We start from the raw sequence: 114,379 nt of genomic DNA on the forward strand, positions 1-114,379 counted from the left end.
GCGCCCCGACGAGGGTCTGCAGGCGATGGTCGACCGGATTGAGGCTCTGCGGGGGGAGACCGTCAAGGTCACCGTCGTACCGCTGCCGCGGGCGACGACGGGATTGTGCTGCTTCGCAGACGAGGCCGCCATCATCGTCGTCAACGAGGCTGCCGATCCCCTGCACCGAGTTTTGATCATTCTGCACGAGCTGTGGCACCTGATCGAGGACTTGCCAGATCGGGGGCTGTGGACCCGCCTGTGGCTCCGCTGCATAGCCGGGCCGCTGGAACGGTGCGGGATGCGCCAGTCGACGGGGGCGCCGTCGGCCTTCGGTGACCACTCGGTGTTCGACCTGGACAACCTCACGGACGTGCTGGACGCGCTGCCGCCGGAGTTGGTTCAGGCCGTTCTCACCGAGCGGCGGCAGGTGAGAATGCGCGGCGAGTGCAATCACCGCCTAGATCCGGCCGAAGTGTTCGCCCGGCAGATGCTGCAGATGCTGGCCCTCGGAGAAGATGCCGACGGCACCGGATCCATCACTTCCTCGCTCGACCACCGCCGTATCGGCATCTGAACGCTGATGCTGGAACCCGCCCTCACCGCAGCGAACTTGCTGATCTTCGCAGTGTGCTTCGCTGTCGGTACGGCCAAGGCAGCCGCCGCGCGAGCTGACCGCGACGCGACGCTGCGTATCACCGCTTCGGTACTGCTGTGCGCGTCCATGGTGTATCTGCTGTCTGCCCCGGCCGTCTACCGAGCGGTCGGCACCGCGGTCGGCTCCCCCAGCCTGCCCTCGCTAGTCGTGAACATCGCGATCCTGGTCTGTGTCGGCCATGCCCACGCCCTGACCTTGCTGTGGCATCCCCGACGCCGTACCCCGGAGGCTCTGCGGCGTGCGGTCGTGCTGTGGCTGCCGGTGTACGGTCTGGCGATCGCGGCGATGAGCGTGCTGTTCTGGCTGGCTGACCTGCCCGGTCCCGCCTTCCCACTGTCGTTCGCCACTTCCTACGCACACGTGCCCGCCGCCTGCGCCATGGAAATGGTGTATCTCGCCGCGCTGGTCACCGGTGTCGTCGCTACCGTGCGCCAGTGCCGCGGCCCCGACGGCGTCATTGCGCTGCCTGGACGCCCCGACCTCCAGGACAGCCTGCGCCTGTTCCAGCTCGCCGTCGGTCTGGATCTGGCCTACGTCGGGTGCACCGCCACAGCTGTCCTCGCTGCCTCTCAGGGGTACCACACCCTCGACTTTCTGACCGCGGCCGGCTCCACGGCCAGCAGCAGCAGCGCCTTGGTCGCCAGCTACGGCCTGGCCAAGCCCGCGCTCGCTGCCCGAGCAGTCGAACGCGCCGACCACGACAACCTGATTCCTTTGTGGCAGACCGTCACCGGCAGCACCGAGTGGCCACGGCTGACCTGGTGGAACCGATACGCCCTAGTGGACATCCTCGCCGAGATCCTCGACGGCACCTACCGGCTGACCCCCTGGATGAGCCCGGCTGTCGCCCAGGCCGTCGACGCACTCGTCGAGCCTCGCTCCGACAAGGGCGACATCGACGTGGCCTCGCTGAAGGCCGCCGCCCAGATCCGGTACGCGAGGCAACGCCGCGACGCGGCAGTCCAGTTGAGACTGCCCACCCCGGACGCCTCCGCCGGCACCCCTCGAAGCACCACGGCGCCAACGCATGAGCGCGCCCGCCAGGTCGCCATCGCCCGGCACTTGGACGACCCTCTGGTGAAGGAGGCTCTGGCCACCCTCGATCGCGTGGCCTGAACCAACCAACCCCATCTCGCGATGCTCAATAGATGCACGTGGCACACGCCACGCGGCGGTCCGGATTGCGCACGGGATGGAAAAGGGAAGCCATATGGGCGCATGTGATTGGCTCGAAGGGAGCCCCCGTGACGCACGTAGCGCCTCCCCCCATCCCCAGGGCGGCAGGATCGATGCCGTTCCTGGGTCACGCGATACCGCTCATGCGTGACAACCTCGGATTCATCGCCTCACTCCGCCGCAGCTACGGCGAACTCGTAGAAATAACGCTGCAACCCGGCACCCGCACCATCATCGTTCAGGACCCCGAACTCATCCGGGCCATGCTCGTCGACCTCGGCCCGAGCCTCGACAAGGGCCGCTTCTTCGAGAAGATGAGCCAACTGCTCGGTGACTCTGTAGTCACCGCCGCTGGCAAAAACCACGTCCGCAAACGCCGCCAGCTCCAGCCCGCCTTCGCTCGCGGAGAGATCGCCCGATACGTCGACATCATGCGCGACGAAGTCACTGCCACCGTGGACAGTTGGAAGCCCGGCCAGGTCATTGACGTCCGGGAAGCGATGGTCGGGCTCAGCCTGGACATGCTCGCCAGAACCGTGTTCAGCGGGAGCCTCGACGACACCACCTTCCGCCGGCTGCGGGAGGACCTGTCGGTAGTGATGAACGGCGTCGGTGCCCGCATCATGCTGCCTGACTGGACCGAGAAACTGCCGCTGCCGTTCAACCGCCGCTTCGACCAGGCCCGGAGCGCCGTACGCGCCACCATCGAGCGGGCCGTCGATGACCTGAAGGCCTCCGGACACGACACCGGCGACATGCTCTCCCTGCTGCTGCGCGCCCGGGACGAAGAGACCGGGCAGCCGCTGACCGGTCACCAGATCTGCTCCGAGATCCTCACCCTCGCCGTCGCCGGCACCGAGACCACCGCCTCAGTGCTGTCGTGGCTGCTGTACGAACTCGCCCGCCACTCCGACGTCGAGGCCCGTGTCCTGGCGGAACTTGACGAGGTTCTCGGCGAGCGGCCGGTGACCTTCGAGGACGTTGGCCATCTCCCGTACCTGCGGCGCGTGATCGACGAGGTGCTACGGCTGCACCACACCGGATGGCTCGTCACCCGCCGCACCATCACCGAGACACAGCTGGGGAAGTGGACCCTGCCCGCAGGCACCGAACTGGCGTACTGCCAGCACGCTCTCCACCGCGACCCCCGCCTCTTCCTCAACCCCCTCGCCTTCGACCCCGACCGGTGGGTGGAAAGCGAACAGCCGGCTCCCTCCAACGCGTTCCTCCCGTTCGGCGCGGGCAAGCACCAGTGCATCGGGGACCGGTTCGCACTCACAGAGTTGATCACGGCGATCGCGACGATCGTGCGCACAGTGCGGCTCGTCCCCGCCGACAAGAAGCCGGTTCGACCTGTTGCGCGGGCCACCGTGCGCCCCCGCACGCTGCGGATGGCGGTACGACCACGAGAGGAGGCAATTCGACCGTAGCGCAACACGGGCCGCGAACTGATGCCCGCGACTAACTGTTCCAGTCGGCATCCGGTGACCCGGTATGGGCCCGGCCCGGATGGAGCGTTGTCTCCCCTGATCAGAAAGGACGTGATGTTTCCTCTCGGAGTGCCCCCTTGGGTGGCCCGGTTCACCGCGCTCGGCAGGGCCTATGAGCGCTTCAAGATCCGGCTGGGACTGCGCAGCAAGTCCCGATAGCTGACCGCCGCTTCGGGCCGGATCCCGATCACAGACCGGGATCCGGCAAGACAGCCGTGGCACCCTCTGCATTGGCACTCAGATACGCAAGTTGCCACCAAGATCCTTCGCGTCCGCCCTCCGGTGCAGGTGCGGCATCCGACCAGCCACCGACGCGTTCGTTCACAATCATTGACACTTTGGCGGGAGATCCAGCAGGATCGGAGCCGTCCGATGATCGCACCTGTGCGTGCGGGCTCGCCTACTGGGCTGCGCAGAAGCCCAGGCCATGGCCCTTCGCGGCAAGTCGCCGCCCACAGCGTCTTGGCCATCCCTCGGGCGCGGCACCGCGGCATTGGAGGAGCAGATGCCAGTACAAGCCAGACGGGTCGGCACCCGGCGGATCGCGACCCGCTGCGGTCCCCGTTTTCGGGCCGCAGAACCGGATCGACAGAGCAGAGTCGCCGCACGTGATCTGGGCTGGGGTCCACGGACTGGCATCGGCCCCCAGTACCGCGTCGTCGACACCACGGTGCAGGCGACGGCAGCAGGCAGCCTGGCTGACCTCACTACGCGTGGCAGACGTGGCACCCGTGGCTGAGCAGACTGACGGGCGCCTCTCAGAGGAAGAGCTCGCCGACCTTCGCCGCCTGATGACCGACCTGTTGGCCACATGCACCGAAATCCGCGAGCGGTACACGACTGAGGGCTCATGGCTCCCGTCCGCCGATGGCGTGATCGCCGAGCGCGACGAGGCGCGAAAGGTGATAGCTGACATTGCACGCGCTCTGTCGCAAACGCGCCGTGGCCTGCGCCGTGTCGAGGGGCGGGCACGGCAGCGCCGGCTCGATCAGGGAGTCGTCGTCCTGCCACGCCCCTGACAGCCAGGCACAGACGCTCACCGCGGCTTGCGTCTCATCCCCTCGGGAGACGAAGCCGCCGTGAGCATGGCGGAGGCCGGCCATCCAGGGGGCGGCCTCCGCCACTCAGGCGCCCGCCGCCTGCCCTCTCGCAGCACGCGTGTAAACGCGGCCGACAGCACACCCCACCGACGCCGCACGGTGCTCCGCTCCGCCTTCGAGCACGCGGCGGCACCACTGCCATGGGACACGTTCGCGGGGCCGATGGAGTGCCTGCACCAGGCGGCCTGCCCGCCCCCACGCACCCGAGCCCTCTGTTCCACGAGGAGGAACACCACTCCATGTCCCGACCCCCGACTCGGGCACCGCGCCTGCGCCACCTGACCGTGCTCGCCGCCGGTATCACCATGGCGATCAGCTGCGCAGGGCAAGCCGCAGGTGATCGCCCAGGAGTACACGATGGTCGATTCACGGTAGGCACATGACGGGGTCAGGTGCTCGGCGGCATCAGTCGCCGGTACGGCGGCGACCATCCGGATCTGTGTTCAGCACACCGGCGTCCAGGAGAGCGGTCAGGATGTCGGTCATCGCGTCCGGGTTGCGGCTGAGGTCCTCGGTGGTGCGTGCCGCGACTTTGGTGACACCGTGTGCCGCCGCGTCAGCCACCTTGGTGAGGATGCGCAGCTGCTGCACGATGGGGCGCAGGCGTGCGACCAGGGCCTCGCTCTCGGTGTAGGAGCAGAAGCCCGGTAGGACGCCGAAGAAGCGTTCTATGTAGGCGAGGTTCTCCGGTGTCGGCCGACGGCCTTCGTTGAAGATGTAGCTGAGGGTCGCCTTGCTGATCGTGCCGCCCTGTTTCTCAACGCCGCGAGCGATCTCGGAGAGGAAGTAAGGCCTCGGTCCGCGGCTGCGCCGCATTCTCGTCTTCGTTCGTGTGTTGCGCAGGAAGACGAGGCGCTTGAGCCAGCGATCGCTGTCCTGGTCGTCGGCGGGCCTGGCTCCATTGAGAAGTGCAGTGACCCGCTCGGCGGGCTCGATGCCGGTGTCGTAGCTGAGCCTGTGCGGGTCGAGGAGGTCTGCGAACTTGTCGCGGACTGCGGGCGGCATGCCCTGTTGGAGGGCGTGGAGTTCCCGGAGCAGTGCCGCGAGCTCCTCGGCTGAGGCCGCGGAATCTGCGGGGCGAGACGTGTCTCCCTCGGCCGTCTCGTCGGCGGGTTCATTCACCTGTGCTCTCCGTGGCTGGGCCGGCGGGACTGGACGGGCTTGCTGAGGCTACCTCGGAGGAGGCCTCTGGCCATGGGGGCTTCCGTGATCGTAAGGGCACGGGGTCACTGGCGCCACGATCGTTCACAATCATTGACACTCTGGCTCAAGGTGCATCAGGATCGGAGACTGTCGAAGATCGCGCCCTCACGGCACGGCTGCCTGCGTGCGGTGTCCTGCCGCGCGCCCAGATCCCGGCCCCGTCCGGCCGTGCCCACAGCGCGCACCAACGTCAATCGGCGGGCAGGCCTGGACGGTCAGAGGGAGGGACTTGTCAGTGACAGCACCACGGCTTGCGGTGTGCACCTGGTGGGCCAGCGCGGATGTCGGCCGCTGGCCATGGCACGAGCCCGGCTTTTCTACTGAGGCCTCCCGCAGCGGCTCCCGGCCGCGCGGCCCTCGCTCGCGCGGCCAAGGGCCAGGCCGCGACCTGGGTAAAGGCGTCCGGAGCACGCCCAGGCGCCCCTGCGCGCCTGCCCACCACGCCGGTTCGCACCATGGCCACTGACGTGAGCGTCGGCATTCCCAGCGCCGACGGAACGTGCATCGCCGCAGCGGGCGAGCACTGGGACGCGGTCAAACTGCCGCGTGCGCTCGGCGCGGCCGCGCTGAGTTCGGTGGCCGGAGAACCAGGTGCCGTCGTTGTCTCCGCCGGGAATCGCAGCCTCTACTTCCTGATCCCGCCTGGCTCAGCCACCGCCTGGAACCTGCCACCGGCAGTGGTGCTCGGCGCCACCAGCCACATCGCGCTACCCCCGCCGCACCGGCAGCAGCCACCCGGTCCTTACTGGCTGATCTCCCCTCGCGCAGGGCGGCTCCACACGCACTCGGGTGAGCTGCTCTGTGCCGTGGAGATCGCTCTGGGGATCCGTCCGGGCCGGGCCGCCGCAGAGCAGCCGGACCTCGCACACCTCACTGATACCCAGATCAGGGGAGTCCACTGCGCGATATGCCACGCTCCCCTTGGCCAGGCGCGGAGGCTGGGCACGTTCTGGACCGGTGAAGGAGTACTGGCAGAGCCGACCGACCTGTGGGCATGCGATCCGTCCTGCAGTCCCCCGTCCTCCGCAGCGGCTCGCTCACAGCAGACGACTACCTCGGCATACACGAATGCAATGAGCCGAGAATCCGCTACCAGCCCGACAAGTGACCTGATACCTGTCGAGCAGTACGAGTGAACTCGGTCATTGCCGCCAGCGAGTTGACCGGCAGGCAGATGTTCTCTCGCTCACGCAAACGGCATTGCCGCAAATGCACCAGGCCACGGTTCTGGGCCGCCGGATGTCGGAAGGCTCGGGCAGCAGCTGCACCGCCGTACGGAGAGGCAACATGAGAGCAAAACAACGACGCTCGTCCGGACTCAGCACCGCCGCTGGCCCCCTTCGAAGTCTGGCTGCCGCATCTCTCACGCTATGTGCCGACCTCGCCCTGTCCGCGTGCAGTACCTCCGACGGCAACGGAGAGGCATCCGACACGTCGCCGTCCGTCGCGCAGTCCTCGACGAGTCCTGCCACGCGGGATCCGGAGCATGCAGTGAGGAAAGCCGCGATAGCAGCGTACGCGGCCTACTGGCAGGAGATGGAGAAGCTCTACGCCGACCGCACCGGAAAGAGCGCGCATCTTGATCGGTACGCCGCATCCGCCGCCTTGAAGAACGCCGAGGCAGACGCCAAGCGCGCCCATGACCGCGGCCGCATCTACACCGGCAGTGTCGCCCTCACCGACCAGACGGTCACCAAGGTCGACGCAGCAGGCAAGATCCCGAACGCCACCGTCTCCAGTTGCCTGGATATCTCCAACTGGCAGACCGTCGATGCCGAAACCAAGAAGCCTGTGCCCCTCCCGGAAAACCGGCTGACGAGATTCTTGATCGTCAGCACCATCGAGAAGTACCCGAAGGGGTGGCGCGTCATTAGCGACGAGCCCCAGGGGAAGTCATGCTGACGCGACGCATTGCCGTCACCGCAGCAACCGTCCTGACCACGCTCTCCATCCCTGCCACCAGCCACGCGGAAGATGACCGGGGCAGCGGCGGTATCGAGTGCGGCCTGTACACCTGCCAGGTCGCGGTAGACGTCCCCGGGCAGGGCGGCGGCCAAGCCGGCGGCACGGGCGGTGGCGGACCGTCAGGCGGGAGCGATGACGGCTCCTACGTGAATCCTGACGGCACCTTGGACACGGTCTGCAAATACAAGCTCGCAGACCCGCAACCGCCTGCTGGCAGCTTGGAATGGGATGGCCATAAGCCCGGTGACGGCGCCGTATACGAGCAATCGTGCTCGATGGCCCCAGACGGTACAGAGGATCTCTGGGTGATTCGGATGGTGTGGCTGGCTGAACCGCCCGAGCAAGAAGCGGTGGCCCCGACTGTCTTGGCGCAGCGGGCAGTCGACTCGATGACGCTGCTCGGCCCGGACATCGCTAGTCCGCGTGCGGCCTGGAAGTACACCGTCGGTGTCCCGATGTGGATGTGGGTCAACCAGAGCGCCACGACTTACGGGCCCAACACCGCTTCGGCGTCGGCGGGCGGGATCACCGTGACCGCGACCGCGAAAGTGTCGAAGATCGTGTGGCAGATGGGTGACGGCGCCAGTGTGACGTGCAAGGCCCCGGCACGCGCTACCAGGCATCCGAGGGCATGGCCCAGTCGCCGACGTGCGGTCACGTGTATTCCAAGACCTCAGCTGGTGCCAGGAACGGCAAGTTCCCCGTCATCGCGACGTCGACCTGGACGATCGACTGGCAGGGCGGCGGAGAGGCCGGCCAGCTCACCGAGATCCGGCAGTCCAACGTGCAGGTAGCGATCGGTGAACTGCAGGTCGTCAGGTAACGCCGCCGGAGGGACAGGACGTTGAGCAAGGCGCAAGAACGTGTAGGCACAGTCAGTTCGAACGGCGTCCCCCCGCAGGGGCAGGTGGCCGGGCCCGTCGCTCCCCCGCGGGTGTCGGCCCGTCGTCGCCGACCAGGTGTCATCGCCCTGTCGCTGGCGCTGATCGCCGCCGGTGGGGCCGGCGTTGCCGTCCTGCTGCTCCAGGTCGGCAACCGCACCGAGGTCGTGACCGTCGTCCGCGATGTGCAGGTCGGCCAGGTCGTGACGGAGGGCGACTTGGGCAAGGCCTCCATCGCCCTGGACCCGTCCGTCAAGGCGGTGCGCGGCAGTGACCTGGACTCGGTGGTGGGCAAGCGGGCCGCTGCCGAGCTCAAGCCGGGGTCCCTGCTCGCCCCGTCTCAGGTGACCAAGGACTCGCTGGTGAAGGCTGGCGAGCAGCTGGTCCCGATCGGGCTCAAGCCGGAGCAGGTGCCCGCCACGGCGCTGGTGCCAGGCCAGAAGGTACAGCTGGTGCACGTCCCCGCCCAGGGGGAGGCGGAGACCGACAAGACGTCCGCCGCTGCGCCGGAGATCATCGACGGGCGGTCGTGAAGGCCTCCAGTGCTGCTCCCGGCACCGGGATCGTGGTCGTCGACGTCTCCACCGCTGCGGAGGACGGCCCGACCGCCGCCGCATGGGTTTCGGCCGGCACCCTGCGCCTGGTCCTCGCCGCTCCGGACGGTAGCTGATGGCTGTGATCGCGCTCGCAGGGTGCAGTGGCGCGCCCCGGCGTGACCACGAGCGCTCTCGCCCTGCTGCTGTCGTGGCCGCTGGAGGCTGGCCGGCGGATGATCCTTGCCGAATGCGACCCGGACGGCGGAGCCGTGCTGCACGGTCTCCTGCAGGGTTCGCTTGGCGACCGGTACGGGCTGCGCAACCTCTCGGTCGCCGCCCGCAAGGGAGAGTTCAGCGACGCATTCTGGCGTCAGCTGATCGACTTGAGCAGCGACGATGGCAAGAAGGAGTCTCCGCGAGACCGGCTGCTGCTGCCCGGCATCACCGACCCCGCGCAGGCGGCGAGCCTTTGCTCGGTGTGGAAGGTCCTGGCACAGATGTTCCGCGGCATCGAGGCCGAGAGCGCTCACGACGTCCTGATCGACCTCGGCCGACGCGGGGCGTACGGGCCATCCGGCGTCCTGGCGGAGCAGACTGACGCCGTGTTCGTCGTGGTCCGCTGCACGCTGCGCTGTCTGCAAGCTGCCGAGGGCCGAGTGCGCACACTCGAAGAGCGGGTCGGCGACATCAGCGTCCTGATGATTGACGATGGGCCGTATCCCGCGGGCGAGGTGCAGCGCGTCCTTCAGGTACCGGTGGTGGCCACGCTGCCGTACGCGCCGAAGGAGGCCCGCGTACTGTCCGACGGCGCCGAGCAGCCGCGCCACTTCACTAAGACGTGGTCTCATTTGGTGAGTCTGCGGTAGCAGATGAGGCTGCAGGCGATGGCAGTGAAGGCCAGGAAGTGCTCGGCCTTTCGTTCGTAGCGGCGGTGCAGGCGGCGGCACCCACCCAGCCAGGACATCGTGCGCTCGACGGTCCAACGGTGCCGGCCCAGCCGGGTGGAGGACTCGATGCCCTTGCGGGCGATGCGGGGCGGATGCCGCAGTCGCGCAGGATCTTCCACGTCTCCATCCGCGTGAAGACGTGCTCGACCCGGGCTTGGACACACTTATGGGAGCGGTTGTGCTCCTTCTTCCAGTCGTTCTAAAGAGCGCTTTCGGCCACCGTGCGCCAGACCTCGGCCGCGAGGTCGGGCATGTTGGCCATCTCCACCTGGGCGACGAGTTCCCTGAGCCGGCCGCTCGCCTCCGGGTCGCCGGCCTTCAGGTCGAGCACTCCGCGCAGGACCTCCAGCCGCATCTGGTCACGGTAGGTGAACGACTGGGCGCCCTCCCCGACCTGGGCCACGAGTTCTGTGGCGCGGTCTGCGTCGCCCTGGTGGTAGGCGAGCTTGGCCTTGAGGAAGAGCAGTTCGTGCCAGTGCCGCAGCGGACCGGCGACCTTCAGCAGCGGTTCCACGCTGTCGAGGAAGGACTCCGCTTCGGCGAGCCGGGGCGGCATGGACTGCATGGTCAGGGATGCTGCGGCCAGCCGCAGCCTGATCCAGAGCACGAGGTTGTCGCGACTGTCGAGGGCACCCAGCGCCTCGAGCAGGAAGGCGAAGGCCCGGGTGTGATTGCCCTGCCGGGTGCTGACGGTGGCCGCGGTCCAGAGCACCTCGGCGGCCAGTACGCCGTCAGTGTGCTCCAGCGACTTGCGGACCTCGTCGACGAGCCTGGCGGCCTCCGCGAGGTCGCCCAGCTCCGCCTCCGCCGACACCAGGACGAGCTTGCTGCGGACCAGGTCGGAGGTGGAGATCCGGACGCCGTGCTCCTGGCTGAGGGCCAGCACCTGCCGCACGGCCGCGCGGGCCGCCTCTGCGTCGCCGAGATTGCGGGCACAACGCGCCAACCTCAGCTGGGCCCGCACCTGGAGGACAGGCCGCCCCATGTCGTTGCTCAGTTCGCTCAGGCGCATCAGGGCGCCTCGCTGACCGGGAAAGTCACCGAGGGCCTCGTAGCATCTGGCGAGCTGGGCGAGCGCATGCCAGCGCATGACGGGGTCGGCGTCGTCGGCGGCGTCCAGGGCCTCGACGAGGATGCCCGCCGCCTCCTCATCGATCTCCCGCTCCGAGAGCGCGGCGACGGAGGCGACCGCGTCGGTCAGGCTGTCCTCAGGCTGCTTCTCGAAGCTCTCGACCGGAATGCCGAGGCGTTCGGCCAGGTAGGCGACCGAACGCTCAGTCGGCCGGCGGCTGCCGGACTCCAGGCGTGACAGATATGTGGCAGACATTCCAGGCCCTGTCAACTCGACCTGGGACTTGCCACGCTGCTGCCTCAGCTGGCGCAGACGCCGACCGAATGCTGGCTGCTCAAGCAACTTCCACCTCTGCGTGGAACATGTGGTGCGTTGTCCCCCGACGGACAATTTCAAGCACACCAAGGGCGGGCTTGGATACTCGCGTCCGATGGTTTCATTCCATGGACCGCTTGGCAAAGTTTGACTCAATACGGGCAATCGGCTCGGCGGCCGGTCGGGCGACCGATGGAATCCGGCGGCCCCTACGGCCAGTCGATAGCGCCGCCCGCATGCCCACCGGACTGAACGCTTACGCTCGAATCGAGGGAACGTTCGGACGCGGCCCCGGCTCCGAGCGCAAAGCTGACGGACAGGGCGAGGACGGCCAGCCCCCCGGCGGCGATCTTGACAAGCTTGGTGATCTTCACGATCTGGCTCCTTGACATCCACTATTCCGCCCCGCGCCATCGGTTTCGGCCGTCCGACCTGTAGGCACGGCGGGCCCCCCGGTTGCGCGGGTCGGCTCGAACACTAGATGGCGAGTGGAGAGCTTGGCAAGTGATTGACAAGAGTAGGCAATCTGTCGCGCCGCCAGGCGGGATTCTGCGGCTGCGGACAGAGGCGCTGCTCGCTCTGCCCGCGCCGACACGGCGTCCGGTGCCCAGGTCGAGGGGTCCCGGAGCCGGGCGCAGGAAGCACTTGCCGCGGTGGAGCAGGCCTCCTCCACCTCCACGAGCACGGCGGGCTGGGACCTGTTGCCCCGGACCGCCATTCGGTCGAAGAACGGCGCGCCCCGCAGCAGCTTCGTGCGGCCGTTGATCCGGAGCGTGTCGGGGCCGACCGGGCAGGACAGAGGCAAGGCTTACCTTTGGGTTGTCAAGTACATTGGGCCCACTGTCAACCGGCGATTGCCCGGGCCGTCCGGGATCGCCAATTGGTCGAGTCGTCCATGGCATGGGCGAAGCCCGGATTCCCCGTCGGGGAGACGTCGCACGTGCCGTCCGCCGCCGCGACCAGCAGAACGGCGGTTGCCTCAATCGCTGACGGTCCACGTCCCGGAGCGTCGCCGAGGCCTTGTCGAACACCTCGCACGAGGCCGACACGACGACCTCGTGCAGCTCCTCCAGGGACCGACCTCGGAGTAGCTCACCGGCCCGTCCCGGGCTCGGCGTCCGCCCGGCCGTCCCCGGTGACGACGACCGTCCTGGCGCACGCCTCCTCACAGGTCGCCAAAGCCGCGTCGGGGTCAGCACCGACCGCGATCACCTGACCGATCCGGTCCCAGCTGGACCTGAGCGCCGCCACCTCGTCACCGGTGGAGACCGAGAGATCCAGTTCCACGACCCCCTCCAGGGCGCGGACCTCCTCGGCGCCCTCGATCCGTGACACCACCCCGGGCTCGGCGGTCAGGAAGCGGGTCGCGGCGGCCTGCCTCAACGGGGGCCGCTCGGTCGGGGCCGGCAGTCCGGGGCACGGCCAGGCGACCGTGTAGGCCTCCATGTCGAAGCCGTACGCCGCTTCCACGAGATCCCTGATCCGGTCGCCGCCCGGCCGGTTGTGGGACTCGATCACCTGTGGTCCGTCCGGGGAGAGCCGCAGCTCGGTGTGGGTGGGACCGTGGACCACGCCCATGGCGTCCAGGAACTCCACGACGGCTGCCTCGACGGCGCGTTCGGCATCCATGTCGATCCGGGCCGGGATCACATGCCCCGCCTCCACGAAGTTGCCGTCGGTCAGCTTCTCCGTGACGGCGACGATCACATGACGGCCTTCGAAGGTGAAGGCCTCGACGCTGAACTCGGGCCCCTCGATATAGCCCTCGGCGACGAAGCGGTCCAGCGGGAAGTACTGGGCGAACTGGTGGTCGGAGGCGCGCAGTTCGACGATGCGGTCCCAGGCCGCGCCGACCTCCTGCGGCCCCCGCACCAGCTGGATGCCCAGGCTCGCGATGCCGTCGACCGGCTTCACGATGAACGGGTAGCCGTGCGCGGCGCCGAATTCCTCCAGCGCCGCCCGGTCGATGACCTCGACCGCCGGAACTGTGCTGGCCCCGACCCGGGAGAGATGCTCGCGCATGCTCAGCTTGTCCCGGAGCAGCCGGGCGACCTCGTGGGAGACGCCGCCGAGGCCCAGCAGGTCGTTGATCCGCCCGGCGATCTCCACGCCCGCCTCGCCGGTGGTGGCCACGCGCGTGAAGCCGTAGACCTTGTGGGCGGCCGTGACGATGGGCTCGACCACGGACCAGTCCGCGAAGTCGACGAGGAAGGCCGCGTCGACCAGCTTCGCATGCTCGGGGGTGAACTGCCCTGGCTGCTGGAGGTACACCACCCCGAGCCCCTGCTCCACGGCCTTGCGCACATTCTCGATCCGGCCGCCGATGATCAAGACTCGCTCTGCTGACATACGTCTTCCTTGTCCTGTGCGTGCTGGGGTTCCGTCGGACGGCTGAGCGCGGGCGCGGCTCAGGCGAGGGCGTCGTCGCTGATCTCCACGCGTGCGATCGCCCGCAACCGCTCGGCCAGAGCGGCGAGTTCTGTCGGACCCGGGCAGTCGAGCACGGCGTACGCCAGTCGGTCCCCGGAGTTCTCGGCGGGACGTACGGTCGCGCCGGGAGCCAGCCGGGCGGCATGGCGGACCACACCCTCCTGGGCCGCCCAGTCCGTCAGGTCGAGTGCCGCGAGGACCCCGGCCCGGCCGGCGCCGAGGAACAGGCTGCCCGCGGAGCGTATGGGTTCCCGGTCCGCAGGAGGCAGTTGCGGCTGCTCACCCAGGGTCAGCCGCAGGCAGGCCTCGTACACGTCGAAGTCGTGCGCCAGGGAGATGATCTCCAGGATGTGGTCGCCCGGGGTGCGCACCGCGACCTCCATGATCACGAGGTCGTCGTCGGCGCGGGCCCTGAACTCCAGGTGCGCGATCCCGGTGTTGAGGCCCAGGGCGGCCACCACACCGCGGCACAGCTCGTCGGCCGTTTTGCGCAGCACCGGACGCTGGGCTCCGTGGCCGGCCTCATGGAACAGCTCGACGAAGAACGGGGCGTCCGTGGTCTCCTTGCGGGTGAGGTTGGTGAACAGCACCTGCCCGTCCCGGACCAGCGCCTCGACGCTGTACTCCGCTCCCTCGACATAGCACTCGACCAGCAGGGGGCCCTCGTCGTCGCGGCGGCGCACGGCGTCCTGCCACTGCTCGGGGGTGTCGATCCGCTCGACGCCCATGCTGCCCTGCAGGGCCACGGGTTTGACGACCACGGGCAGCCGGTCCAGGGCCCATTCGGAGGCGTCGGACAGCCGTACCGTGTGCCGGTGGCCAGGCTGCGGCAGGCCCGCGCGGTGGAACTCACCGCGCTGTAGTGCCTTGTTGCGGGAGACCATAGCGGCGTCGAGGCCCGGGCCGGGCACGCCGAGCCGGTGTTGCAGGATCGCCGTAGCGAGCACCTGTGGCTCGGCGAATCCCAGCACCGCGTCCGGGGCCAGCCGGCCGGCCAGTGCCATCGCCGGGGGCAGCCACGCCTCGTCCCGGGCCGGGACGCCCTCGACCGGCTCGAAGTCGACGACGCATGGGAACCGGGGGGCCAGTTCGGCGTGCCGGGCGGCGGTCTCCACCAGGCCCACCCTCAGGCCCATGCGCTGTGCCGCGCGGAGATAGCCCTCCGCCATGGCGCCCGCACCGACCAGTATGACGGTCCGTTGCGTACCGCTCAGAGACATCTCGACTCCTGACTTGTCGGTTGCGACTGTTTCACCAGGTGCTGCAGTTCCTCCGCGCTCACCTCCCGGATCGCGGCCGCGCACAGCAGCCGCTCCAGCGCCGCCATCCAGTGCTCGGCCCAGCCAGGGGTGTGCACCTGGGTGTCCACCTGTAGCACCAGCCGGATACCGGACTCGCTGACGTCGGCGCTCAGATAGCGGGTGGAGCGCCACACCAGATCGCTGGGGATCCAGCGGGTGAGACCGGCCGCCGCGGACTCCTCGAGCTCCACCGCGGTCACCTCGCGGCGGGGCAGTGTGCTCGCCCGGGGCCGGTAGTTGAGCGTGGGCGTGATGTCCAGCCGGACGCCCCGCTCCCGCTCGACGGCACGGTGCAGCTCGGCCAGCCGGTCCGGCGGATACGAGCCGAAGCGCAGCGCGCCCAGGGTGGCCGAGGCGGTGACACGGACCAGTTCCGGGAAGGAGGAGCCCGCCACGGGCACGCAGAACGGCACGGGCTGCGAACAGGGCACCACGGCGTTGACGGTCTCGGGGCGCGACCGGTTGGCGGCGAGCAGTTGCAGGTACCCCGTCAGGCTGTCGGCGAGGTGGGCGTCGACCGTGACCATGGCCGCGGCGAGCACGGTGGCGACGCTCTCCCCCGTGCGCAGCGACACGGCACCGGCCGCCAGGTCCAGCGCGGGCGAGGTGCGCGACAGGAACCGGTACCGGTCGGGGGATGCGGCGCCGTCCGGGGCGGGGGGTGCCGTCGGCATGGTGCGGAAGGCCTCGGCCGCTCGGCGCAGGGCGCGCTCCGCCGTGCGGCGGGCCGGCTCGGTCGCCTCGGCGGCCGCCTGTTCGTGAGGGCTGCGGCCCGCATCCCGGCTCCGGGCGGGGGGCCACTCGGGATGGCGTACGGCGACGGTGGAGACGAGGTGTTCGGTGACCGGCAGCAGGGCGAACGCGTCCACGGCGACATGGCTGAACACCAGCGCCAGGAAGCGGGGCCGGCCCGCGCGGCCTATCAGCGCGGCGCGTACCGGCCACTCCTCGGCGACGTCGAACGGTGTCGCGGCCAGTTCGTCCAGTACGGCGGTCGCGGCCTCCGCCACCCCCCGGGCACCGTCGTCCGCGTCATGGACGGCGAGGCGCAAGGTGCCCTCCGCGTGGACGTGTTGCCCGGCTCCGGCGTCGGCGCCTGCGCCGGCGGTCGCACCGGCCGTGTCACGGACGACCGTGCTGCGCAGGCCCTCGAAGCGGTGCAACAGGTCCCGCAGGGCCGTCACGACATCCTGCTCGCGCACATCAGCCCGCAGTTCGTACAGCCTGCTGATGGCGAGCCCACGCCCCAGCGGCCGGGCGGCGTCCGTCTCGGCCAGGTAGTACTGCTGGCTCCAGGTCAGTGGCGCCCGGCGTGCCTCGCCCGCCGCGAAGCGCACCGCGCGGTGCTCTGGGGTGGTCGGCATGACGGCTAGCCCTTGACCTCGGACTCGTCGACGGGCGACCACGTGAAGGTCAGCTTCTCGCCCGCCGCAACGGCACGGCCGAGCGCCTCGTCCCGGTCGGCGCCCTCGGCGATGATCCAGGCGGCGCGGTCCCGGTTCGACCCGTTGGCCTTGTAGACCATGCCCGGCTGCACACCGGGGCGCATGTGCACCTCGTGCACCCCCTCCAGGGCCTGTGCCTCGGCGACGCCGTCGATGGCGTCGAGGCGGCCGAGCGGCGCCGACATCAGGAAGTGGACGACCGCGGTGCGGTCGCAGACGACGTTCAGGTCGGGGGTGGCCCCCAGCAGCGCGGTCATGTGGAGGCGGCACATGTCGACGCCGCTCGCGATCCGCACCGCTTCGGGGATCCGGTCGCCGGCGATCCGCCCGTTGACCTCGATGACCCGGGCGTCCTTGTCGTCGGCGGTCAGCTTGAGTTCGACATGGGCGGGGCCCCAGGTCAGCCCGATCGCCTTGACGGCCTGCTCGGCCTTCTCGACGAGCAGGCGCTCCCGCTCGCCGGTGACCGCCGCCGGGAAGATGTGGCCCATTTCCAGGAACAGCGGGGGCGCGCTGCAGATCTTCTCGGTGAGGCCGAGCACCTTGCCGTGCATGACCTCCGCGGAGTACTCGGCCCCGGGGACGCACTCCTCGACGACCACGCGGGGGGTCACCTCCTGGCCGAGGTACTCGCCGATCCCCAGGATCTCCCGGGTGATCGCGTCGACTTCCCCGGCCGTCTCGCACCGGCGCACCCACAGGCTGCCGGTGAGGTCCAGCGGCTTGACCACGACCGGGAACCCGATCGAGGTCGCGGCGGCCGCGGCCTCGTCCGCCGAGGAGCACACCTGGAAGCGCGGGTTGAGGCCGGGCGTCGCGGCCATCGCGGCACGCATGGACGCCTTGGAACGGCAGGCGGCCACGGCCGCCGGGTCCGGGCCGGGCAGACCCAGCCGGGCGGCCACCTGGGCGCCCATGTCGCAGTAGTACTCGTACACCGAGGCGACTCCGACGAGTTCGCCGTCCGCGGCGATCTCCCGGCAGGCCGCGACGACGGCGTCGGCGTCATGGGTGTCACAGGTGCGGATCTCCACGCCCAGCTCGGCGTAGTCGCGGATCAGCGAGGGCGCCATGGCCGCGGGCTGGGCCGCCACCACGACGGGGGTCACGCCCTGCTCCAGCAGGAACCGGGCACAGTCCTGGCCCGCGCCGGTCAGGGGGGACTCGACGAAGACCACGTAACGGGGAGTCTTCCGGTCGGACATGGGGGTGCTCCTTGATCAGGCTTTTCGGGGGCCGGTCGGTTTCGAGGTCGCGTCAGGGGGAGGGGGCCGCGTCCGGTACCGCCCGCGGCTCCTCGGCGGGCAGGTGGCGCATCCGGACCAGCCGGGACAGGAGCAGCCACAGGACTCCGGCGGTCATCCCGGCGCCCGCGACGAACAGGCCGCCGCGCACGCCGATCCATTCGCCGAGGGCACCGCCGATGAGCGAGCCGAGCGGGAGGATGCCCCAGACGATGAACCGCACACTGGCGTTCATCCGCCCCAGCATCTCCGGCGGGCACAGGGCCTGCCGGATGCTGACCTGGCCGACGTTGTAGACCACGATGCCGAAGCTGACGGTGAACCAGGGCACGGCGAACAGCGCGATCCCCCAGCCGCCGTGCGACAGCGGGATCAGCAAGGTGGTCGGCACGGTCAGCAGGTACGCCAGCCACATGGCGCGCACCTGCCCGATCCGCTCGGCGAGCCGGCCGGCCGCCGCCGCACCGAGGATGCCGCCGAGTCCGCTGACCGCCATCAGCACACCGACGGTGGTCCCGGACAGCCCCAGCTCCTCGACCAGCAGCAGCATCACCAGCGGCAACATGACCGCGTAGAAGAAGTTGTACGTCGCGGCGGAGCCGGTGATGGCCCGGAACACCGGCTGCCGCAGCACGAACCGCAGGCCACTGCTGATCTCGGCCGTCATCCGACGCCGGTCCCCACGGGCCGGTGTCTCCTCGACGGTGCGCATCCGGGACACCAGCAGCGCCGACACCAGATGGCTCACGGCCTGGGAGGCGACGGTGACGGTGGCCCCCAGCAGCTGCACGAGCGAGCCGCCGAGCGTGGGCCCGGCGAGCCGGGCGACGGCGTTGGTGCTCTCCAGCCTGGCGTTGCCCTCGACGAGGTGGGCCCGGCCCACCACGGCCGGGATGTACGACTGGTAGGCGATTTCGTAGAAGGCGGTGGCGAAGCCGATCGCCAGGGTCGCCGCCATCAGCCCGGTGAAGTCGATCCAGTCCAGGGCGAACCCGACGACGAGGCACGCCAGGAAGAGCGCGCGCAGCAGGTCGCAGGCGATGAGGATCGGCCGGCGGCGCATCCGGTCGACCAGCGTGCCCGCCGGCAGACCGATGAGCAGGAAGGCGATGGTCTGCGCCGCCTGGAGCAGCCCCATCTGGAAGGGGGTGGCGGCCAGCGTCGTCGCGGCCAGGAGCGGCAGCGCCACCCGGCTCATGTTGGCGCCGACGGTGCTGGCCGTCTGGGCGGCCCAGAAGAAGCGGAAGTCCCGGTGCTTGAGCAGTGACATGGCGCGGCTACCTCCCGATCGTGAGCCCAGACGTCCAGACGCCGGGGCTCGCGACGAAGGAGGTGTGACTGCGGTTGAGCCGCATCCGCCCGTCATGGCCGTCGATCCGGGCGAGCAACTCGAACACGTTGCCGGCGAGGGTGATGTTGCCGGCGTTGTGCTGGGCGCCGTCGGGGGTGATGAGGACCGCGTTGGCGCCGATGGAGAAGTCGCCGGTGATGGCGTTCGACGTGTGGGCGCCGTTGGCCTGCACCACCTTCAGCAGGGTTCGGCCGTCGAGCGGGGCGTCCCCCAGCGAGGTGGCGGGGCGCAGCGCCAGGAAGCCCGGCTGTACGGTGGGCATTTCGCCGGAGGGCCCGCGGCGGCCCGAGCCAGTGCTCACCGTGCCCGCCTCGGCGGCGGTGCGGCGCGAGCTGAGGAAGCCGCGCAGCACGCCGTCCTCCAGCAGCGTAGTGGGGTGGCACGCGGTGCCCTCGTCGTCCCAGGGCGTGGGCAGGGGGCTGTCCGCCGCCATGGGGTCGTCCACCAGGGACAGGCCCGCGCTGCCGATCCGCTCGCCGGTGCGGCCGGCCAGCGGCGAGCGGCCCTCCAGGACGGAGTCCAGCTGGAAGGCGGGCACGGCGAGCATGAACAGCTTCGCCATCACGCGCCCGTCCACGAGGACGTCGTCGTGGGAGAGTCGCGGCACGGGTTCGCGGGCCAGCACGCGGGCGAGGGCCGTCAGCTCGTCCAACTCCGCGCGTTCGGCGTCCTCGAGGACGGCGTCCACCGACCGCCCGAACATCTGGTGCGCGATGAACCCGACGCGCCGGTCCTTGGCGGTGATCCGGGCCTGCAACTGGAAGGTACCCGTCGTGTGCTGCAAGGGCTCGCAGCCGGCGCGGTGCAGCAGGACCCGGGACCGGTCGGCCCTGGCGCGCAACTCGACGTCCACATCGGCGGGGCCCGCGGTGAGCTTGGCGAGGCGCCGGGTCACGGTCTCGACGAGCCGTGGGTCCGCGAGCAGCCGCGGCCCCGTGGCCGGCACGGTGCGGCGGGCGGGCGCGGGCGCCGCGAAGCCCAGGGACCGGCCGACCGCGAGGGCGGTGTCGACGAGCGAGGCGTCGGCTCCGCCGGGGATGTGCACGGCGTATCCCTCGCCGCCGTCCTTCCAGACGGTGAGGGCGGTGGCCGTCGTGGCGGTGGCGACGCGGCGTTCCACCGCGCCCTCCCGGCAGACCAGTTCGTCGGTCTCGTGGGCGTTCTCCCACACCTCCGAGTCAGCGCCCCGGTCTGCGGCGGTCGCGTTCAGGAAGTCGGATGCCTCGCTCATCGCCCGGTACCGCCGACCAGGAGCGACCGCACGCGCAGGGTCGGGCCGACCACGCCGACCGGCACCCACTGGCCGAACTTGCCGCACTTGGCGGCCCCGACGACGGGGTCGTCGGCTATCGCGTCGATGTCCCTGAGCACCTGGGTTCCCGTTCCTGTGATGGTGGTTTCCTCGATGGGGTCGGTGATCCTGCCGTTCTCGATCAGGAAGCCGTTGGTCACACGGAAGGTGAACTCGCCTGTGGACTCGATGACTTCACCGCCGCCGACGTGCTGGGCGAAGATCCCGAACTCGGTGCCGGAGACGATGTCCTCGACACCGGACGTGCCGGCCGCGAGGCAGGTGTTCGTCATCCGGGGCTGCGGTGGGTGCAGCACGGTGGTGCACCGGCCGTTGCCGCTGGGCGTGAGGCCGAGCCGCGCCGCCGACTCCTGGTCGGTCAGATAGCCCTTGAGGACGCCGTTCTCGATGAGGGTCGTCGGTGTTCCGGGCGTGCCCTCGTCGTCGTGGCCGAAGGAACCGACCGCCCCGGGGACGGTGGGGTCGTCCGTGATGGTGACCAGCGGGGAGGCGATGGTCTCGCCGAGCCGTCCGGCGTAGACGGAGCCGCGCAGCACCTCGTCGCCCTCCAGCGGGTGGCAGCAGGCCTCGTGGAGCAGGACCATGCCGCGCCCTCCGGCCACCACGACCGGGAGGTGGCCCACCGGGGCGGGCCGGGCGTCGAGGCCGGTCACCGCGCGCCGGGCGACCTCGGCGCCGGCAGCCGCGGCGTCGATGCCATCCAGGGTGCCGCTGGTGCCTGGGGTGTAGAAGCCGGTGGACATCCGGCCGCCTCTGCGGGCGATGACCCGGACGGTGAGATAGCTGAGCAGCCGGTGTTCCTCGCGGATCCGATCGTCCTGGGCGAGGACCATGTCCTGTTCGCTCAGCTCGAAGTCGATGACGACCTGGGCCACAGCCGGGTCGAAGTCCCGGGCCGACTTCTCCAGTGCGCCGAGCACGGACAGGACGGAGGAGATGTTCATCCACTCCGGCCCGGGACGGCCCCCGGGGGGCCGTCCCGGGCCCGCGCCCGCCGGGGCACGTCCGCCGTCCCCGTCAAGGACGGCGGTGGACGGATCGAGGCCCGACATCGACCGGTGCCGGAAGCCGTCGCGCAGCACGTACCTGGCGGACGTGCCCTCGCCCCGCTGGACGCTGATGTCGCTGACCCGGCCCTCCGCGAAGCGTCCGCTGGTGCGGTACCAGGCCTGGACGGCGCCCGAGGTGCCCGCGCAGTCCGGCGGGCGGTGCCTGCGCATCTCGGTGACCAGGTCGTCGGCCACCGCCCGGAGTTGCTCGGTAGCGTGCATGGGGGCTCTCCAAGGTCGTTGCTGGTCGGATGAGGATCGAGCGCCTCACGGTTGGAGCCGCTGGTGCGACCAGTCGGCGGTGTCGGCGCCGCGGTCGTAGCGCAGCCGCCGGTGCAGCCGGTCGGGGCTGCCGTACCAGAACTCGATGGCGTGCGGCACGAGCCGGTAGCCGGTCCATTCGTCAGGGCGGGCGACCGGGCCGCCCGCGGCGGTCAGGGCCTTCGCGCCGGCCTTGAGCTCGGCCTCGTCGGCGAGGGGGCGGCTCTGCCGGGAGACCGCCGTGGTGGCCTGCGCGGCGAGCGGCCGCCGGGCGAACAGCTCGTCGGACTCCGCGCCGGTGAGGACCTCCACCGGGCCCTGCACGGTGAGCTGCTGGAGCGTCTCCCGCCAGTAGAAGGTGAGCGACCCCCAGGGCGTCACGGCCAGGTCCTGTCCCTTGCGGCTGCCCCGGAAGCTGGTGAACAGCAGCCCCCGGTCGTCGATCTCCTTGACCAGCAGCACCCGGCTCGACGCCCGGCCCGACCGGTCGGCGGTGGCCAGGACCGCCGCGTACGGCTCACGGACCTCGCGGGCCACCGCGGAGTCCAGCCAGGCGCGCATCAACGGGTAGGGGTCCTGCGGAGGGGTGTCGAACTCGGGCAGCACCAGACTGGTGTCACCGCTGAGAGTCTGTGTCTGTGCCGCCATGCCTGTCGTCTCCTTCGATCGTGCGTGGTGTACCGGCCCGCGGGATGCGGTGGCCGGGGGCGCCGGTCAGGGCCAGGAGCCCAGCTCCGGCAGTGAATCGGTGGACCCGTAGGCCTTGGGCAGCTGGGCGGCGGACCGCCCGGCGAGCCAGGCCGCCAGGGTGTTCTGGGTGCCGTGGACCGTGGTCGGGGCGCCCGCGCCGTACTCCCAGCGTCGCGCCGTGTCGGCGGACAGCAGCACCGTCGTACGGGCCGCCGGCAGCCGGGGCAGCAGATATCCGACGAGGTGCGCGCCGAGGGCGTCGCCCCACTCCTCGGGCCGGTAGCCGGTGCCCAGGTCGGCGTAGTGGATGTGCGCCTCGCGCCACCAGCACAGCTGGGTGGCCAGCAGATCCGCGTCACGGTAGGCGCAGGGCAGGCTCCAGTCGTCGGGGCCCAGCCTGGCCCACGCCTTCTCCAACTGCGTGAGTCCGTCCTCCAGCGCGTCCCGCAGCTCCGCCGCGGGGCGGCCCGCGCCCCGCTCGATGGACGCGTCACGACCCGGGCGGCCGCCGTCGTACACCTCTACGGTGCGGCCTTCGAGTGCGTAGCGCGCCTGCCGGGCGAAGGCACGGGCCAGGTCGCCGAGGTGGGTGAGGACATGTCCCCTGCTCCAGCCGGGCAGTTCGGTCGCCTCACGGGCCGCCGCGTCGTCCAGCGCGGCCGCGTCCGCCCGCAGCCGGGCGTGGATCGCCGCGATCTCGTCGAGCCGTTCGGCGCCTTCGCCGTCTACGGTCGTCATCCTTCACACTCCCGTGGTGATGCGCGCGCCAACCGTGTCGGCGGCGGTGTCGTCCTGGCCCCAGAACTCCCGGATCCAGCGCAGGATGTCCTGCATGACGTGGTGGTTCTGGTTCGGCCGCAGGGCGCCCAGCTGGAAGAACATCACGCCCTCGCTGGGCGGGCCGAGCAGGGTGAGTCGCCGGTCCACCTCGCCGTCGGCACGCACCGGATGGAAGTCCTCCGTGAGGTCCAGGCCGCCGGGCGCGAAGTCCGGCTCGTCGATGCCCGGGTTGCGCCATTTGCGGACGAGCCCGTGCCGCAGCAGGTTCGGGTAGAGCGGCAGGACGTCGTTCTCGGCGTCGAAGGGGTGGACGCGTGAGTCGACGAGGATGTCGACCGGAATTTCGGCACCGGTGACACCGCCGCGCACCACGAAGCGTCCACTGCTCTCGTCCAGCGCCACCTCGGCGTCGGGGCCGGCCGAGACATCGACCAGGCCGTGCTGGATCAGGGCGCGGATCTTCTCCATGACCTCCAGCGCGGCGCCGTTGCAGAGCCGGTTGTGGTGGCGCATGAAGACGTCCAGGAAGTCGCGGTGCGACGCGGCGTGCAGCCCGCCGAAGTCGACCGCCGCCGCCAGCACGTCACGCAGGTCGCGCCAGACGCCGTCGGCCGCCGCCTTGGCCGGGTTGGACAGGTTGTCCTGGGCGGCCCAGCGGTGGTCGAGGTCGAGGAAGTCGAGCATCGCCGCGCGGTACTCGCCGGGCGTGGCGAACGAGCCGCGGTCGATCGGCCGGATCGAGCGCTCCCAGGAGAACCGCTGGGCACCGACGCTCTTCGGGTGCCGCCAGGGGGACTCGGCGGCCGCGACGGCGGCGGCGAACTGGGCGGGGTTGTCGATCCGCGCGGCGAGGTCGGCCGCCTGCTCGGGCCCGAAGACCACGTCCAGGAGCCGGCGCAGTGCCGCTTCGGCGTCCCACTCGTGTTCCTTGGCCGCGGCCAGGCCCAGCGTGCCCGCCAGGACTGCGTCGAGCGTCTCCGCCGCCTCGTCGACCAGGGCCTCCAGCGGGGCCAGGAGCCGGCGTACGGAGTCGTCGGACGGTGCGCCGCGGCCGCCGTCGGCGAGGAACGCCTCGTACTCGGGCTGGGCGGCCGCCTTCAGGCGACGGCCGAAGTCGGCGCCGAGCAGGGTGGTGTAGTACAGGTGGGCCATCTCCAGGACGATCACGGGGAAGACGTGGTCGCGGAAGTCGAGCTGGCGCTGTTCGACACCGCCGATGGTGACGGGCCGGCCCGCGGACCGGCGCAGCCGGTGCACCGCGTCCTCGACCAGGAAGACGCCCCGGTGCTCCAGTTCCTCGGGATTGCGTTCCTTGGCGTTGTAGGGGCGGGCGAAGGTGAACAGCCCGGCGCGGCTGAACAGGACGATGGAGTCGGGCTCCTGACCGGAGGCCCGGTAGGTCAGGGTGCCGTCGGGCTGCTCCTCGAAGACACCGCCCCGGCCCTCGGTCAGGTGCAGGATGACGTCGATGCCGGTGAGGCCCATGCCAACACAGCCGACGGTGCTTCCGGGACCGGCCTGGCCGGGCTCGAAGGCCTCCTCCAGCGGGTAGGCGGAGGGGACGAAGGCCGCCTGGTGCCGCTCCGCGAACAGGGCCCACGCGGCCTGACGCGGATAGCGGGCCGGGTCGTTGGAGGAGTGCCCGGTCAGCATCAGGACGTGGTCGGCGTCGAGGACATGCTCGCCGTCACCGCCGATGACGGCCAGTCGGCCGTCCGGCAGCTCCTGAAGGTCGGTCACCTCTCCGACATGCAAATGGACCTCCACGCCCGGTACTTGCCGCAGCATCCTGACATACCGTCGGAACTGGTCGGCGAGCGCCAGGCCGTGGACGTAACGCTTCGGCCAGTCCTCGGCGGCCAGGTCGAAGACGGGGTCCTTGGTCTCCTCGTACTTGGCGCGGCACCAGTCGAGCAGGGTGGGCCGGTCTTCCTTCGGCAGCAGCGGTCCCGCGCCGACGACGCTCTCGTCCGCCGCGAACGCCACTTGGCCGACGATGCGGTTGAGGAAGCTGGTGACCGGCTGCTCGGAACTGTGCACCTGCCCGGCGCCGAACTGCCCCGTGCGGTCGAAGATGTGGATGTCGAGCGACAGGGCCGTCGTAGCCGCCTGCGCCGTCGCGGCGAGCCGGTCCAGCACGTAGGTGCAGCTGGGGCCCGCGCCGACGATGGCGAGTCGGTTGGAACGCATACGGTGGGTCTCCTTGATCAGAGTGGTGGGAGCATGCCGCTGCGGCCCGGTCACGCGTCCCGGTCGGCGTACTTGGCGACCACGCGGTCGAACGCGGCGAGGAAGCCCGCGATGTCGTCGCCGTCCAGCTGGCCCATGTTGGCCACGCGGAAGACGCCCTCCAGCTGTTCCTGTGTGGAGTAGACGACGTATCCCTCGGCCTTGAGGCCGTCGTGCAGCTCGTCGTACGTCATGCCCTCGGGCACGTACACGTTCGTCACGGAGTTGGCTCGCTGCTCGGCCGGCAGCAGGAAGCGGATGCCGCGCTCGGCGAGGCCCGCCCGGATCTGCTCGGCGAGTGCGGTGTAGCGGGCGCCGCGGCCCTCGACACCTTCCGCGAGGGACCGGTCCAGGGCCTCCTCCAACGCGGTCATGACCTGCAGGGCCGGGGTGAACAGCGGCGCGTTCTTGCGGTCCTGGGAGATGAAGTGGCCGTACAGGTCCAGGTAGAAGGTGCGGGCCGGTACGCCCTGCAGCTCCTCGAGGCGGTGGCGCGGGGCGGTGACGAAGCTGACGCCGGGCAGCCCCTCGAGGCACTTGTTGGCGGTGCCCACGCACCAGTCGATGTGGTCGGCCCGCAGGTCGAGCTGCTCGGAGCCGAGGCTGCTGATGGCGTCCACGGCGAACTGCCGGCCGTGCTTGGCGACGACGGCACCGATCTCCCGGAGCGGGTTGAGCATGCCGGTGCTGGTCTCGTGGTGGACGAGGCCGACGTGCGTGATGCCCGGATCCTCGGCGAGGGCGCGGTCGACGGCGTCCACGTCGATCGGGTTGCACCAGCCGAACTCCATGCGGCGGTGCGGGATGCCGTGCACGTCGACGATGCGCCAGAGCCGCTCGCCGTAGTTGCCGTTGTCGAGGATCAGGATGCGGCCGTCCGCGGGGACGATGGAGGAGAACGCCGCCTCCAGCGCGGCGGTGCCCGAGCCGGCCAGCAGCACGGACGTGCAGGTGTCGTCGCCGCCGCTGACGCGGGTGGCCTTCTCACGAACCCGGGTCATCAGCGCGGCGGCCTCCGGCTCGCGGTGGCACTGGTCGGGCGAGGTCATGGCGGCGCGCACGTCCTCGTGGACGTTGACCGGGCCGGGGTTGAGCAGTACCAGGCGGCCGACGGTGGGCGTGGCGGTGGTGGCGGACATGCCGGAATCTCCTCAGGGGCGGGCTGACGTGAAGCTGGGGTCGGACACGGACGGTGCGTGGCCGTCGGTGCCGGTCGGACCTGCGTCCCCGGTGGGGTGCGGGACGGAGGGCGTTCGAGAGATCGGGGTGGGGCGTGTGCGCGAGATCAGGGTGTGCGGTACGTCCTCCGGCCATCGGCTCATCGGCGCGAGCAGGTGGTGCAGCGAGGCCGCGGTGCGGTCGCCGCGGGTGATCACGCACTCGGCTCCGAGGCGGGCGTGCGCCACCATGGCGTCGACCTTGCCGCGCATCGCGTCGCTGGTGTCCCAGGAGGCGGTCTCCCACACCAGGGCGTGCGCCGGTGACGGGTCGTCGGGGCTGACCCAGGACAGGACGGGCCCGTCCGGCTCGGTCCCGGTCAGGATGCCCGGGACATCGGTGAGCGTGACGATCCGTACGGGCGCGAGCGACCCGTCGACGAGCATGCCGGGGACGTGGTCGCTGCCGTAGATCCGCAGGCCGCCGTCGGCGGTCAGGACGCAGTCGCCGGAGAGCACCGGCAGCACGCCTTCGGCCAGCAGCCTGCGCACGACCGTGAGGTCGGCGACGGCCCCGGACGGCTGGTCCGCGTACATGGCCGCCACCTGGAGCGGCATGGCACGGATGCCCGCCTCCCGGAAGGCCGCGGTCCAGGCCCACTTGACGGCGAACGTGGCCCGGGTCAGGGCGAGGGCGGCGAAGTCGTCCGCGGCGTCGAGGTCGCGGACCGCCCCGTGCCCCAGGGCGCCGCCACCGGCCACGAACACCGTGCGGCCCGGGAAGGTCCGTACGAGGTCGGCGACGAGCGCCGCGTAGTCTCGCACCGCCGCGGCGTCCAGGTGGTCGTCGGTGCGCTTGTCGGAGACGAGGCTGCCGCCGACCTTGACGACGAGGGTGCGTGGCTCCCCGGTCCGCACGGGCGACGGGACCGCAGCGGGCGCGCTCACCGCTCCTCCGTGAGCGCCCCGGACACGGTGGTGACGACCCGGTCGACGACGTCGTCGAGCGGTTCCTCGGCGTCGAGGGTGAGCCATCCGAACCGTGCGGCCCAGTCGTCGAGCACGGCCAGGATGCGGTTCTGGTGCGTCAGGAAGTTCTCCTGCGCGCACTCGGGGTCCATCCCGCACTCGTAGGGCACGACGTCCCGTCCGGCCTTGCGCTCCCAGGCCCGCTTCGGGTCGAGCCGCAGATACAGGACCTGCCCGGAGACGGGGAGTGCGGAGACGACGCCCTCCGCCCAGGTGCGGTCCAGGCCGTAGACGATCTCGGCGGCGGCGTGCTTCATCCAGTAGCCGTCGAGCAGGGTGACCGTGCCGGGCCGGACCGCCTCGGGGGTGCGGGCCAGCAGGGCGTGGGAGATGGACCACATCAGGAACAGGAACCGGGTCGGGTTCGGCATCTCCGCGACACAGAGCCGGGTGTCGGGCACATCGGGCTTCATGAAGCGGGTCGCCGGGTATGCCGGGTTGTCGACGATGTCCCAGCGGTCCACCCGCTCGATCGTCGTTCCGGCCGCGGCCAGCCGCTCGGTGGCGAGCCGCGAGACGGTCGACTTGCCGGCCCCGTCCGAGCCCACGAGGGAGACGATCACGCGGCGCCCTCCCGGCTCGGCTCCCGCTCCGCCAGGCCGGAGACGACCGACCACAGGGTGCCCGGGGTCGTGAACGACTGCTGGGTGAGCCGCTCGTCGGGGATCTCGATGTCGTAGGTCTCCTCCAGGGAGACGACGAGTTCGACGATGGCGATGGAGTCGAGTCCATGGCCCAGCAGATCGTCGTCCGGCCGCAGTCCTCCGTCGCGGCCGAGGTCGACATGTCGCGTCACCAGCGCCTCGAAACGGCTGTCCCAGGGTGTGTTCATGGATGTTCCCGATGTCGGTGAGAGGGCAGGGTGTTCGGTGGGAGCGGTGGTGCCGGCCGGCGGGCCGTCCGGGTCAGTCATGGGGGACGTTGGAGCGTTCGCTGCCGTCCCCGCGGCCGGTGTCGAAGAGGCGCTCCAGGAAGGGCAGCGCCCAGCGGGCGGTCTGGCCGTCGAGGGTTCCGTACTGGTCCAGGTACGCGGTGTCCTCGGGCCGCAGGGCGGCGAGCACCTCCGGCGGCACCACGTCCGGGTACAGCTCGGCCGTGAAGTGCAGGGCGTAGTACGCGAGGGGGCCGGCCTCGTACTCCTCGACCCGGGCCAGGAACGCGCGCCACACGGTCTCGTCGTAGCTCGCGGCGACGAGTGCCACGTCGAGGAACTTGCTGATCTGCAGATCGACGCTGTCCTCGATGAACTGGAGGCTGGTCGCTTCCTTGTGCAGATGGGAGCAGAGGTCCAGCAGGCGGTCGGCGGGGTCGGGGATCCAGGTCGGGGCGCCGCACAGGACCGTGGGCACGGAGCGGTCGAGCAGCTCGCCGGCGGGTGCGCTGACGCCCGACTTCTTCTGGAAGATGTCGTGGCACAGGTCCACGTTGAACTCGGGGACGTCCGGGCGGTGTCCGGCCTTGCGGTACGGCAGCTGGTTGCTGAGGTTGACGCGCCAGAAGATCTGGGTCTTGCGGCTGAACGGAACGATCTGCTCGCCGTCGTCGGCGAGCTTGCCCTGCACATAGCCGAGCCGCTCCAGGACTTCGTGGGCCCGGGGCACGTCGTCCCGGTCGACCAGCAGGTCCACGTCGTTGATCCGGCGCAGTCCGGGGTCGCCGTACTCGCCCTCGGCGAGCGAGAAGCCCTTGCGCACGGCGTGCCTGACACCTGCTTCGCCGAGCTCCCGGAACACCCGGCCGAAGTCGTCGGACAGCGCCTGGTTGCGTGCGCGGTTGCCGAGGTAGGAGGTGGTGAACACCCAGCTGTACGGGAAGCCCTTGACCCCGTCGCGTTCGCGGTCGAGGCGGTGGGTGAAGACATGGCGGCCGACCAGCGGGAGCAGCTTGTGGCGGGCCGCGGCGTCCAGGAACGAGCCCCAGTCGAGGTCGTCCTGGCCGGCGAGCGAGCGGGCCAGGCGCTCGTGGTCCGCCTCCAACCGAGGCCGGGCCAGGGCGAGCAGCAGCCGGGCGTGGGCGGGCAGGGCGGAGAAGTGGGGGCCGTCGGGTGTCGGTGCGTCCGCTCGTGCGGTCTTCTCGGGTGCGGTGGTCATCGCGTCTCCTCCTCGCTGACGGCCGCCCGCAGGGACCGGTGGTCGACCTTTCCGTTGGCGGTGAGGGGCAGCGCCTCCCACTCCCGCCAGCGCCGGGGCACCATGGCCGGCGGGACGGCGGCGCGTACGGCATGCTGTAGTTCTTCTGGGGTCACGGGCGCTCGCAGGTTGTAGTGCGCGACCAGCTGGCTGCGTTCGCCGTCGCCGCTGACCGTGACGGCGCATCGCGTGACGGCCGGGTGGCGGCTGAGCACCGCCTCGATCTCGTCGAGTTCCATCCGTACGCCCGCCACCTTGACCTGACGGTCGCCGCGGCCGAGGTAGTGGACGACGCCCTCGTCGAACCGCGCCAGGTCGCCGGTGCGGTACAGCCGTCCGGTGGCCGAGGCGGGGTCGAACGGGTCGCGGAAGAAGGCACGTGCGGTGGTCTCGGGATCGTTGAGGTAGCCCAGGCCCACGCCCGTGCCGCCGACGAACAGTTCGCCGGACTCGCCCGGGTCCGCGGCCCGCCAGCCCTCCTCGTCCTCGACCAGCAGGTACAGCGCCGTGTTGATGACGGGCGAGCCCACGGGGAGCCGGGTGCGCTCCAGGTCCGAGCGGGTCACCACGTGGTGGGTGACGTCGTCGGAGCACTCGGTGGGCCCGTAGGCGTTGACCAGGGTGACCTGGGGCAGGGCCGTCACCGCGCGCTCGGCCACCGGCGGGTGCAGTTCCTCGCCGGTGGACAGCAGCCACCGCAGGTCCCGCAGGGGTGCCGGGTCGCGTCGGCGGGTCTCGTCGACCAGCCAGCCCACGGCCGTGGGGACCAGCTCGACGACCGTGACGCGGTGGGCGTCGAGGGCCTTGACGAGCCGTCGGGGGAAGCGGATGACGGTGTCGTCCACGACCACGACGTGTCCGCCGACGAGCAGCGGGCAGAGCATCTGCCAGATGGAGATGTCGAAGACGAGCGGTGCGGTGAAGGCCACCACGTCGTCGGCGCCCAGGGACAGGTCCACGACCTTCGCCCACAGGTGGTTGAGCATGCCCTGGTGCTCGACTGTGGCGCCCTTCGGCCGCCCGGTGGTGCCCGAGGTGAAGATCGTGTAACGCGTCTCGTGCGAGCGGTCCGAGGTGTTCTGGGGTGGCGGTGCGTCCGCCGCCGTGCCGGCCGGCAGCGGCACGGCCTTCACCCGGGCCGCTTCGGCCGCGGCGTGGGCGGCGCCGGCCGGCATGCCGGTGAGGGAGGCGTAGTCGAGGAGGAGTGCGGCACGGCTGCGCTCCAGCACGTCGCGGACCCGCTCCTGCGGCCAGTCCAGGTCGATCGGCAGGTAGGAGGCCCCGACGCTCTCCAGGGCCAGGAACACGGCCGGTGTCTCGGCGCTGCGCGGGCCGACACAGGCGACGACGTCCCCGGCGGCCACGCCCTCGGCGAGCAGGTCGGCACGGATGGCGGCGACCCGGAGCAGCAGGGCACGGTAGCCGAGGGTTCGTCCGCCTTCGGTCAGCGCCGGGCGGTTCGGGTCGCTCTCGGCGTGCCGGGCGACGTACTCCAGGACGCCGGTGGCGGTGTCCACCTCCTTGGCGCCGGTCAGGGCCAGGGCTGTGGCACGCCCCACCGTGCCGGGGACGAGGGGGAGCTCGGCCCAGTCGTAGTGGGCGGTCATCGCGCACCACCCTGGCCGGCCGGGCTGCGGTGGCGTTCGAGGTCGTGGAAGAAGCCGTCGATCACGGAGAGGGCGCCCGTCTCCCGGGCCCGGCCGTGCACGAAGTGGCCGACGGCCAGGTCCAGTACGCCGAGTCCGAACGGGGAGAAGACGACGGTGCGGTCGGTCGGCGCATCGGTCTTGCCGGTGAGCACGTCGTACAGCGTGCCGTCGATGAAGTCCCGTCCCCCGGTACGTTGTTCGGCGAGGTGGACGGAGGTGTCGGCCTTGAGGACGTGCTCGACGTCGTCGACCACGTTGACGCTGTCGAGGATGACGTCGGTGCTCAGGTCGCGCAGCGACACGTGCAGCACGAGAGGGTGGTGGCCGAACCAGGACGGGTCCTCGACGTGGGGCGTGGCGGCCGTGGTGGCGAAGACCACGACGTCGGACGAGCGGATCAGGCCTTCCGCGCTGTCGTGGACGCGGACGTCAGCGCCGCCCGTGGTCTCGCGCAGATGCCCGGCGAAGCTCTCGGCGTATTCCTCTGACAGGTCGTACACCCCGAACTCCTGCGGCTCCCAGCCCAGCACGGACAGGTAGTTGTGCAGGTAGCGGGCGATCAGGCCGGTTCCGACGAATCCGACGCGGCGCGGTGCGGGCCGGTTCCGGGTGAGCGCACGGGCCGCGACGGCGGCCGACGCGGCAGTGCGTACGGCGCTGATGATGGAGCTCTCCAGGCACGCGTACGGGTAGCCGGTCACCGGGTCGTTGAGGATCAGCACGGCCGACGCGCGCGGGATACCGCGGTCCAGGTTGGTGGGGAAGCTGGAGATCCACTTGAGGCCGTCGACCGGGAGCTCGCCGCGCACGGAGGCGGGCAGGGCGATGATGCGGGCGGTGGGCCGGTCGGGGAATCGCAGGAAGTAGGAGGGCGGATTCACGGTGCCCGCCTCGCCGTGCAGGAGATAGGTCTGCTCGACGAGTTCGCAGACCTCCTGCTGCCGGCCGTCCAGCACTTGGTGCACGGTGGCGCCCGTGACCACAGAGAAGTCCGGTGTCTCAGACGAATTGTTCACTGGTTCTCCAAGAGGTCCTGCGCGCCCCGGGGGTAGTGGCGCGCCACCCAGGCGTCGTTGTAGATCGTGTCGATGTACCGCTCGCCCAGGTCGGGGGCGATGGCCACCGCGGTGTGCTCCGCGGAGCCGTGCCGCGCCAGCCACTCGGCGGCCGCGCTGATCACGGTCCCGGAGGAGCCGCCGAGGAGGACGCCGCGGGCGGCGAGGCGCCGGCACATGCGGATGGCGTCCCGCTCGTCGACCCGGATGACCTCGTCCACGACGGACGGGTCGATCAGCGGCATGGGCGTGCTCGCGCCCAGTCCCGGGATGTGCCGGGGCCCGGGGGCGCCCGAGAAGTTCACCGAGCCGACGCTGTCGACGGCCACGATGCGCACGCCCGGGCGGTGCTCGCGGAAGTAGCGGGCACAGCCCATGAGGGTTCCGCCGGTGCCCGTGCCCATGAACAGTGTGTCCAGGCCCGGGAACTGCTTGGCGATCAGAGCGGCCGTGTTCTCGTAGTGCGCCACCCAGTTCGCCGGGTTCTCGTACTGATTGAGCCAGACGTACCGCGCGTCCTGGGCGCAGCGCTCGCGCACATGTGCCTTGCGCGCGGCGAGATAGCTGCCGCTGGCGTCCGGTTCGTCGACCACGACGACCTCGGCACCGAGGGCCTTCATCAGGTCGGTCGCGGACGGGTTGCACTTGGGGTCGGTGACGCAGACGAACCTGAGGCCCTTCGCCGCCGCGATGACGGCGAGCGCGACCCCGAGGTTGCCGGAGGAGGACTCGATCAGGATGGAGTCGGGACCGATGATCCCCTCGCGCTGTGCGGTGTCCACCATCCAGGCCGCGGGCCGGGCCTTCACCGAACCCGCGAAGTTGAAGCCCTCACACTTCAGGTACAGGCGGCAGTCCAGGAGCCGCCGCAGATCGAGGTAGACCTCGGTGTCGAGGAGCTCGTCGGCCCCCGTGATGACTGTCATGCCTCCCGCTCGCCTTCGCCCGTCCGCCGTATGCCGTCCAAACGAGCCGTGCTCACGCGTCGAGCTTTTGCCAGTCGGCCATCCGCTGCAGGTCGAAGATGTCCCGCACCGAGGCGATCTCCGACTCCAGCAGGGTGGTGTGGCCCGCCTCGTAGATGGCGCGGTAGGTGTTGCGCATGGCGGACAGTGCGGCGCGCATGCCCTGGTTGGCGTAGATGACGACGGACACGCCGGCCGCACGTACCTCGTCGATGTGCCAGTCCGGGTAGGTGGTGGGGACGATGACCACCGGTACGCGGTTGTCCCACCGGTCCAGGAAGGCGAGCACCTCTTCATTGGTGCGCGCTTTGGAGTGGATGAGTACGGCGTCGGCGCCGGCGTCGGCGTAGGCGTTGCAGCGGCTCACCGCCTCGTCGACGCCCGCGCCGGAGATCAGGGCCTCGGTGCGGGCGATGAGGAAGAAGTCTTCGGTGGACTGCACGGCCTTGGCGGTCTGTATCTTGCCGGTGAAGGCCGCGGTGTCGAGCAGCGTCTGGTCACCGTTCGCGAAGCTGTTCATCTTTGGGAACAGCTTGTCCTCCATGCACACGGCGGTGATGCCGGCGCCCTCGAACTCGTGGACCATGTGGGCCACGTTGTAGTTGCCGCCGTATCCGGTGTCGACGTCGGCGACGACGGGGATGTCGAGGGCCTTCTGGATGTTGGCGGCGGCCTCCAGATACTCGGTCATGCTCAGGATGCTGGCGTCGGGCAGGCATCGGGAGGCCGACACCTCCAGGCTCGACGACCACACGGCCTGGAATCCGGCCTGCTGGGCCAGGACACCGCTGAGCGCGTGGTGGGCGCCCGCGAGGCGGACCACGTCGTGCGCGTCGAGTACGGAGCGGAACGAGGGATAGCTGCGCTTGAGCATCTAAGGCCTTCCTAGGGTGGCGTTCCCGGGCGTTTTGGCTCAGCCGAAGCGGGGTGGCTCCGCGACCGGACAATCATTGTCAGCACATTGACCAGCCGTTTTTGCTGTAATCCGGCGGCTAGGATGGCGAAGCTAGCACGGCCAGGGCGATGACGGTCAACAGTTTTGGCAATTTCTTGCCAAGAAGCGTCACGGCAATGCAGGATCGTTGACATGACCTATCGAGCGCGCGTCGTCGTACTGGATCCCGTTTCCCCGGGCGCCCTTGCGGACCTGGAACAGGACCACGAGGTCGTGGTCCGGCTGGGCCCCGGCCATGACGAACTCCTCGAGCTGGCCGCCGATGCCGACGCCCTCGTCGTGCGCAGCGGAGTGACCATCACCGGCGACGTCATCCGTTCCGGAAGCCGTCTGAAAGCGGTGGCGAGGGCCGGCTCGGGGACCGACAACATCGACCTGGACGCCTGCCGCGCGGCGGGAGTGCAGGTGTTCAACTTCCCCGGCGTCTCCGCACCCGCCGTCGCCGATCTGGCCATCGGCCTCATGCTCGCCGTGACCCGCAAGATCGCCCTCGCCGACCGGCAGGTCCGCAGCGGGCAGTGGAACAAGCCCCGGCTCGCCGGGCCGGGTCTCACGGACCGGGTCCTCGGCGTGGTGGGCCTGGGCCCGATCGGCTCCCGGATCGCTCGGCTCGGCTCGGCGTTCGACATGCGCGTGCTCGCCGCCGTGGACCGCGCCACGCCGGCCCGTGACGAGGAGCTGCGCGGCCGCGGGATCGAGCGGGTCGCCCTGCCCGACCTCCTCCGCGCGGCGGACATGGTGTGCCTCGCGGTGCCGCTCACTGACCGGACGAGGAACCTCATCGGCGCCGAGGAACTGGCCCGAATGCACACCGGCGCCTACCTCATCAACGTCTCCCGCGGCGGTGTCGTCGACGAGGACGCCCTGCTGCGGGCGCTGAAGGACGGCGTGATCGCCGGCGCCGCCCTCGACGTGCACGGGCAGGAGTCCGGCACCCCGGCGCTGGCCGCCCTGGACAACGTGGTGCTCACTCCGCACATAGGCGCCACCACCACCGACGCCCAGGACCGGGTCGGCCGTCTGCTCGCCGCGGACCTGCGCGCCGTCCTGGTCGGCGGCCGGGCGACGAACAGGGTGTGCTGAGCATGAAGTCGAACACCCTCACGCCCGGGACCACTGAGCCGAAGACCATGAAGGCGGCCGTCCTCACCGGACGTCGAACCATCACCTACCAGGACACCGCCGCCCGCGAGCCCGGACCCGGCGAGCTGCTCGTCCGGGTCGACGCCACCGGCATCTGCGGCTCCGACCTCGCTGCCTACCGCGGCACCCACCCCTACAAGACGGCACCCGCCGTCCTCGGTCACGAGTTCTCCGGGACCGTGGTGGCCGTCGGCGCCGAGGTGACCGGCTTCGCCGTGGGGGACCGGGCGTGCTCGGCGGCCTTCTCGCACTGCGACGCCTGCGCCGAGTGCCTGCGCGGCGCACCCCACCTGTGTGCCCGGAAGCTGAACCTCAGCCACCTCGACTGGACCGGCTCGTTCGCCGAACTGGTCGTCCTGCGGCCCAACATGGCCCATCGGCTGCCCCCCGACCTGCATCCCGTGGCCGGTGCGCTCGTCGAGCCGCTCTCCATCGGCCTGCACGCGGTACGGCTCGTCGGCGAGGGCGCGGGCCGCAGCGTCCTTGTCCTCGGCTCCGGCACGATCGGCCTCAGCTGCCTGGTCGCCGCCCGGCAGCTCGGCCACGGCGTGGTGGCCTGCGTGGACGTCGGCCCCGAGAAGGGCGAACTCGCCCGCGGGCTCGGCGCCGACGCCTACGCCGACGCCCGCGAGAGCGACCCGGTGCCCGAGGCACTGGCGGCCCTGGGCGGTCCGGCGGACGTGGTGGTGATCGCCGCCGGATACCCCGGTGTCACCGACCAGGCGCTGCGCGCAGTACGGCCTGGCGGTGACATCGTGATCGTCAGCTACTTCGAGGACCGGCATCCGGTCGACCTCAACGCCCTCGTCGGACGCGAGGTGACCGTGCACGGATCGGCGCTGTCCACGCCCCGGGACTTCACCGAGGTGATCGACCAGCTCGCGGCCGGGACTCTCGACGTGCGGCCCATGGTCACCCACCACTTCCCGCTCGCCGACACCGAGTCGGCGCTGCGTCTGATGGACCGGGCCGATGTCCCCACCGGCAAGATCATGCTGCATGTGACCACCGACCCGAACGAGTTCACGAACGGATGGAGCCAATGAGCAACGGCATACGGGCAGCGGTCATCGGAGGAACCGGCTACACGGGCGGCGAGATGTGCCGCCTGCTGCTGGGCCATCCGGCGGTCACCGAGATCCTGCCGACGTCCCGCGGCGAGGAGTCCTTCGAGCGGGTGCACCCGAACCTGCTCGGCTCCGGGCTGCGGTTCCACGACGCGGACGAGGTCACCGCGGCCGCCGGCGACCTGGACGTCGTCTTCCTGTGCACGCCGTCCGGCGAGGCCATGCGCCGGACACCCGAACTGCTCAAGGCCGGGGCCCGCGTGATCGATCTCAGCGCCGACTTCCGGTTCGCCGACCCGCAGGCCTACCGGGCGGCCTACGGCGCCGAGCACACCGCCCCCGAGCTGCTGCCCGAAGCGGTGTACGGCGTCACAGAGTTGCACCGGGACCTGCTGCCCGAGGCCCGTCTGGTGGCCAACCCGGGCTGTTACGTCATCACGGCGCTGCTCGGCCTCGAACCGCTGCTGTCCGCCGGTTTCGCCGAGCCCGGCGCGCCGCTGCACATCGCGGCGGTCAACGGGACCACGGGCGCCGGCATCAAGCCGCGCACCGAGATCCTGCACGCCGAGGTCTTCGGGTCGATGCTGCCGTACAGCCTCCAGGGCCACCGGCACGCGCCCGAGCTGGAGGACCGGCTCTCCGGCCCGGCCGGCGGACCGGTCACCGTCGACCTCAGCACCGCGCACGGCCCCTTCGCCCGCGGCATCCACATCCAGGCGAGCGTCCGCGTCCGGGAGGAGCTGCGCGAGGAGTTCTCGCGCGAACTGCTCCTCACCCGCTACACCGAGCGCTACGGCACCGGCGCCGACGGCGAGTTCTTCGTCCGGGTCAACGCCGAACCCCAGCTCGGGGGCCTCACCGACAAGGACTACCGCAGGTACCCGGGCGTCGCCGCGGTGGTCGGCTCCAACTTCTGCCACATCGGAGTGGACTATGACGCACGGCGCGGTATCGCCAAGGTCGTCTCCGTCAGCGACAACCTGGTCAAGGGCGCGGCGGGTTCGGCCCTGCAGAACATGAACGTGATGCTCGGTCACGACGAGACGACCGGGCTGCGCACCTATGGCCTCTGACGCCGGGTGGGTCGACCCGCTCGGCGGCGTGCCGCTGCTGAGCGCACAGCGCATCACCGCGGGCGAACGCTGGATCTTCTCGGCCGGGTTCAACGTGGACGCGGCCCTGACCAGCACCGGGCGGATCGACAGCGAGCTGGACGACCTGCGGCGGCTCGCCGGGGCGGGCGCGCGGGTGGCCGTGCTGTCCCACCAGGGCAGCCACCACAACGACACCGCGACCGCGCTGGACCACGTCGCCGGCCATCTCTCGCGGCGCTTGGGCCGACAGGTGCGCTACGTCCCCGAGAACGCCTCGGACGCGGCGGTGCGGGCAGCCGAGGCGCTGGCGCCCGGTGAGATCGCCGTTTTCGGCAACACCCGTCACCACGCCGGGGAGGAACGGGGCGATCCCGAACTGGCCCGAAGATTCGCGCTGCTGGGCGACATGGTCGCCGTGGGCGGCTTCTCCAAGGCGCACCGCGCTCATGCCTCCAACACCGGTGTGCTGCGTCTGCTGCCGGGCCATGCCGCACGGAGCCTGGTGACGGAGGTCCGGCTCCTCGCGCCCTGGGCGAGACCGGAGGAGGGGGTGTTCCGCGCGGCCGTGCTCGGCGGGCGCAAACCCGAGAAGACCCTGGTCGGCCTGGTCCACGCGATGCGCACCTTCGACCTGGTGGTGCCGGGCGGCATGGTGCTCAACACAGTGCTGCGCGCTCTGGGCCACGACCTCGGCTCCTCCGAACTGGGCAGCAAGCCCGACGTCTGCCTGGAGGCCGTACGCGGTGTGCTGGACGCACCGGCGAAGGCGCGGCTGCACGTGCCCCGGACGGTGTGGGTGGCGCCGGTGGACGGACGGCGGCTCGTGGGCGAGGCCCGGCCCGTCGCCGTCGCCGACGGAGTGCCGACGGGGCACGCCGTCGTGGACTTCGAACTGGAGCCGTGGGCAGTCGAGTTGCTGGCCGGCGCCGGCTCCGCCGTGCTGGCCGGGACACCGTCCCGGTACCTCGACGGACAGGTCAGGTCCGCGAACGCCGTCCTGTCCGCGCTGTCGCGCACGCCCGGGCCGGCGCTGCTGCTCGGCGGCGACACGGTGGCCGAACTCCCCTGGCGGGGCGCGGTGTCGACGGGCGGCGGGTCGGCGCTGCAACTGCTCGCTACCGGTACCTGCGCGGTGCTGGACGCGCTGCGCGACAACGCCCGCCGCGCGAGGGGCGAGGGCCGCGACCCCGCCGACGACAACGTCATGGATGGAGTGAGCACATGAAGGTGGACCTCGATGTCCCCACCCACGTGGAGTTCGGCCGCGGTGAGCTGGACCGGGCCGGGAGGCATGCTACGGCGCTCGGCACGCACGCGCTCGTGGTCACCGGGCGGAGCGCGGCACGGTCCCACGGCTATCTGGACCGGGTCGTGACGTCCCTGGAGTCCGCGGGGGTGCGCGCCACGGTCTTCGACCGGGTGTCGGCCAACCCGAGGTCCGACGAGGTGGACGAGGCGACCGCGCAAGCCCGCGCGCAGGGCTGCGACCTCGTCGTCGGCCTCGGTGGCGGCAGTGCCCTGGACGCGGCCAAGGGGGTGAGCGTCACCGCGCCCACCGGCGGCAGCGTGCGGGACCTCATCGGTGTGACTCTGGGCCCGCAGGCGCCCAGGCTGCCGCTGCTGGCCGTTCCGACGACGGCGGGCAGCGGCTCGGAGGTCACCAAGGGGGCGATCATCACGGACACGGTGCGCAACTTCCGCTCCGGCATCCGCGGTGACGCCGTCTTCCCGCGCACGGCCATCGTCGACCCCGACCTGATCGCGTCGGTGCCGCGCGCGATCATGGCGGAGACCGTCTTCGACTCGTTCGCCCATGCCGTCGAGGGCTGCGTCGCGGCCCGCGCGGACGAGGCGAGCCGGTCCCGGGCGCACCAGGCCATCGAGCTGATCGCCGCGCATCTGCCGGCCGTGCTGAAGGGCGAGGACTCTCCCGAGTCCCGCGAGGCGCTGTGCCGGGCGTCCCTGCTGGGAGGCGTGAACGTCGCCAACGTCAGCACCTGCCTTCCGCACCGGCTGCAGCAGGCCATGGGCTCCCTGCCAGGGGTGGACCTCTCGCACGGCCGGGGCCTGGCGGTGCTGTACCCCAGCTGGCTGCGGCACACCGCGCCCCTGGTGCCGGACGAGTTCGCCGCGGTCGCCGAGCTGCTGGGCGGCGACACTGTCCACGACGCGGTGGGCGGGCTCTTGGCCTCGGCGGGCCTAGCGGCCCGGCTGCGGGACTGCGGGGTGGCCAAAGACGACCTGGACCGGCTGGTCGAGGGCGTGACGGGCAATCTCGACAACGACCCGGCGGGCCAGGTGAACCGCGAGTATCTGTTCACCCTGTACGCCGAGTCGTTCTGACGGACACGCCGGACGTCGCTGCGGGCGCCCTCAGCGGGCGCCCACCGAGGTGCCGTCCTGGAGGGCCACGGCGGCGGGAGGACCCCAGTCGGCCGGTGCCCGCCAATCACGCCACTGCTCCCACCAGCACGCGCCACGCTCGACGAGGTCCACGACCGAGGCGGCCGCCGCACGCACGGCGGCTGCCTCTTCGGCGGCGAAGCCGCCCGCACGCACCCGCTCCTCGAAGTGCTCGACGTCCTTCCACCGGTACGGCGAGCCGTCGCCGGGGATGATCAGATCCAACTCGTGGTCCAGCGTGTCGAATCCGCGCTCCGTACGGACCAGGGGCGCCTGGAAGTTGACGTACCACTCCGACAGGACCCCATCCGCCCAACGGCCCCACACGGAGTAGCCGTCCCCCGGGCGCTGCAGTTGCAGGACGCCACTGGACTGCCACACGTGCTCGAACTCGGTCCAGGGGTGCAGCCCCCATCGGAAGTCGCCGCCCCCGAAGGTGAGCGGCGTGCCCTGGGCCAGGTACACGGCGAGCGCCCGTTCGTCGTCACTCGCGACCCGCACCGGGTACACCAGCCATTCGCGGCCGTCCAGGATCTCGCGCCGGACGATGACCTCACCCCTACGGAACCGTGACCTCATGACGGCCAACCCTAGTAGGGCTCCGTCAGGTCTGTCTCGCGGTCCTGTTCGGGGGCATGTTGGAGGTGTCCACGCGCATGACGTGAACCGTGCTCAGGCGAAGGGTGACTGCTGTCTGCGGGGGCTGATGCTGGACGGGCGCCGTAAGTCAGCAGGCCCTGGGCGAGCGGGCCGGCTGCCAGGTCGCGGTGAGCGTGCACGCGGTCTGCGGTGGCGGTTGTTCGTGCCCGAGGAGTGGGCGCACGATGTGCCACGACGGCAGGAGACCGGGACAGCGCCAGAGGTCGGGCACCGGGAGAGGCGAGGCGTCGAACCTCACGGTGGCACCAGGCACGTCGGCCGGACCTCCGGATACAGGGAGGGAATCCCCCACTCGGGACGATCTTGGTGATATACGCTGCGCCTGACTTGTTCGAACAGTTCGTCGAATCCGTGTCAACCGATTCGTCCTGCCCGGGGGGGGCAATCCCATGACTTCGCAGTCCCGCGCGGTGCTCGGCATCGCGCTCGTTCCCGTCTTCGCTCTGGCGGCCGCCGACCCGGCCGCCGCCCACAGCACCGCCACAGCCACTGGCACCGCCACCACTGCCGACACCGCTGTGTCCGCCGCCGAAACGCGTGCCCCGGGCCCGTGGGGCACCCGCGCCCTCCACGCCGCGGCCCCCGACCCCGCTTCCGCCTCGGGCGGGCTGAACGCCCTGGTGTCGGCCGGCGACGGCGCCCTCGTCTCCCTTACCGGCGACGGGCGTTCCACCCGGATCCGGCCCGCCGGCAGCACCCGCTGGCTCGCCCCGCAGACCTGGCCGGACGCCGGCGGATACAGCACCGAGTTGGTCTCGCTCGGCGACGGCTCGGTGCGCCTGGCCTGGCGGGCCGAACGCGCCGACGACCACGGCAACCACTGGCTGAAGGTCGCCACCCTCACGCCCGGCGCGCTCGCCTTCTCCGAGCCCGAATACGTCGCCCCGGTCCCCGAGAAGGGCTACCACCACCTGGCGGCCTCCCCCGACGGCCGGTTGGTCGCCGTGTGGTCGGCCTCCGGTGTCGTGAGGGCCACCGAGAAGACCGGTCCGCAGGCCGCGTGGACCGCTCCGGCCGACCTCAACGAGCAGCCGCCGTCCGGCAGCCGCGACATCGCCGATATGGACCTCGCCGTCGCCAAGGACGGCACCGCCCTGCTGGTGTGGCAGTGGCAGGCGAGCAACGCCGTCGTCGCCCTGGAGAAGACCCCCGGCGCATCCGCCTGGAGAGCCGTCCAGGGCCTTCCGGTCCCGCACAAGGATCTCGCACGTCCAAGGGTGTTCGCCGATCCGCAGGGCGGTTTCGACGTCTTCTACGACGACCTCGCGCACCTCATGCACTCCCGCCGAACCGCCGGCGCGACGCAGTGGAGCACCCCGCGGTCCGCCGACAGCCATGGCAGCACGTACGGGATGACAGCGCCCGTCTACCTGCCCAACGGCGACCTCTTCGTGGCCGGCGGGCCCACCGCCCCCTGGTACGCGGTGCGTTCGGCGGCCACCGGTCTCTGGCTGCCGTACTCCCAGCGCTTCTCCACCCATCAGAAGGTGCGTCATGTAGCCGCGGCCGCCACCTCGGGCGGCACCGTCACGGTGACGTGGCGGGAGGGCTACTCGTACGAGGAGTACACGATGGCCGCCGTCTTCAAGGGCGGCACCTGGTCCACCCCGCGCCGGCTGAGCGAGAAGAGTGCCCAGTTCACCGGGGCGCCGCAGGTGGCCGCCGACGCGCTCGGCCGGCCCGTCGTGCTGTGGGAGGAGTACCTGCGGAGCGAGACGAACAGCACCGTCCTGGACGGCGTGTACCACTCCACCACCACCGGCCGCGCGCTGCCCAAGTGGCGTGACTACACGGACGACGGCAAGGCCGACCTGTTCGGCCGGGGCAGCGCCGGGCTCAAGGTGTACGCGGGTGACGCGACGAAGCTGACCGCGGGGCAGCGCGCGAGCGGCTGGCCGACGGGCACCCTCGTACTGCCCTTCGGCGACCTCGACGGCGACCGCTGCAACGACGTGTTCGTCCGCTCCCCGAAGGGCGAGGCCCGCATCCACCCGACGATCTGCGGCGGCGGGCTGCCCGACCAGCAGTCGTTCTCCACGAAGGTCTCCACGGACTGGAGCGCGTACAACGCGATCCTCTCCCCCGGCGACGTGACGGGCGACGGCAGGGCCGACCTGCTGACCCGGTCCGCCTCGACCGGGAAGCTGTACGTGTACGCGAACAACGGCGCGGGCGGCTTCAAGGCCCGAGCGCTCGCCGGGCCCGGCTTCGGCGGCTACAAGAGGCTGATCGCCGCCGGTGACCTCAACGGCGACGGCACCAACGACCTGCTGGCCATCGACGCATCGAACGAGCTGTGGCGGTACAACGGAACCGGCACCGGCACCTTCACACCGCGGTCACTGGTCTTCAAAGACTGGGGCACCTCCTACAAGGACATCGTCGCAGGACTCGACCTGACCGGCGACGGCCGCGTCGACCTGTTCTCACTCGACAACAACGGCCGAGCCTGGCTGAACAAGGGCAACGGCAACGGAGGCTTCGACAACCGATCCCAAACCGGCAAAGCCACCGACTGGTCAGACATCCGCATCTCCTGACCACACACCTAGCCAGCCCGGAAAGCAGAGAACCCGGAAAACAGGCCCGTCTCCACATTCCCGCCCCCGCCACACGGTAACCGGACCGCCCACCCGCCCCGCCGCCCTCGCCAAGAGCTGGGGTACCCGGCTAACGAGCGGTCGGGGCGCCGGCACGTGGCGGGGGCATCGGGCAGCAGCGCCCAGGCGTGTGTGCCGTGCTGCGTGCGGTGCACTCCGGACCGCTGGGACAGTGCGTCGACCAGCCGGATGCCCCGGCCGCCCTCAGCCAGACCGTTCTCCTCGGAACCCGTGGGGCTCCGCCACACTCCGGTGTCGACGACCTCGATCCACAGGTGTGACATGCAGCGGGCGAGTCGCAGGGTGACGTCCTGAGCCCCGCTGTGGCGGACGCTGTTGGTGACGAACTCCGACACGACGACGCCCGCCGCCTCGGCCGTTTCCTCCCCGAGGTGCCATGCCGCCAGTCGGTCCCGGGCGAACGCCCTGGCTCTGGCAACCGCACATGTCTCGGCGGGCAGCGTGCAGCTCGCCGACGCCGTGGGGTTCTTGGGCACCGGCATCGAGTGAAACGCCGTCGGTTCTCCGTACCGGCGCGGTACAGGGTGAGGAACGGACATCACTGCTCAGCTCTTTTCGTGGAGGAAATCGATGACTTCGGGACTCTCTCAGCCGACGACGACGGCTTCGAGCCTGCGCGGGCCGTGCACGCCTTCCACCCGGTCGAGTTCGATGTCACTGGTGGCCGACGGCCCCGAGATGAAGGTCAGAGGACAGGTCGGACGCAGCGCGGCCAGCGCCTCCGGCACGGACGCCACGACCTGTCGGGCCCGTACGACACACACATGGACATCGGGCACCAGCGTCAGGGCACGCCGGCCCTGACCGGGGCCGCCGTCCAGGACGAGGGTTCCGGTCGTGGCGATGGCGGCGGCCGCGGTCGTCACCACCGCCGCGGCCCGGTCCAGTTCGGCGACCGGGAGCCGGGGCACGTCGGTCAGTACCCGGTCGGGGTCCAGCGCGGAGCGCCACGCGGGCGGGAAGCCACGGGGTACCACGACGGAACCGGCGCCGAGGCCGGCCACCAACCGCGCTACGCAAGAGGCGACCTCCTGCGTGGATACCAGGTGCACCGACGCCCCGTACTCGGCCAGTCGTCCGGCGAGCAGTTCCACGGCCGCCGCCGACCCGGTCGGTGGTGCGCCGCCTCGGGAGTACTGGCGGGGGACGGGGACATCCTGCGGGTGCTCGCTCGCCGGCACGTCGGCCAGGGCACGCCGGATCCGGCCCAGTACCTCGGTTCGCGCGTTCATCTCCGCCTCCTTCCGGCGTGTCATCGGTGCGTCCGCTTCCACCAGGCGCTGAAGGTCTCCGCGGGAGGTACGGGGGCGTCGCGGGTGTCGGTCCACCGGGACAGCGGGCCGGGCAGCCGGCCCAGTCGGCCGTGCCGGGCCACCAGCCGTGCGGCCACGGCTCCTGCACGCTGCGCGGCCGTCAGCCGGGCCGTCCGGGAGAGCACCCAGCGTGCGGCCGCCATCGTCAGGCGCTCCGGCTTCGGCAGGAGCCGCCCGCGCCCGTCCTCGACGATCCGGGCCCGAAGGTGCACCAGTACCTCCGGGATGTTGATCTTGACAGGGCAGACCTCGTAGCACGCCCCGCACAGCGACGACGCGTACGGCAGGGCACGGTCCACCTCCGAGTCCGTTCCCCGCAGTTGGGGGCTGAGGACGGCGCCGATCGGGCCGGGGTAGACCGATCCGTAGGCGTGTCCGCCCACCCGCTCGTACACAGGGCACACGTTCAGGCAGGCGGAGCAGCGGATGCAGTTGAGTACCTGCCTGCCGACCGGGTCGGAGAGCGCGTCGCTGCGGCCTCCGTCGACGAGCACCAAGTGGAAGGCGCCGGGCCCGTCGTCGGCCGTCGTGCCGGTCCAGGTGGAGGTGTAGGGGTTCATCCGCTCCCCGGTGGAGGAGCGGGGCAACAGCTGCAGGAAGACCTCGAGGTCCTGCCAGGTGGGTACGACCTTCTCGATCCCGGCCACCGAGATGAGCGTCTCGGGAAGCGTCAGGCACATCCGCCCGTTCCCCTCGGACTCCACCACGACCGCCGTCCCGGTCTCGGCGACCAGGAAGTTGACACCCGAGACGGCGACCTTGGCCCGCAGGAACTTCTCCCGCAGATGACGTCTCGCGGCCTCGGCCAGACGCCGCGGATCGTCATCCAGGTCGGCCGGTGCCGCAGTGCCGTACGCGCCCATCGAGCGCAGAAAGATCTCTCGGATCTCCGCCCGGTTGCGGTGGATGGCGGGGACCAGGATGTGCGAGGGGTGGTCCTGGCCGAGTTGCACGATCAACTCGGCGAGATCGGTCTCGTACGCGTCGATGCCGGCGTCCGCCAGTGCCTCGTTGAGCCCGATCTCCTGGGTGACCATGGACTTGACTTTGACGACCTCGCGTTCGCCGGTGTCCTGCACCAGGCCGACGACGATGCGGCGTGCCTCCTCGGCGTCGCGCGCCCAGTGCACCTTGCCGCCCGCCTCGGTCACCTTCTCCTCCAACTGCAGCAGGTACCGGTCCAGATGGCGCAGGGTGCGTTCCTTGACCGCGCGGCCTGCCTCCCGCAAGTGCTCCCAGTCGTTCTGCTCGCCGACGGCTGCCGCGCGCCGGTTGCGGATGGTGCCGGTGGCCCGGGCCAGATTGCCGCGCAGCTGGGAGTCGCGCAGGGCGCTCGCCGCCGCCGCGGGGAACGCCGGCATCCCCAGGAACGTCGCGTCGTTCACGAGGTCTTCGTCCTTTCGGTGCCGCGCCAGGGGGCGGGTGAGGGTTCCTCCGCGCCGTGAACGGGTCTCTTCTCCGTGGACGCGAGGATCTCTGCGAGGTGCATGACGCGCACTCCGGTGCGCAGTCGGGACAGGGCGCCGCCGATGTGCATGAGGCAGGAGTTGTCGCCGGCGCACAGCACTTCGGCTCCGCTGTCCAGGACGTGCCGGACTTTGTCCGTGCACATGGCCACCGATGTGTCGGCGTTCTTCAGGGCGAAGGTGCCGCCGAAGCCGCAGCACTGGTCGGCCGCGCCGAGTTCCACCAGGTCGATGCCGCGGACGGCCCGCAGCAGGGAGAGGGGACGGTCGCCGACGCCGAGCATGCGCAGGGAGTGGCACGTGGGGTGGTAGGTGACCCGGTGGGGGAAGTACGCCCCGACATCGGTGACACCGAGCACGTCGACGAGGAACTCGGAGAGTTCGTACACGCGTGGTGTGTCACGGACCGCGGCGGACAGGCGGTCGTCGCCGGACACTTCGGCGACCCGCCCGTGGTACTCGCGCACCATGGCGGCGCACGAGCCGGACGGCGTGATGAGGGCGTCGTACCCGGCGAAGGCCTCGGCGAAGCGCCGGACGAGCGGCACACAGTCGCGCTGGTAACCGGTGTTGAAGTGCATCTGGCCACAGCAGGTCTGTTCCGGTGGGAAGTCCACGCGGCAGCCCAGCCGCTCCAGCAGCGTCACCACCGCCCGGCCGGTGGCCGGGAAGAGCGTGTCGTTGAGGCAGGTGATGAACAGTGCGATCCGCATGGTTCCGTAAGGGGAGGGCAAGGCGGGCGACGGCTTCGGCGCGGGTGCGGGGCTCATGGGAGCATCCAGGCCAGGACGTTGGACTGGAGGTACACCAGCAGGCACAGGGCGAGCAGGAGCATCAGGCTCCACTTGATCGCCGCCCGGAAGAGCTGGGACTCGCGGCCGATGAGGCCCACCGCGGTGGCGGCGATGGTCAGGTTCTGCGGGCTGATCATCTTGCCGACGACACCGCCGGAGGTGTTGGCCGCCACCAGCAGCGTCGGATCGAGTCCTGCCTTGTTCGCGGCGGTCTGCTGGAGCGTGGCGAACAGGGCGTTGGCGGAGGTGTCCGATCCGGTGACCGCGGTGCCCAGCCAGCCGAGGACGGGTGAGAGGAACGCGAACGCCGTACCGGCTCCGGCGATCCAGGTGCCGATGGTGATGGTCTGTCCGGACAGGTTCATCACATAGGCGAGTGCGAGGACAGTGGCGACGGTCAGCAGCGCCCAGCGCAGCTTGTGCAGCGTGGCGGTGAATTCCCGGGCGGCGGCTGCCGGGGTCACCCGGTAGACGGCGGCGATCACGACGCCCGACAGCAACAGCAGGGTGCCGGGCGAGGACAGCCAGGGGAAGGTGTAGACCGTGGTGGCCGACGCCTGGCCGGCGGCGGTGAGGACCTCGCCGTCCAGTCCGGGCCAGCCGAACTTCACGTCGGAGGCGGCCAGGAGCTCCTTGAGGGGGGTCACCAGCTTGGCGAGCGAGAAGACCCCGATGATGATCAGGTAGGGCAGGAAGGCCATCAGGATCCTGGGGCCCTCGATCCGCTGGGCGGCGCCCGCCATCGGGAGCGTTCCGGTCGCGGCACCGCGGTCCTGCCCACCTGGCGTTCCGGACGGCGCCGCGGGCCGGTCGCCGTGCCCGGGCTGCGACGGCTGCCCTGCCGAACCATCCGCCTGCTCCTTCTCCGCCGCCTTGTGGAGATCGGCCCTGGCCTCCTCACCGCCCTGCGGCCGCCAGACGCGGAGGAAGAGGACGACAGCGGCCAGGGCGGCCAGCGAGGCGATGATGTCGGTCAGTTCCACCGAGAGGTAGGTGGCGCTGACGAACTGGGCCACTCCGAACACCGCACCGCACACCAGCGCGACCGGCCAGGTCTGGCGCACTCCGCGGCGGCCGTCGACCAGGGCGACAAGAAGAAGCGGCACGAAGAAGGCGACCAGCGGTGTCTGGTGGCCGACGTACGCGCCGATCTCCGTGTACGGGATCTTCGTCAGGTTGCCGGCCGTGATGATGGGCGTGGCGATGGCACCGAACGCGACGGGAGCGGTGTTGGCGACGAGCACGGTGACGGCGGCTCTGACGGGGGCGAAGCCGAGTCCCATCAGCATCACGCCGGTGATGGCCACCGGCGCGCCGAACCCGGCCAGCGCCTCGAGCAGTCCGCCGAAGCAGAAGGCGATGATGACGGCCTGCACGCGAGGGTCGGTGCTGATCAGGCCGAAGGCCCGGCGCAGGTCCTCGAAGCGGCCGCTGACGACGGTGAGCTGGTAGACCCAGATGGCAGTGATGACGATCCACATGATCGGGAACAGCCCGAAGGCCGCTCCTTCACTCGCCGACAGCAGGGCGAGGTCGGCAGGCATGCCGTAAGCGGTCACGGCCACCGCCACCGCGACGGCCAGGGAGGCGAGTCCGGCCCAGTGAGCCTTCATCCGCAGACCGCCGAGCAGGACGAAGAGCGTGAGCAGCGGCAGGACGGCGACGAGTGACGAGAGCGCGAGGCTGTCCGCGACGGGAGAGAGATCTGGCTGGTACATGAACCCTCACATTGGGGGCTTGGTCAGACCATTACTTGGTTTCTCACGCTAGGCAGCGGACACCCGCTTGTCCAGAGTTTCGAACGGCCGATTTGAGGCTTGGTTGGACCAAAGCGCGGGCGACTCAAGCTATGATCAACACGTAGGGACCTACGAGCGCGGAGAAAGGGCTTTCCATGGCTGACATGACCGCGGCCTGGGAGCCAGTGCCCCGCTCACGCACCTTCGAACTCGTACTGGCCCGGATCGAAGAGCAGATCGTCGCAGGCAGACTGCGGGTCGGTGACCGGTTGCCGCCCGAGCGGGAGCTCGTCGACATGCTCGGGGCCAGCAGGGCCGCGGTGCGGGAGGCGCTGCGCGTACTGGAGGCCCAGGGGGTGCTGCGCTCACGCGTGGGGACCGGACCCTCCTCCGGCACCGTGATCGCGGCCATGCCGGACGCCGCTCTCACCCAGTTGCTGCGGCTCCATATCGCGCTGGCGAACTTTCCGATGGGTGACGTCGTCGAGGCCCGCGCCACGCTGGAGCGGGCCAGTGCTCGCCTGGCGGCGGAACTCGTCACCGAGGACGGTCTCGAGCGCATGCGCGATCCCCTGCTCCGGATGGACGACGCAAGCCTGCCCCGAGAGCAGTTCAACGACTGCGACACCGACTTCCACGTCGCCATCGCCGAGGCCGGAGGCAACCGGCTGATGGCTGACATGACCATCGCGGTCCGCAATGCGGTGCGGCACACCCTGCTCACTGTGTTCAACAAGATCGACGACTGGGAAGAGGTCGCTTCCCGGTTGCGGGCGGAGCACCACGCGATCTACGAAGCCATCGCGGCCGGAGACACGGAGGCGGCCGGCGATCTCGTGGAGGCACATGTGCGCGGCTTCCATCGGGACATCGTGAAGAAGATCATCGACGGCTCGAGTCCCGCAGCACCCTGAGACCGCGTCCTGCATGGTGGGGCGGGCCAGGCGCTCGCGGCGGCAGATGACCGGGGCGACTTGAGAGACGGGCACCGCGGGACTGTTGCGCCACCGATGCGTGGGGCGGCCGCGTTCGCCACAGCATCGGCGAAGAGGTCCTCTACATGGGGTTGCGTCCGGCGATGTCACCGCCGGGGTCGTCCAGCAAGGCGATGCGGGCCGTGATGCGTTTGCCGACCGGCTCCCGCTGGACCTCGAAGCCCTGCGATACGGCCATGACGATCTCCAGACCGTGCTGCCCGACTCTGCCCGCGTCGGCGGCCCGGGCCACCGGAAGGACCGGGTCGCTGTCCCACACGACCACTTCCACCCTGTCGCCGGAAACGCGCAGTTCCATCAGCACGGGCCCGGGAGCGTACTTGCGGGCGTTGGTGACCAGCTCGCTGACCACCAGCTGGGTCAGGTCCATGGCGCGTGCTGAAACCGGGATGCCGCGCTCAGCCTGGACGCGTGCGAGGAAGTCGGCCGCCCGGTGGCGTGCCTCGGCGATGACGTGCCCGTCACCGTCCAGGGCGACGGCGTCCTGCATCGGATGGGCGCCCGGCATCACACCGCCCTCGCCCGCGGGAACTGATTCGGCCGGGTCCACCCCTGTCCCTCCGTTCACACGCTTGCGCGCACCCCGCACTTTGCCTCAATGTACCGTGAGGTCTGCACAAGGTGGCGAACAGGTGTTCGTCGTAGCATCGGGGCAGGCCGGCGACGCGTATCGTGTCGGGGCCCGAGTCCCCATCAGTGAGCGCAGACGAGGAAACGGTGACAGACACCCACGGACCAGCCCGTCCCTGCCGCCTGTCGGTCGGCCACACCGCCGTCGACGGCATCCGGCTGGTCACCCTGCGCGGTGAGATCGACCACGAAACCAAGGACGTGCTCACCGAGGTTCTGCTGTCCTGCGACGGGGCGACGCCGCCGCGCACCGTGGTGGACCTCAGCGGCGTCACCTTCATGGACTCCAGCGGCATCAACGTCTTCATCGCCGCCCACCAGCAGGTGAGCGACGCAGGCGGTTGGGTGCGCATCGCCGGGGCTCAGCAATCCGTGCTGCGCGTCCTGCAGCTGGTCGGCGTCGACACGCTCATCTCCTGCCACGCCACCACCGAGCAGGCCCTAACTGCCTGACCAGCCGGCGCCGGCTTCACACCCGTGCGCCACGGTCTCTCCGATGACCTCGGCGTCCATGCCTGTGCCCTTTCGGTACCTCGTCCGCTGTCGCGCTCTCGCGCGTGACTGTTCGCCATCCGGAGGGCCCCAGGAAGGCCACGGCATCGGCCACCTCCTCGGGGGCCGCCGTGCGTCCCAGCGGGATCTGCCGCATGAGCTCGGCGCGGCGGGCGTCGGTGAGCCGTTCGGTCACGTCGGAGCGGATGCAGTCCGGCGTCACGACGTTGCAGGTCATACCACCGAAAGTGCCACCGGTTGACCGTGCCGAAGTGGTGGGTTTTCATGAGGTTCATGTCTGGTGGATCACAGAAGGCGACGGCTCCGGTGCTCGCCTTCCCCACGCAGGAGGCGTGGGAGAAGTGGCTGGAGGACAACCACGCGGACGCCCCGGGAGTCTGGCTGAAGATCCCGAAGAAGGACTCCGGACTGGACGGCGTCGACTACGCCGGGGCGCTGGAGTCGGCCCTGTGCTATGGCTGGATCGACGGGCAGAAGAAGAAGCTGGACGAGGAGCACTGGCTGCAGCGGTTCACGCCACGGCGGCCCGGCAGCAGATGGTCGAGAGTGAACCGGCAGAAGGCCACCGAACTCATCGAGCGGGGCCGGATGCGGGCGGCGGGGCTGCGCGAGGTGGACAAGGCCAAGGCGGACGGCCGCTGGGAGGCGGCGTACGCCAGTCAGAGCAAGGCGACGGTACCCGACGACCTCCAAGCGGCTCTGGACGCCTCCCCCAAGGCGCAGGACTTCTTCTCCACGCTCGACAGCCGCAACCGGTACGCGATCCTCTACCGGATCCAGGACGCGAAGAAGCCCGAGACGCGGGCAGCCCGCATCGACAAGTACGTCGCCATGCTCGCCGAGAACAAGAAGATCTATCCCTGACTCTCCGGCACCGGCAACGACGCACCTCCGGTCCGCACACCGCGCAGGGGCCGATCCTGTTCGTCGGACAGCCGACGGTGCTTCAGACAGCGGAATGATCTCGCGGAGCGCATGGCACAGTTCGGGCCAGTGATCGCGCGCTCTTCAAGTACCAGCCGCCATACACCGGTGGGCCGCGCGTACGGACCGGTGATCTCGCCGCCTGGTTGTACAGCATTCATCGGATTGCCCCTGCACGGCAGTTCGAGTTCTATCGAGGGGTCGCCGCCTGGCGGGGGGCATGCCGAGCCGGGGCGGCGTCCGCGTTCGCACGAGCCAGGGGGGAACACTTCCATGCGAAGCAGATCAGGAGCCGCAGCCGTGGCCGTCGCCGCCTGCGTGTGCGCGGTGGCGCTGCCGGCGCCCACGGCACAGGCGGCACCGCACGACCCGCACCGTGAGCACCACGGGAAGAAGCCGGACGTCCGGCACACCGTCCGCCTCAGCCAAGGCGCCGACGGCGCGTCGGACGCCCCGTCGCTGAGCGCCGAGGGCCGCTACGCGGTATTCACGTCGTCGGCCTCCAACCTGGTCCCCGGCGACACGAACGGCGCCCCGGACGTCTTCCTGCGGGACCTGAGGACCGGCCGCACCCAGCGTGTCAGCACCGACGCCGCCGGAGGCCAGTCCGCGCTCGGCGGCAGCGAGGGAGCCATCAGCGCGAACGGGCGGTACGTGGTCTTCGTGTCGGCATCGACCGACCTGATTCCGGGCGAAGTCCACGACAAGCAGTCGGTCTACCGGCGCGACCTGCGAACCGGGGAAGTGAGGTACGTCGGCAACGACCTCGGCTATTACCTGACGTGGGCACTGCACGCGTCCGTCAGCGCCGACGGCCGGTATGTCGCGTTCGCCGTGAGCGAGACGGTCCCCCGGCCGGGCGCGACGGTCGCCGTACGCGACATGCGCACCGGGGAGCTGACGAAGTTCCCGAGCACCCTGCACCGGGCGACCAGGCCGCTGCTCAGCGACGACGGCAGCGTCATGGTGTACACGGACAGCAGCTACTGGCCGTACGACAATCCGGCCTCCGACGTCAAGGTGGCGGACCCGCAAGCCGGGGACCGCCGATCGCTGCACACCACGCCCGACGGCGCCCGGGGCAACGGCAGGGTGTCGCAGGCCGGCATCAGCGGCAACGGCCGCTACGCCTCCTTCACCTCGACGTCCACCGACCTCGGCCCCGAGGACGCCAACGGAGTGGGTTCCAATGTCTTCGTCCGCGACCTGCGCACCGATGCCCTGCGCATCGTCGAGGCGCCCGACCCCACCCTGTGGACCGCGGACGGGGCCCTGAGCCGCGACGGCCGGTACCTGCTCTTCCGGGCTTTCGCCGGCCCGTCGGATCCGGGCACCTGGTACCTGCGCGACCTGCGCAACGGCCGCACCAGGGTGGCGATCAGCGACGCCGCGGGCACGCCGGTCCAGGCCGACACCGGGGACCGGCCGCTCGACGCCCGGGCCCGGAGGGTCGCCTTCTCCTCCACGGCCGACAACCTCGCCCCGGGCCCGCGCAGCCCGAAAGCGGACGCCTACGTGCGACGGCTGCACTGACCGGCACCCCACCCCGGATGGACAGCAGCCGGCCGCCCGCGCCCGCGCGCGGTTCCTGACCCAGGTACTGCGCCGGTGCCCCTCCTCCCTCCGTACCTGCATGGAACGCGCGACGGCGGGGCAAGCGGACTCTCTGAAATGGGGAGGATGCCATGACCATGACGCAGCAGCCCGCCGAGCCGGGAGGCAAGAGCACCGCTTGCTGTGCGCGGCAGCACAGCACGAGCACGAGGCCCGGTGCGGAAGCGCCCGAAACAGCGAGTGAACGGGTCAACCGCCGCTGGAACGAGATACTGCAGGAGACCCGGGTCACCCAGACGGGTGTGCAGATCCTCTTCGGTTTTCTGCTCAGCGTGGCCTTCACCCCTCTGTTCAGGGAATTGGAGACGCTGGACCGCGCCATTTACGTCACCACCGTGGTGCTCGGCGCAGCGGCTACCGGATCGCTCATCGCGCCCGTCTCCATCCACCGCCTTCTGTCCGGTCAGCGCATGAAGGATGAGGTGGTGGAGGCCGCCGGCCGTTTGATGATGTGCGGCATGGTCCTGCTCGCCCTGACCATCGGCTGCACGCTGCTGCTGATCCTCCGTTTCGTTGTTCCCGGAGTTCTCGCCGAAGTGCTCGTCGGCGGGGTCATGCTGTGGTTCGGCCTCTGCTGGTACGCGCTGCCGCTACACCTGCGACGCCGCGCCGATCAGCGCTCCCGCACCCACGACGCGTAGCTGTTCCGGGCCGGAAGAGGCCGCTCTCCAGCCAGATGCGGCACGAAGCTGTTCAGGCCTCTACAAATCGAACTCCACGTGTTCGATGTCCGTGAAGCGAACCTCCTCCAGTGAGCCGGCGCGGCGGCCGCTGTCCTGGAAGTACACCTCCTTGAGCGCTTCGGCCGTGATGTCCTGCAGTTGCTGGTCACCGGCGCCGGCCTGCTGGGCGTCGAAGAGGCGGGCTGCGTACTGCGGTGGCAGGGCCACGGTCAGGTGCCGCAGCCGGGCGTCGTCGGTCGTGCCCACCGGCGCGGTGTAGCCGATCCGGGCGCGGGTGTCGATGATGATGCCGTCGGTCGTCGCCGCCCGCTGCCGCGCCTGGGCGCGGATCTGCGGCTGCCACCGCTTCTTCACCTCGCGCTCCAGGCGCGCGGCGAGGTCCGGGCGCGGCTTTTTGATCTGGCCCTTCACGTACCGCTCGACGGTGCGCTGGGAGATCCGCAGCATCTGGGCGACCGGCTTGGTGCCCTTGAGCTGCTTGACGAGGTACCGCATCTGTGCGGGCGCGCTTTTGGGCGCCGGGCGGGTGAAGGACTTCTGCACCGCGGCGTCCAGGCCGTCCCCGAACAGGCTCATCGCCTTCTCCTACTCGCCGTTGTCGATGTCGGTGACGATGCCGTCCTTGATGTAGCGGGCGAGGTTGAGCTCCGGGGCGTTGAACCGCTCGCGGACCTCTTCGCCCCACAGGACGCTCTGGGTGCCCTCGTGCTTGACCAGGCCTGGGTTGACGCCGAGCTTGAAGCCGCCGGGCAGCGGCTTTCCGTCCCGGTAGGGCAGGAAGTCCAACGGTGAGGTGCCGTCGGCGGCGTACACGACGCAGTCGGAGAGGATCGCCACCGGGTACTGCCCGGTGAACGCCGCGTGCTTGACGATCTTGCGGTGGAGGTTGACGCGGGTGCGGGAGATGACTGCCGCGCGGATGTCCGGGCGCCAGGTCGGGCGGGACAGCGCCCGCCACGGCCGGCCCGGCCGCCAGCCCTCGCCACGCGGGCGCTCGCGCAGCTTGCCCAGGCCTCCCTTGACCGTGGCTTTGATCGCCGAGACGACGATCGCCAGCTGCGGGTCGCGCTCCTGGTAGCCGTCCATGGCGGCCAGGAAGTCGGCCGGCGCCATGTCCGCGTGCACGCCGAGGTCGGCCATCGTGGCGAGGTAGGCGTCGCGCAGCCGGTTGTACCAGCCGTCCAGGTAGCGGCCGTTGTCGTGGCGCACGTATGCCTCGATCGGGCGCACCTCGTAGCCCATCTCGACCGCGTACGCGACAGTGGGCGTGGCGTACCAGGCCGGTCCCTGGGGCCGCTCGCCCTTCGGCGTGAAGGGGCTGGGCAGCAGACTCGCGTCCAGGTGCGCCCAACCGTCCTTGCCGACCTTCACCCGGGACAGGTCGACGTGGGACAGGTCCACCAGCCACGAGCCGGGCAGCTTCGGGTCGAACACCGGCGCCTTGACGTGCGTCGGCTCGCCGAGGCCCACGACCAGGCCGTTGGCTCCGGCGGCGAAAGCCATGTTCACGTCGATGCCGACCAGGTTGCGGCACATGCATTCGGCGTCGGTGAGCGGTCGCGCCCAGTCGTACGCCTCCTCGAACAGCTTCTCGCCGGGGCCACGGACATGGAAGCGCGGCAGATCCGCCAGGAGCGGGTGCCCGTCGGGGGCCTCGCACGGAGCGCAGTCCACCGGGTCCTTGCCCAGCGAGCCGGGATTGTGCTCGGAGTGCCGCTTCCCCGCCCGGTCGGGTTCGGAGGCGCGGGTCGGTGGGTGCAGCGCGGTCATCAGCTCCAGGCCCGTGACGGCGGTGGATCCGCGCGGCGTCATCACCCGTGACGCGTAGACGCCGAGGATCCTGGCGAGTTCCGCGGGCGGCAGCTCGGCCGCCTGGCGCCAGTGGCGGGAGTCGAGGGCGTGCCAGGACGGGATGCACAACTGCACGCAGTTGCGGTCGGAGCCCTGCGCTGGGCGGTAGATCCGTGCCCACGGACCGAATCCCCGTTTCGTCAGCTTCCAGTCGGCGCGGGCGAGTTGTCTGATGACCTTGTGGTCCTCCGGGATCCGCCCGGCGAGCCGCTCCTCATCGGTGAGGGCGGCCGGCAGGCCGTAGCGCTCGAGTGCGGCCGAGGTGAGTACGAGCAGCGGGTCGGCGTCCTTGCCCGGGCCGGACAGCCTGGGCTGGCCTAGCTTCGCCTCCGTCAGTGTCCAGTCGACGAGGGCGGGGATGCTCTTGGCGGGCACGTCCAGGACCAGGCCGCCGGTGCAGTGGGCGAGGACCTGGCCGTCCGCGTCGACGTCGACGACCGCGAGCGGGCCGTTCTCGAAACGCGGGTCGGTGTCGCCCGCCGGGGTGCCGGCCGGAGCCGCCTTCCGCGTGCCCGGGCGGTGCGACGTCGCCGAGCTCTTGACGGTTCGTGCCGGGCGCGGCGCGGTCTGTTCGACAGGGGTGGCGGGGGCAGGAGCGGGGGCGGTCTGAGTCTTCTCGGGTGCGGTCATGGCCGCGGCGTCCGGGGCCGGGCCTGCGGACAGAGCCTGCTCCGCCGGGCCGGGGCGGCTGGTGTGCGTCGCCGGCGCCGCGGCCGGGGTGGCGGCGGGCACGGGGTAGAGCTCCGCGAGTTTGTTCAGCAGCCGCGCGTACGCCTCCCGCTCCGGTCCGCGCGGCTCGACCGGCTTCTTGACCGACTCCCAGCCGGACACCGTCGCCCGACGCACCTTCAGCGCGGCGGCCACTTCGTCGAGTGTCAGCCCGTGGGCCTGGCGCAGCCGCTTGCGCTCCTCCGCCGACGGCAGCGGGGCGCGGGACGCAACGAGTGCGTCGACCGCGTCGAACAACTCGGACATGGGACACCTCCTGACCGCACCCTAACCCCGAGAACCGTACGCGTTACGCGTCTTTTGCGTACGAAGGGCGTACGAAGCGTGTGCGACCGTAAGCTCGGTGGTCCTGGCCAAAGACGCCGTCACCCCGAATGCGGGTTCCGCCCGTGCCGGGCGTTGATCAGGCGGTGGTGTCAGGAGAGGGCGGCGTCGTCGACCGTGGCCCGCATCTCCAGCAGGCCGTCGACACCGGTGATCTCACAGAGCCGCTGAACCTGTGGCGAGGGCGCCACCACGCGCAGGCTTCCCGCTTGGTGGGTGAGGATCAGCAGATTCAGGAACGTCGAGTCCGCGAAGGTCACACCAGAGGCGTCCAGGACCACCTTCGGGTGCTTGCTGACCGCGGTCTCCAGAGCGTTGGCCAGCGGTGTGATGGAGTCGATGTCGTAGGAGCCGTGGGCGGCGATGACGCACGCCCCGCGCCACTCGTACTGAAGCACCGCAGGCCCCTTCGAGGCATGCCCGGCCCCTTGTTCCGGCGTTGCCGTTCCGCCGGCGTTGCTCATGAGGGTCGGTGTGACGGCCTCGTCCCAGGGCACCTTCGGGCTCCTTCTGCGGCTCTCCCCTGCGGGAGCACGTCATCTGTTACCTGAAAAGTATGTCATGTAACTGGGTTCCGGCAACGACTGTCCCCTAAAATGCTGTGCATGGTCGGAGTGCCCGTATCCCACACCGGATGGACGTTCATCACCAGCCACGCGCGCGTCCTGGCAGCCATCGCCGACAACCCGAATGTCCGCATCCGTGACATCGCCGTCCGTTGCCGGCTCACCGAGCGCGCCGTCGCGCGGATCATCTCCGACCTCGAGCAGGACGGCTATCTCTCCCACACTCGGGAGGGGCGCACGAACACCTACCGCATCGAACCGGACAAGGTTCTGCGCCACCCGGCCGAAGCCGGACTCCCCGTGGCCTCTCTGCTCTCCCTACTCGTACAGGACGAAAGCGAACGCGTCAGCAAGCCGGTCGCGCAGTAGCGGAACCCGGCAACATCCAGTCAGAACGTGAGAAGTGCGTGGGGTTGCTCGTGACGGGTCCGGCCCGGGCTACCCCGCGATCGGGGACTCCGCGGTGCAGCCGCCGGTGGTCACCAGGCCCTTGGCGCTCTGTTCCTCGAGGACCTTGCCCTTGTAGGTGATCTTGCAGGCGACCTGGGCTCCTTCGGGGTCCACAGCAACCGGCATGACCGCCGCAGGCATGATGCCGCGCAGCGTGACCGTCTTCGTCCAGGGCAGCTTGGGCTTCGACACCGACTCGATCTTCGGCTCCGTAGCCTTGCCACCGCCGCCGTGGTACTCGATCGAGTCGACGTTCTTCCCCGTGACCTCGTAAGTGACCTCATACGTCTCGTTCACTGCCTTGTCGACCTGGTCGACCGCCTCGGAACAGGAACCGAGGCCGAGCGCGAGGCCGACGGCAGCGACGGAATGGACGATGGCACGGGTGGTGCGGCTCAACGGGATCCCCCCCAGATCATGATGGTCGGATCCGCAGCCAACAGAAAAGAGAAAGCAAAGTCAATTGGTTAAGAGATCGATGAGGTTACAGGTCACGGGAACCCCGGTCCGAGCGCAGCGGGCCGCCGGTCGGCGGGACCGCCGGCCGAACCGGCCAGGACGCCACCTCGGGGGGTGTCCAGGTCGGTGTGCAGCGAGTGGTGGTCCGAGTAAGGGGTCGGACGCACACGGTGCCCGAGCGGGACGACGCCCCGCAGGAAAACGTAGTCGAACTTGCTCTGCCAGTCGGTGGTCGCTTCGCAGGTGCCGGCGGACGTGCTACGACACCCGGGGTCCGCATCTGCCGCCAGTGCCCATATCGGCGCGAGTTCGGGGGCGTTGGGCACGGCGTTGAAATCGCCGAGGACGATCACGCGGTCGTACCGTGCGACCTCCGCGGCCAGTGCGCCGGCCTGTTCCGCCCGGACCGCCTCTTGACGTCGTTGGGCGAGATGTGTGTTGAAGACCCGGACGGACTGGCCGCCCACGGTGGTGGTGACTGCCATGTACCCACGGTCTTCGGACCCTCCGTCCGGATATTCCGCGTTGACGTGGCCGGTCATCGGTGCCGCAGAGAGGATCGCCTGGCCGTATCCCCCCGGGTTCCACGGTGCTCCCCCGCAGCGACCCCAACTGTGCAGTACCGACCCGTACTCGACGTGGTAAACCAACCCGTGGAGTCTCTTCAGATACGTGCGGATCCTCTCGACGTCACTTACGCACGCTTCTTGGAGGCCGATGACCTGAGGAGCATACGTGGCGATCTCCGCTGCCCTGTGAACGTTGCTTCCCTCGCAGGGATTGCAGATGTTCCACGTCATGACCCGGTTCGGTGCGACGTCCCTGGCGGCTTCGACGGGGAGGGACCCGGCGAAGAGGGCACCGCTGGGTGCGCTGGGGCCGACGAGCGCCATACAGATGAACGTCATGGCGACCGCGAGCAACCGGGTGTCCCTACCGAGCACCGTCGCCTCCTCACTGTGGATCACATGGCGTCGGACGTCTTCATGCACGAGATTATGGGACGGGCGGTCAGCAGGACGCGCACCGAAGAGCGCAGGTACCGGTCCAACACCGCCCCGCGAGATCAGCACTGGGGCCTCTGCTCTACCCTCATCTGCACGGCCCGTGGCATTGTTTTCGGCCACGTGACCGAATCAGTCACGGCAGGCCGCGTCAACACCCGGCGCACGGCAGGACGGCGCCCGCGTCCCCCACAGGCGCAGTTCCCCTTCCCGGGCCCGAGTAGCCGCAGCCCCGCCGACATGCCCGTCAGGAGGACCGTTGCACCCCCATCAGCGTGCAGAACGCCCCGGAAGCCATGGAGAACACCAGATCCAGCACGAGTTGGGCACCACCGACCGCGCCGACCGCTTCTACCGTGAACAGGTACTCGACCGGCTCAACACGCGGATGCGGCAGTTCGTGGCCCGCCAGGACATGTTCTTCCTCGCCACAGCCGACGGCCACGGAAACTGCGACAGCACCTTCCGCGCCGGCCCGCCCGGCTTCCTTCGGGTCCTGGACGAGACGACCCTGGCCTATCCGGAATACCGCGGCAACGGCGTCATGGCCTCATTGGGCAATATTCGCGAAAACCCCCATGTCGGTCTCCTCTTGATCGACTTCACGGAGGACCGGATCGGCCTGCACATCAACGGCCGAGCGCAACTCGTCGCCGACGAAACCATGCACCAGAAGCACCTCGGCCTCCCCGTCGACCCGGCACCCGGCCGACGCCCTCAGGCCTGGGTCGAGATCGAAGTCGAGGAGGCGTACATCCACTGCTCCAAGCACATACCCAGACTCGTCAAGACGCCTCCGCACTCCCACACCCACCAGCAGAACGGGACAGACCCCGACAACGAGCAGGCCTGGGACAGCAGGCCCAAGAGCGGCGATTACTTCAACGCGGCAGCAACCTCCCAGCACAGGCACACCTCACACTGACCCTTCCGAGTGCCGGAGAGCACGACCTGGCGGGCGTCCGTTCACCAGGCGCGGCACGGTGGCTGCACGCGGCGGGCGAGCCTGCCGCCCCAGGTCTGGCTCGGCTCTTCGATGCAGCGGTAGGTCACCAGGGACAGGGGCAGCAGCACGGTGCAGAACGCCAAGAGGAGCACGAGGTCGTCCTGCCTGTCAGGGCCGTCGATCGAGGAGTGGTCGAGGTCCGGGACGTCGTCACGGGCCGCCTGCTCAGAAGCGTGGCCCTCCACAACATCGACACGGCGGTCTTCAGCCCCGACGGGACGCGGCTCGCCCTGGTCGGCCAGGAGGGGACGGTGTGGATATGGCACCTGGCGACAGGCGCACTCCACACGGTCCGCACCGGCCGCGACCACCCCGTCAGGGCGGTGGCGTTCGCCCCGGACGGCCGCACACTTGCCGTCGCGTCGATCGGAGCCGACGACGAACCGGTAACGCTGTTCGACGTCCCGACCGGCCGCGCACGACGCACCATCAAGCCGGGCGCCCATGGCCCGCTGTCCCTCGTCTTCAGCCCGGACGGACACACTCTGGCCATCAGTACGGGCGGCTTCGTCGGGCTGTGGAACGTGGACCTACACGACCCGGCCCACGCGATCCGCACCCTCTGCGAGGCCGTCGGCACCACTTTCACTCCTCGGGAAATGTCCCGCTACCTACCCGACGAGTCAGCCGAAACGGGCTGCTTCAGGCGGTAGACCGGCGGGCGTACACCTCGATCTCGATCTTCATGCGGGGGTCGGCGAGACCGCACACGAGCATCGTGGCCGCCGGCCGGACCTCGCCGAAGGCCCGGCGCAGCACCGGCCAGCAGGGCTCGAAATCGGCCCGGTCGGGCAGGAGATAGCGCACTCGCACGACATCACCGAAGGTGCACTCCGCCTCGGTCAGCGCGGCCTCGATGTTGCGCAGGCACTGCGCGGCCTGCTCCACCACGTCCTCGGAAATCGTCATGGTGGCGTAGTCGAACCCGGTTGTTCCCGACACGTGCACCCAGTCGCCGTCGACCACGGCACGGGCGTAGCCGATCTGTTCTTCGAACGTGGAGCCGCTGAGGATGGAACGTCGCTCTGCCATGCCGGAACGCTAAGCCAGCCGACTGGTTCCGGGGGACCGAAATGGCTGACGCACCGGCGGCCCGAGGGTATGGCCTTCGACGGGCGTCCCGCCGACACTGAGGAAGGCACGCGAATCGGGGGGGACGCGGCATGGTGACGCGTGGGGAATCGCAGCAGGCGGCGTCGCGGGAGCGGCGGCCGGAGCTGGACGCGATGCGGATGCTGGTGGTCGTCGGGCTGGTCTTCTTCCACTCGGCACTGGTGTTCGCGACCGAGGGCGACTTCTACGTCACGAACGCCGAGACCACCGAAGTCATCACGGTCATCGCCGGGTTCGGGGTCGTCTGGGCGATGCCGCTGCTGTTCCTGATCTCGGGGCTGGGTGCCTGGCACTCGCTCCAGCGCCGCGGTGCGGGCACCTTCGCCAAAGAGCGGTTGCTGCGTCTGGGGGTCCCCCTGCTCGTCGCGACTGTCGTCCTGAACCCGCTTCCGCAGTGGCTGCGGCAACGCTCGTCCGGCCGCGGCCACGACCAGTCGTACCTCGACTTCCTGCCCCGCTTCTTCGATGTCCACGTGGAGTGGGACGAGTTCCCCTTCCTCGTCCAGGGTGATCACTTCGAGACCGGCCACCTCTGGTTCGTCGTGCTCCTCCTGACGTTCTCCCTCATGCTGGCCTCCCTGCACCGCTGGCTGCCCCACCGGCCCTTCCGCCGTCTCGCCGACCGCGTGGCGGCCGTGGTCCTGCGTCGGCGAGGTGCCGTACTGTTTCCGGCTCCCGTCTTCGCCGCGATCTGCGCCTTCGCCGGCATGGAGGAGGACTACGCGGGCTGGCACCGCTGGTCGTACCTCCTTTTCTTCGTCGCCGGCTTCGCCCTCGCCACCGACATCCGCTTCCGCACCGCCATGCGTCGCGACGCACGCTTCGCGTCCTGCGCCGGCGCCTTCCTGTTCATGGCGAGCGCTCCCGGCTTCATCACGGCCGACGACCCCTTCATGGGGTCGACCCCCCTGGCCATGGTCTCCCGGGCCCTGTTCGGAGCGGCCGGCTGGTGCCTGGTCGTGGGCATCCCCGGCCTCCTCGACCGCCCCCATCGGCAGCAGCCACTACGAGGGGCCTTTCCCCCGGCCTTTCCCCCGGCCTCTCCCCCGACGCCGACGACGCGTCAACGTGTCCGCCGCTACCTCGCCGCCGCCGTTCTTCCGCTGTACGTCCTCCACCAGCCGATCGTCGTCGCCGTCGCGTACTTGGTGGTGGGCTGGTCGGCGCCGATCCCGGTCGAGTACGTGGTGCTCGTGACGGTCTCACTCGCCCTGACGCTGACCGCATACGAGCTGTTGGTGCGTCGGACCCGTGTGGCACGTTTCCTGTTCGGGATGCGAATCCGGTCCTGACGGCTGCCTCACTCGGTGCCGGTTCCGTCCGGAAGGAGCGCTCCTACGGCGCGCTCCACCTCCGCGATGCGGTCGACCAGCTCTCCCCTGTCTACTTCCGGTCTGTCGCGCAGCAGCAGCACGATCTCGGCGAGCCGCTCGGTGATCTCCGTGAGCCGGTCCGCGTCCTCCCTCGCCGCCCGCATCGCCAACTGTCGGTTCTTGCGGTGCAGTTCGAGAAAGACGTTGACCTTGGTGCGCAGCACCCACGGGTCGACGGGCTTGGCCAGGAAGTCGGCGGCGCCGATGGCGTATCCCCTGTAGGCGTAGTCCGCACCGCCTTCGGTCCCGGTCACCAGAATGATGGGCACGTCCTTGGTCTGGTCGAGCCGCTTGATGTTGGCGGCGGTCTCCAAGCCGTCCATGCCGGGCATCCGGACATCCAGGAGGACCACCGCGAACTCCTGGCGCAGCATCGCCTTCAGCGCCTGCTCCCCCGAGCGCGCGCGGACCAGGTGCTGGTGCAGCGGGCCGAGTACGGCCTCGAACGCGATGAGGTTCTCCTCCATGTCATCGACGATGAGGATGCTGGAGGGGGCGGCCGGGCTGGTGCTCATCATGCGTCTCCAGTGCGGTCGTCGGCTCTGTCGTCCACGGCGGGCGGTTCATCGGTGATGTCGGCGTTCTGTGCCGGTTCCGGGGAGTCGCACTCCGGGTCGAGCAGGACGCAGATGACCGACAGGAGGCGGTCGATGTTCACCGGCTTGGGCACGTAGTCGTTGGCGCCGCTGTCGATCGCCTTGTCGCGGTCTCCGGGCATCGCTTTGGCGGTGAGCGCGATGATCGGCAGATGGGCCAGACGCGGGGTGCTTCGGATGGCACGGATGGTCTCGTATCCATCCATTTCGGGCATCATGATGTCCATCAGGACCACGGACACGTCAGGGGAGCGCTCCAGGACTTCGAGACCCTCCCGCCCGTTCTCCGCGTACCTCACGGTGATGCCGACACGGCCCAGCGCATGGGTGAGGGCGAAGACGTTGCGGATGTCGTCGTCGACGATGAGGATGCGACGACCGGCCAGGACGCGTCCCGCGCGTCCGCTGAGCCATTGCTTGAGCCGCGTCGTCTCCGGCCAGGTGTCCTCGCGGTTGTCGGCGGTCTCCGCGGCCTGCCTGCCTTCCACGCCGTCCGCGAGCCGCTCCGGGGTGAGGACGGCGGCGCTGGAGTTCTCCGCACGGTCGAGCGCCTGATCGGCTGACGAGTCCGCGACGGCCGCCGCCCGGGGCTCCGCGGGAAGTGCGGGAGCGGCGCCGGCGGCGGTCGCCGAGCCCTGCACCGCGGTGACGCCGGGGTGGTACGAGGGGATGTAGAGGGTGAAGCGGGAGCCCACACCCGGCTCACTCTCGGCGACGATCTTGCCGCCGAGCATCCCGGCGATCTCCCGGCTGATGGACAGGCCGAGGCCGGTGCCGCCGTACTTGCGGTTGGTGGTGCCCTCGGACTGCCGGAACGCTTCGAAGATCATCGGAAGCTTCTCGGGGGCGATACCGATCCCGGTGTCCTTCACGGAGAACGCGAGGACGACTTCCGCGTTCTTGAGCGTCTCCTCCGAGAACTGCGTTCCCGCCACCCGGTTGACCCGCAGCTCCACACTGCCGTCGTGAGTGAACTTCACCGCGTTGGACAGCAGATTGCGCAACACCTGCTGCAGGCGCTGCTCGTCGGAGTACAGCTCGGCCGGCACGTCTTTGTCGACGGCGATCTCGAAACCCAGACCGCGGTCGATGGTGAGCGGCCGGAAGGTCGCGTGGACGTAGTCGAGCAGCTTGATCAGCGGGAGGGTCTTCGGACGCACGTCCATCCGCCCGGCCTCGATCTTCGACAGGTCGAGGATGTCGTTGATCAGCTGGAGCAGGTCCGAGCCCGATCGGTGGATGGTGGTGGCGAACTGCACCTCCTGCTCGGCCAGGTGTCCGTCCGGGTTGTCGGCCAGCAGCCGGGCCAGGATCAGCAGGGAGTTGAGCGGCGTGCGCAGCTCGTGCGACATGTTCGCGAGGAACTCCGACTTGTACTGCGAGGCGGTGGCGAGCAGGGCTGCCTTCTCCTCCAGTTCCGCGTTGGAGCGCTGGAGTTCGTCCGACCGCTCACGCAGCTCCGAGGTGAGCCGCTGGGACTCCGACAGCAGCGACTCCGTACGCGAGTTGGCGATGATCGTGTTGATCGAGACGCCGATCGTGTTGACGAACTGGTCGATGAACGCCAGGTGCACATCGCTGAACTTGCTGAGCGAGGCCAGCTCGATCACTCCGAGCACCTGGTCCTCGAAGAGGATGGGCAGGATGACGATGCTGGCCGGGCGGGCCGTGCCGAGACCGGAGTTGATGGTGATGTAGTCGGGCGGTGCGTCCATGATGAGGATGCGCTTCTTCTCCTGCGCGGCCTGTGCTATCAGGCCACGGCCCGGGGTGCCGGTGCCGGGAAGCGGGCTGCTTCCGCCCGCCTGGTCGGTGCCGTACCCGGCGATGAACTCGAGCCCCTCACCGGCCGGCGCCCCCGCCTCGGCCAGGAAGAACGCGCCGAACTGTGCGTTCACCAGCGGTGTCAGCTCGCGCAGGATCAGGTCGGCGACCTCCACCAGATCGCGGTGGCCCTGCATGAGCCCGGCCATGCGGGTGAGGTTCGACTCCAGCCAGTCCTTGGCCCGGGTGGTCTCCCGGAGGTTGGAGACCATGAGGTTGATGTTGTTCTTCAGTTCGGCGACCTCTCCCTGTGCCTCCACCGTGATGGCCCGGGACATGTCGCCCTGGGTGACCGCGCTGGCCACCTCAGCGATCGCCCGGACCTGGGTCGTGAGGTTCAGGGCCAGCTCGTTGACGTTGGTGGTCAGCCGCTTCCACGTGCCGTAGACGCCTTCGACCCGGGCCTGACCGCCCAGCCGCCCCTCACTGCCGACCTCCCGGGCGACGCGGGTGACCTCGGACGAGAACGAGGAGAGCGTGTCGACCATCGTGTTGATGGTGGTCTTCAGCTCCAGGATCTCGCCGCGCGCGTCCACGTCGATCTTCTTCGACAGATCGCCCTGGGCGACGGCCGTGGCGACCTGGGCGATGTTGCGGACCTGCGAGGTCAGGTTGTAGGCCATGAAGTTGACGTTGTCCGTGAGGTCCTTCCACACTCCGGACGCCCCGTCGACCTGGGCCCGGCCTCCCAGCCGCCCTTCGGTGCCGACCTCGCGGGCCACCCGCGTGACCTCGTCGGCGAAGGCGCGCAGCTGTTCGACCATCGTGTTGACGGTCTCCTTGAGCTGGAGGATCTCGCCGCGGGCGTCGACCGTTATCTTCTTCGACAGGTCGCCGTTGGCCACCGACGTGGTCACCTGGGCGATGTTGCGGACCTGCGAGGTCAGGTTCGACGCCATGAAGTTGACGTTGTCCGTCAGCTCCTTCCACACCCCGGACACCCCGCGGACCTGCGCCTGTCCGCCCAGGTTGCCCTCGGTGCCGACCTCGCGGGCCACTCGCGTGACCTCGTCGGCGAAGGCCGAGAGCTGGTCGACCATCGTGTTGATGGTGGACTTCAGCTCCAGGATCTCGCCCTTCGCCTCCACCGTGATCGTCTTGCCGAGGTCGCCCTGGGCGACCGCCGTGGCGACCTGGGCGATGTTGCGGACCTGCGAGGTCAGGTTGTCCGCCATGAAGTTGACGTTCTCCGTGAGGTCCTTCCACACGCCCGAGATGCCGCGGACCTGGGCCCGGCCACCGAGCCGCCCCTCGGTACCGACTTCGCGGGCGACGCGGGTGACCTCGCCCGCGAACGCCGACAGCTGGTCGACCATCGTGTTCACGGTGCTCTTGAGCTGCAGGATCTCGCCCCGGGCGTCCACCGTGATCTTCTGGCCCAGGTCGCCGGTGGCGACCGCCGTGGTCACCTGGGCGATGTTACGCACCTGGGCGGTCAGGTTCGACGCCATGAAGTTGACGTTGTCGGTGAGGTCCTTCCACACCCCCGAGACCCCTGGTACCTGCGCCCGGCCGCCCAGTTGCCCTTCGGTGCCGACCTCGCGGGACACTCGCGTGACTTCGTCGGCGAACGCGCGCAGCTGGTCCACCATCGTGTTCACGGTCAGCTTCAGTTCCAGCAGCTCGCCGGTCGCCTCGACCGTGACCTGCTGGGTCAGGTCGCCGCGTGCGACCGCTGTGGTGACCACCGCGATGTCACGCACCTGCGCGGTCAGCCGGGAGGCCATCGTGTTGACCGCCTCGGTCACGTAGCGCCAGTCGCCGGACAGCCCCTGCACCGTGGCACGCCCGCCGAGGCGGCCTTCGGTACCGACCTCCCGGGCGACGCGGGTCAGCTCGCCGGTGAACAGCGACAGCTGCTCCACCATGCGGTTGACCCCGCAGCCCAGGCGTCGCAGATCGCCGCGGAGCTGCCGCCTGCCGTCGTGCAACTCGGCGCGCTGCGTCAGATCACCGTCAGCGACCGCGTCCAGTACGCGCGTCGCGTGCACGATCGGAACGGCCAGCGCTTCCAGCAGTGTGTTGGCCGCGTCGACGCTGGTCGTCCACGCGCCTTGGCCGGGACTCGCCGCGAGGCGTTCGTCCAGCCGTCCCTGCCGCACCACTTCCCGTCGGACCCGGTCGAGCTCCGAAGCCAGGTGCGCGTTGCGCGTGACGATCTGGTTGAACACCCCCGCCATCTCGGCGAGGAGCCCCTCGGGCAACTCTCCTGTGCGTACGGTGAAGTCCCCGTCACAGAGGGACGTCATGGCGGCGAGCAGCGGACGCAGTTCGGCCACGCGCACCCACTCACCCGCCGGCGCGGGGACTGCCCCCTCTGCGGCCTCGGGCCTCGTTTCGTCAGCCTCCCGCTCCTCGGATCCCGGCTCCGCGGCGGCGAGTTCAGTGTGGGCGACAGCATCCATGACAGCTCACTTCGTGGGACAAACACACCGGCATTTCCCATTTAGGCTACATTCGTCCTGTATTTGTACGCAGTGAACTCGGCAAGGGGTTGCCGGTGGGACCACAGGTGAGGTCGTCCTCGGGTCCGCGCGCGGCAGCACGACTACGTGTACCGACCACCGAGCTCGCGGCTTCAGCGGCGCGCAAGTTCGTGCGTGCCGTGCTCGTCGAGCGGGCCCCACCGCACTCCCCCGGAGCGCCGACGATCAGTGAACGGTCCGTCGACGACGCGGTGCTCCTCGTCAGCGAACTGGTCACCAGCGCTGTCGCGCACAGCGGGTTCGAGATCGAGGTGTCCTGCCACCTCGAGGCCGGCCCCGACCCTCCGGCCGACGGCGCGCGGGCGGACGCAGGCTGGGTGGATCTCGTGGTCGAGGTGCTGGAGCACGGCAGCTCCGACGGCCTCGTCGACGGAAAGGACGTACGGAGCCACGGGCGCGGCTACAGCCGGCAGCTGACGCGCGCGCTGGCCGAGTCCTGGGGCGTGACCTACCGGCGGACCGAGAAGGCCACCTGGTTCCGCCTGGAGTGCGCGGTCGTGACCCCGCTCGCCGCCACGAAGCAGAGCGTCGGCGGCCCCCGCACCGAAGCCGTCCGCCGCGGGCAGCCCCTCCCCGAACCCCTCGTGCCGGGCGAGCGCCCGGGTCACCGTGCCGAGTGGGCCGAGCGCGAAGGACAGTGGTTCCTCGCGGAGGCCGGAGAGCTACTCGCCGGCCAACTGGACGAGGACATGGTCGCCGCGCTGGCCGGGCAGCTGCTGGTCCCCAGGCTCGCCGACTGGTGCGGCGTATGGCTGACCTCGGACCATGGCCAGATGCGGCTCTCCCGTGTCTGGCACATGGACGAACGGCGTATCCGCAGGCTCCGCCTGGCCCTGGAGAAGGACCGTCCGTCCGCCGGTCTGAGCACGACCGGCGTCCCATGGCCCTGGCCCGACTTCGGAGACGACGAGAACACCGGCGGATCGGCGCTGGCCTTCCCGCTGGTCGCGGGCGGCAGGTACCACGGCACGCTGCTGATCGGCCAGGCGGGAACGCCCGACCAGACCGGCACCGTCGTGCGCCTCGTCGAGGACGTGGCCCGGCGCATGGCCCAGGCCGTGGTCACCGCCCGCCACTACACACGCCAGGCGAGCATCAGCCGGACACTTCAGCGCAGGCAGCTCCCCACGTCCCTCGCCGCCATTCCGGGCGTCGACACGGCGATCGTCTACGAGCCCTGGGGGGAGGGCCAGACCGTCGGCGGGGACTTCTACGACCTGTTCCCGATGGGTGACCGGCGGTGGTGCTTCCTGCTCGGCGACGTGTCCGGCCACGACGTCGAGGCGATGTCCGTCACCGGGCTGGCCCGGCACCTCGTACGACTGCTGGCACGTGAGGGCCACGGCGTCGAGACCCTGCTCAAGCGGCTGAACCTGGCCATGGCGGAGGAGGCCGCCGAGGCCATGAAATTCCGCGGCGAACAGGAGGGGTCCAGCTTCCTCAGCCTGCTGTACGGGGAGCTGGAGCCCGACCCGGTCGACGGCGGCATCCGGTGCACGATCGCCAGCGCCGGGCATCCGCCGCCGCTGCGGCTGGCGACGGACGGCACCGTGACGCCGGCCGCGAGCCCGCAGATCCTGCTCGGCGTCGAGAAACACGCGGAGTTCCACGCCGACTCCTTCACCCTGACCCCGGGCGAGACACTGCTGTGTGTGACCGACGGTGTGACCGAACGCCGCAGAGGCACCCGGCAGTTGGACGACGACGACGGCCTGGCCGAGGTGCTGCGACGATGCAAGGGACTCGGCGCGAAGGCTGTGGCGGAACGGGTCCGGCGAGCCGCCCACGACTTCAGCACCGAGCCGCTCGACGACGACCTCGCCATCCTGGTTCTGGAGGCCGTACCGGTACTCAGGAGCGCCGCAACCGTGGCGACGGCCTCTACCTCTACGGGGCGTCCGGACCGATTGACACGGCCCTGAGCTCCGTTGCCGTGTGCCGCGAGAGGCCGGCGCTGCCCCACGCTCCGGACGCCGGAGCGGTGCGGCCGTGGAACAGTGGTGGAGAGCGAACAGCGGCCTGAGGGGCTCGCGACCCGCGGGCCCGGGCGGAGGAGGCCAGGATGCGTCAGCCTGTGCTCGCGGGAGTCGACGGGTCCGAGAGCAGTGCGGCGGCGGCTCACTGGGCCGCGCGGGAGGCCGCGCTGCGGGGCGTTCCGCTGCGGCTGTTCCACGCCTCTCCGCCGCTTCCCGGGGCCGCCGTGCCGACCGCCGCCCTGGACCGGTTGCACCAGATGGGTGACTGGTTGCTGGAACGGCTGGTCACCGGCCTCGGCGACCGCTACCCGGATCTCGAGGTGCAGGTCGGGCAGGCGGACGACGCCCCGGCCGCGGCGCTCCTCGCCGCGGCCCGCGAGGCCGGGCTCCTCGTCCTCGGCACCCGCGGGACGGGCGGCTTCGAAGGGCTGGCGGTCGGCTCGGTGGCCCTGCGCACGGCGGCGGTCGCCCCATGCCCCGTCGTGCTCGTCCCCCACCGGCCCGGCGGTCACCCCGGTGGGCTGTCCTCGGCGGGCGGCACGGCCCAGGTCGTGCTGGGGTTCGACGGGCACCGGCCGGTCGGTGAGGTGGCCGACTTCGCCTTCTCGTCCGCCGAGGCACGCGGGGCGCGTCTTCGCGTGGTGCAGGCATGGGCGTTTCCCGCCGAGTCCGTCTCCTCCCGGACCCTGGTGGTGACGGAGGAGGACCGCGCCATGTGGGAGGACCAGGAGGTTCTGCTGCTCTCGGACGCGCTGCGGGCCTGGCATGAGAAGTACCCCCGCGTGGCGGTCGGCGTCGATGTCATGCTGCTCCACCCGGCGGAAGCGCTCCTCAACGCCGCCCGGAGTGCGGACCTGCTCGTCGTGGGACGCCGGACCGAGCCCCGGGCCGCCGAAGGCCGGCTGGGTCCGGTGACACACGCGGTACTGCACCACGCCCGCTGCCCGGTGGCGGTCGTACCGCACGGCGGGTGAGAGCAGGTCATCCGTAGAACGCGGCGAACTCGTCGTACAGCGAGGGATCGACCACCTTGTTCGCCGCTGTGGCATCGGCGAGGGGGAGGCGGACGATGCGCGTGCCCCGCAGGGCGACCATGACGCCGAAGTCACCGTCCTTCACGGCCTCGATGGCGTGCAGCCCGAAGCGGGTGGCCAGCCACCGGTCGAAGGCGCTCGGGGTGCCGCCGCGCTGGATGTGTCCCAGGACCGTGGTACGGGCGTCCTTCTCGGTGCGGGCCGAGATCTCCTGGGCCAGCCATTCACCGATGCCGGACAGCCGCACATGGCCGAACTCGTCGAGCGACTGGTCCTTGAGAATCATCTGTCCCTCCTTGGGCACGGCCCCTTCGGCGACGACGACGATCGGCGCGTAGTTGATCTCGAATCGGCGCTTCACCTGCTCACAGACCTGATCCATGTCGAACGGCCGCTCCGGGATGAGGATCACGTTGGCGCCGCCCGCGATTCCGGCGTGCAGGGCGATCCATCCGGAATGCCGCCCCATGACCTCCACCACGAGGGCGCGCATGTGTGACTCGGCGGTGGTGTGGAGGCGGTCGATCGCCTCCGTCGCGATGCCGACGGCGGTGTCGAAGCCGAAGGTGTAGTCGGTGCCCGAGACGTCGTTGTCGATGGTCTTCGGCACACCGACCAGGTTGATCCCCTGCCGGTTCAGCTCGGCGGCCGCCCCCAGCGTGTCCTCGCCGCCGATCACGACGAGCGCGTCCACATCGTGCGAGGCGAGGGTCTCCTGTACCCGCCGCAGCCCGTCCTCGTGCCGGAACGGGTTGGTGCGGGAGCTCCCGAGGATGGTCCCGCCGCGGGGGAGAATGCCCCGCACGCTGGAGATGTCCAGGGGAACGACGTCGTTCTTCAGAAGACCGAGCCAGCCGTCCCGCACACCGACGAAGTCGAAGGCGTACTCCTGGACACCTTTGCGGACGACGCTGCGGATCACGGCGTTGAGGCCGGGACAGTCACCGCCGCCGGTCAGAACTCCGACCTTCATGGGCCTTCTCCCATCCGCTGGACACCGCCTCCCTCCAGCCTCCCCCCGTTGCATCCGCGGTGGCCACTCGTCGGCTCCCTCTCAGTCGACGTACCGGCACGCCGGGCCCTCCTGTCAGGCCGGGAACCCTTCGCGGCCCGACCCGTGCAGGCAGGAGAGAACCACGACGAGGGGCCAGAGGGACTGCAGGGTCGTCACCGCGCGTTCGGCCACGCCCGCGACACCTTGCAGATGGAGCTCCACCAGGAACCAGGCCATACCCACCGCCATCGCGGCGGTGGCCCCGAGGGACGGCAGGGGGCGCAGCGCCCACGGCACGGCGCCACCCGTACGGGCGGCCAGGACCGGCCAGGCGGCCAGGAAGGAGAAGCCGACGGCGGCGATCGAACCGTGACTCAGAGAGCCGCCGCTGCTCGGCGCCGGGCTCAGCGCCACCGCCAGGGCCGCGACGCCGCCCGCCGCCAGCGCCACACGGCCGGGGACCGCCGCGGCGCGGAGCCCCCAGGCGGTGAGGAGGTGGCAGGCGCCCACGGCGATGAACGCTCCCGTCATCACCCAGGACCCTGCGGTTCCGGGGGCCGCCAGGACACTGATCGTCTGAGCGGCAGGGTCGTAGGCGGGACCTTGCAGTGATGCGGCCACCATCCAGCCGAGGATCAGGACGGTAGGCGCGCAGCCCGACGGCAGCAGGACCCATTTCGGAACAGAGCGCATCGGGACACCGTAAAACGGGCGACGGTTCTTCAAGTGCCACCGCTGCGACTCCTGGCGGGTCTGCCGGAGCGTTTCGCGGCACGATGGGTCCGGGCGGCTGCGGAAAGGTGATCGGGCATGGAGCTCACTCTGGTGGTGCTGATCATCATCGTGGGACTGACGTTCGACTTCACCAACGGTTTCCACGACGCGGCGAACGCCATCGCCACCTCGATCTCCACCAGGGCTCTGACGCCGCGTGCGGCACTGGCCATGGCGGCGGTGATGAACTTCTTCGGCGCCTTCCTGGGGACCGGGGTCGCCGAGACCGTCGGCAGTGGCATCATCGGCGCACCCCAGGACACCTCGGGCCTGCTGCTGGTCCTGTGCGCGCTCGTCGGAGCCATCGGATGGAACGTCTTCACCTGGTGGCGGGGGCTGCCCACCTCGTCCTCGCACGCGCTGATCGGAGGGCTGGTCGGTGCCGCGCTGGCCGCCTCCGCCACGGTGCACTGGTCCGGCATCGTGGACAAGGTCGTCCTGCCGATGCTGCTGTCCCCACTGGTCGGTGTGCTTCTGGGGTACACGCTGCACACGGCCATCCTGTGGATCTTCCGCCGTTCGGCCCCGCGGCGCACCACGCGCCGCTTCCGTATGGCGCAGACCGTGTCCGCCGCGGCCATGGGGCTGGGGCACGGGCTTCAGGACGCGCAGAAGACCATGGGGGTCATCGTGCTCGCCCTGGTCACGGCGGGGTGGCAGGAGGACTTCTCCGTCCCCGTGTGGGTGATCGCAGCCGTGGCGGCCGCCATGGCGGCGGGGACCTACAGCGGCGGGCGTCGCATCATCACCACCCTCGGCCGGCGCATCGTCCATCTCGATCCGCCACGCGGTTTCGCCGCCGAGACCGCTGCCGCGACCGTTCTCTACACCACCGCGTTCCTGGTGAAGGCGCCGATCTCCACCACTCAGACGATCACCGCGGCGATTCTGGGGGCCGGCGCCACCCGGCGCGCCTCGGCGGTGCGCTGGCAGGTGGCGCGCTCGATCGTCACCGCCTGGGTCCTGACGTTCTTCGGCGCCGGGGTCCCCGCCGCCGTGCTCTACCTGGCTCTGCATCACCTCACGGGGGTGTGACGGTGGCCGCGGCGTGCGGTGCACGTGTGTCGGTATCATCCTATTGACGTACATCAGGCGATTCGCCTTCGAGGGCCGTCGCCGACGGTGGCCATCCTCGCCGGAGTGATCAATGTCCCGCACCGGCACGCCGGACGACGGCGACGAGCTGCTGACCAGGCTCGGGGCCCTGACGGCCCAGGCACGTGCGCAGGCCCAGATGCAGCGGTCGCGGGTCGAGCTGGCCATCGCGCTGCAGCGCGGCATGCTGCCGCGGGACCTGCCCGTCGCCCACCGACTGCATCTCGCCGTCCGGTACACGCCCGCCTGTCAGGGGCTCAACGTGGGCGGCGACTGGTACGACGCCTTCATGCTGGGCGACGGACGTATCGGCCTGTCCATCGGTGACGTCCAGGGACACAACATCGAGGCGGCGGCCTTCATGGGGCAGGTGCGGGCCGGGCTGAGGGCCCTGGCCTCCGTCACCGGTGAGCCGGGTGAGGTCCTCGCCCGGACCAACGAGCTGTTGGTGTCCCTGCGCTCCGATCTGTTCGCCACCTGTACGTTCATGCGGCTCGACCCGTGTGCCGGCGTGCTGGAGAGTGCGCGAGCGGGGCATCTGCCGTGCGTATGGGCGACGGCGGACGGGAAGTCCGGCCTCACGGAGGACGAGGGCGGGCCGCCCCTCGGCATCCAGGCGGGGTGGACGTATCCGGTGACGCGGCACGAGCTGACCACGGGTGGTGTGTTCGTGCTGCTCACGGACGGTGTCGTGGAGGGGCCGTCGATGCGGCTCGAGGAGGGTCTGGACCAGGTGGTCCGGCTCGCCGGCATCGCGGCCGTGGCGGCCATGGACGTGGACGCGCTCGCGGCTGCCCTGATCAAGGGCGCCGAGCGCGTGGGGCATGACGACGACGCCGCCGTACTGGTGGTCGGGCTCGACGGGCCGGACGCTCAGCCGTAGGCCGACCGCAGGATCTTCGGCCATCGGGCCGCGGCGCCCTCAGCCATTGGGCCGCAGGGCTGCGCGCTCACCTCGCCGACGCGGCGGCCTCGGTATCTGATGGCTGCTGTGGTAGGTAGCCAGGATCTGCGTGCGCCGGTCGTCGTCGCCCTGCAAGTGCTGGCCGTCGCCGCCTGCTACTACGTCTCGGGGCGGCTGGGCCTCCTGCGGGAACTGGTCGTCGAGGGCTCGGTCGTCACGCCCATCTGGCCCCCCACCGGAGTATCGGTCGCCTTCCTGCTGCTCTTCGGCCTGCGCTGCTGGCCCGGGATCGCCTTGGGGGCCTTCTTCGTCGTTCTGTCACTCACCTCCCCCAGCCCTTCGGTGCTGGGCGTGATGGCGGGAAACACGGCCGCGCCGGTCGTGGGGTACCTGCTGCTGCGCCGGGCCGGTTTCCGTACCGACCTCGCGAGACTGCGGGACGGTCTCGCCCTGGTGTTCCTGGGCGCCTTCACCGCCATGCTGATCAGCTCGACCGTGGGCGTCGGCATGCTGCTCGTCACGGACGAGCTCGAGTGGTCGAGCTTCTGGGCCGTGTGGCTGGCCTGGTGGGTGGGTGACGCGATGGGCGTGCTGATCGTGACCCCGGTGCTGCTCCTGCTGTTCCGCGTCCGCCGGCCCCTGCGGCCGGCGCGCTGGAAGGAGGCCCTGGGCCTGACGCTGATCGTCTGCTGCGTCGTTCCGCTGGCCGCGTACAGCTCGGTCAGCGTGATGTTTCTCGTGTACCCCCTGCTGATCTGGGCGGCTCTGCGCTTCCAGTTGGTGGGAAGCATGCTGTGCGCGCTCGTCGCCTCCGTCCTGGCGACGGTGGCGGCGACCGACCGGGCCGGGCCGTTCGAGCGGCTGAGTCAGGTGGAGGTGATGATCAAGCTGCAGGCCTTCAACGGGGCGATGGCCCTGACGGCCCTGATCCTCTCGGCGGTGATCACCGAGCAGATCAACACGCGGCGTTCGGTGGAGCACGCGTGTCAGGAACTGGTCGAGGTCCTGGAGCATCTCACTGCGGGCGAGCCTGCGGACGGCCGGGCCCCTGCGGAGGAGGGCGGATCCGAACGGAGGCAGGAAGAGTGACGGGCCGCTGCCCTGCCCGCGCCGTCGGCCGTCTGCCGGCATGACATGCGGCGGTTACCCGGGCGTAGGGTTGCCGCCATGACCGAGGTGGAGGTGCTGCAGCTGCTGGTGTCGTCCGCGCACCGTCTGGCCGGGCGGCCGTCGGACGGGCCTGCCGACGGCCCGTCGGACGAGCGGGTCACGCGGGTGGAGGTACGCCGTGGTCTGGGGCTGGTCGGCGACCGCTACTTCGCCAGGCCCGCGCACCGGAACGCGGCGGTGACGATCATGGCCGTGGAGAAGCTGCCCGTGGAGATCGCTCCGCTGGCCGATCTTCGGCACACCCGCCGGAACGTTCTGCTCCGGGGCGTCGACATCGACGCGTACGTCGGCGCGGTGATCGCGCTCGACTGCGGCACGGGGCCGGTGGTGTTCGCCGTGAACCGTCCGGCCCGGCCCTGTGCCTGGATGGACGTGACGCTCGGCCCCGGCGCACAGCGCGCCCTGCGTGGCGGGGGCGGGGTGCGGTGCACACCGCTGAGCGACGGGGTGATCACGCTCGGCCCGGCGACGTTCCGTGTCGTGGCCGGGCCCGACGACGCGGCATGAGCCGTACCGGCCCGCCGAGGCCGTCAGCCTCCCGACGGGGCCAGACGGATGGCGGCGATGTCCAGTTGCAGCCGCACCTTCTCGCTCACCATGGCACCGCCCTCGGCCAGTCTGCTGTTGTACGTCAGACCCCAGTCGGAACGGTTGATCGTGGTGGTGCCGTCGAAACCGACCCTTTCGTATCCGAAGGGGTCGGTGACGTGACCGATGTAGGTCATGTCGAGTACGACGGGACGGGATATGCCTTTGATGGTGAGGTCGCCCGACATGCGGTAGAGGTCGGCACCCGTGTGTTCCACCGCGCTGCTGGTGAAGTGCATACGGGGATAAGTCGCGGCATCGAGGAAGTCACGGCCGACCAAGTGGGCGTCGCGTTGTTCCACCCCGGTGTCGACACTGGAGGTGAACAGCGTGATGTCGGCCCGCGAGCGGGCGGGGTCGTGGGCGTCGAAGAAGAGCCTGCTTTCGTACTCCAGGAAACAACCGCGCACGGTGGTCACCATGGCGTGCCGGACGGAGAAGCCGATCCTGCTGTGGGCGGGGTCGACGACCCACTCACCGGTGAGATTCGCCAGGCCGGGGTCGGACAGGGCGGGGGAAGCCGACGCGCCGGCGGGACGCTGTGGGGGGACGGGCGGCGCCTGCCGGCGGGACGGCACGACGCGGTTGAACAGGTTCATGATTCACCTGGGTACTTGAGTTTCGTTATTGCCGCAAGTCCCCTTGGCCTTCACGGCTGTTGAAGATGACCACCTGCCCTCTTTTGCCGCCCCTTTACACAGAATCCACACACGCCTGTCGCGACGCATTGCCGAAACAACCATCCGAAACGCCATGGTTTTTCATTTCGGGCATATCGGCTATTCGGTCGGCGTCGCCTCGATCGCGAGGTCATTGTCGACCGTGTAGTAAGGGCGCACGGCCGTTCCGTCCGCCGTCATTGCCGGGTAGACGAACACGTGCTTGCGGTCGGCGAGGTCGTCGAGCAACCGGGCGATCCTGATCGGCGGCTCGTCGGCGGCGGGCCGCACGAAGGCGTCCCAGATCCGGCCGGCCTCCTCCCCCGCGACCGTCAGGTCCTCGCGGCCCGCGGTGAAGGCGAAACCCCTGCCGTCGTCGTCGATCCGCGGACGGAGGTCCCGCACGATGTCGCTGCCGCGCAGGCGCAGCCGTACGGTGGCGTCCTCGTCGAGGCCGGCACCGTGCAGGCGCGCCGTGACCGTGATGGCCCGGTCCGTGACGTCGATGGTGCCGGCCTCCGCGTGGGCGGCGCGCCGCCATGCCCTGAGCGCGAGGAAGCCGTCCTTCGTGACGTACGGGATGGTGGCGGTGACCGGGGAGGGCCGGTCGCGAAGGTGACCACCGACCAGGGCGCGCAGATCTCTCAGACCGGGGCGCAGCCGCTGTCGTTCGGCCTCGGGTTCCGCCAGCAGGTACAGGTCCCAGCGGCCTTCGTCGAGGGCCAGGTCTGGCTCCAGTGCCGCGTGCAGGTGGCCGTCGGTGTCGCCGGGTTCCAGTTCGAGCAGGCGGCGGGTCGTCTCGGGCTGCCCCTTCCTGGGACGCAGCCGCAGCAGCAGCTGGGGGCGGGCGCCGGAGCCCGGCGGGAGGCGGAAGACGATGCGGCCGTCCGTGGCGGCCGTGCAGTCGGTGCGCAGGCGGGGGTCGTGGTTCGCGGTCATCGTCGTCCCTTCCGTATCGCGCGCAGGGCGCCGGAGGCCGCTGCGTGGGCTGCGTCGCGGGCGGCGTGGCCCCGTCCGGCCAGCGCGCCGGGTGTGCGGTGGTTCCGGTCAGCGGTGGTGCGCCGGCCGGTGGTTCTGGCTGTGACGGCCTGCTGCAGGAGGCGTTCGGCCTGTGCGACGACGGGGCCGGGGGCGAACCGGCGCGCGTTCTCCAGGGCGGCGCGGCCCATGCGACGGCGGCGTTCGTCGTCGCCGACGAGTTCCAGCAGGGCCGCGGCGAAGGCGTCACGGTCTCCGACCGGTACCAGCCGGCCGTCGGCTCCGTCCTCGATGATCTCGCCGGGGCCGTAGGGGCAGTCCGTGCTGACGACAGGCAGTCCGCAGCGCATCGCCTCGACGATGGTCATGCCGAACGGCTCGAAGTTCGAAGCGGCCGCGCCGATGGACGCCTTGACCCATTCGGCCTCCATGGGGGTGGCGGCCCCCATCAGGAACACGTTGTTCCACAGGCCGAGCTGTTCGATGAGCTGCCTCAGCCTGGGCTGCTCCTCGCCCTTGCCGTAGATGCGCAGCTGCCAGTCCGGGTACGCGGCGGCGACCCGGGCGAACGCCTCGATGAGCAGGTCGTAGCGCTTCACGGGGACCAGCCGGCCGGCGGCGATCACAACCTTGGCGGTTCCGTCCGCCGGGGGCAGCACGGGATCGGGGACGCTGTTCGGGAGGGCCTCCACGTGGACGCCGGGCAGCCACATCTTGCGCCGGTAGACGGCGGCGTCCGCTTCCGTGACCGTGGTGATCACGTCGAGACGGCGGTAGGCGCGACGCAGCGCCGTGCGCAGCCCGGGCGAGTGGTTGTCGAGGGTGAGGTGCTCCTGGCCGACGCGTATGACCCGCTGCGGGGCCTGGCGCGCGATGTGTACGTTGAGGCCCGGGCGGGTGCCGATGACGACGTCGGCGTCGAGCCCCTCGAGGTGCTCGCCGATGCGCTGGTCGGTCAGTTCGCTGTACTGGCGGTGGCGGTACTCGGCGGGCGGGAACACCTTCGCCGGTCTCTGGTGCAGCGGGTGGTCCGCTTCCTTGCGCAGGTCCACCAGCGCCCGCAGCCGCACTCCGGGGTGCAGGGCGAGGTTGGGGTGCTCCCGGTGACGTAACGCCGAGACGATCTCCACGTCGTGCCGCTCGGCGAGCGCCCCGGCCAGGTTGAACGTGGTGGTGATCGTGCCTCCGATTCCGTAGGCGTTGTGGATGAGGAAAGAGATCTTCATGATGGCCTAGACCGTGCGAACGATCAGACAGTTGTTCGTCGTTACCACTCTGTGGCCGCGGTCGGCCGGGCCGGTGCGCGGGCCGTCCGGCCGCCTTCGGCGTGATCTCGGACAAAAGTGGTTCAGGCCATACCGGTTTGCCGCCTTGGTGTGGATAGCTTGGTGCGCCTGTCCGCAGCAGCGTCGCGTCCTCGGTGCACCGCCTGTCCCGATCTCCAGGAGACCCATGCGTCCCCGAATAGCCTCCGTCCCGCGCATCACGTCCCTGCCACCCCTCGCCCTGGCCGGCGGCGCACTGGCCGTGGGTGTCGGTGGTCTCTATCTCGCCGGGCTGGTGCTCGCGGGCGGGGAGATCGACTCCGGTACCTCGGTGCGCGGGGTGGAGATCGGGGGCCTGACCCGTGCGGAGGCGGTGCGGAAGCTGGAGCGTGACCTGGGTGCGGCCGGACCGCGGGAACTGCGGGTGAAGGTCGGCGACCGCACGGGCACGGTCGATCCGCGGCGCGCGGGACTCTCCTTCGACGTCCGGGAAGCCGTCGACCGGGCGGCGCGCACCGACGCGGATCCGTTCAGTGTCTTCGGCGGGTTCTTCCGCTCGGGCGGCGAGATCGAACCCGTGGTGCGCGTCGACGAGAGCAAGGCCCGGGCGGCCCTCGGTGGGCTGGCGAAGAAGCTCGACCAGAAGGTCCGTGACGGTGCCGTCGCCTTCGAGGACGGGCGGGTCGCGGAGGTCGCGCCGCGCACGGGGTACGCGCTGGACGTGGACGCCGCGGTCGGCCCGCTGCGCGCCTCGTTCCTGCGGGGCGACAGCGGCTCGGTCACGTCCCTGCCCGCCCGTGAGACCCGGCCGAAGGTCACGCCCGAGGAGGTACGGCGGGCGGTGCGCACGTTCGCGGAGCCGGCCATGTCGGCACCCGTCACCCTCACCGCGGGCGGCAAGCGGTTCACGATCGGCCCGGAGGTGCTGGGCGAGCACCTGGCGATGCGGCCGGACGGCAGCGGCCGCTTGAGACCGGAGCTCGACGCGAAGGGACTGCGCGATGATCCGGCCGTGGCCGCGTCGCTGAACGACGTCACCACGACCGCCCGGAACGCCCGGCTGCGAGCGGACGGCGAGGCGGTCGTCGTCGCTGAGGACGCCAGGACCGGCCAGGAGGTCACCGACAGAGCGCTGGGCAAGGCGGTGCTGCCCCTGCTCACCCGGGCGGGCTCGGCCCGCGGCGGCGAGGTGGCCGTGCACAGGGTCCAGCCCGAGGTGACCCGCGACAACGCCGCGGACCTGGGGCTGACGGAGACGATGTCCTCCTTCACCGTCCACTTCGAGCCGGCCGAGTACCGCACCAGGAACGTCGGACGGGCGGTGGAACTCATCAACGGCTCCGTCGTCCACCCGGACGAGACCTGGAGCTTCAACCGCACCGTCGGTGAGCGCACCGAGGCCAACGGCTTCGTCGAGGGCATCATCATCCTCGACGACCAGTTCACCAAGGCGTCCGGTGGCGGGGTCTCGGCCGTGGCGACGACCGTGTACAACGCCATGTTCTTCGCGGGGGTCAAGCCCGTGGAGCACGGCGCCCACTCCTTCTACATCGAGCGCTACCCGGAGGGCCGCGAGGCGACGGTCGCCTGGGGCAGCCTGGACCTGAGGTTCACCAACGACTCCGGCAAGGCGATCTACATCCAGGCCGAGTCCACGGACACGTCCGTGACCGTGTCCTTCCTCGGCACCAGGAAGTACGACGAGATCACGTCGGTCAAGGGTCCGCGCACGAAGGTGAAGCAGCCCGAGAAGAAGGTGAGCCACGCCAAGGAGTGCGTGCCGCAGACGCCGCTCGAAGGGTTCGACGTCACCGTGGAGCGGGTCTTCTACGACGACGGCAGGGAAGTGGGGCGGGAGCCGTACCGTACGCACTACACGCCGCGTGACGAGATCGTGTGCGAGTGAGCCACGCGACGCCGTTCGCCTTCTGCTGGAACTCTCCCCCGTCCGTTCCGCTGCGGGCCTGAGGGGGTGTGCCCGGTCCGCTGTCTGCGCAGTGGACCGGGCCGGTCCTCAACTGATGCGGTGGACCGCCTGGTTGGTCAGTTCGTAGCGGGCGCCGACGACGGCCAGTGCACCGGTGCTGATCCTGGCGGCGAGGTCGGGCTCGGCCTGAAGCTCGGAGCGTACGAGCCGGACGTTGGCGTCCACGGTGGCGTCGATCCGGGCGTCCCCTTCCTTGCTGTGGTCGATGGCGGGGCTGATCCGGTCGGCGAGGTACTGGATGTGGGCGGGCAGCGGTTCGCCGGACTGCTCCGCCTCGACGGCGGCACGCACCGCGCCGCACGACTGGTGCCCGAGCACCACGACCAGCGGTATGCCCAGTTCCAGGACGCCGTAGGCGACGCTGCCGAGCACGGCTTCGTCCAGGACCTCGCCGGCGGTGCGCACGGTCATCAGGTCGCCCAGCCCCTGGTCGAAGACCAGCTCCGGAGGCACGCGTGAGTCGATGCAGCCGAGCACGACCGCGAAGGGATGCTGGGCTGTGGTCAACGTCCTCCGTATGGCGGGGGTTTCGTGCGGGTGGCGTTCACGGCAGGCGCGCCAGCGGCGGTTGCCCGCGGCCAGTTCCTGGAGGGCCTCCTGCGGGGTGCTGGGCCGTGGGCGGGTGCGGGGAGCGCCTGTGGTGGCGGTGGCCGGCGGGGTGGCGGCCAGGCCCGCGCCGAGGGCCGCGGCCCCGGTCAGCGCGGTGCGCAGGAGGGTGCGGCGGACGGTGCCGCCGGTGGTCGGCCGTGGACCGGCGAGGGGGTGCGGTTCAGGGCCGGCGCCTCTGTGGGCGGTGGCAGGTGAGTTCACGGCCAGAACGTACGCCCGGTTTGCGGGCACGGCCGGGATTCTTGCCGTTTCATGGTGGGAGTTGGGTAAGTGATGTTCTTGCCTTGAACGGTCTTTGACGGAGTCTCAGGAAAAACGCCGGGACGCCCCGGGCACCGGCCCGGGGCGTCCTGTCAGGCGGGGATGATCAGACCAGATCGAACCGGTCCAGGTTCATGACCTTCACCCACGCCGCGACGAAGTCGTTGACGAACTTCTCCTTCGCGTCGTCGCTCGCGTAGACCTCGGCGAGGGCCCGCAGCTCGGAGTTCGAGCCGAAGACCAGGTCGGCGCGGGAGCCGGCCCACTTGACCTCGCCGGTGGCGGCGTCGCGGCCCTCGAAGGTGGTCTGGTCCTCGGTCGTCGCCTTCCACGTGATGCCCAGGTCGAGCAGGTTGACGAAGAAGTCGTTGGTCAGCGAGCCAGGCGTCTTGGTGAAGGCGCCGAGCTGGGACTGCTGGTAGTTGGCGCCCAGGACGCGCAGACCACCGACCAGCACGGTCATCTCCGGGGCGCTCAGGGTGAGCAGGTTCGCCCGGTCGAGCAGCAGGTACTCGGCCGGCAGGCGGTTGCCCTTGCCGAGGTAGTTGCGGAAGCCGTCGGCGGTCGGCTCGAGCGCCTCGAAGGACTCGGCGTCGGTGTGCTCCTCCGTCGCGTCCACACGGCCCGCGGTGAAGGGGACCTCCACCTGGAAGCCGGCTTCCTTGGCGGCCTTCTCGACGGCGGCGGTGCCGCCGAGGACGATCAGGTCGGCCAGGGACACCTTCTTGGCGCCGGCGCCGGAGTTGAACTCCTGCTGGATGCCCTCCAGGACGCGCAGGACCTGCGCCAGCTCGTCGGGCTCGTTGACCTCCCAGCCGCGCTGCGGCTCCAGGCGGATGCGGGCGCCGTTGGCACCGCCGCGCTTGTCGCTGCCGCGGAAGGTGGACGCCGAGGCCCAGGCCGTGGACACCAGCTGCGAGACGGACAGACCCGACTCGAGGAGCTTAGTCTTGAGGGTCGCGATGTCCGCGGCGTCGATGGGCTCGCCCTCGGCCTCGGGCAGCGGGTCCTGCCAGATGAGGGTCTCCTCCGGGACCTCCGGGCCGAGGTACAGGGACTTCGGGCCCATGTCACGGTGGGTCAGCTTGAACCAGGCGCGGGCGAAGGCGTCCGCGAACTCCTCCGGGTTCTCGTAGAACCGGCGGGAGATGGGCTCGTAGATCGGGTCGAAGCGCAGCGACAGGTCGGTGGTGAGCATCTTCGGGCGGTGCTTCTTCGACGGGTCGTGCGCGTCCGGCACGATCTCCGGGGCGTCCTTCGCCACCCACTGGTGGGCGCCGGCCGGGCTCTGCTCGAGCTCGTACTCGTACTCGAAGAGGTTCTTGAAGAAGCCGTTGCTCCACTGGGTCGGCGTGGTGGTCCAGGTGACCTCCAGGCCGGAGGTGATGGCGTCGCCGCCCTTGCCGGTGCCGTAGGTGCTCTTCCAGCCCAGGCCCTGCTCCTCCATGGAGGCGGCCTCGGGGTCGGCGCCGACGTGGTCGGCCGGGCCGGCGCCGTGGGTCTTGCCGAAGGTGTGGCCGCCGGCGATCAGGGCAACGGTCTCCTCGTCGTTCATCGCCATGCGGCGGAACGTCTCACGGATGTCGCGGGCCGCGGCGAGCGGGTCCGGGTTGCCGTTGGGGCCCTCGGGGTTGACGTAGATAAGGCCCATCTGGACGGCGCCGAGCGGGTTCTCCAGCTCACGGTCGCCGGAGTAGCGCTTGTCGTCGAGCCAGGTGGTCTCGGGACCCCAGTAGACGTCCTCCTCGGCCTCCCAGACGTCCGCGCGGCCGCCGGCGAAGCCGAAGGTCTCGAAGCCCATCTGTTCCAGGGCGACGTTGCCGGTGAGGATCAGCAGGTCGGCCCAGGAGATGCTCTGGCCGTACTTCTTCTTGACCGGCCACAGCAGGCGGCGGGCCTTGTCGAGGTTGCCGTTGTCCGGCCAGCTGTTGAGCGGGGCGAAGCGCTGCTGGCCGGCGCCGGCGCCGCCGCGGCCGTCGCTGATGCGGTAGGTGCCCGCGCTGTGCCAGGCCATACGGACCATCAGGGGGCCGTAGTGGCCGAAGTCGGCGGGCCACCAGTCCTGCGAGGTGGTCAGAACCTCGGCGATGTCACGTTTCACGGCGGCGAGGTCGAGGTTCTTGAACGCCTCGGCGTAGTCGAACTCCCCGCCGAGCGGGTTGGCGACCTCGGGGTTCTTGGCGAGGATCTTCAGGTTGAGCCGCTCGGGCCACCACTGGCGGTTGCCGCCGCCCTGGGTGGGATGCAGAGCGCGGCCGTGCGCCACCGGGCAGCCGCCCGTCTCCTCCTGCTTCGAGTCAGTGACGATCGCGTCGTGGTTCTCGGTCATGGGAATCCTTCCGGACGGGGTGGATCACGGTGCTCGGGTGGATCACATCGCTCAGGTACTGCGGGCGGTGGAACAGGCGGGGCACAGGCCCCAGTAGATGACCTCGGCCTCGTCGACGGCGAAGCCCCGGTCGTCGGACGCGGTCAGGCACGGGGCGTGGCCGACCGCGCAGTCCACGTCGGCGACGGTCCCGCACGACCGGCACACGAGGTGGTGGTGGTTGTCGCCGACCCGTCCCTCGTACAGGGCCGGGCTGCCCGGCGGGTCGAGGCGGCGTATGAGTCCCGCCGCGGTGAGTGCGTGGAGCCCCTCGTAGACGGCCTGGACGGAGATGTGGCCGACGCGGCCGCGCACCTCGGAGGCGATGGCCTCGGCGCCGAGGTGGTCACCGTCCCGCACGGTCTCGAGCAGCGCGACGCGGGCGGCCGTCACCCGCAGGCCGGCACCGCGCAGCTCCTCGGCGGTGGTCGGGTTCCGGGATGCGGTCATGGCGGACAACCTATCCACACAAACACGATCGGTTCAAGAAAACGAACGGTTCAATTTTGATGTCGCGTTCGTGACCCTTGACGCGCCTGGCCCGTGAACTGGTGTGAGCTGCACCACAGTCAACAGGATCGGTCCTCCGGTGTGGTGCCGGGATGGTGTCAGCCGCGTCCGTGTCGCGCCAGCACCGCACGTGCTGTTTCGGCCATGGCTTCGTCGACCATCCGTCCTTCGAAGGTGAGGGCGCCGACGCCGTCGCGCTGGGCCGACTCCACGGCGGCGACGAGGCGGGCACAGCGGTCGAGCTCTTCGGTGCCGGGGGCGAAGACCTCGTTGATCACGGGGACGTGGGCCGGATGGATGGCCATCATGCCGTCGTAGCCGAGGGAGCGGTTCTGCTCGGCGAAGGCGCGCAGCCCCGTCAGGTCGGCTATGTCCGTCCACAGTCCGGTTACCGGGTAAGGCGCTCCGGCGGCACGGACGTCGAGCAGGACACGGGAACGCAGGGCCAAGGTCTCGGCGCCCTGGGGGCTCCAGCGGTAGCCGACCGCGCGTTCGACGTCGCCGCCGGGGGCGGTCAGCGCGCCGGCGTAGGCGACCCGGGGGGCTGTCGCGGCGATGTCGTAGGCGTCGCGCAGGGCTCGGGCCGACTCGAGCAGGGGGACGAGGGCCGTCGTGCCGGGGGGCATGCCGTGGTCCCGTTCGCACCAGTCGATCAGACGGTCCGCGAGCCGGATGTCGGCGGCGGTGTGCACCTTGGGCAGGACGATCCCGGCCAGGCCGGGGCGTACGACGGTGCGCAGTTCGTCGGCGGCGGCCCAGTCGTCGAGCGGGTTGACACGGACGAAGAGAGGCATCGCGGCGCGCTGTTCGGCGGATTCCGCGAGGGCCTCGGCGACCCGGGCACGGGCGAGCGGTTTGTCGGGGGCCGGTACCGCGTCCTCCAGGTCGAGGATGGCGGCGTCGGCACCGGCGGCACGGGCCTTGGGGAGCCAGTCCGTGCGGTGGCCGGGGACGAAGAGCAGGGAGCGGAGCGGGGGGCGGGGCAGGGCGGCCGGGCGGGGTTCAGACGACATCGTTCTTCTCCAGGTCGGCCAGTTCCCGGTCGCTCAGTCCCAGCCAGTCCCGGTACACGAGTTCGTTGTCCTGGCCGAGTGCGGGCCCGGTGCGCCAGACCTGCCCGGGGCGTTGACGGAAGTGCGGGATGACGGCCTGCATGCGGACTTCGCCCAGGTCGGGGTCGGGGACGGTGACGATGTCGCCGCGTTCGGCGTAGACCGGGTCGGCCGCGATGTCGGCCGCGTCGAACACCCGGGAGGCCACGACTTCGGCGCGGGCGAACGCCTCCAGACACTCGGCGGCGGAACGGCCGGCGACCCAGGCCCGCAGGCCCTCATCCAGCTCCCCGCGTCGCGCGTGCTGCTGTTCCGACGTGGCGAACTCCTCCTCCGGCAGGCCGAGCAGCCGTGCCACGTTGCGCACGGAGCGCAGGGTCGCTGAGGTCACCGTGATCCACTGCTCGTCGCGGGAGCGGTAGGTGTTGATGACGGCGGCGGGCGCGACCGCGAGCTGGTTGCCGGAGCGCTGCGGTACGGTGCCCAGCTGGTCGTGGACGATGACCTGCCACTCGACGAGCCGGAAGAGGGGTTCGAACAGGGCGAGGTCGATCCACTCGCCGTCGAAGCCGGGGTCGTGGTCGCGCCGGTGAAGGGCGGCGAGGACGGCGTAGGCGCCCATCAGACCGGTCACGGCGTCGCCGTGCGAGAAGCCGGTGTGGACGGGCGGCCCGTCCGGATGGCCGGTCAGATGGACGACTCCGCTGCGGGCTTCGCCCATCTTGCCGAAGCCGGGGGCGTCCGCCTGGCTCGAGGTGGCGCCGAAGCCGGAGATCTGCAGCAGGACCGCCTTCGGGTTGATCCGGTGCACGGACTCCCAGTCGAGGCCCCAGCTGCGCAGGCGCCCGGCGCGCAGGGTGACGATGACGACGTCCGCCCAGGCGACGAGACGGTGGGCGACCGCACGACCCTCGGCGTGGTGCAGGTCGAGGGTGACGGAGCGCTTGTTGCGGGCGGCGACCTTGAACCACAGGGGCACGCCGTCGCGCCTGGGTCCCATCGCGCGGGCGGCGTCGCCGGTGCCCGGGGGTTCGACGTGGACCACGTCCGCGCCCTGGTCGGCGAGCATCGAACCGGCGAGCGGGCCGGCCACCACATGGGCGAACTCGACGACCTTCAGTCCTCGCAACTGCCCGTGCCCCGTGGTGTTCCGCTGGTCGTCCGGCACCGATGCGTCCCCTTGCCTCAGCTGGTCAGGTCGCCTTCAGACTGCCGAGGCGGAGAAATGCCTGTCCAGCAAAAGAACGCCATCAATCAATGCGAAGAGCGCATCAATCGGATCAGGCCCAGGACACTCCCGGAGGGAGTTCCCTTCCCTCGGCACGGAACTTCTCCAGCGTTTCCAGGAAGTGCTCGGTGACGCTCGGGAGCGTACGCCGGGCGCGCAGGGCGATGTCCAGGCGCCGGTCGACGACGGGGCCGACGAGCGGCCGGAAGACGAAGGGCCCGGTGCCCAGCAGGGGCAGGACGAGGGCGGGCAGCGCGGTCACGCCGAGGCCGGCCGCGACCAGTCCGCCCACGGTGGCGACGCTGCCGGCTTCCGCAGCGGGGGCTGCGTGCGCGTCGACCTGGCCGAACGCGGCGTCGGTGAGACGCCGCACGCTGGAGTCGCGGCCGACGGCGAGGAACGGCTCGCGCGCCAGGTCCGCCCAGCCCACTTCGTCGCGGTCGGCGAGCGGATGGTCGTCGCGCAGGACCGCGACGAAACGGTCCCGGGCCAGGGGACGGTGCTCCAGCCGCTCCGGCGGCACGCCGACCGTGGTGATCGCGAAGTCCGCGTCACCGGACAGGACCCGGTTCAGCACCGCCCGTTCCAGGCCGTCCAGCAGACGCACGGCCACCCGGGGCCGGTCCGTGCGGAACCCGGAGATGACCTGCGGAAGCAGCACCGCGGCGACCGAGGGCAGAGTGGCGACGGCGACCGTGCCCGACTCGCCGAGCAGGAAGCGGTCCAGTTCCCTCATCCCGGCCCGGTGGGCGCTGAGGATCTGCTCGGCGATCCGCAGCGCCTCGGCGCCGGCGGCGGTCAACTGCACGTTGCGGGTGTCGCGTTCGAGGAGCTGGGCGCCGACCTGCCGTTCCAGGTCGGCGACCGCGCGGCTGAGGGACGACTGCGAGACGCCCAACTGGGCGGCTGCCGCGGTGAAACTCGTCGCCCGGGCGACGGCCGCGTAGGCCGAGAGCTGACGCAGGGAGGCCTCCATGGCTGGGAAGCGTACGCCGGTCCGGGCCGATTGATGCGCTGATCGCATGGACAGATCCCGGTTTGATGCTGGACAGGGATCGCCCGGCGCTTCGACACTCTCGGCTATCCCCGTACGCCCACGCTGCGCGCCGCCGGGGACCGCCCCCGAGAAAGCGAGCGTCACCATGCAGGCAGCCCTGGGCTTCGCCACGATCGCCCTGTTCCTGGTACTCACCATGACCAGACGCGTCTCGGTGCTGGTCGCTCTGGTGGTGCTTCCGGTGCTGGCGGCGCTGGTGGGCGGGTTCGCGGGAGAGCTGGGCGGGATGGTGCTCGACGGGCTGTCGAAGGTGGCGCCCACCGGCATCATGATCGCTTTCGCTGTTCTGTACTTCAGCCTCATGGTCGACGCCGGCCTGTTCGACCCGCTGATCCGCAGTCTGTTGCGGCTGGCCAAGGGGGATCCGCTGCGCATCACGGTCGCCACGGCCGTCCTGACGCTGTGTGTGGCCCTGGACGGGGACGGGGCGTCCACGTTCCTGATCACCGTGTCCGCGCTGCTGCCCGTCTACCGGAAGCTCGGCATGAGTCCGCTGGTGCTGTCCGGGGTCGTCTGCCTGGGGGCGGGCGTGATGAACATGGTGCCCTGGGGCGGGCCCACGGTGCGTGCCATGGCGGCGCTGAAGCTGGAGAGCTCGGACGTCTTCACCCCGGTGCTGCCCGCGATGGGGCTCGGCATCGCCTGGGTCCTGGTGGCGGCCTGGCTGATCGGCCGCCGGGAGCGGCGGCGGCTCGGCACGATCAACGTGCCCGGCCCGGAGGCCGTCGCCGTCGAGCCCGCTCGTACGGCCGCCGGCGCGCCCGGCGACGGGCCCGGTGCCGTCCGGGTGGCGGACCCGCCGCGGCTCTGGCCGACGGTGTTCAACCTGGTGCTGACCGTCGTGCTCCTCGTCGCCCTGATCCTGGAGGTGATGCCGCTGCCGGTGCTGTTCGTCCTCGGGTTCACGGTGGCGCTCCTGGTCAATCACCCCACGTGGGAACAGCAGCAGGCGCTGCTCGACAAGCATGCGAAGAACGTGGTCCTCGTGACCACCATGATCTTCGCCGCCGGTGTGTTCACCGGAGTTCTCACCGGGACCGCCATGATCGACGAGATGGCCGAGGCGCTCGTGTCCGTGATACCGGATTCCCTCGGCGGGCATCTGCCGGTGCTGGTGGCTGTCACCGGCATGCCGCTGAGTCTGGTCTTCACCCCGGACGCCTACTACTTCGGTGTCCTGCCCGTGCTCGCCGAGACCGCGCACGGCTTCGGCACCGATCCGGCCGAAGTCGCGCGGGCGGCCATCCTCGGCCAGATGACCACGGGCTTCCCGCTCAGCCCGCTCACCGCCTCCACCTTCATCCTGGTCGGCATGAGCGGCGTCCAGCTCGGCGAGCACCAGCGGTTCATCTTCCGCTGGGCCTTCGCCACCACGCTCGTGATGACCGCCGGCGCCCTCCTCACCGGCGCCCTCTCCCCCTGACGGAGGCTCTCAGCGGCCGGGGCGTACGGCCGCCCCGCGCGGTGGGCGGTCCCGCGAGGCACCCCGCGCACGGTCCAGGCGCCCGACTCGGCAACACCGGTTCGTCACGTCTCCGATGAGGTCAGGCGTCCGAGCTGGGCCGCGGCCGCCGCGGCCCGGCGGTCGGCTTCGCGGACACGGCGGTCGGCCGTGCGCGCCTCTTCCCGGGCCGTGCGTTCGGCGAAACGGGCCTGCTGGTGTTCCCCCCGGGTGCGTTCGAGTTCCTCGGTGAGCTCGCCGACCTGCCTCTGGAGGCGCTCCACATGCTGTTTCGCCGCTTCCACCGCCCGGCCGGCGGCCGCCGCCTCGTCCTGCCGCGTGCGCAGGTCCCGCTCGGCGGCCTCGGCCTCCTGACGGGCCTTGGCCAGTCGTCGCCGGTGTTCCGCGTCGGCCTTCTTGTCCGGGCGGGAGGGTGCGGCTTTCGCGGGTACCGTGTCGCGCCGCGGCGTGGCGCCCCCGGCGGCGGCCGGGAATCCGACGGTCGCGCTGAGCGGCTTGGCGAGCCGGCCGCTCGCCCACGCCTCGGCCGCTTCGGGGTCGGCGAGGACGGCGTGCAGGGTGTTCTCGACCTCGCGCTGCACGCTCTCGCTGATCCGGTGACCGGCCTCCGCGGCGAGCTGCCGGGCCTGCAGGGACAGGGCGCGGATGAGCGCGTGCTGCCGGCGGCTCAACTCGCGCAGCTGGGTGCCGTCCAGGTCCTGGTGGGCCCGCCGCAGGCCCTCACCGAGCCGGAGCAGGGGTTCGACCTCGCCGGGCCGGCTGCGGACCAGCAGGTTGCTGACCCACGCGGCGAGGCTGGGTTTGCGCAGGGTGCCGATCCGGTCGGCGAGTTCGCGGTCTCCGGCGGTGCGGGCGGCGGCCACGGCCTGGGCGCGGGCGGCGGTGAAGTCCTCCGGCCGCGCGGCGTACAGCTCGTCGGCCACGGCGTCGTAGTCCATGAGCGTCCCTTTCGCGTGGCACCTCCGCTCCGATCGTCTCAGGCCAGGCGGCGGGGGGCTCGCGGAGGCGGACCGGGCCCCGCTGTGGGACCCCGTTCATGATCCGGAAATCGACGGTTTAACATATGAGCGCCGCCTAGCTCGAAAGATGGATTCGTGACTCTCAACGACGACTCGTTCACCAACTGGAAGAACCGCGAGGAGATCGCGGAGTCGATGATCCCGATCATCGGGAAGCTGCACCGGGAGCGGGACGTGACCGTCCTGCTGCACAGCCGCTCCCTGGTGAACAAGTCGGTGGTCAGCATCCTCAAGACCCACCGGTTCGCCCGGCAGATCGCCGGCGCGGAGCTCTCGGTCACCGACACGCTGCCGTTCCTCAGGACGCTTGCCGAGCTCGACCTCGGGCCGTCCCAGATCGACATCGGCATGCTCGCCGCGACGTACCGCGAGGACGACCGCGGTCTGTCGGTCGCGGAGTTCACCGCCGAGGCCGTCGCCGGGGCCACCGGAGCCAACAAGATCGAGCGCCGCGAGGGACGCGACGTCGTCCTGTACGGGTTCGGCCGCATCGGCCGGCTCGTGGCCCGCCTGCTCATCGAGAAGGCCGGTTCGGGCAACGGTCTGCGGCTGCGGGCCATCGTGGTCCGCGGCGGAGGCGAGCAGGACATCATCAAGCGCGCCTCGCTGCTGCGCCGCGACTCGATCCACGGCCAGTTCCAGGGCACGATCACCGTCGACGAGGCGACCAGCACGATCGTGGCCAACGGCAACGCGATCAAGGTCATCTACGCGAACGACCCGTCCGAGATCGACTACACGGCGTACGGCGTCAAGGACGCCATCCTCATCGACAACACCGGCAAGTGGCGTGACCGCGAGGGCCTGTCGCAGCACCTGCGCCCGGGCATCGACAAGGTCGTGCTGACCGCGCCCGGCAAGGGCGACGTCCCGAACATCGTGCACGGCGTCAACCACGACACCATCAAGCCGGACGAGCAGATCCTGTCCTGCGCGTCCTGCACCACGAACGCCATCGTGCCGCCGCTGAAGGCGATGGACGACGAGTTCGGAGTCCGGCGCGGTCACGTGGAGACCGTCCACTCGTTCACCAACGACCAGAACCTGCTGGACAACTACCACAAGTCCGAGCGCCGGGGCCGGTCGGCGCCGCTCAACATGGTCATCACGGAGACGGGCGCCGCCTCCGCCGTCGCCAAGGCACTGCCCGACCTCAAGGCGAAGATCACCGGCAGCTCCATCCGGGTCCCGGTGCCGGACGTGTCCATCGCGATCCTCAACCTGCAGCTCGCCCGTGAGACCGACCGCCAGGAGGTCCTGGACTACCTCCGCGAGGTGTCCCTGACCTCGCCGCTGAAGCGCCAGATCGACTTCATCAGCGCGCCGGACGCCGTCTCCAGCGACTTCATCGGCTCGCGCCACGCCTCGATCGTCGACGCCGGCGCCACCAAGGTCGAGGGTGACAACGCGATCCTGTACCTCTGGTACGACAACGAGTTCGGCTACTCCTGCCAGGTCATCCGGGTCGTGCAGCACGTGTCCGGGGTGGAGTACCCGACGTACCCGGCCCCGGCGGTCTGATCCCCGAGGACGACGCGGGGCGTGTCCGGCCGGCACGCCCCGCGTTCTCATGTGTCAGGAGCGGGTGAGCTCGATCCTGTACTGCCGGGTCCGCGCACCGTCCTCGCTGCGCACGGTGACGACCTGGGCCCGTTGTGCGGTGTCCTCACGGACCGTCACGGTCGCGTACGGGTCGCGGGGTGTGGCGGTGATCCTCGCCCGGTCCGGCCGGTCGGTGGTCACGCGGTAGCTCGTCCGGTCCGGGTCGAAGCCGTCGATCGGCACGCCGTCGACCTCGATCGCCGCCGCCGCGGCGTCCGCGGACGCGCCGGGTGCCTTGGCGTGCACCTCGATCTCTCCGAGGGTGATGTAGCCGCCCGGACGGGCCGTCATGACCACGCGCACCCCGGTCACCGGGCCGGAGGTGCGCACCGGAACGTCGGCGACGGGTGTGCCCTCGGTGCCGACGGGGACGGAGTCGCTCGCGTCGGTCCAGTCGCCTCCGGTTCCGCGCACCTGCACCTTCAGGGACTCGGCGAAGCTGACGTTGGTGCCGTCCCGGTGGAAGTGGGTCACGACGCGGGTCAGGTCGCGGGGCCCCGGCAGGGTGAAGGTGATGGTGTCGGACGGGTTCTTCGTGCCCGACTTCCAGTTCGACCAGGCCTTCTCGGAGGTGTTCCCGTTGCGCAGGCCCTCGGCGGAGTAGCCGCTCTCGGTGGAGGTGGCGCCGACGGTCACGCCGTCGTCGAGGGCGGCGTTCGCCTCCTTGGGTGCGGTGACCTGGACGCGTACGGTCGCCGCCGCGGTGGTGCCGCCGGGGACTCGGGCGGTGCCGCGCAGGGTCACGACCCCGGCGTCGTCGTACGCGCCGTCGGGTGCGGGGTCCCAGGTGACCGGGAGGTCGGCGGTTCCGCCGTGCCGGCCGACGCCGGTGACGGTGGCGGGCAGCTCGGGCCGTCCGCCGGTGTAGGTCTTGGCCCGGGCCGGAAGCGTCGAGGCGATGGTGTCCACGGTGACGACCGCCTCGGCGGGGACGGTCCGGCCGAGCGCGTCGGTCGCCCGGCCCTTCACCCGTACCGTTCCGGGCTTGTTCCAGCGGGCGTCGGAGGGCGAATTCCACTGCACGGGGAGCGCGCCGCGGGCGCCGTCGCGGAAGACGGGCGTCACGGTTGCGGGCAGTTCGGGCGCGCGGCCGGGCACGGTGAACGCCCTGGCCGGCTCGGTACGCAGCACCGTCTCGTCGGTCACGCCCCATCGCTGGTTCGCGTTCGAGGTCGGCAGGTGGGCCGACACACGGGCGCCGTCCGCCGTCGACTGACCGACGACGTCGAGCAGCCGTCCCGTGGCGGCGTTGACGAAGGTCCAGGTGCCGTCCCCGGTGGTCGACATGATCCACTGCGCGCCCGGTGTGTCGGTCTCTTCCAGCACGGCCTCGTTGTCGCGTACGGCTAGACGGCCGCCCGTCTCCGCGTTGACGAGGGCGTAGCGCTCGCGGTTGCCGTCCCCGCGGGTCAGCCGCCGCACGGACCACAGCTGGGACTTGGCGGCCGGGTCGGCCGTCCGTACGACGACACCGTCGCCGTCGGCTGCCGGGGCCAGGGACTTTCCGCTCTGGGCCCCCTGGAGGCGGTAGACATGACCGGGCTGGACGAGCGCGGCGTCCTTGTCGGTACCCGAGACGCCGTCGACGAGGAGGGTGGTGACGGACTTCGCCGGGACGGTCACGGTGGCCGACTCGTTCTTCACCCGCACGGGAGTGCCGCGGACAAGGGCGCCGTCGGCGCTGGTCACCACGGGTGTCACGGTGGCGCCGTGGGGGACGCGCCGGAACCGCGACAGGTCCAGGGTCACGGCGCGCGGGGTCGTGCCGTTGTTGACGTGCACGACGGTCGCTCCGCGACCGGACCCGCGGACGGCGGCGACGCTGGAGGGGTCGTCGGCCTTCACGAAGTGGTCGCCGGGGCGGATGTGGTGGGTGAAGTTGCGCAGCGTGTGGAACTTGGTGTTGGCCTTGACCGGGCAGGTCTCCAGGGTGTCCTTCGCCGTGCAGTTGAAGGGGATGTGGATGCTGCCCCAGTTCTTGCCCGCCTGCGCCTGCGGGATGGCGTCCTCGACCGGCTGCCACAACACCCAGGCGGAGGGCTCGAGTTCACGTATGTCGTCGACGATCCGGGTGGCGATGCCGAGCCCGGGTTCCATGCCGGTGAAGTCGGTGCCGGTGCCCCAGGTGCCCTCGACCTCGCTCATCCAGAAGGGACGGTCGGCGGCCTTGGCGCTGTCCCGGGCACTGGTGCGCATGCCGGTGCCGTAGGTGTGCACGTTGAGCTGGTCGACGGCGGCGCGGGCGGAGTCGTCGTAGGCGTTCCAGTTGCGGACGAAGGTGCTGGGGTTGGTCTCGTCCATCGCGGAGACGGTGGCGCGGGTCTTCGCCGTGTCGAGGGCGCGGCGCAGGGCCAGGACGACCTTCTGCTGGAGTTCCGGTCCGGCGTGCGCGCCTTCCTGGCGGCCGCCCCTGGGCTGTCCGTCGGGGCCGAGCTGGGTGCCCCAGTAGTTGGTGTTGGGCTCGTTGAGCGGGGCGATGGTGTCGAACCTGATGCGGTGCTTCTTCTCCAGCTGCTCGGTCACCTTGACCAGGTAGGTGGCGAAGTCGTCGACGCGGTCCGCCCGGATCTGGTCGGTGTTCGCGTCGAAGCCGCCCGAGACGTAGCCGCTGACGGTCTGGAACCAGGGCGGTGAGTTGCTGAACGCCTCCCAGCGGGTCACCTTCTTCTTCACCCGGTCCACCCACCAGCGCTGGCCCGGGTCGGCGGACCAGTCCCAGTGCTCGGGGTCGTCCGGGTTCCACCAGTCGGTGTCCTCCCGGGTGGTGCCCTCGGGGGCCTTCCAGAAGCCGTCCATCGTCGCGCCGGTCTTCATGTAGTCCTTGCGGACGTCCGGGGCGTTGCCGCCGCCGATGTTGTAGCGCGCGATGTTGAGGCGGAGGCCGTCGTCGCCGAACAGCATGTCGGCGAGCTTCTGCCGGATGGGTTCCGGGTAGCGGCCGGTGATGTTGGCGAACCAGACGAGGCTCGTGCCCCACCCTTCGAACTCCTGCTGCCGGTAGGACGGGTCGATCCGTACCGTGACCGCGCTGCCGGACGGTTCGGCGGCGGGAGCGGCAGCCGCGCGAGGCACGGTGACGAGTCCCGCGCCGAGGGCCAGAGGGACGGTGACCGCCAAAGCCCGGGCGAGGCGATGTCTGCTGGACATGGATTCCCTTCAGGAGCGAACAGAACCGCGCAGAACCAATCGAGTTTCCCGAATGTTTTAGGACGGCAATCAACACGTCAAGAGGCGGGACGAGTTGAGACCCGGTGCACGCGGCTGGAGCGGCCCGACGCCGGCACGGTGCGGTACGAGGGAGTGGACCCGTTCGCGTTGTCGGGTGGGGAGCTGCTCGCCTGGCGCCGGAAGGTGCAGATGGTGTTCCAGGACCCGTTCGGTTCACTCGACCCGCGCCTGAGCGCGGCGGACCTCATCGGCGAACCCTGGCTGACCCACCGCGACCTGGTACCGGCCGCGCGGCGGGCGGCACGCGTGGCCGAACTGCTGGAGATGGTCGGCCTGCGCGCCTCGGACGCGGGCCGTCACCCGCACGAGTTCTCCGGAGGGCAGCGGCAGCGGATCGGGATCGCCCGTGCCCTGGCGCTGGAGCCGGAGGTGATCGTCTGCGACGAACCCGTCTCCGCGCTGGACCTGTCGGTGCAGGCACAGGTCCTCAACCTCCTGTGCGACCTGCGGGACGGGCTGTCGTACGTGTTCATCTCGCACGACCTGTCCGTGGTGCGGCACCTCGCCGACCGGGTCGCCGTGATGTACCTCGGCCGGATCGTGGAGACGGGGCCGACGGAAGAGGTCTATGAGCAGCCGCGCCACCCGTACACCGAGGCGCTCCTGTCGGCGGTGCCCTCCCCCGTGACCGGCGGCGGACGCAGGCGGCAGCGGGTCGTGCTCACCGGTGAGATCCCCTCACCGACCGACCCGCCCTCCGGATGCCGCTTCCGGACCCGGTGCCGGCGGGCCCAGGACCTGTGCGCCGAGGTCGTCCCCGCCCCGCCGCCCGGTGGGCCCGGCCACGGCGCGGCATGCCACTTCCCTCCGGAGGCGTCACCTGCCGTCGGCGTGTGACGGACGCGCCGGTCGACGGCGTGTCAGCCCGCGGCATCCACCAGGAACTCCTGGTCCCGCTCAGTTCAGGAGTTCACGCACCAGCGCCCGGCACCACCACTGCTCCACCCGGTCGGGCGACCACCCGCGCTCACCGGTCAGCACGGTGTAGACGTCGATGTTGCAAAGCGCCGCGTAGACGTCGACCGCGGACGGCACGTCGAGGTCGGAGCGCAGGACGCCGGTCGGCCAGGAGGAGAAGACCTGCACCCGCGTCCGGTCACCGCGGACCCGGCTGTCGTGGTAGAGCGTGGCCAACTCCGCTTCGGAGCGGCCCGCTTCCCGTACGAGGGTGATGACGCCGCCGGCGCGCTCGTACAGGCGCCGGTCGTAACCGGCCATCGCGGCGAGTTGCCGGGCGGGGTCCGTGGTGGGCGACTCCAGCTCGGCGATCAACCGCGGGACGTCGGCCGAGAGGTCGGCCGCGTCGGCGAGGGCCCGGGTCAGCCCTGCCTTGTTCCCGTAGGCCGCGTAGACGGTCGGTACGGAGACCCCCGCCTCGCGAGCCACGTCCCGCACCGTCGTCGCCGCCCAGCCCCGGGAGACGAAGAGTTCCAGCGCGGCTCGGGCGATGTCGGCGCGGGTCTGCTGAGCCTGCGCCGTGCGGCGCAGGGAGTCGTACCGCCGTCGCCCCGGCTCCTCGCTCATGCCCTTCCCCTCAGTCACTTTACGCTGCTTATAATCAATATATGTTACGCGAACTTTCGGAGAGCACCCCTTCCACCATGAGTTTCGCCCGGGTCAGTGGCCTGGCCGCCGTCGGTTTCGCCCTTCTCGTCGTCGCCGGGAACGTGGTGCTGGTCCCGGCCGGCCTGCCGCGCACCGGTGCCGGTATCGGGGAGGTGGACGAGTTCTTCCGGGCGCACGGGGGCCTCGTCGGCATCGGCTCCGCGGTCACGCCCGCGGCCTGGGTACTGGCCACGTTGTTCGGGGCGGGCGCGGTGCGTGCGCTGTGGCGGTCCGAGGGGGACCGGGGTGAGGCGTGGGCCCTTGTCGGGTTCGCCGGACTCGTCCTGCAGAACGCCGTCTTCGCCGGGGTCATCGCGATCCGGCTGGCACTCGCGTCGACAGCCGCTGACGGCGTCCGCGCGGACACGAGCCTGTGGGCGCTGCACGACGCCCTGTTCACCCTCAACGGCACCTTCCTGGCGCTCGCCCTGGTCGGCCTGTCCGTCGGAGGCCTGCGCGCCGGGCTGCTCCGGCCGTGGCACGGCAGATGGGGGCTGGTGTCGGCGACGCTGCTGTTCGCCTCGGCCGTGCTCACCCCCCTGGTCATGGACCACGTCGGCCCGCTCGGGCTCCTGGGTCTCGTCGGCTGGCTGATGTGGGTGGTGTGGCTCGTCGTGTACGGCGTCGTCCTGATGCGGAGGCCGGAGAACAGGACATGAGCAGGGCGGGGCCCGCGTCGGCCGTCGGCAGGCGGGTGCCGGGGTCAGTGGCAGCCCCCCTCCGCCGCCTCAGCACCGGGCGCGGTGTCCAGGCGGCAGAAGCAGGACGCCTCGATCGGTACGTCGGCGAGGGCGGTCGCCAGTTTGAGCTGGTGTGCCACGAGGGCCGCCTCTGCGGTTCTGCCCGTCCGGATCAGGCATTCGTGGAAGCCGTGCAGGGACCAGACGTTGCCGGGGTGCTGGAGGGGGCGGGGCAGGGTGTCGTCGAAGCCGAGGTCCGCGCGGTAGACCGCCTCTGCCTCGTCCACCCGGCCCTGTTCCAGCAGCAGTGCGCCGTAGGCGTGGCGGGTCGGCTGCATCCAGCCCCAGGGCTCGTCGTAGGGCAGGCCGTCGTCCAGTGCGATGGACCGTTCGAGGGCGGCGAAGGCCAGGTCGTGGTTGCCCTTGCGGTATTCGAGCTCGCCGTCCAGCATGGCCGCCGCGACGGCGAGGATGTCGTGGCAGGTGTTGTTGAAGAGCATCCGGGTCTCGGGCACCCGGCGCACCGCTTCCCGGAACAGCTCACGTTCGGTCTCCGCACGATCGATCTCGCCGGTGGCCGAGCGGGCGACGCCGCGGGCGTAGTGCCGCATGGCGGTGCTCACGGCGTACAGCTCGGGGTCGGCCGGGGCCGGCAGGGCCAGGATGTCGGTCCAGCGGCCGAAGCGGATCAGGACGTGGACCCGCATGGCGAGGAAGCCTTCGAGCCAGTCGGCCATCGGAGGGCTCGGCACCCGGAGCAGGTCCTCGGGGATGGCGGCCTCCAGCTGGGCGGCGGTGTCGAGGGCGGTCTGCGACTGGCCGAGGAACATCGCCCCGTAGATCTTGAAGTGGAGGTTGTGCGCCCGGTAGAGGGTGTAGAAGTTCATCGCGCCGGCCCGCTGGTGATACTTCTCGTCGGCGGCGATCGCGTCGCTGTTGGCCGAGACGACCCGGCGGTAGTCGCCGCACAGCACGTCGAGGTGCGAGGGCATGTGCTGCAGGTGTCCCGCGTCGGGCACCATCCCGCGCAGCCGGTCGGCGACGGTGAGTGCCCGCTCCGGTGCCGGGGACATCTCCATCAGGTGGATGTACATGTGCAGGATCCCCGGGTGACGGGCACCCGCGTCGGTTCCGAGGGCACTGTCCAGGACCGCCTTGGCCTCCACGGTCCGTGCGCCTTCGGCCGGCTGCCCGGTGGCCAGGTCCCACAGCTGCCACGGGGTGAGGTTCATCAGTGCGTCGGCGTAGAGGGTGGCGACGTCCGGGTCGTCCGGCGCGAGTTCGTACACCGCGCGCATCGCGTCCGCGTAGGGCTCGTTCCACACGGAGCAGTCGTCGACGGCCTCCGCCTGCGGGTAGCGGGCCCGCAGCGCTCCGATCAGGGCCTGTTCGACGGGGGTGGCCCGACCGGCTCGGTCATGGGCCTGTTCGACGGCGCTGTGCGTGCGTTCTACCGTCCGCACCAATTCGTCGCCGTCGAAGAATTCCCAGGGCTTGTTGTAGTTCGGACCCAGTGCGTAGGCGATCCCCCAATACGCCATCGCGCACTCCGGATCGGCCTCGGCGGCCTTCTCGAAGCAGGCGACGGCTTCCTCATGATGGAAGCCGTACGTCCACGCGAGGCCACGGTCGAACCAGAGTTGGGACTCGGTGGAGGAGGTGGTGACGGGACGGCTGTGCGTGCCGAGGTCGTAGTCGTAACGGTCACCCATGAGTCTCTCCCGCCGATCAATCCCCCGCATATCCAGACTAACGAGACTCTTCGCGTCCACGGACGGTCGAATGGGCATCGTGGAGGGCATGACTGACTTCCCGAGCTTTCCACCCGGCTTCGTGTTCGGGGCCGCGACCGCCTCGTACCAGGTCGAGGGCGCGGTGCACGAGGACGGCCGTGGTCCGTCGATCTGGGACACCTACAGCCACACCCCCGGCCTGGTGGCGAACGGGGACACCGGTGATGTGGCCTGCGATCACTACCACCGGTATCCGCAGGACGTGGCGCTCCTGCGAGCGCTGGGCGTGGGTTCCTACCGCTTCTCGATCGCCTGGCCGCGTATCGTCCCGGACGGGTCCGGACCCGTGAACCCCAAGGGGCTGGACTTCTACTCGCGGCTGGTCGACGCCCTGCTGGCGGCCGGCATCGAACCCGCCGTCACGCTCTACCACTGGGATCTGCCGCAGGCTCTGGAGGACCGCGGCGGCTGGCGGGTGCGGGAGACCGCCGAGCGGTTCGGTGAGTACGCGGCGGTCGTCGCCGGGCACCTGGGTGACCGGGTGCCACGCTGGATCACCCTCAACGAGCCGTGGTGCAGCGCCTTCCTCGGCTACTCGGTCGGCCGACACGCGCCCGGCGCCCGAGAGGGCCGGGGAGCGCTGGCCGCCGCCCATCATCTGCTCGTCGGGCATGGCCTGGCCGTGCGGGCGTTGCGGGCGGCCGGGGTGCGCGAGGTGGGCATCACCCTCAATCTCGACCACAATCTGCCCGCCACCGGCTCTGCCGCCGACCGGGCGGCCGTCGCCCGCGCCGACACCCAGCACAACCTCGTGTGGACCGAGCCGATCCTGGCCGGCCACTACCCGGCCGGCGAGGAGGACACCTGGGGCGAACTGATCACCGGCCAGGACTTCCGTCGGGACGGCGACCTGGAACTGATCAGCCGGCCGCTGGACTTCCTGGGCGTCAACTACTACCGGCCGATCGTGGTGGCCGACGCGCCGTACCGCGAGAGCGACCCGGAGCGGCGCGTCGCGACCGACAACCGGTACGCGGAGGTGCCCCTGCCCGGCGTCCGGTACAACGCCATGGGCTGGCCCGTCGCGCCCCGCACCTTCACCGATCTGCTCGTGCGGCTCAAGGAGCGGTACGGCGACGCCCTGCCGCCGCTCCACATCACCGAGAACGGATCGGCGGAGGCGGACGAGGTGAGTCCCGACGGGGCCGTCCATGACAGCGACCGGGTCGCCTATCTGCGCGACCATCTCACCGCACTGCGGGCAGCGATGGACGCCGGCGTGGACGTCCGCGGCTATTACGTGTGGTCCCTCCTGGACAACTTCGAGTGGGCTTTCGGCTACGGCAAGCGCTTCGGGATCGTCCGCGTCGACTACGACAGCCTCGAGCGGACGCCGAAGGACAGTTACCACTGGTACCGGACCATGATCGCCGCCCAGCCACGGTGACGGGCCGGGGCCTCAGACGCTGGTCAGGAGTTGCGGAGCCAGGTTCTTGATCATGGTGTTGGTCCAGCGGAGCTGCCGGAGCGTCTGCGGGTGGCAGTCGCTGACCAGCGCCAGAAGCGGCTCGTCCCGGGTGGCCTGCGCCGCCTGGGCGAGCATCTCCCAGTGGAGCGAGTTCCGCGCGGCCGCCAGGTGGAGGTCGCGCAGGTCGTACAGGAGGAGCAGACCGGTCTCGGGGCGTCGGCCGAGGACCTGGGACACCTTCTCCCGGAGGGCGGCCGGCGCGCCGGACGGCGGGGTGTCACGAGGGCCGGACAGGTCGAGGCGGTGGTCGCGGCCCGCGTCCGCGAGGCGGGCCGCGTGCTCGTGGGACCAGCGGGCGACATCGAGGGCGACATGGTGGAACTCGTGGTCGGTGCGGTGCCGTGCTGCGGCGGCCAGCAGCTCCTGCTCCAGGTCGCGCTCACCGTCGTGGAGAAGGCGGAGGGTGGTACTGATGCCGGTCACGCGCTGCTCCCCGCCTCGTCGGTCTCCGTGCCGGTGTCACTCGTGCGGCGGGCGACGAGGGTGACGCGCGCCGCGCCGGTCTTGAACAGCGGCTGTTTGGAGACCGGGTCCCAGTCGGTGACGGTGGTCTCGTTGGCGGCGCGGCCCGGGCCGTCGTCGGGCGGACGGTGGCCGGCCGGGGTGTCCCAGTAGCCGTAGTGGAAGGGCAGGAACACCATGCCGTCGCGGATGGCGGTGGTGCGCAGCTTGGCCCGCACCGCTCCGCGTGGGGTCGTGACCTGCACCAGGTCGCCGTCGGTGAGCCCCTGGGCCGAGGCCTCCGCGGGCGACATCTCCGCCCAGACGTCCGGCGCGGCGGCGTTCAGTTCGGGCGCGCGAGCGGTCTTCGTCCGGGTGTGGAAGTGGTACACCGTACGGCCGGTGATCAGCTGGAGCGGACAGTCGTCGGAGGCGTCCTCGTGCGGCGGCAGGTACTCCGCCGCCTTGAGGACCGCCTTGCCGTCCGGGTTGAGCGACCGGTACTCGACGGGCTCCACGCTCGCCCCGGTGACCAGGTCCCTGCCGTAGCTCTCGCAGACATCGGGGTGGGCGAAGGTGATGCCGTCGGTGTAGAGGCGCGCGGTGCCGTCGGGCGCCTGTCCGGTGCAGGGCCACTGGATGCCGCTGCCGCCGCGCAGCCGGTCGTAGCCGAGGCCCGTGTAGTCGCAGGGGCGGCCGGCGCTGCACCGCTGCCACGCCGCGAACGCCGACTCCGGGTCGTGCCAGGTGATCAGCGGCCCGCCGTCCTTGTCGCGGAAGTCCATACGGGCCGCGAAGTCGAGGAAGATGTCGAGATCGGGGCGGGCCTCGCCGGGCGGTTCGACCGCCTTCTCGGACAGGTGCACGGTGCGGTCGGCGTTGGTGAGGGTGCCGGTCTTCTCGCCCCAGGTGGCCGCGGGCAGCACCACGTCGGCGAGCTGCGCGGTCTCGGTGAGGAACAGGTCCTGCGCGACCACGAACAGCCGTTCCTGCGCCAGGATCGACCGGATGCGGGACAGCTCGGGCAGGGACACGGCCGGGTTGGTGCCGGTGATCCACAGCATGCCGATCGAGCCCTGCTCGGCGTACCGGAAGATCTGCATGGCGTGCGTGGGAGGCGCGTAGTGCGGGATCTTCTCCGGGCGTACGTTCCACACGGCGGCCAAGTCGGCCACGTGCTGGTCGTTCTGCCAGTTGCGGAACCCCGGAAGGTCGCCGTCGGCGCCGCACTCGCGGGTGTTCTGGGCGCTGGGCTGCCCGTTCATCTGCAGCAGTCCGCAGCCGGGGCGGCCCAGCATGCCACGGAGCAGGTGCAGGTTGTTGACCTGCACGGCGGCCGCTGTGGCCTGGTGGGACTGGTAGACGCCCTGCAGGACCGTGGACAGCAGCCGCTCCCCCGTGCCGAGGATCTCCGCGGCCCGCTCGATCTGCGCCTGCGGCACGTCGCAGATCCCGGCCGCCCACTTGGGCGTGCACCCCTCGACCAGGGCCGCGAGTTCCTCGAAGCCGGTGGTGTGCGCGTCGATGTAGGCCCGGTCGACGCGGCCGGTGCGGATGATCTCGTGCAGCAGTGCGTTGAGCAGCGCGACGTTGGTCCCGGCACGGGGAGCCAGATGGACGTCGGCCCGCCGGGCGACCTGGGTGAACCGGGGGTCCACGCAGACCAGCCGGGGCCGGTCGCCGCCCTCCAGACGGTCCAGGAGCCGCATCCACAGCACGGTCTGCGTCTCCGCCATGTTGTGCCCGAACAGGGCGACGGTGTCGGCGTGGTCGATGTCCTCGTAGCTGCCGGGCTGCCCGTCGCAGCCGAAGGTCTGCTTCAGTGCCTCGGCGGCCGTCGCCGTGCACAGGCGGGTGTTGCCGTCCAGGTGGTTGGTGCCGATGCCTGCGCGGGCGAGGACGGCCAGGGTGTAGTACTCCTCGAGAAACAGCTGCCCGGTGGTGTAGAAGCCGATCGAGCCCGGGCCCTTGTCGTCCAGCAGTTCCCTGGTCCGGGCCGTGATCCGGTCCATGGCGGTGTCCCAGTCGCACTCCACCAGCCTGCCGTTCTGGCGGACCAGAGGCCTCGTGAGCCGGTCCGCGGCGGCGTTCGCCTGCCAGCCGTAGAGGTCCTTGGGGCCGAGACGGCCGCGGTTGACCCGGTCGACGGCCCGGCCGCGCACTCCTACGATGCGGCCCTCGCGCACGGCGATGTCCATGGCGTCGCCGTTGGAGTGCAGCAGCGAGGCGGACTGCACCCACCGCTCCACGTCACGTTCGGCGATCCCGGCCCGCAGGTGGGTGTCCGTCCGGACCGGCCAGGGCGTGCCGGGGTCGTACGGGGTGCGCGCGCCCCAGGGATCCGCGATGCGGTCGGCCGAGGTGCCCACGATCCCACCTCCCACAAGAGAACGTCCCCTCGCGAGTACCCCACCCTGACCATCGGACTCCGGTTACACAGAGTGCACGGGTGTGCTGTCAGGAATACGCGGCGTCGCGGCAGACCATCATCCTGTCGTTTCGATCGTGGGCACTTTCGCAGTGGGCTGGCAGCGGCCAACTCCCGCTCCCTAGGATGTACTTCCCGTCCGGCCAGTCCTTTGGCGCGGCGCCACGCAGGGGGAGCGATGCATTCCGAGAAGCGGCTGTCCACCGAGATCGACGCGAACGTGCCGACGGCAGCGCGCATGTACGACCACTACCTGGGCGGCAAGGACAACTACGCGGCGGACCGTGCCGCGTGCGCGGAACTCGACAAGGTCGTGCCCAGCACGCGCCGCCTGGCCCTCAACAACCGGCGCTTCCTGCAGCGGGTCGTGCGGACCCTGTCCGAGGAGTACGGCATCCGGCAGTACCTCGACCACGGATCCGGTCTGCCCACGCAGGACAACGTGCACCAGGTCGCCCAGCGCATCGATCCCAAGACCCATGTGGTGTACGTCGACAACGACCCGATGGTGCTGGTCCACGGCCGGGCACTGCTGGAGCAGGACGAGCGCACGGCCGTCATCCACGCGGACATGCGCGAGACGGACCTGATCTTCGACCACCCCGACACCAAGCGGCTGATCGACTTCTCCCAGCCGGTGTGCGTGCTGTTCAACTCGGTGTTCCACTGCATCCCCGACAGCGACACGGACGGGCCCCTCGCGGTGGCCCGGCGCGTACGGGAACGGCTCGCGCCCGGCAGTTTCATGGTGATGTGCCAGCTGGTCAGCGAGGACGCCGAGGTCCGGGAATTCGTCACGAACTTCATGGACCAGGCGACGCAGGGTCACTGGGGCCGGGTGCGGGAGCCGAAGGACGTCGCCGCGTACTTCGAGGACCTGGAGATTCTCGAGCCGGGCTTGGTGGAGGTGTCGACCTGGCGCCCCGACACAGAGGTGGCGCCCCGTCAGCTCACCCACGAGTGGATCGAGTTCGGCGGCGTGGGGCGGCTCCCCCTGGAGAAGTGACCGAGGTGCCTCTCGCGGGACGCCGGACGTCCCCCGAGAGGCACTCGCCCGTCACGGGTAGCGCTGCTCCATCGTCGTCCTCAGCAGCTCCATCGAGTCACGCGGCTTGAGCGCCTCGTCGGCGAGCCGGTCCAGCGCGATCCGGTACTCCTCCGTCTCGTCGCGGTCCTCCAGGAAGTTCGCGCTCCTGATGTGCTCCAGGTAGACCACGTCGGGAAGGTCGAGGCCGCCGAAGCGCAGATACGTGACCGGAATGGCCGGCGCGGAGGCGTTCGTGACGCTCAACGGCACGATCTGCAGGGTCACGTTGGGGCGCTCGGCCATCTCGACGAGGTGCGCGAGCTGTTCCCGCATCACCTCGGGGCTGCCCAGGACGCGCAGCAGCACGGACTCGTCGATGATCGCCCACAGCTGCGGCGCCTCCGGTCGCGACAGCAACCGCGCCCGCTGTCTGCGGAGTTCGACACGCCGCTCCACCTCACCGGCCGGTGCGTTGGGCAGGCCGCGCTCCACCACCGCCCTGGTGTAGGCGGGTGTCTGCAACAGGCCGGGCACATACTGGATTTCGAAGGTTCGGATGGTGGCGGCGGCCTCCTGCAGTCCGACCAGCCGGTCGAACCACTCGGGCATCAGCCGCTTGTCGTAGCGCTGCCACCAGCCCGGCTCGCCGGCACGCTGCAGCAGCTTGAGCAGCACGGAGGCTTCGTAGTCGTCGGTGCGGTACAGCCGCAGCAACGCCCGGACGTCGTTCTCCGTCGGTGGGCGGCGGCCCTTGCCCGCCTCGATGCGGGACAGTTTCGCGGCGCTGAATCCGACAGCGCGCGCCGCCTGGTCCTGGGCGAGACCGGCGTCCTCACGGAAGCCTGCGAGCTGCACACCGACCAGCATCTTCAGCAGAGTCGGCGCCGGCTCGGGTCTGTCCAGATAGGGTTCCAGACGGGAGATACGATGCGACGCGGCGGACATCCTGACTCCCAGCAGACCGACACAAGGGCGACTTACACTATCCCACTCTGCCTGACTTCCCCGCATCCGCCGCGCAACAGCCGTGCGAAAATGGTTAGTTGGGCTCCACTTCTCCGCCGGAGCCTCACCACGGGGGCCGCGCCGCGCACCTCCCGTCACACCAGGTGGTCGAACTCGCCGTCCTTCGCCCCGGCCAGGAACGCCGCCACCTCCGCCGCCGTGTAGACGAGCGCGGGCCCGTCGGGGTCGCGGGAGTTGCGCATCGCGATCCCCCCGTCGACGAGAGTGGCGACTTCGACGCAGTTGCCTTCGGCGTTGCTGTGCCGGCTCTTGATCCAGCTGGCGTCCAACGAGCTTGCCCGCACTCCGTTCCGCACTGGTGGCACCGCAGTCTCCTTAGCTGTTCGCTTTCCCCGGCTCGGGTACCCGCAACGGCTTGATTTTCACGCAATTTCTCGTGCAATTGCACGCGATGGCTGTCAGCGTGGATAATAGCTGCGGCGTCAACCCCCGGTTCGGCGCTGGTTCCTGACGTCGCATCGGGGAGATGCCGTGACATCAGCCGCGCAGCACGTGCTCCGGCCGCCGAGTGAGGTCGCAGCGCACGCGGTCGCCCCCGGCTCGAGCAGGGAACGCGCCTCCGGGCCGCCCGTCCTGCCACCGTACGGGCCCCCGCCTTCGACACCGGAGACGCTGCCGCAGTTCTCGGGTGCCCTGTCCGCATCGGCCGTCCTGCGTGTCGAATGCAGCCGGGAGGGCTTCACGCGAGTCCGGTCCTTCACCCGCGACACGCTGCACGACTGGTCACTCGACCACCGCTGCGACGACACCACCCTCGTCGTCACCGAGCTCACCGCCAACGCCGCGACGCACGCGGCGCCGGGGTCGGCAGATGCGCCGGGTGCGCCGGAGATCCGGCTGGGATTCCTCCTGGACCCCACCCATGTACTGGTCACCGTCTCCGACCCCGACGACCACCCGCCCGTGTACGCACCCGCGGGCTCCGGCCTGCAGGAGCACGGCCGGGGCCTGTGCATCGTCGACGCGCTCTCCGATGAGTGGGGCTGGGTCCCCCTCTCCCCGGTGGGCAAGACGGTCTGGGCCAGGTTGTCGACCTGTCCACCCATCTGACACGACTGTCGCGGAAAGGCCCCTCGCCATGCGCAGCGCTTCGACGGAAAATCCGGGCAGCGAGCGCCCACAGCGCCCCGACGCCCCGACCGGGGTGGCAGGGAACACGCCGCTCACAGCCCTGGACCGGGTGCCCTGGGGTGACATCCAGGACTCCACCGGTTCGGCGGCGGCCATCCCCCTGCTGCTCAACGGCATCGCCTGGGGTGACGCCGAAACCGCCCGGTCCGCCCTCGACGACTTGCGGAAGCGGATCTGCCAGTTCGGTTTCGTCGTGGAACAGGCGACGGCCGCCACGGTCCCCTTCCTCTGGGAGCTGGCGAAGCTGCCGCAGGTGACCTGCCGGGCCCAGATCATCCAGCTGCTCAAGTGCATCGCCGACGCCCGGCAGTGGGAGAGCACGGCCGCCGCCTATCCGAAGCTGCTCAACCACCGGGAGAACCCGGTGGTGTGGGAGCGTGCGGCTCGCCAGGCGGTGCGGGCGCGGCGCGGCGAACTCGGGAGACTGATGTCGGACGAGGACACGGAGATCGCCCGGGCCACGACCGAGCTCGCCCGCTCCCTGGGTGCCTGACGTGATGAAACGGTGAGAACCCCCTGCCACCACGGGTGACGCCCCTCGCCTCCCGGGGCCGAGCAGTGTAGACATGGCACATGGTCCGACTCTTGGGTCGATCCGGGACTCGATCGCCCCTGCGGCCCGGCGCTTCGCCGTCCGCACGGCGGCAACAGGAGGCGGGCTCGTCGCGGTGGCATCCGGTGACGGGGCTGCGTTCGGTGCTGGGCGGTCGCAGTGTCGCCGGACAGGTGTTCCTGCTCGTCGTCGTGATCGTGCTGCTGCTGGTGGTGGCGGCCGTGGTGGCACTGGTACTCCAGGTACGGCACGACACCACCCAAGAGGCCCGCAACCGCTCGCTCGCCGTGGCGGAGACCTTCGCCAACGCACCGGGCACGATCGAGGCGCTGGAGAGCCCCGACCCCACCGCGGTCCTCCAGCCCCGTGCCGAGGCCGCCCGTGAGCAGTCGAAGGTCGACTTCATCGTCGTCATGAACACCGACGGGATCCGCTACACCCACCCCAAACCGGACCGCATCGGAAAGAAGTTCGTCGGGACGCTCGCGCCGGCGCTGGCCGGGAGGACGGTGACCGAGGAGATCGAAGGCACCATCGGCCGCCTCGTACAGGCCGTGGTGCCGGTGAAGGCGCCGGACGGTCAGGTCGTCGGCCTGGTGTCGGCGGGGATCACGACGAAGAGCGTCGGCGGCACCGCCGACCGTCAACTGCCGCTCGTGCTGTCCGCCGCCGCGGTGGCACTCGCCCTGGCGACGGCGGGCGCCGCGCTGGTGAGCAGACGGCTGCTGCGCCAGACCCACGGGCTCGGGCCGCACGAGATGACCCGGATGTACGAACATCACGACGCGGTGCTGCACGCCGTACGCGAGGGTGTGCTCATCGTCGACGACGGGGGCACCCTGGTGCTCGCCAACGACGAGGCGCACCGCCTGCTCGGGCTGCCGGCCGACGCCGAGGGCCGGCACGTTCTCAGCCTGGGCCTGGACCCGGGCACCGCCGACCTGCTGGCCTCCGGGCGCGTCGCGACGGACGAGGTGCATCTCGTGGGGGACCGGCTGCTGGCCGTCAACCAGCGCACCACGGACCGCGCCGGGGTACCACCCGGCAGTGTCGCCACCCTGCGCGACTCCACGGAGCTGCGCGCGTTGTCCGGCCGGGCCGAGACCGCGCGGGAACGGCTCAACATGCTGTACGACGCCGGTGTGGGCATCGGGACGAGCCTGGACGTGACCCGTACGGCCGAGGAGCTGACCGAGCTGGCCGTGCCCCGGTTCGCCGACTACGCCACCGTGGACCTGTTCGACGCGGTGCTGGGCGGAGGGCAGCCGGACGCCGCGGCGGCGCTGAGCCGCACGGCGCTGAGCGGTATCCGCAAGGACGCCCCGCTCTACCCCGTCGGCGAGCGCATCCGGTTCGTCGCGTCATCGCCGCAGGGCCGAAGCCTCGACACCGGCCGGCCCCTGCTGGAACCCCGGCTCGACGAGGCCGCCGGCTGGCAGGCACAGGACCTCGAGCGCTCCGCGCAGATCGTGCAGTACGGCATCCACTCCCTGATCACGGTGCCGCTGCGGGCCGGCGCCCTGGTGCTGGGGGTGGTCAGCTTCTGGCGCTCTGAGAAGCCGGAGCCCTTCGACAGGGACGAGCTGGCCCTGGCTGAGGAGCTGGTCGCGCGGGCCGCCGTCTCCATCGACAACGCGCGCCGCTACACCCGCGAGCACAGCATGGCGGTGACGCTCCAGCGCAGTCTGCTTCCCCGCAACCTGCCCGAGCAGGGGGCGCTGGAGATCGCCTACCGCTATCTGCCCGCGCAGGCCGGGGTGGGCGGCGACTGGTTCGACGTGCTCCCGCTGTCGGGGGCGCGGGTCGCGCTCGTGGTCGGGGACGTCGTCGGCCACGGTCTGCACGCCGCGGCGACCATGGGGCGGCTGCGCACCGCCGTGCACAACTTCTCCTCGCTGGACCTCCCGCCCGACGAGCTGGTCAGTCTGCTCGACGAGCTGGTCGGACGCATCGACCAGGACGAGACGGAGGTGGAGGGCAGCGCCCCGGTCACCGGGGCGACCTGCCTGTACGCCGTCTACGACCCGGTCTCCCGGCGCTGCACCGTCGCACGGGCCGGGCATCCCCCACCCGCCCTGATCCATCCGGACGGCAGCGTCGAGTTCCCGGACGTGCCCGCCGGTCCGCCGCTCGGGCTCGGCGGCCTGCCGTTCGAGACGGCCGAGCTGGAACTGCCGGAGGGCAGCCGGCTCGTCCTCTACACCGACGGGCTGGTCGAGGACCGTGAGCGGGACATCGACGTCGGGCTGGAGATGTTGCGGGAAGCCCTCGGTCAGGCGGGCGAGTCTCCCGAGGACACCTGCCGGGTCGTGCTCGACTCCCGGCTCACGGCCCGCTCCAGCGACGACATCGCCCTGATCGTCGCGCGTACCCGGGCGCTCGCCGTCGATCAGGTCGCCGAGTGGCCGGTACCGGCCGACCCGGCGGCCGTGGGCGAGGTGCGGGCGGCGGTCACCCGGCAGCTGGCCGAGTGGGGACTGGACGAGCTGACGTTCACCACCGAGCTCATTCTGAGCGAGCTGGTCACGAACGCGCTCCGGTACGGCGGCGGTCCCATCCATGTGCGGGTGCTGCGCGACCGCAACCTGATCTGCGAGGTGTTCGACAGCAGCAGCACCTCACCGCACCTGCGGTACGCGACGATGACGGACGAGGGCGGCCGTGGGCTGTTCCTCGTCGCACAGCTCGCCGAGCGGTGGGGGACGCGCTACCTGCCGGCGGGGAAGGTCATCTGGGCGGAGCAGCCGCTCCCGTCCCACCGCTCATAAAGTCGCCTTATGAGCTCATAGACCGGACCCGCATACCGACTTAGGCATGCCTTAGTTTAGGCTTCACGGCGAGATCGCTTGTCGCCGTTCGAAGGGAACCTGACCATGCCCCGCCCCCTGCGGGTAGCCATCGTCGGATCCGGCCCCGCCGGGATCTACGCCGCCGACGCCCTGCTCAAGTCCGAGGTGGCCACCGAACCCGGCGTGTCCATCGACATCTTCGAGCGCATGCCGGCGCCGTTCGGCCTGATCCGTTACGGCGTCGCACCCGACCACCCGCGGATCAAGGGCATCATCACGGCCCTGCACCAGGTCCTCGACAAGCCGCAGATCCGGCTCTTCGGCAACGTGGACTACGGCACCGACATCGGCCTGGACGACCTGCGCGCGTTCTACGACGGCGTGATCTTCGCCACCGGCGCGATGGCCGACCGGACGCTGTCCCTCCCGGGCATCGACCTCGACGGCTCGTACGGCGCGGCGGACTTCGTGTCCTGGTACGACGGCCACCCGGACGTGCCGCGCACCTGGCCGCTGGAGGCGGAGAAGGTCGCCGTGCTCGGTGTCGGCAACGTCGCGCTCGACATCGCGCGCGTGCTGGCCAAGACGGCGGACGAGCTGCTGCCGACGGAGATCCCCCCGAACGTGTACGAGGGTCTGAAGGCCAACCGGGCCAAGGAGATCCACGTCTTCGGCCGCCGGGGCCCCGCGCAGGCGAAGTTCAGCCCGATGGAGCTGCGGGAGCTGGACCACTCCCCCAACATCGAGGTCATCGTCGACCCCGAGGACATCGACTACGACGAGGGCTCGATCGCGACCCGGCGCGGCAACAAGCAGGCCGACATGGTCGCCAAGACCCTGGAGAACTGGGCGATCCGCGACGCCGGCGACCGGCCCCACAAGCTCTTCCTGCACTTCTTCGAGTCCCCGGTCGAGATCCTCGGCGAGAACGGCAAGGTCGTCGGGCTGCGCACCGAGCGCACGGAACTCGACGGCACGGGCAACGTCAAGGGCACCAGCACGTTCAAGACCTGGGACGTCACCGCGGTCTACCGCGCGGTGGGCTACCTGTCCGACAAACTCCCCAAGCTGCCCTGGGACCTCGACTCGGGAACGGTCCCGGACGAAGGCGGACGGGTCATGCAGGAGTCCGGCGAGCACCTGCAGTCCACGTACGTCACCGGCTGGATCCGGCGCGGGCCCGTGGGCCTCATCGGGCACACCAAGGGCGACGCGAACGAGACGGTCGCGAATCTGCTGGAGGACTACGCGGGCGGCCGGCTGCACACGCCCGCCTCCCCCGCTCCCGAGGCCGTGGACGCGTTCCTCGCCGAGCGCGACGTCCGCTTCACCACCTGGGACGGCTGGTACCGGCTCGACGCCGCCGAGAAGGCGCTGGGCGAGCCCGAGGGCCGCGAGCGCGTGAAGATCGTCGAGCGTGAGGACATGCTGCGGGCGAGCGGCGCCTGACACTCACACACCCCCGGGGCGGGTTCGGTGGCGATGCCACCGAACCCGCCCTTGTGCGTGCTTTCCTTCTCTCGTCGGACTGGGACCACACACCGGGCGGAGCGATCATGCGGGCAGGCGCACACCAAGTCGCGGACGGTACCTACCTGGTGCACGGCTCCCACACGAACTGGGTGATCCTCACGGAGGGGGACGCCGTCACCCTGATCGACACCGGCTACCCCGGCGACCGGGAGCAGGTCCTCGCGTCGCTCGCGGAGGTGGGCAGCGCCCCGGAGGCCGTCGCCGCCGTGCTGATCACACACGCGCACAACGACCACCTGGGTTCCGCCGAGTACCTGCGCGCCACGTACGGCACCCCCGTGTACCTCCACGAGGCCGAAGTGCCGCACGCGCGGCGGGAGTTCCTGCACCAGGTCTCCGTCGGGACGGTACTGAGGAACGGCTGGCGGCCGGGGGTGCTGCCGTGGGCCGTGCACGCGATCCGGTCGGGCGGCACGGCCCACAACCCGGTCACCGCTCCGGAGCCGTTCCCCGACGCCGGCGCCCTGGACCTGCCAGGGCGACCCGTGCCGGTGCACACGCCGGGCCACACCGGCGGGCACTGTGCCTACCACGTGCCGGGCACCGGTGTCCTGATCTCCGGTGACGCCCTGGTCAGCGGCCACCCCACCGCGCGGTTCGGGGGGCCACAGCTGCTGCCGGACATGTTCCACCACGAGCGCCCGCGGGCGGTGGCCTCCCTGGACGTCCTGGCGGGGCTGGAGGGCGAGCTGCTGCTGCCCGGGCACGGGCCGGTCCACCGAGGTCCGGTGGGGGACGCCGCGCAGCGGGCCCGGGAACGCGCCCTCTAATCTGGGTGTGACGATCAGCGGCGAGACAAGGACACCCGCCCATGGCACTGCAGATCAGCGCGACCAACCCCGAACATCCCGCGCTTTTGCTGGAGCTTCCGTGGGACGTTCCCCTGGAGGAGTGGCCGGAGGAGTACCTCGTGCCGCTGCCGCGCGGCATCTCCCGGCACGTGGTGCGGTACTCCCGCGCCGGGGACGAGGTGATCGCCGTCAAGGAGCTGGCCGAGCGGCCCGCGCTGCGCGAGTACGACATGCTGCGCGACCTGGACCGGATCGGCATCCCCGCGGTGGACCCGCTGGCGGTGGTCACCGGCCGCGTCGGCAAGGACGGCGCCCCGCTGGAGAGCGTCCTGATCACCCGGCACCTGGGCGGCTCGATGCCGTACCGCTCGATGTTCGAGACGACGATGCGTCCGGCCACCATGCACCGGCTGATGGACGCGCTCGCCGTACTCCTGGTGCGGCTGCACCTGGCCGGGTTCGCGTGGGGTGACTGCTCGCTGTCCAACACCCTCTTCCGGCGCGACGCGGGCGCCTACGCGGCGTACCTGGTGGACGCCGAGACCGGTGACCTGCATCCGCAGCTCAGCCTCGGGCAGCGCGAGTACGACCTGGATCTCGCCCGGGTGAACATCAGCGGCGAGCTGCTGGACCTGGAGGCGTCCGGGGCGCTGCACCCGTCGGTGGACCCGATCGAGTTCGGTATGGAGATCTGCGCGCGCTACCGCAGCCTGTGGGACGAGCTGACCCGGACCTCGGTGTACCCGGCCGGCAAGTACCACTACATAGAACGCCGCATCCGCCGTCTGAACGACCTCGGCTTCGACGTCGCCGAGATGCAGATCGAGCACGCCTCGAACGGTGACACGGTCAGCTTCGTGCCCAAGGTCGTCGACGCGGGCCACCACCAGCGGCAGCTGCTGCGCCTGACCGGCCTCGACACCGAGGAGAACCAGGCCCGGAGGCTGCTGAACGACCTGGAGAGCTGGATGGCCACCCAGGAGGACTACGCCCCCGGCGATCCTCCCCCAAGTTCTCGGCTTCGCTCGAACAGGGGGGACCCCCAGGGTGCCCGCCCCGAGGTCCTGGCCCACCGCTGGGTGCGGGAGGTGTTCCGGCCGACCGTGCGGGCCGTGCCGCCGGAGCTGCGCGGTTCCATGGACCCGGCCGAGATCTACCACCAGCTCCTCGAACACCGCTGGTACCTGTCCGAGCGGGCCCAGCAGGACATCGGCATCGAGGCGGTGGTCGAGGACTACATCACGAACATCCTCCCCAAGGCCCGCAAGACGCTGCAGCCGACGGCGGAGTGAGGCACCCGGGCCGTCACGCCTGCGGCACCACGGCCACCGGGCAGTCCGCGTGGTGCAGCACGCCGTGTGCCACCGAGCCGATCCGGGCGCCGACGGCAGTGCGGTGGGCCCGGCGGCCGACGACCATCAACTGGGCCGTGCCGGCCACCGAGAGCAACACCTGGGCGGCGCCGCCCATCTCCACGTGCTCCTCCACCGGTACGTCGGGG

The 114,379-nt window shown here is 70.5% G+C and carries 99 protein-coding genes and 4 pseudogenes (2 of these 103 only partly in view); 43 read left to right on the forward strand and 60 right to left on the reverse strand.

The features are described 5' to 3' along the window. From IE97_RS0102840 to IE97_RS41900, 4 genes are all read left to right on the forward strand, one after another. On the forward strand, positions 1-556 hold the 3' portion of the coding sequence (locus tag IE97_RS0102840; protein ID WP_030230259.1) for a hypothetical protein. 137 nt of this gene lie to the left of the window's left edge; only the last 556 of its 693 coding nucleotides appear in the window; its start codon lies off the left edge, out of view; it ends in the stop codon at positions 554-556. A gap of 36 nt (positions 557-592) precedes the next feature. Further along, complete coding sequence (locus tag IE97_RS0102845) at positions 593-1,753, forward strand: DUF6545 domain-containing protein (protein WP_158708222.1); 1,161 nt, start codon at positions 593-595, stop codon at positions 1,751-1,753. A 173-nt stretch (positions 1,754-1,926) separates the two neighbouring features. Then, positions 1,927-3,243, forward strand: coding sequence for a cytochrome P450 (locus IE97_RS0102850; protein ID WP_267881684.1), 1,317 nt, complete (start codon positions 1,927-1,929; stop codon positions 3,241-3,243). Between the two features lie 791 nt (positions 3,244-4,034). After that, positions 4,035-4,322 (forward strand): hypothetical protein, encoded by a 288-nt coding sequence (locus tag IE97_RS41900; RefSeq protein ID WP_158708223.1) that lies wholly within the window; start codon positions 4,035-4,037, stop codon positions 4,320-4,322. 486 nt (positions 4,323-4,808) lie between these two features. Here the strand turns inward: IE97_RS41900 and IE97_RS0102860 are convergent, their stop codons facing one another. Continuing rightward, entirely contained in the window at positions 4,809-5,525 is a 717-nt protein-coding gene (locus tag IE97_RS0102860; protein WP_030230272.1) for a transcriptional regulator, read from the reverse strand. A 1,617-nt stretch (positions 5,526-7,142) separates the two neighbouring features. On the opposite strand from IE97_RS0102860, the gene IE97_RS0102865 reads away from it, so the two are divergent. The 4 genes and pseudogenes from IE97_RS0102865 (at position 7,143) to IE97_RS38135 (ending at position 9,854) form a co-directional block, all read left to right on the forward strand. Then, the gene (locus IE97_RS0102865) at positions 7,143-7,508 is read left to right on the forward strand and encodes a hypothetical protein (RefSeq protein ID WP_030230274.1); all 366 of its coding nucleotides are present in this window, start codon (positions 7,143-7,145) and stop codon (positions 7,506-7,508) included. 721 nt (positions 7,509-8,229) lie between these two features. Beyond that, positions 8,230-8,394, forward strand: a complete 165-nt coding sequence (locus IE97_RS42730) for a hypothetical protein (protein WP_234331776.1) — start codon at positions 8,230-8,232, stop codon at positions 8,392-8,394. A gap of 84 nt (positions 8,395-8,478) precedes the next feature. Beyond that, positions 8,479-9,122: pseudogene (locus IE97_RS38130) on the forward strand (SAF domain-containing protein). 42 nt (positions 9,123-9,164) lie between these two features. Continuing rightward, complete coding sequence (locus IE97_RS38135; RefSeq protein WP_234331779.1) at positions 9,165-9,854, forward strand: hypothetical protein; 690 nt, start codon at positions 9,165-9,167, stop codon at positions 9,852-9,854. Here the strand turns inward: IE97_RS38135 and IE97_RS38140 are convergent. From IE97_RS38140 to IE97_RS0102990, 22 genes and pseudogenes are all read right to left on the reverse strand, one after another. Then, positions 9,833-10,024 (reverse strand): annotated as a pseudogene (locus IE97_RS38140) (transposase); the annotation flags it as partial. The gene IE97_RS38135 and the pseudogene IE97_RS38140 sit on opposite strands and share 22 nt — an antisense overlap. Before the next feature lie 110 nt (positions 10,025-10,134). Continuing rightward, positions 10,135-11,409, reverse strand: coding sequence for a helix-turn-helix domain-containing protein (locus tag IE97_RS0102890; RefSeq protein WP_234310540.1), 1,275 nt, complete (start codon positions 11,407-11,409; stop codon positions 10,135-10,137). Positions 11,410-11,531: 122 nt separating this feature from the next. Beyond that, the gene (locus tag IE97_RS41905) at positions 11,532-11,696 is read right to left on the reverse strand and encodes a hypothetical protein (RefSeq protein ID WP_158708224.1); all 165 of its coding nucleotides are present in this window, start codon (positions 11,694-11,696) and stop codon (positions 11,532-11,534) included. Between the two features lie 718 nt (positions 11,697-12,414). Then, on the reverse strand, positions 12,415-13,671 hold the full coding sequence (locus IE97_RS0102900; RefSeq protein WP_078603052.1) for an ATP-grasp domain-containing protein: 1,257 nt from the start codon (positions 13,669-13,671) through the stop codon (positions 12,415-12,417). A 59-nt stretch (positions 13,672-13,730) separates the two neighbouring features. Beyond that, a complete protein-coding gene (locus IE97_RS0102905) occupies positions 13,731-14,972 on the reverse strand; it encodes an ATP-grasp domain-containing protein (RefSeq protein WP_051704821.1) in 1,242 nt (413 codons plus the stop codon). Continuing rightward, complete coding sequence (locus tag IE97_RS0102910) at positions 14,963-16,417, reverse strand: hypothetical protein (protein ID WP_030230301.1); 1,455 nt, start codon at positions 16,415-16,417, stop codon at positions 14,963-14,965. The genes IE97_RS0102905 and IE97_RS0102910 overlap by 10 nt, the downstream gene beginning before the upstream one ends. 5 nt (positions 16,418-16,422) lie before the next feature. Further along, the gene (locus IE97_RS38145) at positions 16,423-17,703 is read right to left on the reverse strand and encodes an ATP-grasp domain-containing protein (protein ID WP_051704822.1); all 1,281 of its coding nucleotides are present in this window, start codon (positions 17,701-17,703) and stop codon (positions 16,423-16,425) included. Positions 17,704-17,755: 52 nt separating this feature from the next. After that, complete coding sequence (locus tag IE97_RS0102920; RefSeq protein WP_030230306.1) at positions 17,756-19,012, reverse strand: MFS transporter; 1,257 nt, start codon at positions 19,010-19,012, stop codon at positions 17,756-17,758. Positions 19,013-19,019: 7 nt separating this feature from the next. Then, positions 19,020-20,324, reverse strand: coding sequence for a metallopeptidase TldD-related protein (locus IE97_RS0102925; protein ID WP_030230310.1), 1,305 nt, complete (start codon positions 20,322-20,324; stop codon positions 19,020-19,022). Then, positions 20,321-21,676: a TldD/PmbA family protein gene (locus IE97_RS0102930; RefSeq protein WP_051704823.1), complete on the reverse strand. Its 1,356-nt coding sequence runs from the start codon at positions 21,674-21,676 to the stop codon at positions 20,321-20,323. The genes IE97_RS0102925 and IE97_RS0102930 overlap by 4 nt, the downstream gene beginning before the upstream one ends. Positions 21,677-21,721: 45 nt before the next feature. Then, positions 21,722-22,363: a phenazine biosynthesis FMN-dependent oxidase PhzG gene (gene phzG / locus IE97_RS0102935; protein ID WP_030230320.1), complete on the reverse strand. Its 642-nt coding sequence runs from the start codon at positions 22,361-22,363 to the stop codon at positions 21,722-21,724. 66 nt (positions 22,364-22,429) lie between these two features. Beyond that, the gene (locus IE97_RS0102940) at positions 22,430-23,143 is read right to left on the reverse strand and encodes a maleylpyruvate isomerase family mycothiol-dependent enzyme (RefSeq protein ID WP_030230324.1); all 714 of its coding nucleotides are present in this window, start codon (positions 23,141-23,143) and stop codon (positions 22,430-22,432) included. 3 nt (positions 23,144-23,146) lie between these two features. Next, positions 23,147-25,375 (reverse strand): FAD/NAD(P)-binding protein, encoded by a 2,229-nt coding sequence (locus tag IE97_RS0102945; protein ID WP_051704824.1) that lies wholly within the window; start codon positions 25,373-25,375, stop codon positions 23,147-23,149. A 50-nt stretch (positions 25,376-25,425) separates the two neighbouring features. Further along, positions 25,426-26,553: a pyridoxal-phosphate-dependent aminotransferase family protein gene (locus IE97_RS0102950; RefSeq protein WP_030230332.1), complete on the reverse strand. Its 1,128-nt coding sequence runs from the start codon at positions 26,551-26,553 to the stop codon at positions 25,426-25,428. A gap of 12 nt (positions 26,554-26,565) precedes the next feature. Then, complete coding sequence (locus IE97_RS0102955) at positions 26,566-27,519, reverse strand: hypothetical protein (RefSeq protein ID WP_158708225.1); 954 nt, start codon at positions 27,517-27,519, stop codon at positions 26,566-26,568. Further along, positions 27,516-28,163 carry a thymidylate kinase gene (locus IE97_RS0102960; RefSeq protein WP_030230340.1) on the reverse strand — a complete coding sequence of 216 codons (648 nt, stop codon included), beginning with the start codon at positions 28,161-28,163 and terminating at the stop codon, positions 27,516-27,518. The genes IE97_RS0102955 and IE97_RS0102960 overlap by 4 nt, the downstream gene beginning before the upstream one ends. Further along, positions 28,160-28,432, reverse strand: a complete 273-nt coding sequence (locus tag IE97_RS0102965) for a phosphopantetheine-binding protein (RefSeq protein ID WP_030230342.1) — start codon at positions 28,430-28,432, stop codon at positions 28,160-28,162. Before IE97_RS0102965 ends, IE97_RS0102960 begins: the two co-directional genes overlap by 4 nt. A gap of 73 nt (positions 28,433-28,505) precedes the next feature. Further along, positions 28,506-29,690, reverse strand: a complete 1,185-nt coding sequence (locus IE97_RS0102970; protein WP_078603054.1) for a nucleotidyltransferase family protein — start codon at positions 29,688-29,690, stop codon at positions 28,506-28,508. Continuing rightward, entirely contained in the window at positions 29,687-31,336 is a 1,650-nt protein-coding gene (locus IE97_RS0102975) for an amino acid adenylation domain-containing protein (RefSeq protein WP_030230346.1), read from the reverse strand. The genes IE97_RS0102970 and IE97_RS0102975 overlap by 4 nt, the downstream gene beginning before the upstream one ends. Further along, positions 31,333-32,394 carry a 2,3-diaminopropionate biosynthesis protein SbnB gene (gene sbnB, locus IE97_RS0102980; RefSeq protein WP_030230349.1) on the reverse strand — a complete coding sequence of 354 codons (1,062 nt, stop codon included), beginning with the start codon at positions 32,392-32,394 and terminating at the stop codon, positions 31,333-31,335. The genes IE97_RS0102975 and sbnB overlap by 4 nt, the downstream gene beginning before the upstream one ends. Continuing rightward, on the reverse strand, positions 32,391-33,359 hold the full coding sequence (sbnA, locus tag IE97_RS0102985) for a 2,3-diaminopropionate biosynthesis protein SbnA (RefSeq protein ID WP_037834298.1): 969 nt from the start codon (positions 33,357-33,359) through the stop codon (positions 32,391-32,393). Before sbnA ends, sbnB begins: the two co-directional genes overlap by 4 nt. Before the next feature lie 52 nt (positions 33,360-33,411). After that, complete coding sequence (locus IE97_RS0102990; protein WP_030230355.1) at positions 33,412-34,272, reverse strand: isocitrate lyase/phosphoenolpyruvate mutase family protein; 861 nt, start codon at positions 34,270-34,272, stop codon at positions 33,412-33,414. 213 nt (positions 34,273-34,485) lie between these two features. Between IE97_RS0102990 and IE97_RS0102995 the strand changes: the two genes are divergently transcribed. The 5 genes from IE97_RS0102995 to IE97_RS0103015 are packed head-to-tail and all read left to right on the forward strand — an operon-like array spanning position 34,486 to position 40,000. Continuing rightward, positions 34,486-35,436, forward strand: coding sequence for a hydroxyacid dehydrogenase (locus IE97_RS0102995; protein WP_037834300.1), 951 nt, complete (start codon positions 34,486-34,488; stop codon positions 35,434-35,436). 2 nt (positions 35,437-35,438) lie between these two features. Next, complete coding sequence (locus tag IE97_RS0103000) at positions 35,439-36,542, forward strand: zinc-dependent alcohol dehydrogenase (RefSeq protein ID WP_051704838.1); 1,104 nt, start codon at positions 35,439-35,441, stop codon at positions 36,540-36,542. Continuing rightward, on the forward strand, positions 36,539-37,636 hold the full coding sequence (gene argC / locus IE97_RS0103005) for an N-acetyl-gamma-glutamyl-phosphate reductase (RefSeq protein WP_030230374.1): 1,098 nt from the start codon (positions 36,539-36,541) through the stop codon (positions 37,634-37,636). The genes IE97_RS0103000 and argC overlap by 4 nt, the downstream gene beginning before the upstream one ends. After that, the gene (gene pgk / locus IE97_RS39170; protein WP_051704825.1) at positions 37,626-38,882 is read left to right on the forward strand and encodes a phosphoglycerate kinase; all 1,257 of its coding nucleotides are present in this window, start codon (positions 37,626-37,628) and stop codon (positions 38,880-38,882) included. Before argC ends, pgk begins: the two co-directional genes overlap by 11 nt. Further along, entirely contained in the window at positions 38,879-40,000 is a 1,122-nt protein-coding gene (locus tag IE97_RS0103015; protein WP_030230380.1) for an iron-containing alcohol dehydrogenase, read from the forward strand. The genes pgk and IE97_RS0103015 overlap by 4 nt, the downstream gene beginning before the upstream one ends. Positions 40,001-40,030: 30 nt before the next feature. On the opposite strand, the gene IE97_RS0103020 is transcribed toward IE97_RS0103015, so the two are convergent. Continuing rightward, positions 40,031-40,639 carry a DUF402 domain-containing protein gene (locus tag IE97_RS0103020; RefSeq protein ID WP_030230383.1) on the reverse strand — a complete coding sequence of 203 codons (609 nt, stop codon included), beginning with the start codon at positions 40,637-40,639 and terminating at the stop codon, positions 40,031-40,033. On the opposite strand from IE97_RS0103020, the pseudogene IE97_RS41275 reads away from it, so the two are divergent. Together IE97_RS41275 and IE97_RS43400 are read left to right on the forward strand one after the other, a co-directional pair. Next, positions 40,638-40,940, forward strand: a pseudogene (locus tag IE97_RS41275) (hypothetical protein); the annotation flags it as partial. The gene IE97_RS0103020 and the pseudogene IE97_RS41275 overlap by 2 nt on opposite strands. A 169-nt stretch (positions 40,941-41,109) precedes the next feature. Next, positions 41,110-43,260: an FG-GAP repeat domain-containing protein gene (locus tag IE97_RS43400; protein WP_078603055.1), complete on the forward strand. Its 2,151-nt coding sequence runs from the start codon at positions 41,110-41,112 to the stop codon at positions 43,258-43,260. An 8-nt stretch (positions 43,261-43,268) separates the two neighbouring features. Here the strand turns inward: IE97_RS43400 and IE97_RS43685 are convergent, their stop codons facing one another. The 5 genes from IE97_RS43685 to IE97_RS0103050 are packed head-to-tail and all read right to left on the reverse strand — an operon-like array spanning position 43,269 to position 48,632. After that, positions 43,269-43,880, reverse strand: coding sequence for an ATP-binding protein (locus tag IE97_RS43685; protein ID WP_420706044.1), 612 nt, complete (start codon positions 43,878-43,880; stop codon positions 43,269-43,271). Positions 43,881-43,928: 48 nt separating this feature from the next. After that, positions 43,929-44,573, reverse strand: coding sequence for a LutC/YkgG family protein (locus IE97_RS0103035; protein ID WP_030230392.1), 645 nt, complete (start codon positions 44,571-44,573; stop codon positions 43,929-43,931). A 20-nt stretch (positions 44,574-44,593) separates the two neighbouring features. Further along, positions 44,594-46,015 (reverse strand): LutB/LldF family L-lactate oxidation iron-sulfur protein, encoded by a 1,422-nt coding sequence (locus tag IE97_RS0103040; RefSeq protein WP_030230395.1) that lies wholly within the window; start codon positions 46,013-46,015, stop codon positions 44,594-44,596. A gap of 20 nt (positions 46,016-46,035) precedes the next feature. Continuing rightward, entirely contained in the window at positions 46,036-46,833 is a 798-nt protein-coding gene (locus tag IE97_RS0103045) for a (Fe-S)-binding protein (protein ID WP_030230397.1), read from the reverse strand. Positions 46,834-46,886: 53 nt separating this feature from the next. Next, positions 46,887-48,632: an L-lactate permease gene (locus IE97_RS0103050; RefSeq protein WP_030230401.1), complete on the reverse strand. Its 1,746-nt coding sequence runs from the start codon at positions 48,630-48,632 to the stop codon at positions 46,887-46,889. Positions 48,633-48,808: 176 nt separating this feature from the next. Here IE97_RS0103050 and IE97_RS0103055 point away from each other — a divergent pair, with 176 nt between their 5' ends. Next, on the forward strand, positions 48,809-49,567 hold the full coding sequence (locus IE97_RS0103055) for a FadR/GntR family transcriptional regulator (protein WP_030230404.1): 759 nt from the start codon (positions 48,809-48,811) through the stop codon (positions 49,565-49,567). Positions 49,568-49,709: 142 nt separating this feature from the next. Here the strand turns inward: IE97_RS0103055 and IE97_RS0103060 are convergent, their stop codons facing one another. Then, positions 49,710-50,156, reverse strand: coding sequence for an ATP-binding protein (locus tag IE97_RS0103060; protein WP_030230407.1), 447 nt, complete (start codon positions 50,154-50,156; stop codon positions 49,710-49,712). Between the two features lie 209 nt (positions 50,157-50,365). On the opposite strand from IE97_RS0103060, the gene IE97_RS0103065 reads away from it, so the two are divergent. Further along, entirely contained in the window at positions 50,366-50,731 is a 366-nt protein-coding gene (locus IE97_RS0103065) for an STAS domain-containing protein (RefSeq protein WP_030230410.1), read from the forward strand. Between the two features lie 16 nt (positions 50,732-50,747). On the opposite strand, the gene IE97_RS43690 is transcribed toward IE97_RS0103065, so the two are convergent. Further along, the gene (locus IE97_RS43690; RefSeq protein ID WP_030951246.1) at positions 50,748-51,008 is read right to left on the reverse strand and encodes an SDR family oxidoreductase; all 261 of its coding nucleotides are present in this window, start codon (positions 51,006-51,008) and stop codon (positions 50,748-50,750) included. Between the two features lie 47 nt (positions 51,009-51,055). Between IE97_RS43690 and IE97_RS0103070 the strand changes: the two genes are divergently transcribed. The 3 genes from IE97_RS0103070 to IE97_RS0103080 all read left to right on the forward strand — a co-directional run bounded on the left by IE97_RS0103070 (position 51,056) and on the right by IE97_RS0103080 (position 53,970). Further along, positions 51,056-51,655, forward strand: a complete 600-nt coding sequence (locus tag IE97_RS0103070) for a YdeI/OmpD-associated family protein (protein WP_037834302.1) — start codon at positions 51,056-51,058, stop codon at positions 51,653-51,655. A gap of 333 nt (positions 51,656-51,988) precedes the next feature. Continuing rightward, complete coding sequence (locus IE97_RS0103075; protein ID WP_030230416.1) at positions 51,989-53,248, forward strand: TolB family protein; 1,260 nt, start codon at positions 51,989-51,991, stop codon at positions 53,246-53,248. Positions 53,249-53,400: 152 nt separating this feature from the next. Then, positions 53,401-53,970, forward strand: a complete 570-nt coding sequence (locus IE97_RS0103080; protein ID WP_030230419.1) for a DUF6328 family protein — start codon at positions 53,401-53,403, stop codon at positions 53,968-53,970. Between the two features lie 60 nt (positions 53,971-54,030). On the opposite strand, the gene tpg is transcribed toward IE97_RS0103080, so the two are convergent. From tpg to IE97_RS0103095, 3 genes are all read right to left on the reverse strand, one after another. Continuing rightward, a complete protein-coding gene (gene tpg / locus IE97_RS0103085) occupies positions 54,031-54,588 on the reverse strand; it encodes a telomere-protecting terminal protein Tpg (protein ID WP_030230422.1) in 558 nt (185 codons plus the stop codon). Positions 54,589-54,597: 9 nt separating this feature from the next. Further along, on the reverse strand, positions 54,598-56,838 hold the full coding sequence (gene tap / locus IE97_RS0103090; protein ID WP_030230425.1) for a telomere-associated protein Tap: 2,241 nt from the start codon (positions 56,836-56,838) through the stop codon (positions 54,598-54,600). A gap of 170 nt (positions 56,839-57,008) precedes the next feature. Then, the gene (locus tag IE97_RS0103095) at positions 57,009-57,314 is read right to left on the reverse strand and encodes an STAS domain-containing protein (protein WP_324605813.1); all 306 of its coding nucleotides are present in this window, start codon (positions 57,312-57,314) and stop codon (positions 57,009-57,011) included. Positions 57,315-57,521: 207 nt separating this feature from the next. Between IE97_RS0103095 and IE97_RS0103100 the strand changes: the two genes are divergently transcribed. Continuing rightward, complete coding sequence (locus tag IE97_RS0103100) at positions 57,522-57,851, forward strand: helix-turn-helix transcriptional regulator (protein ID WP_030230429.1); 330 nt, start codon at positions 57,522-57,524, stop codon at positions 57,849-57,851. A 69-nt stretch (positions 57,852-57,920) separates the two neighbouring features. On the opposite strand, the gene IE97_RS0103105 is transcribed toward IE97_RS0103100, so the two are convergent. Continuing rightward, a complete protein-coding gene (locus IE97_RS0103105; protein ID WP_030230432.1) occupies positions 57,921-58,331 on the reverse strand; it encodes an MmpS family transport accessory protein in 411 nt (136 codons plus the stop codon). 92 nt (positions 58,332-58,423) lie between these two features. Next, a complete protein-coding gene (locus tag IE97_RS0103110; protein WP_051704839.1) occupies positions 58,424-59,299 on the reverse strand; it encodes an endonuclease/exonuclease/phosphatase family protein in 876 nt (291 codons plus the stop codon). 418 nt (positions 59,300-59,717) lie between these two features. Between IE97_RS0103110 and IE97_RS0103120 the strand changes: the two genes are divergently transcribed. Then, on the forward strand, positions 59,718-60,320 hold the full coding sequence (locus tag IE97_RS0103120) for a pyridoxamine 5'-phosphate oxidase family protein (protein WP_234310542.1): 603 nt from the start codon (positions 59,718-59,720) through the stop codon (positions 60,318-60,320). A gap of 41 nt (positions 60,321-60,361) precedes the next feature. Here IE97_RS0103120 and IE97_RS43405 read toward each other — a convergent pair whose 3' ends face one another. Next, entirely contained in the window at positions 60,362-60,493 is a 132-nt protein-coding gene (locus IE97_RS43405; protein WP_267881685.1) for a hypothetical protein, read from the reverse strand. A 36-nt stretch (positions 60,494-60,529) separates the two neighbouring features. Between IE97_RS43405 and IE97_RS0103130 the strand changes: the two genes are divergently transcribed. Next, positions 60,530-61,054, forward strand: a complete 525-nt coding sequence (locus tag IE97_RS0103130; protein WP_051704828.1) for a WD40 repeat domain-containing protein — start codon at positions 60,530-60,532, stop codon at positions 61,052-61,054. Here IE97_RS0103130 and IE97_RS0103135 read toward each other — a convergent pair. Further along, complete coding sequence (locus IE97_RS0103135; RefSeq protein ID WP_030230444.1) at positions 61,044-61,433, reverse strand: RidA family protein; 390 nt, start codon at positions 61,431-61,433, stop codon at positions 61,044-61,046. The two genes, IE97_RS0103130 and IE97_RS0103135, sit on opposite strands and share 11 nt — an antisense overlap. A gap of 131 nt (positions 61,434-61,564) precedes the next feature. On the opposite strand from IE97_RS0103135, the gene IE97_RS0103140 reads away from it, so the two are divergent. Continuing rightward, positions 61,565-62,806: an acyltransferase family protein gene (locus tag IE97_RS0103140; RefSeq protein ID WP_030230461.1), complete on the forward strand. Its 1,242-nt coding sequence runs from the start codon at positions 61,565-61,567 to the stop codon at positions 62,804-62,806. Between the two features lie 8 nt (positions 62,807-62,814). Here IE97_RS0103140 and IE97_RS0103145 read toward each other — a convergent pair whose 3' ends face one another. Together IE97_RS0103145 and IE97_RS0103150 are read right to left on the reverse strand one after the other, a co-directional pair. Next, positions 62,815-63,405, reverse strand: a complete 591-nt coding sequence (locus IE97_RS0103145; protein ID WP_030230463.1) for a response regulator — start codon at positions 63,403-63,405, stop codon at positions 62,815-62,817. Continuing rightward, a complete protein-coding gene (locus tag IE97_RS0103150; protein WP_106975290.1) occupies positions 63,402-67,556 on the reverse strand; it encodes a HAMP domain-containing protein in 4,155 nt (1,384 codons plus the stop codon). Before IE97_RS0103150 ends, IE97_RS0103145 begins: the two co-directional genes overlap by 4 nt. Before the next feature lie 251 nt (positions 67,557-67,807). Here IE97_RS0103150 and IE97_RS0103155 point away from each other — a divergent pair, with 251 nt between their 5' ends. Beyond that, the gene (locus IE97_RS0103155; protein WP_234331780.1) at positions 67,808-69,715 is read left to right on the forward strand and encodes a SpoIIE family protein phosphatase; all 1,908 of its coding nucleotides are present in this window, start codon (positions 67,808-67,810) and stop codon (positions 69,713-69,715) included. A 140-nt stretch (positions 69,716-69,855) separates the two neighbouring features. After that, positions 69,856-70,743 carry a universal stress protein gene (locus IE97_RS0103160; RefSeq protein WP_030230484.1) on the forward strand — a complete coding sequence of 296 codons (888 nt, stop codon included), beginning with the start codon at positions 69,856-69,858 and terminating at the stop codon, positions 70,741-70,743. A 7-nt stretch (positions 70,744-70,750) separates the two neighbouring features. Here the strand turns inward: IE97_RS0103160 and IE97_RS0103165 are convergent, their stop codons facing one another. Continuing rightward, the gene (locus tag IE97_RS0103165) at positions 70,751-71,776 is read right to left on the reverse strand and encodes a 6-phosphofructokinase (protein ID WP_030230487.1); all 1,026 of its coding nucleotides are present in this window, start codon (positions 71,774-71,776) and stop codon (positions 70,751-70,753) included. Positions 71,777-71,890: 114 nt separating this feature from the next. After that, positions 71,891-72,490 carry a DUF998 domain-containing protein gene (locus tag IE97_RS0103170; protein ID WP_030230489.1) on the reverse strand — a complete coding sequence of 200 codons (600 nt, stop codon included), beginning with the start codon at positions 72,488-72,490 and terminating at the stop codon, positions 71,891-71,893. 117 nt (positions 72,491-72,607) lie between these two features. Here IE97_RS0103170 and IE97_RS0103175 point away from each other — a divergent pair, with 117 nt between their 5' ends. From IE97_RS0103175 to IE97_RS0103190, 4 genes are all read left to right on the forward strand, one after another. Further along, positions 72,608-73,606 (forward strand): inorganic phosphate transporter, encoded by a 999-nt coding sequence (locus tag IE97_RS0103175; RefSeq protein ID WP_030230491.1) that lies wholly within the window; start codon positions 72,608-72,610, stop codon positions 73,604-73,606. Positions 73,607-73,718: 112 nt separating this feature from the next. Next, positions 73,719-74,549: a PP2C family protein-serine/threonine phosphatase gene (locus tag IE97_RS0103180; protein WP_030230493.1), complete on the forward strand. Its 831-nt coding sequence runs from the start codon at positions 73,719-73,721 to the stop codon at positions 74,547-74,549. A gap of 99 nt (positions 74,550-74,648) precedes the next feature. After that, complete coding sequence (locus tag IE97_RS0103185; RefSeq protein ID WP_199807017.1) at positions 74,649-75,659, forward strand: MASE1 domain-containing protein; 1,011 nt, start codon at positions 74,649-74,651, stop codon at positions 75,657-75,659. Between the two features lie 78 nt (positions 75,660-75,737). After that, positions 75,738-76,247: a hypothetical protein gene (locus IE97_RS0103190; protein WP_030230497.1), complete on the forward strand. Its 510-nt coding sequence runs from the start codon at positions 75,738-75,740 to the stop codon at positions 76,245-76,247. 23 nt (positions 76,248-76,270) lie between these two features. On the opposite strand, the gene IE97_RS0103195 is transcribed toward IE97_RS0103190, so the two are convergent. The 3 genes from IE97_RS0103195 to IE97_RS0103205 all read right to left on the reverse strand — a co-directional run bounded on the left by IE97_RS0103195 (position 76,271) and on the right by IE97_RS0103205 (position 79,191). Beyond that, positions 76,271-76,927: a YceI family protein gene (locus tag IE97_RS0103195; protein WP_030230499.1), complete on the reverse strand. Its 657-nt coding sequence runs from the start codon at positions 76,925-76,927 to the stop codon at positions 76,271-76,273. A 180-nt stretch (positions 76,928-77,107) separates the two neighbouring features. Then, complete coding sequence (locus IE97_RS0103200) at positions 77,108-77,926, reverse strand: hypothetical protein (protein ID WP_030230502.1); 819 nt, start codon at positions 77,924-77,926, stop codon at positions 77,108-77,110. Next, entirely contained in the window at positions 77,923-79,191 is a 1,269-nt protein-coding gene (locus tag IE97_RS0103205; RefSeq protein WP_030230505.1) for a glycosyltransferase family 4 protein, read from the reverse strand. Before IE97_RS0103205 ends, IE97_RS0103200 begins: the two co-directional genes overlap by 4 nt. 226 nt (positions 79,192-79,417) lie before the next feature. Here IE97_RS0103205 and IE97_RS0103210 point away from each other — a divergent pair, with 226 nt between their 5' ends. Next, a complete protein-coding gene (locus tag IE97_RS0103210) occupies positions 79,418-81,136 on the forward strand; it encodes a VanW family protein (RefSeq protein ID WP_030230508.1) in 1,719 nt (572 codons plus the stop codon). 108 nt (positions 81,137-81,244) lie between these two features. On the opposite strand, the gene IE97_RS0103215 is transcribed toward IE97_RS0103210, so the two are convergent. From IE97_RS0103215 to IE97_RS0103240, 6 genes are all read right to left on the reverse strand, one after another. Further along, the gene (locus IE97_RS0103215) at positions 81,245-82,027 is read right to left on the reverse strand and encodes a carbonic anhydrase (protein ID WP_030230511.1); all 783 of its coding nucleotides are present in this window, start codon (positions 82,025-82,027) and stop codon (positions 81,245-81,247) included. Positions 82,028-82,193: 166 nt separating this feature from the next. After that, the gene (gene katG / locus IE97_RS0103220) at positions 82,194-84,416 is read right to left on the reverse strand and encodes a catalase/peroxidase HPI (RefSeq protein WP_030230514.1); all 2,223 of its coding nucleotides are present in this window, start codon (positions 84,414-84,416) and stop codon (positions 82,194-82,196) included. Between the two features lie 51 nt (positions 84,417-84,467). Further along, positions 84,468-84,905 carry a Fur family transcriptional regulator gene (locus IE97_RS0103225; protein ID WP_030230517.1) on the reverse strand — a complete coding sequence of 146 codons (438 nt, stop codon included), beginning with the start codon at positions 84,903-84,905 and terminating at the stop codon, positions 84,468-84,470. Between the two features lie 158 nt (positions 84,906-85,063). Continuing rightward, entirely contained in the window at positions 85,064-85,978 is a 915-nt protein-coding gene (locus tag IE97_RS0103230; RefSeq protein ID WP_030230521.1) for an HpcH/HpaI aldolase/citrate lyase family protein, read from the reverse strand. Then, entirely contained in the window at positions 85,968-87,185 is a 1,218-nt protein-coding gene (locus tag IE97_RS0103235) for a CaiB/BaiF CoA transferase family protein (RefSeq protein ID WP_030230524.1), read from the reverse strand. Before IE97_RS0103235 ends, IE97_RS0103230 begins: the two co-directional genes overlap by 11 nt. 112 nt (positions 87,186-87,297) lie before the next feature. Continuing rightward, positions 87,298-88,221 (reverse strand): LysR family transcriptional regulator, encoded by a 924-nt coding sequence (locus IE97_RS0103240; protein ID WP_030230528.1) that lies wholly within the window; start codon positions 88,219-88,221, stop codon positions 87,298-87,300. 166 nt (positions 88,222-88,387) lie between these two features. Between IE97_RS0103240 and IE97_RS0103245 the strand changes: the two genes are divergently transcribed. Next, entirely contained in the window at positions 88,388-89,725 is a 1,338-nt protein-coding gene (locus IE97_RS0103245; RefSeq protein ID WP_030230531.1) for a CitMHS family transporter, read from the forward strand. 104 nt (positions 89,726-89,829) lie between these two features. Here IE97_RS0103245 and IE97_RS0103250 read toward each other — a convergent pair whose 3' ends face one another. Then, on the reverse strand, positions 89,830-90,702 hold the full coding sequence (locus tag IE97_RS0103250; protein ID WP_030230535.1) for a hypothetical protein: 873 nt from the start codon (positions 90,700-90,702) through the stop codon (positions 89,830-89,832). A 156-nt stretch (positions 90,703-90,858) separates the two neighbouring features. On the opposite strand from IE97_RS0103250, the gene IE97_RS0103255 reads away from it, so the two are divergent. Continuing rightward, positions 90,859-92,304, forward strand: coding sequence for a glyceraldehyde-3-phosphate dehydrogenase (locus IE97_RS0103255; RefSeq protein ID WP_030230537.1), 1,446 nt, complete (start codon positions 90,859-90,861; stop codon positions 92,302-92,304). A 54-nt stretch (positions 92,305-92,358) separates the two neighbouring features. On the opposite strand, the gene IE97_RS0103260 is transcribed toward IE97_RS0103255, so the two are convergent. Continuing rightward, positions 92,359-95,532 (reverse strand): Ig-like domain-containing protein, encoded by a 3,174-nt coding sequence (locus IE97_RS0103260; protein WP_030230539.1) that lies wholly within the window; start codon positions 95,530-95,532, stop codon positions 92,359-92,361. Between the two features lie 114 nt (positions 95,533-95,646). Here IE97_RS0103260 and IE97_RS0103270 point away from each other — a divergent pair. Beyond that, positions 95,647-96,450: pseudogene (locus tag IE97_RS0103270) on the forward strand (oligopeptide/dipeptide ABC transporter ATP-binding protein); the annotation flags it as partial. A 60-nt stretch (positions 96,451-96,510) separates the two neighbouring features. Here IE97_RS0103270 and IE97_RS0103275 read toward each other — a convergent pair. Next, positions 96,511-97,137 carry a TetR/AcrR family transcriptional regulator gene (locus tag IE97_RS0103275; RefSeq protein WP_030230543.1) on the reverse strand — a complete coding sequence of 209 codons (627 nt, stop codon included), beginning with the start codon at positions 97,135-97,137 and terminating at the stop codon, positions 96,511-96,513. Between the two features lie 77 nt (positions 97,138-97,214). Here IE97_RS0103275 and IE97_RS0103280 point away from each other — a divergent pair, with 77 nt between their 5' ends. Beyond that, on the forward strand, positions 97,215-97,877 hold the full coding sequence (locus IE97_RS0103280) for a hypothetical protein (RefSeq protein WP_037834318.1): 663 nt from the start codon (positions 97,215-97,217) through the stop codon (positions 97,875-97,877). Positions 97,878-97,921: 44 nt separating this feature from the next. Here IE97_RS0103280 and IE97_RS0103285 read toward each other — a convergent pair whose 3' ends face one another. Then, positions 97,922-99,610: a hypothetical protein gene (locus tag IE97_RS0103285; protein ID WP_030230547.1), complete on the reverse strand. Its 1,689-nt coding sequence runs from the start codon at positions 99,608-99,610 to the stop codon at positions 97,922-97,924. Between the two features lie 88 nt (positions 99,611-99,698). Here IE97_RS0103285 and IE97_RS0103290 point away from each other — a divergent pair, with 88 nt between their 5' ends. After that, positions 99,699-101,078: a GH1 family beta-glucosidase gene (locus IE97_RS0103290; RefSeq protein WP_030230549.1), complete on the forward strand. Its 1,380-nt coding sequence runs from the start codon at positions 99,699-99,701 to the stop codon at positions 101,076-101,078. A gap of 12 nt (positions 101,079-101,090) precedes the next feature. On the opposite strand, the gene IE97_RS0103295 is transcribed toward IE97_RS0103290, so the two are convergent. Further along, positions 101,091-101,582 (reverse strand): hypothetical protein, encoded by a 492-nt coding sequence (locus IE97_RS0103295; RefSeq protein ID WP_030230551.1) that lies wholly within the window; start codon positions 101,580-101,582, stop codon positions 101,091-101,093. Continuing rightward, positions 101,579-103,969 carry a molybdopterin oxidoreductase family protein gene (locus tag IE97_RS0103300; RefSeq protein WP_030230553.1) on the reverse strand — a complete coding sequence of 797 codons (2,391 nt, stop codon included), beginning with the start codon at positions 103,967-103,969 and terminating at the stop codon, positions 101,579-101,581. Before IE97_RS0103300 ends, IE97_RS0103295 begins: the two co-directional genes overlap by 4 nt. 237 nt (positions 103,970-104,206) lie before the next feature. Here IE97_RS0103300 and IE97_RS0103305 point away from each other — a divergent pair, with 237 nt between their 5' ends. Continuing rightward, positions 104,207-105,034, forward strand: a complete 828-nt coding sequence (locus IE97_RS0103305) for an SAM-dependent methyltransferase (protein ID WP_030230558.1) — start codon at positions 104,207-104,209, stop codon at positions 105,032-105,034. A gap of 51 nt (positions 105,035-105,085) precedes the next feature. On the opposite strand, the gene IE97_RS0103310 is transcribed toward IE97_RS0103305, so the two are convergent. Both IE97_RS0103310 and IE97_RS0103315 read right to left on the reverse strand, forming a co-directional pair. Next, entirely contained in the window at positions 105,086-106,000 is a 915-nt protein-coding gene (locus IE97_RS0103310) for a helix-turn-helix domain-containing protein (protein WP_030230560.1), read from the reverse strand. 155 nt (positions 106,001-106,155) lie between these two features. Next, on the reverse strand, positions 106,156-106,386 hold the full coding sequence (locus IE97_RS0103315) for a DUF397 domain-containing protein (RefSeq protein ID WP_030230563.1): 231 nt from the start codon (positions 106,384-106,386) through the stop codon (positions 106,156-106,158). A gap of 166 nt (positions 106,387-106,552) precedes the next feature. On the opposite strand from IE97_RS0103315, the gene IE97_RS0103320 reads away from it, so the two are divergent. The 6 genes from IE97_RS0103320 to IE97_RS0103345 all read left to right on the forward strand — a co-directional run bounded on the left by IE97_RS0103320 (position 106,553) and on the right by IE97_RS0103345 (position 114,170). Further along, positions 106,553-107,131, forward strand: a complete 579-nt coding sequence (locus tag IE97_RS0103320; protein WP_030230566.1) for an ATP-binding protein — start codon at positions 106,553-106,555, stop codon at positions 107,129-107,131. Positions 107,132-107,159: 28 nt separating this feature from the next. Continuing rightward, the gene (locus IE97_RS0103325; RefSeq protein WP_030230569.1) at positions 107,160-107,705 is read left to right on the forward strand and encodes a hypothetical protein; all 546 of its coding nucleotides are present in this window, start codon (positions 107,160-107,162) and stop codon (positions 107,703-107,705) included. A gap of 80 nt (positions 107,706-107,785) precedes the next feature. After that, the gene (locus tag IE97_RS0103330; RefSeq protein ID WP_030230572.1) at positions 107,786-110,533 is read left to right on the forward strand and encodes a SpoIIE family protein phosphatase/ATP-binding protein; all 2,748 of its coding nucleotides are present in this window, start codon (positions 107,786-107,788) and stop codon (positions 110,531-110,533) included. 105 nt (positions 110,534-110,638) lie between these two features. Continuing rightward, positions 110,639-112,003, forward strand: coding sequence for an FAD-dependent oxidoreductase (locus IE97_RS0103335; protein ID WP_030230575.1), 1,365 nt, complete (start codon positions 110,639-110,641; stop codon positions 112,001-112,003). Positions 112,004-112,110: 107 nt separating this feature from the next. After that, positions 112,111-112,857, forward strand: a complete 747-nt coding sequence (locus IE97_RS0103340) for an MBL fold metallo-hydrolase (protein WP_030230578.1) — start codon at positions 112,111-112,113, stop codon at positions 112,855-112,857. Positions 112,858-112,898: 41 nt separating this feature from the next. Next, positions 112,899-114,170: a DUF4032 domain-containing protein gene (locus IE97_RS0103345; RefSeq protein WP_030230581.1), complete on the forward strand. Its 1,272-nt coding sequence runs from the start codon at positions 112,899-112,901 to the stop codon at positions 114,168-114,170. A gap of 13 nt (positions 114,171-114,183) precedes the next feature. On the opposite strand, the gene IE97_RS0103350 is transcribed toward IE97_RS0103345, so the two are convergent. Then, positions 114,184-114,379, reverse strand: partial view of a universal stress protein gene (locus IE97_RS0103350; protein ID WP_030230583.1) — the 3' end only. Its footprint extends 686 nt past the window's final position; the window shows 196 of its 882 coding nt (coding positions 687-882); its start codon lies off the right edge, out of view; it ends in the stop codon at positions 114,184-114,186.

It is taken from the genome of Streptomyces sp. NRRL S-455 (assembly GCF_000717875.1).
In the GTDB taxonomy this organism is placed as follows: domain Bacteria; phylum Actinomycetota; class Actinomycetes; order Streptomycetales; family Streptomycetaceae; genus Streptomyces.

Coding starts and splice junctions, on each gene's coding strand:
- IE97_RS0102850 (WP_267881684.1), top strand. CDS start 1,927: ATGCCGTTCCTGGGTCACGCGATACCGCTCATGCGTGACAACCTCGGA.
- IE97_RS0102865 (WP_030230274.1), top strand. CDS start 7,143: ATGGAGAAGCTCTACGCCGACCGCACCGGAAAGAGCGCGCATCTTGAT.
- IE97_RS0102900 (WP_078603052.1), bottom strand. CDS start 13,671: ATGTCAGCAGAGCGAGTCTTGATCATCGGCGGCCGGATCGAGAATGTG.
- IE97_RS0102905 (WP_051704821.1), bottom strand. CDS start 14,972: ATGTCTCTGAGCGGTACGCAACGGACCGTCATACTGGTCGGTGCGGGC.
- IE97_RS0102910 (WP_030230301.1), bottom strand. CDS start 16,417: ATGCCGACCACCCCAGAGCACCGCGCGGTGCGCTTCGCGGCGGGCGAG.
- IE97_RS38145 (WP_051704822.1), bottom strand. CDS start 17,703: ATGTCCGACCGGAAGACTCCCCGTTACGTGGTCTTCGTCGAGTCCCCC.
- IE97_RS0102920 (WP_030230306.1), bottom strand. CDS start 19,012: ATGTCACTGCTCAAGCACCGGGACTTCCGCTTCTTCTGGGCCGCCCAG.
- IE97_RS0102925 (WP_030230310.1), bottom strand. CDS start 20,324: ATGAGCGAGGCATCCGACTTCCTGAACGCGACCGCCGCAGACCGGGGC.
- IE97_RS0102930 (WP_051704823.1), bottom strand. CDS start 21,676: ATGCACGCTACCGAGCAACTCCGGGCGGTGGCCGACGACCTGGTCACC.
- phzG (WP_030230320.1), bottom strand. CDS start 22,363: ATGGCGGCACAGACACAGACTCTCAGCGGTGACACCAGTCTGGTGCTG.
- IE97_RS0102940 (WP_030230324.1), bottom strand. CDS start 23,143: ATGACGACCGTAGACGGCGAAGGCGCCGAACGGCTCGACGAGATCGCG.
- IE97_RS0102945 (WP_051704824.1), bottom strand. CDS start 25,375: ATGCGTTCCAACCGACTCGCCATCGTCGGCGCGGGCCCCAGCTGCACC.
- IE97_RS0102950 (WP_030230332.1), bottom strand. CDS start 26,553: ATGTCCGCCACCACCGCCACGCCCACCGTCGGCCGCCTGGTACTGCTC.
- IE97_RS0102965 (WP_030230342.1), bottom strand. CDS start 28,432: ATGAACACACCCTGGGACAGCCGTTTCGAGGCGCTGGTGACGCGACAT.
- IE97_RS0102970 (WP_078603054.1), bottom strand. CDS start 29,690: ATGACCACCGCACCCGAGAAGACCGCACGAGCGGACGCACCGACACCC.
- IE97_RS0102975 (WP_030230346.1), bottom strand. CDS start 31,336: ATGACCGCCCACTACGACTGGGCCGAGCTCCCCCTCGTCCCCGGCACG.
- sbnA (WP_037834298.1), bottom strand. CDS start 33,359: ATGACAGTCATCACGGGGGCCGACGAGCTCCTCGACACCGAGGTCTAC.
- IE97_RS0102990 (WP_030230355.1), bottom strand. CDS start 34,272: ATGCTCAAGCGCAGCTATCCCTCGTTCCGCTCCGTACTCGACGCGCAC.
- IE97_RS0102995 (WP_037834300.1), top strand. CDS start 34,486: ATGACCTATCGAGCGCGCGTCGTCGTACTGGATCCCGTTTCCCCGGGC.
- IE97_RS0103000 (WP_051704838.1), top strand. CDS start 35,439: ATGAAGTCGAACACCCTCACGCCCGGGACCACTGAGCCGAAGACCATG.
- argC (WP_030230374.1), top strand. CDS start 36,539: ATGAGCAACGGCATACGGGCAGCGGTCATCGGAGGAACCGGCTACACG.
- pgk (WP_051704825.1), top strand. CDS start 37,626: ATGGCCTCTGACGCCGGGTGGGTCGACCCGCTCGGCGGCGTGCCGCTG.
- IE97_RS0103015 (WP_030230380.1), top strand. CDS start 38,879: ATGAAGGTGGACCTCGATGTCCCCACCCACGTGGAGTTCGGCCGCGGT.
- IE97_RS0103020 (WP_030230383.1), bottom strand. CDS start 40,639: ATGAGGTCACGGTTCCGTAGGGGTGAGGTCATCGTCCGGCGCGAGATC.
- IE97_RS43400 (WP_078603055.1), top strand. CDS start 41,110: ATGACTTCGCAGTCCCGCGCGGTGCTCGGCATCGCGCTCGTTCCCGTC.
- IE97_RS43685 (WP_420706044.1), bottom strand. CDS start 43,880: ATGTCCGTTCCTCACCCTGTACCGCGCCGGTACGGAGAACCGACGGCG.
- IE97_RS0103035 (WP_030230392.1), bottom strand. CDS start 44,573: ATGAACGCGCGAACCGAGGTACTGGGCCGGATCCGGCGTGCCCTGGCC.
- IE97_RS0103040 (WP_030230395.1), bottom strand. CDS start 46,015: ATGCCGGCGTTCCCCGCGGCGGCGGCGAGCGCCCTGCGCGACTCCCAG.
- IE97_RS0103045 (WP_030230397.1), bottom strand. CDS start 46,833: ATGCGGATCGCACTGTTCATCACCTGCCTCAACGACACGCTCTTCCCG.
- IE97_RS0103050 (WP_030230401.1), bottom strand. CDS start 48,632: ATGTACCAGCCAGATCTCTCTCCCGTCGCGGACAGCCTCGCGCTCTCG.
- IE97_RS0103055 (WP_030230404.1), top strand. CDS start 48,809: ATGGCTGACATGACCGCGGCCTGGGAGCCAGTGCCCCGCTCACGCACC.
- IE97_RS0103060 (WP_030230407.1), bottom strand. CDS start 50,156: ATGCCGGGCGCCCATCCGATGCAGGACGCCGTCGCCCTGGACGGTGAC.
- IE97_RS43690 (WP_030951246.1), bottom strand. CDS start 51,008: ATGACCTGCAACGTCGTGACGCCGGACTGCATCCGCTCCGACGTGACC.
- IE97_RS0103070 (WP_037834302.1), top strand. CDS start 51,056: ATGAGGTTCATGTCTGGTGGATCACAGAAGGCGACGGCTCCGGTGCTC.
- IE97_RS0103075 (WP_030230416.1), top strand. CDS start 51,989: ATGCGAAGCAGATCAGGAGCCGCAGCCGTGGCCGTCGCCGCCTGCGTG.
- IE97_RS0103080 (WP_030230419.1), top strand. CDS start 53,401: ATGACCATGACGCAGCAGCCCGCCGAGCCGGGAGGCAAGAGCACCGCT.
- tpg (WP_030230422.1), bottom strand. CDS start 54,588: ATGAGCCTGTTCGGGGACGGCCTGGACGCCGCGGTGCAGAAGTCCTTC.
- tap (WP_030230425.1), bottom strand. CDS start 56,838: ATGTCCGAGTTGTTCGACGCGGTCGACGCACTCGTTGCGTCCCGCGCC.
- IE97_RS0103100 (WP_030230429.1), top strand. CDS start 57,522: ATGGTCGGAGTGCCCGTATCCCACACCGGATGGACGTTCATCACCAGC.
- IE97_RS0103110 (WP_051704839.1), bottom strand. CDS start 59,299: ATGACGTTCATCTGTATGGCGCTCGTCGGCCCCAGCGCACCCAGCGGT.
- IE97_RS0103135 (WP_030230444.1), bottom strand. CDS start 61,433: ATGGCAGAGCGACGTTCCATCCTCAGCGGCTCCACGTTCGAAGAACAG.
- IE97_RS0103140 (WP_030230461.1), top strand. CDS start 61,565: ATGGTGACGCGTGGGGAATCGCAGCAGGCGGCGTCGCGGGAGCGGCGG.
- IE97_RS0103145 (WP_030230463.1), bottom strand. CDS start 63,405: ATGATGAGCACCAGCCCGGCCGCCCCCTCCAGCATCCTCATCGTCGAT.
- IE97_RS0103150 (WP_106975290.1), bottom strand. CDS start 67,556: ATGACGTCCCTCTGTGACGGGGACTTCACCGTACGCACAGGAGAGTTG.
- IE97_RS0103160 (WP_030230484.1), top strand. CDS start 69,856: ATGCGTCAGCCTGTGCTCGCGGGAGTCGACGGGTCCGAGAGCAGTGCG.
- IE97_RS0103165 (WP_030230487.1), bottom strand. CDS start 71,776: ATGAAGGTCGGAGTTCTGACCGGCGGCGGTGACTGTCCCGGCCTCAAC.
- IE97_RS0103170 (WP_030230489.1), bottom strand. CDS start 72,490: ATGCGCTCTGTTCCGAAATGGGTCCTGCTGCCGTCGGGCTGCGCGCCT.
- IE97_RS0103175 (WP_030230491.1), top strand. CDS start 72,608: ATGGAGCTCACTCTGGTGGTGCTGATCATCATCGTGGGACTGACGTTC.
- IE97_RS0103180 (WP_030230493.1), top strand. CDS start 73,719: ATGTCCCGCACCGGCACGCCGGACGACGGCGACGAGCTGCTGACCAGG.
- IE97_RS0103185 (WP_199807017.1), top strand. CDS start 74,649: ATGGCTGCTGTGGTAGGTAGCCAGGATCTGCGTGCGCCGGTCGTCGTC.
- IE97_RS0103190 (WP_030230497.1), top strand. CDS start 75,738: ATGACCGAGGTGGAGGTGCTGCAGCTGCTGGTGTCGTCCGCGCACCGT.
- IE97_RS0103195 (WP_030230499.1), bottom strand. CDS start 76,927: ATGAACCTGTTCAACCGCGTCGTGCCGTCCCGCCGGCAGGCGCCGCCC.
- IE97_RS0103200 (WP_030230502.1), bottom strand. CDS start 77,926: ATGACCGCGAACCACGACCCCCGCCTGCGCACCGACTGCACGGCCGCC.
- IE97_RS0103205 (WP_030230505.1), bottom strand. CDS start 79,191: ATGAAGATCTCTTTCCTCATCCACAACGCCTACGGAATCGGAGGCACG.
- IE97_RS0103210 (WP_030230508.1), top strand. CDS start 79,418: ATGCGTCCCCGAATAGCCTCCGTCCCGCGCATCACGTCCCTGCCACCC.
- katG (WP_030230514.1), bottom strand. CDS start 84,416: ATGACCGAGAACCACGACGCGATCGTCACTGACTCGAAGCAGGAGGAG.
- IE97_RS0103225 (WP_030230517.1), bottom strand. CDS start 84,905: ATGACCGCATCCCGGAACCCGACCACCGCCGAGGAGCTGCGCGGTGCC.
- IE97_RS0103230 (WP_030230521.1), bottom strand. CDS start 85,978: ATGTCGTCTGAACCCCGCCCGGCCGCCCTGCCCCGCCCCCCGCTCCGC.
- IE97_RS0103240 (WP_030230528.1), bottom strand. CDS start 88,221: ATGGAGGCCTCCCTGCGTCAGCTCTCGGCCTACGCGGCCGTCGCCCGG.
- IE97_RS0103245 (WP_030230531.1), top strand. CDS start 88,388: ATGCAGGCAGCCCTGGGCTTCGCCACGATCGCCCTGTTCCTGGTACTC.
- IE97_RS0103250 (WP_030230535.1), bottom strand. CDS start 90,702: ATGGACTACGACGCCGTGGCCGACGAGCTGTACGCCGCGCGGCCGGAG.
- IE97_RS0103260 (WP_030230539.1), bottom strand. CDS start 95,532: ATGTCCAGCAGACATCGCCTCGCCCGGGCTTTGGCGGTCACCGTCCCT.
- IE97_RS0103275 (WP_030230543.1), bottom strand. CDS start 97,137: ATGAGCGAGGAGCCGGGGCGACGGCGGTACGACTCCCTGCGCCGCACG.
- IE97_RS0103280 (WP_037834318.1), top strand. CDS start 97,215: ATGAGTTTCGCCCGGGTCAGTGGCCTGGCCGCCGTCGGTTTCGCCCTT.
- IE97_RS0103285 (WP_030230547.1), bottom strand. CDS start 99,610: ATGGGTGACCGTTACGACTACGACCTCGGCACGCACAGCCGTCCCGTC.
- IE97_RS0103290 (WP_030230549.1), top strand. CDS start 99,699: ATGACTGACTTCCCGAGCTTTCCACCCGGCTTCGTGTTCGGGGCCGCG.
- IE97_RS0103305 (WP_030230558.1), top strand. CDS start 104,207: ATGCATTCCGAGAAGCGGCTGTCCACCGAGATCGACGCGAACGTGCCG.
- IE97_RS0103310 (WP_030230560.1), bottom strand. CDS start 106,000: ATGTCCGCCGCGTCGCATCGTATCTCCCGTCTGGAACCCTATCTGGAC.
- IE97_RS0103325 (WP_030230569.1), top strand. CDS start 107,160: ATGCGCAGCGCTTCGACGGAAAATCCGGGCAGCGAGCGCCCACAGCGC.
- IE97_RS0103330 (WP_030230572.1), top strand. CDS start 107,786: ATGGTCCGACTCTTGGGTCGATCCGGGACTCGATCGCCCCTGCGGCCC.
- IE97_RS0103335 (WP_030230575.1), top strand. CDS start 110,639: ATGCCCCGCCCCCTGCGGGTAGCCATCGTCGGATCCGGCCCCGCCGGG.
- IE97_RS0103340 (WP_030230578.1), top strand. CDS start 112,111: ATGCGGGCAGGCGCACACCAAGTCGCGGACGGTACCTACCTGGTGCAC.
- IE97_RS0103345 (WP_030230581.1), top strand. CDS start 112,899: ATGGCACTGCAGATCAGCGCGACCAACCCCGAACATCCCGCGCTTTTG.